Raw genomic sequence first — 82,863 nt, 5'->3', positions numbered from 1 at the left:
AGGCTCGGTCTCATCTTACGCAGAAATAGCAAATCAGTAATTTGCAAACCAATTTCTGCGTCCCCATCGTCTAGAGGCCTAGGACACCGCCCTTTCACGGCGGTAACAGGGGTTCGAATCCCCTTGGGGACGCCACTTACTTTAAGTAAGTTGATGTGTTGGAAAGACTATCTATATATCATTTCAAATAAAACTAAGATTTTTCAAGTTAAGATTCATTATTCTCCATATATCTTTACGATATAGACTCCATATATTTCTAAAACTTTAATTCCTATAGATCACTTTTACAGATCATTTTAATACTTTATAGTATCTAGCAACTCATCAGCTAACCATAAGGAAATTAAAATGTTAGCTAAACGTGTTGTACTCATACTAATTTCTTTAGTCATTACTGCTTGTTCAGACTCAAATGAGGGAGTAGCGCTAGGAACGCTTGAGCGTGAACGTGTGATCCATCCTGCAACGACTAACGAAATACTGATCGATTTACCCGTTTCAGCAGGCCAGTTGGTCGAAAAAGGGCAGGTGATTGCAAAGTTCGATGCCGAACTACAACAAGCGATTGTTGCTAAAGCACAAGCTCAACTAGCTCAAGCCACTGCATTTCTTGAAAAAACCTTGAATGGTGCTCGCCCCGAAGAAGTTGCTGCCGCATCAGCCAAAGTAGCAGCAGCTAATGCTGCATATACGCAAAGCGAAGCTAATTTTCGCCGTGCAAAAACCTTAGTTAAGGATAAACTCGCAAGCCAAGAAACCTTAGACAGTGCTACCGCTGCACGAGATGAGACTTTTGCTAATTTAGAATCAGCAAAGCAGAACTTAAATGAGTTAACAAATGGTTCTCGCGTTGAAGATATTAATAGTGCGAAAGCGCAAGTTCAGGCGGCAGAAGCAGAACTAAAAGTACAGCAAAAATACCTCTCAGATCTGACAATTAAAGCGATGCGTGCTGGCAGGGTCGATAATTTACCTTGGCACGTAGGTGAGCGAGTTACTAAAGGCAGCCCTGTCGTTATAATTCAAGCAAACAGCGCACCTTACGCACGCGTATATATCCCTGAACCATATCGTGCCAAGCTCAATCAGGGGATGACACTTACGGTTCGCGTCGATGGCATAGATAAAAATATACAGGGTAAACTGACTTGGATTGCCTCAGAGCCTGCGTTTACGCCTTTTTATGCCCTTAATCAGGAAGAACGTGCGCGATTAATGTATCTTGCTGAGGTAACACTACCGGTAAGTGAAAATAATTTACCGACAGGCGTACCTGCTCAAGTGATTATGCCATGACTGAATCGGTGATCCATGCCAAAGGTTTGGTAAAACAATTTGGCGATTTAAAAGCGATTGATAACCTTGATCTAGACGTTGAGCAAGGGAAAATTTATGGCTTTTTGGGCCCTAATGGCTGTGGTAAAACGACAGCAATCCGTATGCTTACGGGGTTATTGAAGCCAACCTCTGGTGATATCAATGTGCTTGGCTTGAGTCTGCCAAAAGATGCTGAAAAGCTCAGAACGCAACTTGGTTATATGACGCAAAAGTTTTCACTTTATAGTGACCTGACCGTACTTGAAAACCTAAAGTTCATGGCGGCGCTTTACCCGTTTAAAAAGCAGCAAAAACAACAAAGAATTGACGAATTGCTCCATACCTATGGTCTTGATCAAAGAGTTGATCAAATGGCCGGAAGTATGAGTGGGGGGCAACGGCAGCGCTTAGCATTGGCTGCTGCAGTGATTAATAAACCGAAAATTTTATTTCTTGATGAGCCAACATCGGCAGTCGATCCACAAAATCGCCGTGATTTTTGGGAAACACTGTTTGATTTAAGTAATGCCGGTACCACGATATTAGTCACCACTCATTACATGGATGAAGCAGAGCGTTGTCATCGTTTAGCCATTTTAGAATCAGGTATTAAACGCGCGGATGGCTCTCCAAAGCAATTAATGACAGACATGCACGCTCATGTTGTAGAAATCGCAGGGGCGCAAACCAGAGAATTAAAAAAACAGCTCGCAACAATTGACCATGTTATTTCAGCCACTCAATTAGGTGCACAGCTGCGAGTCTTAGTGAAAAAAGATGTTCAAGACCCCGTTGAGTTCATAAAGCAGCAATCATTTTGTCAGGATACGTGGCAAGTAAATAGTGTGCGCCCAAGCCTTGAAGACGTGTTTGTCACCTGCACAGGGCAGGGCAGACAATGAGTATTATGACTTCATTAAGCCGCATAAAAGCAATTGTAAGCAAAGAATTACTACAATTACGCCGCGATAGAATGACATTTGCGATGGTGGTGATGATCCCCCTTATCCAACTGATTCTATTTGGTTATGCTATTAACACCAACGTTAAAGATATCCCTGTTGCAGTGGTCGATCATAGTCAAACTGCGCTCAGTCGCATTTTAGTACAAACAGTATCGGCGACAAATGTGGTTAAAGTGACAGATTATTACGACAGTATAGAACAGGCACAAACAGCAATCGCCAGTGCGAAAGTGCGGGCTGTGCTGTTTATACCCCACGATGTGGCAAACCGACTTGCTCAGCACCCAACAGTGGGTTTTGGTTTGCCTGATGGCAGTAATGAGTCGTTAGTCAGGCCAATTGCACATTGGTTAGTTGACGGCTCAGATACAATGGTAGCGTCGAGTGTAAAATCGCTGCGCAATATGCCGCTTGCAGAGCTTCTCGATAAGCCTGCGAATAGAACATACCCAACCTTTGAGACGACCTTATTTTATAACCCAGAGCAACGCTCTGCAGTGAATATTGTGCCAGGTTTAGCTGCTGTTATTTTAACCATGACGATGATTATGTTTACCTCTGCTGCCATTGTTAAAGAGCAAGAGCGAGGTAATATGGAGCTCTTAATCACCTTACCGTTAAGCTCACTGGAATTAATGATTGGTAAAGTGGTGCCTTATATCTTTATTGGTTTTATTCAGTTATTTATTATATTAGGCATGGGTAAGCTCTTGTTTCATATTCCTTTTGGTGGCGGTTTAGTCGCGTTGGTTGTCGCAACCTTTGCTTTTATATGTGCCAGTTTAGTGCTTGGCTTAGTACTTTCAACAATCGCTAAAAACCAGCTTCAAGCAATGCAAATGACAATTTTCATTCTGTTACCCTCTATTTTATTGTCAGGTTTTGTATTTCCCTATGAAGGTATGCCAAAAGCAGCGCAATGGCTTGCTGAGTGTTTACCCGCAACGCATTACCTAAGATTAATACGCGGAATTGTGCTAAAAGATGTCAATTTAATAAGTATGAGCAGTGACTTACTTTGGCTTTTAGCCTTTACTATTTTGGGCTTGGCTGTGGCTGCATTTAGATTTAAGAAAACCCTTGATTAGGCTGGGCAATTTAAGGCATATGTGCTTAACTAAAAAGTAATTTTAATTCATTTTGAGTAGACATTAGCGTGTGGCGAGTATTTTGGCTGGCGGTGCTATTAGTTACGTTTGATGGCTATGCAGCAACGATAAACCTAGCCCATACCATGAAGCATGAACATTTTAACCAATTGCTTAGTGAGTTTGCAGAGCAAAGCGGTTTAACGGTTAACTCTGTATTGGTTGACCAAAAGGCGCTAAAGGTAAGGTTGGTACAAAATACTAGTACCAGCACCTCAACAGACGTAATTATTGTACCCGCTGATCACTTAGGCCTTGATAAATATGCCAACTACAGCACCATTCCAGACTCACTCATAGCTGATACCACAGACAAGCGAACCTTAGAAACTGCAAAGTTAAACAATGAGCTCTTAGGTATACCCATCATTCAAGGGAATCACTTGTTACTTTTTTATAATAAGCAGTTTGTTAAAGAGCCAATAGAAAACTGGCAGGATATATACCAAATTCAACCTTCATTGCCTGAAAAAGTGAAACTCGTTACATGGAGTTTTATGGAAATGTATTGGTTTATCCCGTTCCTATCGGCTTTTAGTGGTGATCTACTTGTAGATAATCAAGTTCAGCTAAATACACCAGCAATGCAATCGGCTCTCAAATTTGTTTGGGGTTTAAATAAACAAAACCTGGTTGATAGGCAGTGCGATTACACTTGCTCAAATAATGCATTTAAAGCGCAGCAAGCTGCTTTCACCATTGATGGTGCTTGGGCGTTAAAAGCATATGAGCAGGCGCTTGGTGATAGTTTAGCTGTGCAGCAATTGCCGAAACTCAATGGTGAGTATATGCAGCCTTATTACTCAACCTTTGTGCTGGCGTTTCCAAATGATGGCTTAAATGGTGTTAATAAAGAGAGCTTGATCAAATTTGCTAAATTGGTTCAAGCAGAAAAATTCCAAACACTGGTTTGGCAAAAGCTTCAAGATATCCCAGTTAACACTGAGGTTTTAAATAACCTTAAAGCACAACAAGGCACTGAGTTATCAACCTTAATTGATGCCATACAATTTACAAAACCTATGCCTTCAACCGCATCTATGATCATCGTATGGGAAGTATTAAATAAAGGGTTTATTCGCTATGGCAGTGGTGCCTTAACTGCTGAGCAAGCGGGGCTTTTTATGCAAGGGTTGGCAGAGCGTTCGATTGCCAATGAAGGGGATGAATGAGTAGTCCACGCTTTAGTCGCGCCTTATTTATCAGTGTATTACTATTGGTCATTATTCCCCTACTGATCCTTGCAGGTTTGATGATAGGGCGTTTCTATTTAAGCTCAATTGACCAAGCAAATACGAGTTTGCAATGGCAAGCTAGAAATAATGCAGCCAGTCTTGAACAACTCTTATTTAAGCTTGAGAAAAATAGCCAATTACTAAGTAGCACTAAGGCGATAACTGAGCTGCCAAATAAAGTGGTGTACTCACAGTTCGCGCTTGTGCAGCTACAAGAGTTTGTTGCCCAAAATCCACAGATAAAAGCCTCGATAGTAATTGATAATCAAGGGTTTATAGTTGAAGGTTACCCTATTACCTCTTTAAATTTGAACTATAAACTCACAAAAAGCATTCTCGACAGCGCCAAGACATCAACAGAGCAAAACACAATTCAAATTATCGATAACCCCCAAGTCATTGAGTTACTTGCACCTCTACAGGCAAAACAAAATTCCTTACTGGCAATTACATCTACATTGCTACATGAGCAAGACTCTCTTAGTGAGCCAATAATTAAAACGGGCGTTTTAGTGTCTTTTGTGCCTTTATCAGAGGCGTTAAAGTGGCTTGCAATACACAATGAGCAACCGGTTTATCAAGCGGGTAAGCAGGTACAAATTACTGCACAAGGTAACATTCTATATAGCGTGGGTGATGCTGGCGATAGCGGCAAATTAATGGGGCAGGCCTCAATCAGTAATGTTTTTTTTGCAGGTAAACCAACCAGTTTACAGTTCCAAATTAATGAAGCAAAAACCACCTACACCAGCGCTGTAAAGCAAACGGCTATATTGGCAGGGTTGTTAATTGTAGGACTCTCTATTATTTCATTTATCTTAGTGCGTTGGTTGACGGCACGGCTCCATAACCCGCTAAATCGCATTACTGCTCTTAGCCGAGAATATGCATTAGGTAATTACAAACAAGATACCGACGATTTTCATTATCAAGAGTTTAAAGATATTGCAGATTCCCTCAGCAGCATGGCTGATACCATTGATATACAAATTACTTCATTGCAATTAGAAAAACTTCGCGCTGAGCGCTCTGAGCAAGTTAAAAGCCAATTCTTAGCCAATATGAGCCATGAAATTCGCACACCGATGAATGGTATTGTGGGCTTTTTGCAGCTACTCAATAAAAGCACGTTAACACAAGAGCAAGCAGAGTTTGTAAGGCAAATAAACAACTGTAGTGATGTGTTATTAACCGTGATTAACGATATTCTCGACTTTTCAAAAATAGAAGCAAATAAAATAGAGCTTGAGTCACGACAATGTGATTTAGTCGCGCTTTGCCATGACCTTATCTTACTATTTAAACCGAGTTGTGATGCTAAAGGGGTTGGCTGCCGGCTTGAGGTCTCCTCATTACAATCGCTGAATGTAGAATGTGATGAAATACGCGTTAAACAAGTGCTGATTAACTTGCTCTCTAACGCCGTTAAGTTTACCAATCAAGGAGAGATTATTCTTTCGCTTACTCTGCAAAGCCGAGATGAACACCAGACAGCTGTCGTGTTATCAGTAAAAGATACAGGCATAGGTATCGCTGAAGATAAAATAACAGCTCTGTTTAACCCCTTTGTACAAGCGCAAAGTAACACCACTCGTGAATATGGAGGGACCGGTCTTGGGCTTGCCATCAGTAAGGGGATGATTGATTTGATGGGAGGTACTATTGCTATCGACAGTGAGCTTGGCAAAGGTACCGAGTTTACCATTAATGTTAATTTTAAATCACTAAACACACAGGACGCTAGCGAAAAAGTACACCAATCAAATGAAGACATTCAGTTCGATTTTAAATCAGTCGACAAGCCAATATTAATTGCCGAAGATAACCCAATTAATCAAATTGTTATCTCTAAGTATTTAACTCAATTAGGTCTAAATTATGAATTGGCAGAAAATGGAAAAATTGCCTGTGAGAAAACCCTAACACAAGATTACGCACTGATTTTAATGGATATTCAAATGCCGGTGATGGATGGATTAACTGCCAGCGAAAACTTACTTGCAAGGCCAGATTTTGATACGCCGATTATTGCGGTTAGTGCTAATGCTATGAAAGACGACATCGAAACAAGCGCAAAAATTGGTATCAGTGACCATATCGCAAAGCCAATTAACTTTGCTGAACTTGAAAAAGCACTCGCAAAGTGGCTATCTCAGCAATCGCTGAAATAGCCAGTATGAATCAAAAAGTGGTGTTATCTTTTTTCTGGATTAACTCAATCGCATAACCGTCAGGGTCTTTAACAAATGCAATTTCAGTTGTGCCGCCTTTTACAGGACCCGGCTCACGACTCACATTACCGCCAGCAGCTTTAATGTCTTCGCAGGCTTTATAAATATCATCAAACTCGATAGCAATATGACCGTATGCATTACCTAAATCATAGCTGTCTGTATCCCAGTTATAAGTAAGCTCAAGCACGGTCGAATCTTTTTCGTCACCATAACCGACAAAAGCAAGGGTGTAGCGGTACTCTTCGTTGTCTGCACGGCGCAGCTCTTTCATACCTAATACCTGCGTATAAAATTCAATTGATTTATCTAAATCAGCAACGCGAAGCATTGTGTGTAATAAGCGCATTTTAAGCATCCTCTTTCTTGTCTTTAAATTCGCACAATTTCAATAACGCAGCATGGTACAACGCTGCGCATTAAAATTATTAAAAATGGATTATAAGTTATTTCGATTGCATGCACAGTAGCATTGAGACAAAGCGTTTAATATGAAAAGGGTGGCGTTATGCAGCAATGAATCGGGATTGCTGCATAACAATGAGGTTTTTGCGGTATAAGCGAAAGCTTAGCTTTTCACTTTACCTTTAAGTACATAAATTTCGCCATCAAAGCTCCCTTGAATTGTCAGGCCCTGACCCGCCAACTCCTTAAGATATTCGATATGCTCATTAGTGATATGTTGCCCCGGCACTAACAGTGGGATACCAGGAGGATAAGGCGTGACTAATCCGGCACAAATTCGGTTGTTACTTTTGCTAATTGGTACAGATTCACGTTCGCCATAGAATGCATCACTAGGAATACAGGCTAAGTCTATAGCGGGTAGATTCTCTGGTAGGCGTGTGCGCCTCATTGAAGTGGCAAGTTTTACTTTACCGCTATCGAGTTTCTTCAGCGCATTGTAAAGGCGAATGATCTTTGAGCGTGTGCCACCAAGAGTTAGCAAAACTAAAATGGTGCTGTGCGTGTACTTTTCGATTTCAAGGCCAATTTCATCTAATAGAAATTTATGAATATCCTTTAATGAATAAGGTAACTCACTAATATCGATGAGGATCTTCAGTGGGTCGTGACCCATGTTATCGCCACTAAAGTGAGGGAATATATCCATGAAATCTTGCTTATCGAGCACTTTTATTTGTTTCAGTGAAGCCATTTGCTGCTTAAACTCTGCAACGTGATTCAGCAGGGCATTTAGTAATTTATAACCTTCCATTTCTAATTGCTTTTGGCATACATCCAGCGAAGCAATGAGTTGATATTTTGGAGAAGTACTGGCGTAAATACTGTAGATCTCACGGAAGAAATCGGCATCGAAATCAGGGTCGTTAACATGAATATAAGACGCCTGAGAGAACGCTGAAACCACTTTATGCGCCGAATGGGTAACATAATCTGCGCCAGCATTAATAGCCGAATAGTGTCGTAAGCTCGGATGGAAAAGCGAGTAAGCAAACCACGCTTCGTCGATAAACACTTTAATGCCGTGCTGATGTGCAAATTCCACTACTTGTTTTAAATCGCTAAGTAGACCATCGTAAGTACAGCCAGTTAAAACCAGTAATTTAGCATCGCTATTTTGTTCAATCGCTTGCTTGATGTCAGCCAGTGAAGGGGGCGCGAAGATACCATATTTAGGATTTAAAATACTCGATAAGTAAATAGGTAAACTAGCCGATTGCAAAATGCCGTAATGTACTGATTTATGGCAGTTTCGGTCAATGATCACCTTATCGCCTTTACGCAGCAAAGTTTGCAAAATAATCTTATTTGAAGTGGAAGACCCATTGGTAACAAAGTAGGTATGTTTTACTTCAAATGTCGCCGCAGCTGATTCTTGAGAGCGACCTATGGTGTTGGTGCTGTCAGACAGTGAACCAAGCGAGTCGACAGAAACCGACAGGTCGCCAACAAATACGTTACGGCCATAAAACTGATAAAAGTCTTTAATATAGGGAGAATTTCTAAAGCTAGCTCCGCCGCTGTGACCAGGTGTGTGCCATGAATCGTTCGATTCACCCACATAACGACGGTAGGCGGTCCAAAATGGGGTTTCTGAACGGTCATCAAAGTCATTGATCATATAGCCCAAGATTGCTTCAGGGTCTGAAATGACCTCATCTTTAAAAAAGAAAGATTCAATTTCTTCTGACTCGTTAACTATTTCCAAGCCTTTCGTATCGTCACCAATAACATAAACAGGCAGCTCAAGGCGTATGCCTTTTAATTGCTCGATAAAACGGCTATAGGTGCGCTCGCCATTGTTCAGTACATCCCAACTAAGTACCACAGCTTGAATATCGCCATCTTCCTCTACATATTTCAACGCCTGCTTGAGCTCAATGCACTCAATAATGTCGATATCAACATCACTGCGCTCAAAATTGGGGATTGTTTTTGCTAGGTTTGTTGAAAGCTCTTTTAAGGTGGCAGGATCTTGCTCAATTAATAAGATACGAAGTAAAGGTAACATAGCTATTCTCATAAAAATATCACATTACTCAACAGCATAACGAAAGGATGGAAGCTTGTGAAATTAATACTTTGATATTTTTTATACCGAGAAAGATAAGCTTTTTACGTGTTAATCGCAGATAGTTGAAATTACATGTTCTTACTGTAAAAGTAATCACTTAAGTAAAAGGTTAATTGCACACTGAGTGATAAAGCCACTCAAGCCAGATACAGATAAGCCTGCTAGGGAGAATAAAACATGGCGTATGTTGCCAATTTCAAAACTGTAGTCATCTCTACATTGTTTGCGTTTTGTACAAGCGCGGTTAATGCAGATGAAGTCTCAAATTCAAACAACAGTAAGAAGCCGATACCAGAAGCCACTAAATTTGTGACCCAGCATAAAGGTACTTTTAATGACAAAAGGCTGAAATACAAAGCTGTAGCCGGTGAAACCTATTTATTAAACAAAAACGAAGAGCCAACTGCTGCTATCTTTTCGTTTGATTATATAGCTGCAAGCGATAACAAAAACAGACCAGTCACATTTATCTGGAATGGTGGCCCAGGCTCATCGTCTAATTGGTTACATATGGGTGCATATGGTCCTAAACGAGTTGTTGTACCAAGCGATGCTTCACATCCAGGAATGGCTCCTTACGAATTAAAAGATGCGCCTGAGACGATACTTGATGTGACTGATATGGTGTTCGTGGACCCTGTTGGCACAGGTTACTCGCGTGCCTTAGGTGACACTGACAGCAAAGCTTTTTGGGGCTTAAATCAAGATGCATCTTCTATCGCTGATTTTATTGCCCAGTGGCTAACAAAAGAAAATCGCTGGAATGCACCAATATTTTTATTGGGAGAGAGCTACGGGACAACTCGAGCGGCAGCGGTTTCTAAAGTGCTTATGGATAAACACCTGATCAATGTAAATGGCATTATTTTTGTGTCACAAGCTTTAGACTATCAAGGTTCAAGCCCTTATGTTGATGACAACATCATTTCTTACATCACTTACATACCCACACTTGCTGCAACTGCTTGGTATCATAAAAAAGTAGACACATCTGGAGATTTTGAAGCGTTTATTGATGCGAGCCGACAATTTGCAGTTGATGAATTACTACCAGCCTTATTTAAGGGGAATGCCCTTAGTAAAGCTGACAGAGCGCAAATTGTTGATGGCCTTCACCGTTATACAGGGCTAAGCAAACAATATATTGAGCAGGTTGATTTACGCATTAATGCCTTTAGATTCGCTAAAGAGTTATTGCGTGATGAGGGCGTCGCAGTAGGCTTTCTTGATGGACGTTATAAGCTTGATGAACGAGACGATTTAACAGCGGCTCCTAAGCAAGATGCGTCAAAAGTGATAGGGCCAGCATATAAAGCGGCACTGATGAAATACATGCGCGCAGATTTAAACGTACAGTGGAAAAGAAAATACCTAAACCCTGGCGATCCTGAGTTATCAGATAACTGGCGCTGGCGCACTGCTCCTGATGGACAAGGCTGGGAGCCAAGATACGTCAATACAGCGCCAGATTTATCTTATGTGCTTCGCAGCAATCCGCAAATGAAAGTGATGGTCGCCTCTGGTTATTACGATATTGTCACGCCATTTTTTGATGCTGAATACACCTTAAACAGACACGGTATATACGCTGATAAAATTGACTATCACTATTATCACGGCGGTCACATGATGTATGTTCACGAACCAGCAAGAGTGGCGCTGTTAAGAGATACGCGAGAATTTATTAAAAAGCAGGTGAGCCAAAACCAGCGATAATGGCTAGACTAAATGTGCCACACTATATGTTTGGCACATTTAGCAAAATGAGCTTATGGAGTGATAGGGGAAGGTGAAGAGCATCACCTTTAGATTGTTTGCTTAGAGTAGACTTTAACTATTCCGTTTTTTCTTTAAACTCACACAAGTCTTCGATAATACAACTGCCGCACTTAGGTTTGCGAGCCGTGCACACATATCGGCCATGCAGAATTAACCAGTGGTGCACATCGACCTTAAATTCTTTAGGTACCACTTTTTCTAATTTTTGTTCTACAGCAACTACATCTTTACCCATAGCAAACTTAGTGCGGTTAGAAACGCGGAAAATATGCGTATCGACAGCAATTGTCGGCCAGCCAAAGGCACAGTTTAAAACAACATTTGCAGTCTTTCTGCCAACCCCCGGTAATGCTTCGAGCGCTTCACGATTCTCTGGTACTTCTGAGTTATGTTTATTGACCAGAATCTCACACATTTTATAGACATTATTGGCTTTAGAATTAAACAAACCAATGGTCTTGATGTAATCACGAAGGCCTTCAAGGCCTAAATCAAGAATCGCTTGAGGCGTGTTAGCAACAGGGAATAGCTTACGGGTTGCTTTATTAACACCCACATCTGTAGCTTGTGCTGATAAGGTAACCGCAACTAATAATTCAAACGGGCTTGAGTATTCAAGCTCTGTTTCTGGGTGCGGGTTTTGCTCACGTAAACGAGATAAGATCTCATAGCGCTTTTCTTTATTCATGGTGGCGTAAAGCACGCAGTGACGGTGCGTGCTCTCCTTTAAGTTAAACTTGTCACTCGGGCTCTAGGGCCTTTTTCTGCTTCTGGAGTAACAACTTGCTTAGATTTTATTTGTGTATCAATGACATTTTTTGCAGCAATCAATAAACCAAGCCCTAAAAAGGCACCCGGTGGTAAAATTGCCAATAAAAATTGGTTATCAAAACTAAATACTTCAATTCGAAGTGCAGCAGCCCATGGCCCTAATAATAAATCGGCGCCATCAAATAGCGTACCTTGACCAATAAGCTCTCGCATTGCCCCTAGCACCACTAAAACTAACATAAAGCCAAGTCCCATCATCAGGCCGTCAAAGGCTGAAAGTGGCACGGTATTTTTAGAAGCGAATGCTTCTGCGCGACCGATAATGGCACAGTTGGTAACAATCAGTGGAATAAAAATCCCCAGTGATTGATAAAGGCCAAATGTATAGGCATTCATCATTAGCTGCACGATGGTTACAAAGCCTGCGATGATCATCACAAAAACAGGAATACGAATATCTTTAGGTACCCAGTTACGCACAATCGATACGGTGACGTTAGAACCAACCAGAACCAATAAAGTTGCTAAACCTAGGCCTAATGCATTGGTAATCGTAGAGGTAACGGCAAGTAGCGGGCACAAGCCTAATAACTGCACAAGGGCTGGGTTATTGGCCCACATGCCATCTTTAAATAAAGTTTTAACTTGGCTCATTACTTGGCTCCTTGACAGATGTTTGGCGCAGCAAACAAGTTATCAAATTCAGCTTGGGCAAACAGCACAGCTTGTTTTACTGAGCCGACAACGGCACGCGGTGTAATGGTTGCGCCAGTAAACTGATCAAATTGGCCACCATCTTTTTTAACAGCCCAGCGGCTATCATCTTCACCTAGTACATTTTGGCCTTTGAAAAGGGTGATCCAGTCTGATTTTTTGACCTCAACTTTATCGCCAAGGCCCGGTGTTTCTTCGTGCTTAGTGACACGAACACCCGCTATTTCACCATTGGCAAAAACCGCCGTTAATAAGTTGATATCGCCACTATAACCACTTGGTGTTACATGGCGCATCACTAAAGCGTAAGGCTTATTGTCTTTGTAAGCACGATAAATAACTTGCTCTGGGCGTGGACCTAAACGTTCATCGGTGATCACGACACAATCTTTGTATAGTTGATTGTCATAATGATGGGCATCAAGTACTTGTTGAAGTTGCTCTGCAAGTTGTTGCTTTTCTTGCTCTTCAATACGCTCAGCAGTCAGGCTATGAGTCAGGGCCACAGTGCCTGTGGTAATGAGCGCAAATGCTGTAAGAATAGCGCCGTTTTTAGTCATTGAGGAAAGGATCATTATTTCACCCCATGGCCGTAAGTACGTGGTTTCGTGTAGTAATCAATTAAAGGTACCGCCATATTTAACAGCAATACACTAAATGCCACAGCATCAGGATAACCACCGAAAGTACGAATTAAGTAAACAAGTAGACCAATTAACGCACCGTAAATTAAACGGCCTCTATTCGTTGTTGATGCAGAAACAGGATCGGTAGCAATAAAGAATGCCCCTAACATGGTTGCACCACTGAATAAATGAAATACCACGCCTGGCTCTGTGCCAGGAGCTGCAATATAACCAATACCACTGCATACGGCCAATGAGGCTAAAAAGCTAACAGGGATATGCCAATTAATGATTTTAGCTTTTAATAAATAAAGCCCCCCGATTAAAAAGCCGAGGTTAACCCAGCCCCAACCAAGGCCAAACCAGTCATTAAAAAGAGGCTTGCTCATGCTCTCAGCCACCGTTAGGTGATGGGCGACATCTGTTTTAACGGTATCAAGCGGCGTTGCCATGGTTGTGCCATCAATCGCTACACGTAATTGATCAACACTAAAACCAGCGCTGGTAAAGCCATTGAAAATAACAGACAGCTGCTGTGAGAAGCTTATCGGAGATGCAAGTAAATCACTAACAGGTAACCAGCTTGTCATTTGCACCGGAAACGATACAAGTAGTAATACATAAGCTGCCATAGCAGGGTTAAATAAATTAAAGCCAAGGCCGCCATAAAGCTGCTTTACAATAACAATTGCAAACATACAGCCAATTATGATAATCCACCAAGGCGCTAAAGGGGGAATACTCAACGCCAGTAATACGCCTGTTAACCACGCACTACCATCACTGAGTGTTGGCCAAACTTTGCGTTTACGAAGCATCAATACAGCGGCTTCACAGGCGCTAACTGTAATTAGCGCGAGAACAAGCTGAATTAAAACAGCGCTACCAAAAAAGAAAACTTGCGCGATTAAGCCTGGAATACACGCAGCAATCACTGTCATCATTAATCGGCTTAATGATTTATGGCTATGATTATGCGGCGAACTCGCCATGGTTAGTTTCATGACTTATCGTTTCCTTCTTGTTGTAACTTTTTCGCTTTAGCTCTTGCAATGGCACGAGCGACCGCTGCTTTTTTCTTATCTTCGCTAGACTCTGGTTCATCAACCTGCGGCTTTGAATCATCCGTATCGCTTGAGTCATCAAGTTGTTCTGATGATTCGTCACTCTGCGCTTGCTCTTTAGCGGCCTTTTTCGCTTTGGCTCGAGCTATGGCAGCTGCAACAGCGGCTTTTTTCTTATCTTCGCTAGATTCAGGAGCATCAGACTGCGGCTTGGCATCAGCCTCATCATTTGAATCATTTATTTGCTCTGAAGAATCGTCACTCTGTGCTTGCTCTTTAGCGGCTTTTTTCGCTTTGGCGCGAGCGATAGCGGCAGCAACGGCAGTTTTTTTCTTATCTTCGTTAGATTCAGGAGCGTCAGCTTGTGGCTGGGCATCTGCCTCAGCACTTGAATCATTAGTTTGCTGTGAAGAGTCGTCACTCTGCGCTTGCTCTTTAGCTGCTTTTTTGGCTTTAGCACGAGCGATTGCAGCAGCAACAGCAGCTTTCTTGTCATCAACAGGCGCGCTATCTTCTTCAGCTTCAGTTTGATTCTCAGCAGCTTGTGCTGCTTTTTTCGCTTTAGCACGAGCTATTGCAGCAGCAACAGCAGCTTTTTTGTCATCAACAGGCGCGCTATCTTCTTCAGCTTCAGTTTGATTCTCAGCAGCTTGCGCTGCTTTTTTTGCTTTAGCACGAGCGATTGCAGCAGCAACAGCAGCTTTTTTGTCATCAACTGGTGCGCTATCTTCTTCAGCTTCAGTTTGATTTTCAGCAGCTTGCACTGCTTTTTTCGCTTTAGCACGAGCGATAGCAGCTGCAACAGCAGCTTTTTTGTCATCTTTTGGCGCAGCGTCAGTTTCAGCAGAAGCGTTTTCTTCTGTAGCTTGTGCGGCTTTTTTCGCTTTAGCGCGGGCAATAGCGGCAGCAACAGCAGACTTTTTATCGTCTTTATCGACGCCTTCTTCACCTTGCTCTAGTGCTTTTTGCTCTTTGTATTTACGTGCTTGTTCTTTACGCGCTGCACGCTCTTTAGCTACTTCAGAGTTATCAGGCTCAAGCTCAGCACCTTGCTTTTTCGCTTTCGCACGGGCAATAGCTGCAGCGACAGCTGACTTACTGTCTTTATCATCAGATTTAGATTTAACACGCGCGAGTGCATCGGCCACTTTTTGTTTTTCGCCATCTGACTTAGCAGCCGGCTTACGTTTATGGCGGTTTTGACGCTCTTCTTGTTCGCGCTCTAAGCGCTCTTTACGTGCTTCAAAACGCTCTTTTGCTCGCTCTGCTTTGATTTGCTCTGCTTGCTGTTCTTTGATTTCAGCTTTAGCAACACGATAGTACTGCACCAAGGGTATTTCGCTTGGGCAAACATAAGCACAGGCGCCACATTCAATACAATCAAATAAATTGTGCTCGTTGAGTTTGTCGTATTCTTTAGACTTGGCAAACCATTGTAATTGCTGAGGTAACAATGATGCAGGGCAGGCGTCAGCACAGGCACTACAACGAATACAGGCTTTTTCATCACCCGGCTCAGCAAGTTCTTGGTGATCTGGCGCTAAAATACAGTTTGTCGTTTTAACGACACCAATACGCACGGTTGGCAGGGTAAAGCCCATCATTGGACCGCCCATAACCACACGTTGCTGTGGAACCGGAGAAAAGCCTTGGCAGTCTAATAAATGTTTAATTTCAGTGCCTAGTAAAGCCCACACATTACCTTGTTTATGAATGGTGTTACCGGTTACCGTTACTACACGCTCTATAAGAGGCTTACCTTCATGTACGGCTTGATTTACCGCAAATAAAGTACCGACATTTTGCACCAACATACCAATATCGGCAGGAATACTGCCACTAGGGACCTCTTTGCCCGTTAGCAATTTAATTAGCTGTTTTTCACCGCCAGAAGGGTAAACCGTTGGTACTGTTTGCACTATGATACTGTCGTTATGTTGTGCTGCGAGTTTCATGGCAGCAATGGCATCGGGCTTATTATCTTCAATACCAATAATTGTCAGCTGTGGACTTAACAGCTGCTGCATTAATTCAATACCGGCAATTATGCCATCGGCATGTTCGCGCATTAGCATGTCATCAGCAGTGATATAAGGCTCACACTCAACAGCATTAACAATTAAAAACTCAATGGCTTTACGGGTATCTGCTTTTACATAAGTTGGGAAGCCAGCACCGCCCATACCTGCAATACCACTTTGATGAATAATACCGACAAGCTCATCATGGGAAAGTGCTTTAGCATCAGGCACAGGGTTAAGCTCGCACCAGTTATCTTCACCATCAGGTTCAATAATTACGCTAAGCTCAGGCAGTGCTGAAGGATGAGCAGAAGGCATTGGGCAAATATCGCTGATCAACCCTGATGTTGGCGCGTGCACAGGCACTGACCAATTGCCGCTGGGTTTAGTTAATGCTTGACCTTTTAGAACCTGCTGGCCTTTTTCAACAATAAGTTTACCGTTAGCACCAATATGTTGTTTTAGAGATACAACGAGCTTGTCTGGTAGTGGCAGTCTTGCAATGGCTTGTGTTGTTGATTGCAGCTTTTGACCTGGTGGGTGAACGCCTCCAGGTATAGACCACACTTTGCCTTGTTTAATTTGATCTATTAATTTTTCCATCTGTGCTCCTAATCTACCTGAGTCACAGGGATTGCGTTTAATTGCCATTTCCAGGTTTGTTTGGTTTCTTTGACAGGCAGCATATCAATACAGTCTACAGGGCATGGTTCAACACATAAGTCACAACCGGTACATTCATCAATTAATACAGTGTGCATTTGGCGAGTTGCGCCAACGATGGCATCAACAGGGCAGGCTTGAATACATTTGGTACAGCCAATACATTCATCTTCACGAATATAGGCAACGGTTTTAACTGGATCTGCTTGCTCACCGCCAGCCAGCGGTTTTGCTTCAACACCCATTAAATCAGCGAGTTTTTTTACCGTGGCTTCGCCGCCTGGTGGGCACTTATTGATTTCGTCACCATTGGCAATTGCTTCTGCATAGGGACGACAGCCAGGGTAGCCACATTGGCCACACTGTGTTTGCGGTAAAATGGTATCAATTTGGTCAACAATAGGGTTGCTCTCAACGCGAAAACGAACGGCGGCAAAACCTAAAATTAAACCAAATATTAGCGCTAATGAACCTAACGCTATCAAAGCATAAAACAAGGTCATATTAAAACTTCACTAATCCTGTAAAACCCATAAAGGCCATCGACATAAGGCCTGCGGTGATCATCGCAATTGAAGCACCTTTAAAAGGAGCAGGGACATCAGCCGCAGCTAAACGTTCACGTAATGCGGCAAACAGTATTAACACCATAGAGAAGCCCACTGCGGCACCAAAGCCGTACACAGCCGATTGTAAGAATGAATGGTCTTCTTTGATATTAAGTAGGGCAACACCTAATACAGCACAGTTAGTGGTGATAAGTGGTAAGAAAATCCCTAATAAGCGATAGAGTGTCGGGCTGGTTTTTCTCACCACCATTTCGGTAAATTGCACGACAACAGCGATAACCAAAATAAAACTCATTGTACGCAAAAATTCGATATCCAGCGGGATCAAAATATAATGATTCACCAGATAACTGGTCACGGAGGCAAGTGTAAGTACAAAGGTTGTGGCTAAAGACATACCAATCGCGGTATCTAACTTACCCGATACACCCATAAACGGGCATAAACCTAAGAATTGAACTAAAACGAAGTTGTTGACTAGCACAGTGCCAATCAATAACAAGACATACTCTGTCATGCGTGCCTCACGAGAATAAAAACGGCTCTATTATCCTTTTTTATGGGGGCCGACACAACACATGAGGGACGAATAGCTAAAATTAACAAAGCTGTTTACGATTAAAGTGTTAAAGCAAAGTTAATAGCTGGAATAGGCCCAAAAATAGTAAGGTTTTTTGGGCCTAAAAGAGGGGGCTTATATATCTTTTGGCTTTTCGATGTAATAGCCTTGCACACCATCTAAACAAAGTGTTTCGATGATATGTTTTTCTTCTTGGCTTTCTACGCCTTCAGCAAATACACTTACACCAATACGGTGAGCTAGATCCACCATTAAACGCATAAAATATTGATTGTTTTTATCTTCTTCGAGGCCGCGAGTATAGCTTGCATCCATTTTGATAAAGTCAGGTTTTAAGTCTCTAAAGAATTTAAATGAGGTTAATCCCACACCAAAACGTTCTACAGTAATGCGTGCGCCCACGCGATGTACCATATCGATAAAGCGTTTACTTGCTTTAATGTTTTGTTGTAATCCAAACTCACTGACTTCAAAAATAAGTTTTGATGCAATGTTACTGTCTTTCAGTAAGCGGCGTTCTAACCAGATCACAAACTGATCATTGTGAGCGCTTGATGCCGTAACATTAATACCAAAGAATTTTTCAGAGAAATTACGCGTTTTAACTTTTTCTAAAGTGGTATCGATAATTAAGCGGTCAATTTCCATTGCCATTTCTAGCTTCTCTGCCATAGCAAGGAAAGAGGCTGTTGGCAGCATTTGATTTTCTGCGGTTTTAAAACGAACTTGGATCTCAGCATAGGCTTTAACACTTTTACCTATTGGCATAATGTTTTGCATAACCAAGTGAACACGTTTCGACTCAATAACTTCGCTAATAACTTTACGCCAGTTTTGGTTACCAAAACCTGCGCTGGCGTTATTAACTAAGTCTGTTTCGCGCTGCACATGCCATGCATTTGCTTGTTTTGATTGCGCCATGCTCATTGCATTATCAACAATCGATAATAACTCACCAAGCGGCTTACCTTTTTCGTAGCCAACAATACCTGTGTTAGCAACTGAACTTAATTCTTGGTTTTGCTGATACTGAGTAAAACGCGATTGTAAGTTATCGCCAAAGCGTTCAGCTTCTTTAAGAGGGGTATTAGGCAATACCACTGCAAAGTCAGAGCTGTTTAAACGAAAAACCTGACTGCCTGTATAGGTGCCGCTAATATGTTTGATAATATCGGCCACACCTTTTACGTATTCATCACCTTTTTGGTAACCACGGGTTTGGTTGATGGTTTGCAATTCGCTACAACGAACCATAGCAAGCGAACCAAAGGTGCTCTTTTCTGCGTTCTCAATATTCTTTTCGTAGTACTCAACAAACATATTTCGATTGCCAAGGTTTGTAACTACATCTTTATACGCTTCTTTTTTAATATTTAGCGCATTATTTTGAATGTCATCATGCTTGGTCTGTAAGAAATGCGATAGGCGATTGAACGATGGAATTAAATCTTTGCTTAGCTTCTTTAAGCGGGTGGTATCCATCGCTTGCTCGAGGTCACCATTAACCTGATTTTGGTTGATATAAATATCAACGATATCTGAAATAGTCGTACTAATTTTACGATTTAGGCGGCGGAACATGCTCTTCATATAAATAATAGGAAGTAGGGCAATAAGGCCTGAAATTAAAACGACAATAAATAAAGACTGTTGTAATAGGCTAGCCAGGTTGTGTGCATTAATCGTAAACTCTACTTTAATGTCAGATGTTTGATTAACGGCGAACTGAGGGCGAATAGAATTAAAACTGTTATTAACTATTTCAGCAAACAAGGGTAGGGATTGGCTAGATTCTACCATGCTAACCACTTGACCTGATTGATCACGGATCACAAGTTTAGAAAAAGTACTGCCATCGGCAAATGCTTTTTGTATTTTCTCTGGTGCAAGTTGCTCAATGGTTTGTGTATTTATATATGCGTTTACTACACGCTGTGCTTTTTGCTGTGCATCACTGACTGCGCTATCAAAGCTAAGCGCAATAAAGTAACCACCTAATAATGCAAACAGCAACCAAGATATAAGTTGTATAAAAATAAGTTTTTTAAAGCCAGCCATGTTCTTATCTTTTAAAAGCCTAAAGGAAGGAATCAATTCCTTGATTGATTGCTTTAAGTATAGTCGTTGTATTCTAAAGCATAATATAGAATAAACTTAAATTAGGTTAGATTATAAGTGCTTTAAAGTCTAATACAATCGACGAATAGTAGTAGATAAAATTTTAATAGATTCGTGGAGTTGGCTCCCCCTCCCCGACTCGAACGGGGGACCTGCGGATTAACAGTCCGTCGCTCTAACCAACTGAGCTAAGGGGGAACTAAATAGAGTAGTGTGGTGCTATGATTTGGCTCCCCCTCCCCGACTCGAACGGGGGACCTGCGGATTAACAGTCCGTCGCTCTAACCAACTGAGCTAAGGGGGAACAATCATATTCATAAACTTGGCTCCCCCTCCCCGACTCGAACGGGGGACCTGCGGATTAACAGTCCGTCGCTCTAACCAACTGAGCTAAGGGGGAATCGTTTATGATTGAAAAACTTGGCTCCCCCTCCCCGACTCGAACGGGGGACCTGCGGATTAACAGTCCGTCGCTCTAACCAACTGAGCTAAGGGGGAAGCGTCATGCCTTTCAACGGGGCGAAATATTAATGACAGCATTGCAAAGTGTCAACATAAAAACTTCATAAATTCAAAAAAGAAGCTTATTCGATGTTTTTATGTTCGATCTGAGCAAAATGTAGCTGAAAAGCTCAACATTTTTTGCTTAGCAGCGGGGGATCTATGTCGAATGCATCACTTTTTTGCATGCTTTTTGAGCTGAGTCATTTTTCAAAAATATAAAAAAGGTTTATTTGCTAAGTCATTCTTTACCAAATCGAGGAAATCACTATTTATGTAATGTTTTTTTCGGATGGCAAAAAATAGATCTAATTCTTTTCGTGGCAGTTCCCACTTCTGATATTTTTTCGTGTATTTCCTTAATGAGGTAAAGGTAGGCTTCCCCGATTTTTGATAGAAAATTCTAAAATTAGTTGGCTTCAATTATACACAAGGTAATTTTAGCTCTTTTTATCAGATGTTTAGCTTGTAATCTTTCCTTGTATTTTAATTGTCATACTTAAGTTCACGTTGCTGTAGAACATTTTTTGCGCCTTCTTTTCACTAAACTTATAAAACGGTTAAAACAAGATGCTTTGCTATTTATAGTATTGTGCGTTTCAGGCTAGCCTTAAAAGCCTTTATATTTGCGGCTTCTAGAGAGTTATCCACGGTTTCTGTGGATAACTCTGTTTATTAAACTTTAAGAACAGCTATAGTGCTAGGATTTTCGAGGGCTACAGCAATTTCAAGTATTTAATTCACTTTTTTTAATTCATTTTAAATCAATGTGTTAGTGTTTTTATCTGAAGCCTTGCTGAATTGATGAGTAAATTTATTCGTGACGATGAAATGGTGCTATTTATTGTGTAAAAAAACAGCGAATACTGCCTTTTAATTGTAACAAAGCTATTAAACTTGTTTTTATATTGTTTTTTATGAGGGTTAGTGGTTATTTTTATGTCAAAGCGCCAAAAGTAATAGTTTTGTGTATGAATTTTGATTCTGTTAATAAAGCATAGCTTGCAAGAGAAGGATGCTTTAAACTTACAGGTTCAGAAAAAGAGGCAAAGTATTCCCATGAGCGTGAAACCGCAGAGCAAAACTAAACCTGATCTTTTAAACTCACCCATTCTGCCAACCTTGAAAAAAATGACCATCCCAATGATCTTTGGCATGATCACCCTAATGATGTTTAATTTGGTTGATACCTTCTTCATTAGTTTGTTAGGTACAGAGCCTCTCGCCGCTGTTAGTTTTACCTTTCCTGTTACTTTTACTGTTATTAGCCTTGCAATTGGTTTAGGGATAGGTACCTCTGCGGTGATAGCTAAAGCACTTGGTAGTGATAAGTTAGATGAAGCACGTTTTGATGCCAGCATGTCGTTGTTGGTATCGGTGGTGATGGTGTTTAGCTTATCTGTAGTAGGTTATTTATTAATAGATCCGATCTTTAAGTTATTGGGTGCTGGCGAATTAGTCTTACCGCTTATTCATGAGTATATGAGTGTGTGGTTCTTAGGCAGCGTATTTCTAATTACCCCTATGGTTGGCAACTCTGTACTTAGAGCCAGTGGCGATACTAAAACGCCAAGTATTGTTATGGGGGGAGCAGGGCTGATTAATGCTATTTTAGACCCTATACTTATTTTTGGCTTTGGACCTGTTCCGGCATTAGGTATTCAAGGCGCAGCTATTGCCAGTGTTATTGCATGGTCAGTTGCTGTCGTTATCATTTTATACATCCTTGCGGTAAAAAATGGTCTATTGAGTTTGCATGCTGGTGTACAAACGCCGCTTAGTTCGATTCGTAAAATTCTTAAAATTGGTTTACCTGCGGCTGGCGCAAATATGCTGACACCTATTGCCATGGCGGTCATGACAGCATTAGTGGCTAAACATGGTCCTGAAGCGGTAGCGGCGTTTGGTGTAGGCAGTCGCATTGAATCTATTGCAAGCCTTGTGGTGCTTGCTTTGTCGATGACCTTGCCGCCATTTGTGAGTCAAAACTTTGGGGCAGGTAAGTTTGAGCGTGTTAAAGAAGCCTACACAAAAACCTTGAAATTCGTGATGATTTGGCAGTTCGCTATTTATATTTTACTGCTGTTAACCTCTGGCTTTATCGCTGATGTATTTGGTAAAGAGCAAGCGGTAATGGATGTGATTAAGTTATTCATTTATATCTTGCCATTGAGTTATGGCCTGCAAGGGGTGATTATTTTATCTAACTCTTCATTTAATGCTCTGCATAAACCAATGAATGCACTGATTTTAAGTGTAGTACGCCTGTTTGTTTTTTATGTACCTTTTGCTTATATAGGCAGCGAAATTGCAGGCTTAACCGGTTTATTTATTGGTGCGGCGATTGGTAACTTATTCACTGCAATGGTTGCCTATAAATGGTTTATTAAAGAAGTTGATGGGTTAAGTGAGTCATATATGAAGGAGTGTCATTCATGAGCGACCATTTCCAACTAGTTTCGAAATTTCAGCCAAGTGGTGACCAACCAACGGCAATCGCACAATTAAAAGATGGCCTAGAGGCTGGGCTTGCGCATCAAACATTATTAGGGGCTACGGGAACGGGTAAAACCTTCACCATGGCCAATATTATTAATGATTTGAATCGTCCAACTATCATCATGGCACACAACAAAACACTCGCTGCACAGCTTTATGGCGAAATGAAAGAGTTCTTCCCTCATAATGCGGTTGAGTATTTTGTATCTTATTACGATTATTACCAGCCAGAAGCCTACGTTGTTGCCAGCGATACCTTTATTGAAAAAGACGCCTCCATCAATGAGCATATTGAACAAATGCGTTTAAGTGCCACCAAAGCGCTGCTTGAGCGACGCGATACCATTATTGTGGCTTCGGTGTCTGCTATTTATGGTTTGGGCGACCCTGACTCATACATGAAGATGATGCTCTTGCTTAAAGTGGGTGAAACCGTCGATCAGCGCGATATGCTGCGTCGTCTTGCTGAACTGCAATATACTCGAAACGATATTGAATTTAGCCGCGGTACATACCGTGTACGTGGCGAAGTGGTCGATATATTTCCTGCTGAATCGGATACTTACGCAGTTCGTGTGGAAATGTTTGACGATGAAATTGAACGTTTAAGTATTTTTGACCCGCTTACAGGGGCTGTTGAAAAGCACATTGTGCGCGCGACTATTTATCCGAAAACCCACTATGTAACTCCCCGTGAAAAAATTCTTGATGCCATTGATAAAATTAAAGGTGAGCTTAAAGACCGCCGAGCTCAGCTACTTAGTGCCAACAAACTTGTGGAAGAGCAGCGTATTGCTCAGCGCACCCAGTACGATATTGAAATGATGACCGAGCTTGGTTATTGCTCAGGCATTGAAAACTACTCGCGTTACTTATCAGGTAGAACACCAGGCGATCCACCTCCGACATTATTAGATTACCTACCTGATGATGCATTGATGATTATTGATGAATCACACGTTACTGTGTCGCAAATTGGTGCTATGTATAAAGGCGATAGAAGCCGTAAGGAAAATCTTGTTGAGTATGGCTTTCGCTTGCCATCGGCATTAGATAACCGCCCATTACGCTTTGAAGAATTTGAAGCCATTGCGCCGCAAACTATTTATGTGTCGGCAACACCTGGTGACTTTGAGCTTGAGCGCTCATCAGGGGAGGTTGCTGAGCAGGTCATTCGTCCAACCGGGCTTATTGATCCAGAAATTGAAGTGCGCCCTGTGGGCACCCAGGTTGATGACTTACTTTCTGAGATCTATAAACGAGTTGAAGTGAACGAGCGGGTACTTGTTACTACTTTAACTAAGCGCATGGCAGAAGATTTAACCGACTATCTCAACGACCATGATGTAAAAGTTCGCTACTTGCACTCAGACATCGACACCGTTGAACGAGTCGAAATTATCCGTGATTTACGTGCCGGTGTGTTTGATGTGTTAGTGGGCATTAACTTATTGCGAGAAGGTCTCGATATGCCAGAGGTTTCACTTGTTGCGATACTTGATGCAGATAAAGAAGGCTTCTTACGTTCGACTCGCTCACTTATTCAAACCATTGGTCGTGCTGCACGTCACTTAAATGGTAAAGCGATTCTGTATGGCGACCGCATAACTAACTCGATGCGACAAGCCATTGATGAAACAGACCGTCGCCGTGAAAAACAACAAGCTTATAACCTTGAGCATGGTATAGAGCCGCAAGCACTGGTTAAAAGTATCACCGATATTATGGATGTGGGTGAAGAGGCAAGTCCGAAAGATAACCTTAAGTTGGTGCGTAAAGAGTCTAAACAAGTGCTCAGCGCGAAAGATATTGCTAGCCAAATCAAAACCCTTGAAGCGAAAATGCATGCTTATGCTAGCGATCTTGAGTTTGAAAAAGCGGCGTCTGTGCGTGATGAAATTCACGAATTACAACAACAGTTAATTAACTAAAGATGATGACAAACGATTTTTCTGCCATTTTAAATGCCTTAGCAGAGGCTCCACTTGCTGCTAATGAATTATGTCGTGTATTCCATGGCCGTGGTCACTCAGTCGCTGAGCTGAGCCACATAAACTTAGACTTTTATCCGCCAGCACTTTTTTTAGTTTCATATGAAGAAATAGATGAACAAGTGCTAGCGCAATTAACTGATACCCTGTGGCAATGGGCGCAACAGAATGCGCCAGAGCTTGTAAGTGCATTGGTTTACCAACAACGTAGCGGCATTAACACTCGTAATGCCCTGATGTTTGGTGAATTACCCCAAGAGCACCATGTCAGTGAAAATGGTATTAAGTTTAAAGTCGATTTATTGAGTCGCCAAAATACTGGGATTTTCCCTGATATGCGCCGTGGCCGAGAGTTTGTTCAAGCCAATAGTAAAAATGCAAAAGTGCTCAACCTATTTTCATACACGTGTGGCTTCTCTGTTGCAGCAATGCAAGGCGGTGCTGACCAAGTTATTAATATGGATATGAATAAAGGGGTGCTGCGAACTGGTAAACAAAACCATCAGTTAAATGGTTTTGCTCAAGGGGTTAGTTATTTTCCGCACGATATTTTAAAATCATTCGGTAAACTAAAAAAATCAGCGCCGTATGAATTAATCATTGTTGATCCACCGAGCTTTCAAAAGGGCAGCTTTATATTGACCAAGGATTATCAAAAAATCTTGCGTCGTTTACCTGAGCTGTTAAATGAAAACACCCAATTATTACTGTGTGCCAATAGCCCTGAGCTTTCAGAGCAGGCGTTTAAAGACCTCATTAGCGATCATACACAAGGAGCAATTAGTTTTGTTGAGCGATTAGCTCCTACCGATGGTTTTATTGAAGTAGACAGTGATCGCAGCTTAAAAGCGTTAGTTTATAAAACAGCAAACTAATGGCACTGAGTAAACGACTATCAGCCATCATTGATGTGGTAGATTCTGGTTATGACGAAATCTGGGATTGTTGCTGTGATCACGGTTTGTTAGGCATTGAGCTGCTACAGCAAGATAAAGCACCGCTTATACATTTTGTTGATATTGTGCCTGAGTTAATGCAGGCACTAGGTGATAAACTCGAACGTTTTGCTAAAAGAGAGCAACGCGGCCGTTGGCAGGTACATTGCCAAGATGTGGCAATGATTTCACCAGATCCTAAAAAACGCCATCTTGTTATTATTGCTGGAGTGGGGGGTGAGTTGTTAGTGCAGTTCTTAGCGAAGATTGTAAGCCAACAGCCAAATACGCACATCGACTTTATTGTTTGCCCAGTGCATCACAGTTATCAAGTTCGTAGCTATATACAAACACTGCCATTGGGGCTCGTCTCTGAGCAGTTAGTGTGTGAAAACAAACGATTTTATGAAGTTATTGCCATGAGTGCGTCATCCTCGCAACAGATCACTCGAGTCGGGCACTCAATGTGGCAGCTAACAAATAAAGAGCACCAAACATATTTAAAGCAGTTATGTGCTCATTACCAACGCATGTTAAATCAAGACGCCGATTATTATCAGCCAGTGCTTGAACAATACAGTGCATTATTGTCTTAATTAGAGTTAACTTAATTAAAGTTTATTAATCTCTTGTTTTACGTTGTAGCTAGAGTCAGTGACAATGGCTTCGAGGGTTTGTACACGCTCTCTTAGCTCTTGCAACTCCTTTGTTACTTCGGCTACATGTTCGTTTGCTTCTTTTGAATTTTTTAAAGTTCGTGATTTAAACTCAAGGTGTTTTTTATACATATCATAAATTACACCAGAGCCGACTGATATCAGCACGATTAACACCACCATGGTAGTACCTGACATACACTTCTCCTTCCTTTTTTAGTATCTAACAGAATATAGATTGTATTTAAAAATGCAATTTGCATTCTGTTACAAGGTGTTTCGTTTTAGAAATGGCTTGATGCGAATAAAGCCTGTAACGAGCATGGTACCTGCGATAACACACAGTGCGCCAACTAAGGTATTGGGACCAATTTGCTCATCTAAAATTAAATTTCCCCACACTATGCCAAAAAGTGGAATCAAAAAAGTAACAGTCAATGCAGAGGTTGGGCCAATGTCATCAATCAAACGAAAGAACAAGATATATGCTACTGCAGTACACAGTACTCCGAGTGCCACCACACCAAGCATCACTACGTTAGTTGGCATTTCTCTGGCAGGAATAACAAAAATAAGCGGCAGTACCATGATACTCGCCGCCCACATACTGCCATGGGCATTATCAAAAGCAGATAACTTAGGTGCATGTTTAGTGTAATGGGATGCGATGGCGTAGCTGAGTGAAGCACACAATGCTGCAACAATGGCCGTGATAGCTTGGCTGTCGATAGTGAGGCTATTTTGACCTACTAAAATGGCTACGCCCGTTAAGCCTAATAGCAAACCAAGCAGCATACTTTTAGTGGGTTTTGTTTTACTCCAAATAATACCGACTATGGCACCCCAAATTGGCGTTGTTGAGTTTAATATGGATAAAGTGGAGGCATTGATGGTTTGTGCTGCATAGGCAAACAATAAAAAAGGAATAGCAGAATTAAGCGCGCCAATAATGAAAAAATGCTTTTTGTGGGTCGCGAACGCAAGTTTCTTGCGTAAGTACAACGCAAAAATAAACAGTGTTATTGCTGCAAAACCAACTCTTAACTCAATTAATACCGCAGGGCCTAAGCTATTCGCTGCCATGCGCATAAATAAGAAGGAAGCGCCCCAAATAGCAGCAAGGATGAATAAGCGTAATAAACTTGGCAATGACATGGTTTTACATTCTTAAATTATAAAACCTGAGCATATCAAATTTATGCCCCAATACTCGCCATTTTCGGACTATTAATCAGTTGATTGTGGCAGTTTCTTTTCGAAATCAGACTTTACGATTTCTAAAGCTGCTAATACATCTTCGGCGGGAACGTCGTTTTGCTCTAAGAGCATAATGAGATCAACAGCAATTTTTATATAGTTAGGTGCGCTTTCTAACTCATTGCTCATTTTTGCAGTTCCTTTTTCTTAGCAACTTGGCTGATGGCCACATCGATAGCAGTTTGCACTTGTTGCTCCATTTTAATACGCTCTGTTTGTGGTAAGTAAAATTCCATATCGACATCGTAGCGGATGTAGCGGGCTGGCAGTTGATTTAATACGGTGCAGCATAAATCTGCCATAACATCATCACTATAGGTTGATTCTAAGTTGCGCTTAGTGATGTCTTCGACAACTAATTTTTCATAGTAGTTGTGAATGTCGTCATGCAATTTCATACAGAGTGAGCCTAATTAAAAAGTCTTTTTAAGTGTATACCAAGCTTTAAAATAAATCGACAGCAGCCCTAAAAAGCTGACCGTGAACATCAACCAAACGGCTTACATTTCGTTGATAGCCACCGCCCATAGCTGCAAACACTGGGATATCAGCTTCCTTTGCTTGGTTTAATACAAAATAGTCACGTTGATACACTCCCTCTAAACTCACTTGAAAGTGCCCTAACTCGTCATCTGTTGCGATGTCTGCGCCGGCGTTATACAAAATGATATCTGGCTGGTGGAGTCTAGTTGTTAGGGCTAAAGCTTGTTTGACTGTCTCCAGGTATTCTGCATCTGAAGTGCCATGCTCTAAAGCAAAATCGTAGTTTGATTGCTGCTTAATACGCGGGAAGTTTTGCTGACAATGAATTGAGCAGCTAATTATTTGAGGATGTAGTTGCGTAACTTCAGCTGTGCCGTCTCCTTGGTGAACGTCACAGTCAAAGATTAATACGGTGTCGGCTTGCTCAGTATCAATCAAGTGTGCAGCAGCTATCGCTAAGTCATTAAAAATACAAAAGCCACTACCATATCCCGTAAAAGCATGATGATAACCACCACTTAGGTTAAAAGCAGCACCCTGTTGTATGGCAAACTCAGCGCCTTGAATACTCGCCCCAACAGAGTAAAGTGTTCGTTCAACCAATTCAGTGGACCAAGGAAAGCCCATTTTTTTAATTGCTTTGCTATCAAGACTACCAGCTAAAAATGCGTCGACATAGTCGGGGTTATGGCACAGAGTAAGCTGCGCTTTAGTGGCTTGTTGTGGGGTAATGAAGTGCTGCTCATCAATAAAGTTGCTGACAAGCTTTTTTAACAAACGATATTTATCAATGGGAAAGCGGTGACGCTCAGGTAAAGCTAACGCTGAATAACTTGGATGGTAGTAAAACATTATCTCAGCTGCTGTTTCTCGACCTGTTGAATTTTGTCTTCAGTGGCAGAAATTGCCTTACGACAACGGCCAAGTCTTGCGTGTAATGCGAGTATTTCTTTGTTAATTTCGGCTGCTTGCTGTGTATTTGCAGCTTCAAGTTTTAGTTTTCGCTCTTCGATCATCAATACTAACCGGCGTTCAAACTCATGGTTTTGTTTTAGTTCGTCATACAGTTCATGGGATGACTGCATGATTTTTTTAACTGCTTGCTTATAAACCTGTGGCTTAGCTTTTGGCTTAAAACTATACTTATTTTCTTTAGCCCAAACTGGGGTTGATTTGATTACATTAAATACCGCTTCTACCTGAAGGGTAATGCGCTCAAGCGCATATTGGTAAGCATGGCGATGCTCAGCAGGCGGCAGGCTGTTTAGTTCATCTTCGATTTCGCTTACGTAGTCAGCCAGCTTCATACTTTTTGTGCTAAACACGGCTTTATCAAACAAACTTGGTTGGGCTTGCATATAGCGGTTTTTAGCAAATAAATTACCCTTATCAAATTGTGTGGCTAATTGTTTGAGCCTTTCAATTTGTGAACGTAGTTTATCAAAAGCAGTCGATTGCATTTATAAATAAGCCTCATAGATCAACTTTAACGCTAACACTATAACCACAGTGTTAAACACTGGGCGGATCATTTTACCACCAAACTTAATTGCTGAATGTGCTCCTAACCATGCTCCAAGCATCAAGAAAAAGCCCATTGTAATACCAAGTAAAAAGTTCACATGGCCAAGCGCCACGAATGTGATTAAAGAAATAAAGTTTGAAACAAAGTTCATTGAGCGGGCAAGGCCACAGTTAAGCAATAAGCTCATTTTATATAATAGGCTATTTGATGCGGTCCAAAAGGTACCAGTTCCTGGGCCTGCTAAACCATCAAAAAAACCAAGTCCAAGACCTTGCAGCCATTGTTTAACTTTAGTTTTACCATCTAGCTCTGGTAGCTCGTTATGCTCAGTTGTACTTAAGCTGCCAAATAAGCTGTAACAAGCAACTAAAATAATCACCACTGGTAGTAATTTATTTAAAAATTCAATACTTAAGTAATCAACCACTAAAGTACCTATGAGTGCACCAATGGCTGTTGCTAAAATGGACGCAGCCCAAAACCGTGGGTTGAACAACTTTTTACGAAAATAAGTCACGCTGGCCGTCAATGAGCCAAAACTCGCTGCAAGTTTATTGGTGCCTAAGGTGAGGTGGGGCGGCAAGCCTGCAGTTAATAGCGCTGGCACAGTTAACATCCCGCCACCGCCTGCAATTGCATCAATAAAGCCCGCTGCCAGTGCGACTGCGCATAATAGTGCCCAGGTTGCTGGGTCTAAAGCTAATTCAAACATTAATAATCAATTTGTCTTTTAAAAGGTGGCAAGGTATCGAGCATGGCTTTGCCATATCGCTTGGTCACTAAACGGCGATCAAGGATAGTAATGCGACCCTGATCATTTTCTTTGCGCAGCAGTCTACCACAGCTTTGTACTAATTTCTTTGCCGCATCAGGTACGGTTATCGAAAGAAACGGATTGCCACCTTTGCTTTGCACAAACTCAGCCTGCGCTTCTTCTATTGGTGAGGTGGGTACCGCAAATGGAATTTTTGTAATTACCAGGTTTTCTAGGTACTTACCCGGTAAATCAAGACCCTCAGATAAACTTTGAGTGCCAAATAAATAGCTAGCACGGCCTAAATCTACATTGGCTTTATGCTTTTTAAGCAGAGCTTCACGAGACATTTCACCTTGCACTAAGACCTCAATTCCTTTGCTACGCAGCGCTTTAACAACATGATCCATTTGCCAATAAGAGGCAAACAACACCAAATTTGCTTTTTTATCATCAAGGAACTTAGGTAATTGCTCAGCCAAGTGGTCGCTAAACGCTTTATCGGTCGGCTCAATATGACTGGCAGGAATATGCAACGTCGCTTGTTTTGGGTAATCAAACGGAGAAGGGACTTTTATGTATTTTACGCCTTCTTCTTTGGCAAGACCGCATTCATAGGCAAAGTGATCAAATGAACCCAATGCAGTTAAGGTGGCTGAACAAAGTACGGCACCCGCGCATTGATTCCATAATTTATCTTTTAGGTAATAGCCAACTTCAATAGGGCAATCACTGAGTAAATGGTCGTGATGGTTCTTATATTCTAAGCGTTTTATCCATCGCGCATGGGGAATACCTTCGCCTTTTGTGGCGTAACTAAACCACAGCTTGTTTAATAACTCTAGACGATTAATGTACTGACCACTTTCAGCCAAGATTGGATCGGCCACATAAGGTTTTATATCGCCATCACTTACGTCTTGCACTAGGGTATCGTGCATCTTGTTGAGTGCTCTTAGGGCATCAAGGGTGGCATCGCTAATATCTTTTGCTTTGGTATGTAAAGATGCTGGGATTTCACCGTGCTCAAAACGATAGGTGTCATCACTGTTATAGTTAAAGTCTGCGTTATCAAGAATATCACGCACCACTTTTAAGTTTTTACCAGCATCATTGATACTGTCACTGAGCTTAAAATTTTGCCCAATCGCTTTTTGACCTACGAGCACATTGGCCATTTTACCAGCAAATTTTACCAGTTTGTCGAGCCAGTCTATGGTGCCTTTAATGGTTGCTGCAGCAGAAGAAAAGTCGCGGGTGATGTGCGCTAAATGGTGTGCTTCATCAATTACATAAATCGTGTCGTCAGGTTCAGGTAAAATTTTACCGCCACCCAAATCAAGATCAGCCAGTAATAAAGAATGGTTGATCACTAGCACATCCATTTGCATAAGACGCTGACGTGCCATATGAAAAGGGCAGAGCTGATGAGCGCGCATTTGTCGTTGGCATGAATGCTTATCACAGGCAATTAAATTCCACACTTTATCAGGAATAGTATCAGCCCAGCTATCGCGGTCGCCTTGCCATTGCTTTTTTGAATAAGCATCATAAAGTTGCTTTAAGCATTTGGTTTCCATATCTGAAAGCGGCGATGACAGGGTCGGCATAAACTCCATTTGCGTTTGACTGTCGCCATTTACAGCAGCACTGAGTTTTTGTGCACAGATATAACGCTGTCGACCTTTCACTAAATCAAACTTGATGTCTAGGCCAGAGTGCTCTTTAAAAAAAGGCAGCTCCTTACTAATTAACTGCTCTTGTAGGGCAACGGTTGCCGTCGAAATCACTAATTTCTTTTTCTTGGCCATCGCTAAAGGCAATGCCCCTAAACAATACGCTAGTGACTTGCCGGTCCCTGTTCCTGCCTCGATAACACAAATTCGTTGGCTCTTGTGATACTCGCCAGCCAGAGTTTTTGCTATCTCGGCAACTAAATAGTTTTGACTGCTTCGAGGGCGATAATCGGTGAGGTTATCAGCAACATGCTTATGAATTTGCCGAATTGTTTTTTTTAAAGAGTCAGAAAGCATGCCCAGAAAACCTAAAGTATGTATATAATTACAGTAATGAATTTTAGAGATTTAACCGGGCAACTACAAGCGACTTGTTTGATTATTATTTTATTAGCTTCAATAGCGGCTCTAAGTGAACTTTATAATTTGTCCATTGCGTTAAAGCATCTTTGTAAATCGGTTGTCTTACTTGCTCTGAGCTTGGTGTCATTATCGGACGCTGATGATTATAAAAGCTCATGCAGCTTTCATGCATTTCTAAACTACAATAATCAAGCAACTCAGAAACTGTATTGGAAAAATCATTAACAAGGTTTTGATAGTCAACGTTGAAGATTTCATCTGGATAAAGAGCGTGCCAGTGCGACATTAAATCTGCGTAATCATTTATATATTGTGCAAGCGATTTGAAATCGTAGCTATAGGCGTGGCCCTCAGAAAAAGAATGCTTGTATAAACTCCATGCTGTTGCGGCTTTATCTCTTGTTACTTCGAGAATTTTAGCGTTTGGAAATAGAGTTTTTATTAATGCGATATGATGAAAATTTGCGGGTTGTTTGTCGATAAAGACCTTATTTTTTCCGCGTAGTGGAGCAATAAAATTTAAATACCTTGCGGCATAATGAGCCTTATCTTGTTCTGAAAGTTTATCAAGGCCATAAGGTACATCTGAGAGTTTTTTACTCTCAAGCTCTCGCGCAATTGCGTTAATTTCTGTTAATTCATAACTTGCATCAACATCAGGGTGGCTTGCTAAAATTTGCTCAACTAAGGTAGAGCCACTGCGGGGTAAGCTGACGATAAAAATCAGCTGTAACGACTCATCAAATGCATTATGAGCCATTGGCTTTTGAGTTAAATGTTGCGTGCAACGAGAAGTGAAATTACTCGGCTTATAGGGAGTTAGTGACTTTTGAATACTGTTCGCTTTTTCTAACATCGCAAATGATAAGCTGAAGTTACCTTGTTGTTCATATGCCTTTGCGAGCGCAAAATAGAATTGAGCACTATTAAGGTTTGGCTTAGCAGCTTGCGTGAGCTGTTCTAGATAGTCTACATCCTTACTGTCAAAAATGTATGTCTTTAAGTTTGCTAAATTCCAGTAAGCCTCACCAAGTCTTTTATCTATTTGCAGTGCTTGTTTGTAGTGATCAATTGCAAGCCCTGTATTTCCTTTTATTTTTTCAATGTTGCCAAGGCGAAGGTGGCATTGGGCTGCGTAATAGTTTGCATCAAGTAACTTGTTATAGATGGTTGTAGCTTCATCAAATTGCATTAATTTTACATGAGCGATCGCTAATAGGCTCTCAATGTATAATGTCGGTGAAGATATCGAAGAGTGGTAAAAAGAGATTAACTCATCAAATTGCTTGGTATTGAGTAGGGCTTTACAGTAGCTTTCTTTAACAGTTTGTTTTTGCGAGTTGTTCTCAAGGTTATGTTTTGATATTGCAAAGTAAGCTTTGCTATCACCCACTTTAAATGCGATCTCAGCCAGCGTTTCGAGTGCTCTATATTCATTTGGTACTAATTTTAATAATTGCTGAATGGTTTGCTGCGCTTGCAGAGGGTTTTGATTGGTTAATTGTTGTTTAGCCGTGTCTAATTGTTTATTAAACCAATGAATCATTTCATATTGTTTGAGTGCACTTTGCTGTTGTTCATGCTCTTGCAGTAGTTTGTGAATATTAGCAAGTAAAGCCCAGCCATCGTGATATTCTGGATTTTCATTGAGTACCTCTAACAACATAACTTTAGCTTTATGTGGTTCTGTAGCAACGAGTGTCTTTGCGTTATTAATCGCATCAATTGGGCTCATAATTGGCTCTTATAATTTTATGTAGTTAGGGTGTACTATACCCCTTCCGTAATAGATATTTGAAGTAAATGGTTACAGATACAGGTTTTATCCTTTCTAAAGAAGCGTTTGATAGCTCATCAGGGGTTAGTTTTGTGTTTTGGCTCTGGTGTGAAAACGGCCCTTTAAAAGTACAGGTTGAGCACCAAGAGGTGGTATTTTTCATTCCTGAAAACCAAGTAACTGCTGCAAAGCGACTATTACAAAATCAAAACATTCATGCTCGTTTTGCTGATGCCAAACTAAAAAACTTCCAAAATCAGTCGGTGATATGCTGTTATTTTAAATCGTTAAAAGATTACTACAGCGCCATTAAGGTTTTAAAAAGTTCACAACTAGTTACTTTTGAAGATGATGTTAGGCCAATTGACAGATTTTTGATGGAGCGTTTCATTAAAGGCTCAGTATGGGTAAAAGGTGAAATACAAATACGAAGCGGTTTTCGACTGTTAAAGAACGCTAAATTAAAACCAAACAATGAATTTAGACCTTTTTTCAAACATGTTTCTATTGATATTGAGTGTAATGGCGAAGGCGTACTATTTTCTATTGGCTTAGTCGGAAAAGGCATTGATAAAGTCTTAATGATAGGGCGCCCAGAGCCAACGGCTCATCTAGATTATCAAATCAATTGGTGTGAAGATGAAATAGATCTTCTTACTCAGTTTGAAAATGAAATTCAGCGAATTGATCCTGATGTACTGATTGGTTGGAATGTTATTGAATTTGACTTCAGTGTGCTTCACGCAAGAGCTGAGGCGTTAGGTATATCTCTAAAGCTTGGTCGCAACAAAGAAATAATGCGCGTGCGCTCGGGAAACATTACTCGCATAACAATGCCTGGTCGCGTAGTTATTGATGGTATTGATACCTTAAAAAATGCCACTTATCACTACGATAGTTTCAGTCTTGCCAATGTGGCGAGTATCGAACTTGGTGAAGAAAAGCTGATCAGCACAGATAATCGTCTTGAAGAAATTATTCGCCAGTTTAATGAAGACAAACTGTCTCTTGCTAATTACAACAGGCAAGACTGTATTTTAGTTCTGCGGATTTTTGAGAAATTAAAGTTACTCGATTTTGCAGTTGTAAGAAGCCAACTCACCGGACTTGAATTAGAACGAATGGGCGGCTCAGTAGCGGCCTTTACTAATCTTTATCTACCGCTATTGCATAGAAGTGGCTATATAGCCCCTAATTTAGGCGATCATGGGTTAAGTTTTGACAGCCCAGGTGGTTATGTCATGTCATCGCAGCCAGGTCTTTACAAGAATATCCTGGTGCTTGATTACAAAAGCCTCTATCCATCAATAATGCGTACATTTTGTATAGACCCTCTTGGTCTAGTTGAAGGGTTAAAAAAGCCAGATGACGCAATCGAAGGCTTTAACCAAGCACAGTTTTCACGTACTGAGCACCATCTGCCTGAGCTTATTCGTGAACTTGCAGCAACAAGGCAAATGGCCAAAGATAAAAACCAACCTATGCTCTCGCAGGCAATTAAAATCATCATGAATAGCTTATATGGTGTACTTGGCTCTAAAGGTTGTCGCTTTTATGACCCGAGATTGTCGAGTTCAATTACTTTGCGTGGCCATGAAATAATGCAAACAACCAAGCAATGGATAGAAGAGTGGGGCTATAACGTCATTTATGGTGATACAGATTCGACCTTTGTTAAGCTTGATGATGATCTAAATTCACTAAACTGTAATGAAATCGGTACGAAACTGGCGGGGAAAATTAACAAACGCTGGCAGCAGGTTTTGCAGAAAGACTATAAAATAGACAGCTTTTTAGAAATTGAGTACGAAACTCACTATAGCCCATTTTTTATGCCCACTATTAGAGGCAAAACAATGGGTTCTAAAAAGCGTTATGTAGGAAAAGTCGAAAAAAATGGTGCTTCAAAATTAGTTTTTAAAGGCATGGAAACCGTAAGGAGTGATTGGACAGAACTTGCTCATGAGTTTCAAACAGAATTATTTGAGATATTATTTGCTGAAAATTATAGCCCAGAATTAATTTTTCAAGCCTTTGATAGGTATGTTAAAAAACTATATGCAGGTGAGTTTGACGCTAAGTTAATCTATCGCAAACGCCTGGGTCAGCATTTAACTGATTACCAAAAAAACATCCCTCCCCACGTTAAAGCAGCGAAACAGTACTTAGCTGACAATCCTCATCTTGCATTCCAGCGTGGACAAATAATTAAATATGTTTACACCGCTAACGGCGCTGAGTACTACACAGGTCACCATAATTACGATTATGGCATTTATGTTAACAAACAATTGTTGCCAATAGCTGAAATGATTGTTGTTGATTTGGGTACTAAAGTTTCGTCACTAAGTGACCGTCAGATACAGCTTTTTTAGAAAAATTAACATTTTTTTGACTCTTTGTTGCGATGAATGATCGGTAAGCTCAGTTTAAACGCTTATTTGTGTGTTTTTTGTCCACAAAACAAGAAAAAGTAAACTTTTTGCTGCTTCATTAAAAAATTGTAAATAAAGGGCTGGATATTTTGTTTTATTTGTTTATTATTTGTTTGTCGCAGTCCTGATGCGATACAAATAATAAACAAGCTTATGCTAAATATAGCCACAATATAGTGGTCCAGGGAGAATCAAATGTTAAATAATAAAGTTTCAAAAGCAGTTCGCTTAGCGCTTGCTTTTGGTACAGCTTCAACAGCTGCGTTTTCTGTAAACTCTTATGCTGCTGAAGAAGAAGCAGTAGAAAAAGTTGAACGTATTGAAGTTACAGGTTCACGTATCAAACGTACTGATATCGAGACTGCAAGCCCAGTACAAGTTACAACAGCTGAAGAAATCGAAGTAGCTGGTTTCACTCGTGTTGAAGACATGATGAATAGCTTGCCTCAACTAGAAGCTTCAAGCACTGCATTCCAATCAAATGGTGCTTCTGGTACTGCTACTCTTGATTTACGTGGTATGGGTTCACAGCGTACTCTAGTACTTATCAACGGTCGTCGTATGCAAGCTGGTGGTATCTACAGCCAGTCTGCTGATATTAACCAAATTCCAGCTGCACTTATCAAACGCGTTGACGTTATGACAGGTGGTGGTTCATCAACTTACGGTGCTGACGCGGTAGCGGGTGTTGTAAACTTCGTGATGGACGATCAGTTCGAAGGTTTCGAAGTAAACCTTGGTTCAACAGCTTATCAACACGATAACGACAACGAGTACATCCAAGGTTTAATGGATGACCGTGATTTTGATTACCCTGATGGAAGCTCAGGCTTTGACGGTTCATCGTTTGATTTCTCTGCTACTTTAGGTGGTTCATTCGATAGCGGTAAAGGTCATGCTGTAGGTTATTTCACTTACAACAAACAAAACGAATTACGCCAAGGCGCACGTGATTACTCTTCATGTGCTCTTAATGCTGCAGGTACAGCGTGTGGTGGTTCTGGTAACGCGGTAGTTCCTAACTTCTATATTTCAGGTGTAACTGACACAGGCGCATTTGATTGGGATGATTACGATTACTGGACACTTGGTTCTGATAGCAGCTTCATTCCTTCAAGCGGTAACGTTTATAACTACGCACCAGTAAACCACTTTATGCGTCCGGATGAGCGCCACACAATGGGCTTATTCGCTAACTATGAAGTAAACGATAACTTCCACCCATTCATTGAAGCTATGTTCATGCGTGACCGTACTTCTGCACAAATCGCAGAATCGGGTACGTTCTTTAATGAAAACTACGTAATCGATTACGATAGCCCTCTTCTTACAGATGCACAGCGTCAAAACCTAACTGACCGTTTCGGTTTAACTTCTGGTGACCAATTTGCTACTTACATTGGTAAGCGTAACGTTGAAGGTGGCCCACGTGTTAACCAACTTGAGCACAGCTCATTCCGCTTAGTACTAGGTAGTAAAGGTGAAATCAGTGACCTTTGGTCATATGAAGCGTTCATGCAATATGGTTCAACTTCTTCATCTTCTGCATACGAAAATGACTTCTTCGGTCCACGTATCAGTACTGCGCTTTCTGCAAATGGTGAAGACTGTGCCGCAACTGATGGCTGTATCCCTTACGAAGTATTCACATACCAAGGTGTTTCTGCTGAATCAGCTGGCGCATTAACTGGTACTGCGATTCTTAACGGTGTTACTGAACAGTTCATCGTAAGTGGCTTCGTAACAGGTGAATTTGAATTTGGTCTTCCTTCTTCAGATTACCCACTTGCTGCAGTATTCGGTGCTGAGTACCGTGAAGAAACATTTGGCCGTACAGCGGATGAAGTTTACGCACAAGGTCTATTACTTGGTCAAGGTGGTCCTACTAAGAGCCTTAACGGTGAGTACGATGTAACTGAATTCTTCGGTGAGTTAAGTATTCCTATCGTTGAAGGTATCACTGGTGTTGAAAGTCTATTAATTGACTTAGGTTATCGTTGGTCTGATTACAGTACTTCAGGTTCAGAGCCTACTTATAAAGTAGCAATGAACTGGGACGTAACTGAGAACTGGAAAATCCGTTCAAGCTACAACCGTGCTGTACGTTCTGCAAACAACGGTGAGCTATTCGCTCAACAAAGCCAAGGTTTATGGGCAGGTGTAGATCCATGTGCGACTGCAACTCCAGAACTTAGCCAAGCAGCTTGTGCTAACACAGGTATTACTGCGTCTCAATACGGTAACGTAGGTAAGAGCCCTGCAGATCAGTATAACGGTTTCTTCGGTGGTAACCCTGATCTAAGCCCTGAAATCGCAGATACAATCACTCTAGGTGTTGTTGGTAACCCATTTGAGAGCTTTAATTTCTCAATCGATTACTGGGATATCGACCTTGAAGATGCAATCGGTGCAATTGACCCAGAGTTAATCGTTCGTCAGTGTGGTCTAACAGGCGATGCTCAATTCTGTGATAAGATTGAACGTACTCCTGGTAGCGGCAGCTTATGGATTGGTTCTGGTCAAGTTGTAGCAACAAACACTAACTTAGGTAACATTCATTTTGAAGGTGTTGATTTAAGTGCTAACTATGACATGGAAATCGGCGGTGGTACACTTTCTACAAGCCTAATCGGTACTTACATGATGACTAAAGAATATGAAGATATTCCAGGTGTAAGTGAACCGTATGACTGTGTTGATACACTAGACAATGGCTGTTTCCCACAACCAGAATGGCGTCATGTTCTAACTGCAAGCTACGACACAGGTAGCTGGTGGAAAGCTACTGCTAAATGGCGTTACTTCAGTGCAGTTAATGACTACACAGGTTCTGACACTTTAGTTCAAGACGGCATTGGTTCACAAAGCTACCTTGACCTTAAAGGTTCATTCACTATCAATGATTACACTCGCGTACTTGTTGGTGTGAACAACGTATTAGATAAAGAGCCACCACTAGTAGGCGGTACATTATCTACAAATGGTAACGCAGTTGCTGGTTACTACGACACTCTAGGTCGTTACTTCCACGCAAGCGTTTCATTAAAATTCTAATTTGAATTAATTAATGTATGATAAAGCGAGCTTCGGCTCGCTTTTTTTATGGGGAAACAATGACATCAGAACAACACGCGTTTACCCAAGCTGTTGCTTTACTTCAGCAAGGTAAAGTTAGCCAGGGGATAGAATTATTAAAACCGTTAACACATAACAATGAGTTTGCTGAAAAAGCGTTACAGATCCTTTTCAAAGTAGCTATGCGGCAACAAGATACTGAAACAGCCATTGCCTATTGCCAAAAACTGGTATCGATAGCTCCAAAAAAGTTTGATTATGTACTGACCTTAGTACAATTAAGTATAAGTTGTGGTGAGTTCAAAATTGCAAAAAGCGCGCTATTACCTTTATATGAGACAAATCCGCAGCAAGCTGATATTTGCTTTCAGCTAGGAAAAATAGAAAGAAAGCTTGATAACTACGATTCAGCGATGCGCTTCTTTGAACAAGCTCTAACATTATCTGAGCAGTTTAAAGCACCCGCTTTAATAGAAATTGCTTTTATGCATAATGAGCAATTACATCAACCCGATGATGCCGTACGTTACTTACAACAAGCGATTAGTCATGATGCAAATAATCTTCAAGCTCACTTTTCATTGGCAAATATTTACGAACAGCTTGGTGATAAAGAGAAAGCGAAAAAAGGCTTTCAACAGGTTTTAAAAATAGATGCATTTAATGCGATGGCTCAAGCAAGGTTGGCCGATATTGAAACCTTCACTGAGCGCGATGCAATTGACTATGAACAAGCAAGCTTAGCCATTTTAAAGCGAGAGTCAGATGACATAGCATGTGCTGATATTTATTATGCACTTGGTAAAGTATTTAATGATTGTAAAAACTATCAGAAAGCTTGGCATTATTATGTAAAAGCTAATCATTACAATAAAAAGTATTTACCAGCCTATGATCGGCAATCTGCTGAGAAGATTACTGACTACACCTTAGCTCGTAATATTGCTCTGCAAGAAGCGAATAGTTCAATAACACCCATTATAATTTGTGGTATGTTTCGTTCTGGCTCAACACTAATTGAACAAATCATCAGCTCTAACGAGCAAATATCGGCAGGTGGTGAAATTGCCTATTTACATTCATCGTTATTCAATTTGATTGGCGATGAAAAGACACTTGTTAATAAGGCTAAAGAGCCTGAATTTATTGATGGTTATAAAGAACAATTAACTTTAAGAGCTGAAGGTGCGCTTTATGTAACAGATAAACGCCCTGAAAATTACCTTTACTTAGACATTATCAAGCAGCTCTATCCAAAAGCTAAGATTATATGGACAGAGCGAGATATTAAAGACAATAGCTTGTCAGCTTTTTTCCAGCATTTGGGTCCGAGCTTAAACTATGCTGTATCCCTAGGTGATACTCTACATCACTATGAGCAGCAGCAACGTATTAAGTCACATTGGCAGTCGTGTTTCAGTAATGATATTTTTACTCTGAATTACGATCAGCTCGTTTGCTCACCCGAGCAGATTTTAGAACAACTGTTTCGCTTTCTAGGGCTTGAATATACTGATGAAGCCCAGCGATTTCACAATAAATCTGGCACTGTAAGTACAGCGAGTGTATGGCAGGTTAGAAAGCCACTTTATAAGTCATCCTCAGGACGATTTGCAAATTACCTTGAACACATACAGGCCGATGAAAAATCCTACCAAGATGCCAAAGCGCTGTTAAATAAGTAATTGGTAATAAAAAAGACCATCATTTAGATGGTCTTTTTTATTATTTTAAGGGCATGATATCACACGGAATAGTTAGCCGAGGGCTAGTACTTTTTAGTTGGTATGTACCATGCCAAATATAGCTTGGAAATATAATAATTTGACCTTCCTCAGGGCATATTTCACGAGCTATAGACTCACGCTCACCTAAGTTAAGACTGGTTTCTCCTAGCTTAAGCCAGCCATTTTTAGTTTCATCATCTTTACTCATCTCATTAGGAATAGAAATATAGCTCGGCGCTGATAACCAACCTTGAGGGTGGATATGATTAGCATGAAAACCGCCTTCTTCTAGTTTCACCGACCAACTACCTCTGGCAACAAAGCGTTTATGATTACGCGCTAATAGAGGGTGGTTAGCATCCTCTGGTAGCTGCATCAGGTATTGATTAATGCATTCATTCATAGATGACTTAAATAAATCAATAAGTTGGTTTGAACGGTGTAACAAGTGACCTTGTGTTTGGCTGCCACTGCGCACACTTTGATCTAATGGTTGTAGTTTATTTGTGTGAAGGCTGATCATTAGCTCCTGCAACTGCTTATTAAAATCAGCAAAGGTCTTAAAGCCAGGCGGAGCAGGTAGCTCCATCACTTTAACGAATTTATCTAGGTCAGTTAACCAGTGATATTTATCATTATTTGATAGTCGCCAAGCAATACTTAAATATGCCCAAAGCTCTTGGTTGTGAGGATTAAATTTTACTGCGGTTTCTAAATGAGAGATCGCTGAGCTGTAATCGCCTTGTTGTATGTAAAAGTTTGCTAAATCAATACAGTAACGAGCATTTTGTGGAGCTGCTTTAACGAGTTGCTGAAGGAGTGAAAATGCTTTTTCTTCGTCACCTGTTCTATCTAGAATTATACTGTGTGCATGATGTAAATCTAAATTTTGTGGATGGTTTCGTGTTGCATCACTGCTTACTAATAATGCTTCTTCCAGCTTATCTAGTTGCAGTAGTTGGCCAATTTGAGAGTGGATCAGAACAGGGTTTGCATCATAATTTTTGAAAGTTTGAGCATATGAACTCATTAATTGGCTCTGAGAGTGCTCCCAGTAGAGCTTGTTAAGGCTTTCATGCGCTGGTACATAGTTAGGAGCAAGTTCTAAGCATGCCTTAAGGTGAGCTTGTGCTTGTTCATATTGCTGTAAATCATAGTATGTACAACCAACTATGTAGTGCAACTCGGCACTTGGTTGCTGTTTTAAAAGCATTTGCAAAAGCGCTAAGGCCTCGGCAAATTGACCTAAATTTCGATAATTACAAGCATGTTTATAAACGAAATGAAATTGCCCCTTTAATTGAGCTGGCAATTTTGTTTGAAAATACTCTTCGATACGTTGTAAGTCACCAAAGCGCTCGAAAAGTTCTAAAGTGAGCCAATGGTAACGAACGAATGAGTTCTGCGAGGGCGATGTTTTGCTCAATAAATGTTCGGCTTTTAATAATTCATCTTGATTAATTAGGCTTTCAATGTAATTAAGTCGTGGCTTTTCGAGTGATAAAGAAGCTGTGTTGTATTCACAAAACTGAATACACTCTGCATACTTTTTTTGTTTACAAAGTAGATTTGTGTAGTTGTCTAAAAGGCCAACATGATTGCTAAATTGGCTAAGGCCTTGTAAATAACACTGCTCTGCTTCAATAGTTTTGTTTACAGCTGATAAACATAAGCTATTTAATGTATACCAATCAGCGGTTTTATTTGTATGTAAAGAAAGGAGTTGTAATGCCTGCACATATTGTTGTTGATTGAATGCGTGCAAAGCTCTTTGCAATGAATTATTCACTCGTACACCCTGTTTTTGCTTTATGTTAACAGGGCGTACAGTAAAGTAAAATATTACTCTTGATTTACATCAAGGTCTTTGATTTCTACAGTACCTTTAATGCGTTCTCTTTGTTTATAAAGCTTGCGAATTTTCTTCCAAACTTGTGGGGGGTATCGACCAAATTGAGCTAGCCGCTTCGTTAAGGGATCGGTGATATAGCTTCCGTCTGCTGCACGATATCCATATGTCATTCCTCCTATACCCTCTAGCGCGGCCCTGTTAATAGCAGAAGAGGCGCCATAGGCTCTATGCGTGCGATATAAATCCACGATATGCCAATCATCTATTGTAAGCTTAAACCCTTTAGAAGACTCTACAGCATCTTTTAAAGAGCCATTAGTATAGTGTTCAATATGAGACTTTAAATCTTGCTCAAAGTCGTCAAACAAGGCTTCTGTTTGCTGGTAATAGACGGATAGGTAAAGTCTATCTTTCCCTTTAATTTGCATACCTCGGTTAGAATTAACAAATTCCTCACCATTGTCTGCTAGTTGGTAATACACTTTGTTTCCTACATAGGCCTCTGGGCGAAGATTTGGGCTGCCTATATTTCCTTGGTGAAATCCATACATAACAATCGGTTTATTTTTACCAAACTTTTTAAAGACAATGTTGTGTTGTATGTCATTTAAAGACAGGCTATGTCCCATAACAGTGATAAACTCCTCATCAAGTAATGAATTATCACCAAATAATAAATCTTCAGTACTAAAGATAGGGTAGTGCTCAATGAGTTTCTCTAATAATGCTGTGGTATATAAATTTAGCCAATAAGCCAGTTGCTCAGATAAAACGAGCTCATTAAGTGGGATTTGTTCAGGAACTTGTTCAAGGCTCAGACGTATTTTTTTAAAACCAGTTTTCAGGTTTGCCTTTACAACTTCTTCATAATAAAAACGATTTGCTTCTAAAGCTGTATCGTTATTTTTATGTGCTCGGGTGCGTGTACCAATGCCTGATTGGCCTTTTCGAAAACCTCGGTCTGAGCGGCCTAAGTCAATAACTGTGATTTTAAGTAACTGATCTAAATCACCATAAGATATTGTTAAATCACTATCTAAGCCGAAATCGGCAAATTCTTCAGGTAAAGTGTCTAGTTTTGCTGACGAGTGTGCAGTAAAGAAAATTGCGGTTATTAATAAGAGTGGTTTAAGCATAGCGAACTCCCTGTTCATAAAAAAGCCACCCGTCACATTCTTTTGACGAGTGGCCCTCTTATTTTAATTGTTTGAATCAAGATCTTTAATCTCAACAGAGCCACTGTTGTCTTGGCGCTTTAAGTTAAGTTTTTTGATTTTCTCTAACATTTCAGGAGAAAAACGACCAAAATCCATGGTGCGCATCATAATTGAATCTGTAATATGACTCACATTAACCGCCCCAATACCCGCGCCACTACCTTCAGGGCCCATTGGTACAGCTGAGTTGCTTACTACAGCATTAAGCATTGCTGCAGGGTTAGTTGATGCCGATCCGCCATAGTCACGGTCGGTACCATACAAATCAGTAATACTCCAATCTTCGATATCAACTTTGAAGCGTTTGGCGTATTTAACATCGCTTTTCATTTGACCTTCAGCGTAGTCTTCTAAGTGCTCACGTAAGTCACTTTCGAAATCTGAAAATAAAGACTCGGCTTGCTCATAATACTTAGATACATAAAGGCGGTTTTTACGTTTAATTTGCATGCCTCTATTTGAGTTTACAAATTCCTCTCCATTTTCAACAAGTTGATGGTAAACCTTGCTACCTTTATATGCTTCATCTCGAAGGTTTGGGCTGCCAATGTTACCTTGATAAAAGCCATACATAACTATCGGCTTTTTTTTACCAAATTTTTCAAAAACAATTTTATGTTGAATATCATTGAGTGAAAGTTTGTAACCGGCAACGGTTAAAAACTCATCTTCTAAAATCGAATCATCACCAAATAGAAGGTCTTCTGTGTCGCGAATAGGGTAGTGTTCAATTAATTTTTCGACCATGGCTGTATTATATAGGTTAAGCCAGTAAGCTAACTGCTCGTCTAGGCTTAAATCATTCAGCGACACTTCGCTAGGTACCTTCTCCAAGCTAACTCTAATCTTGTGAAAGCCATCCTTTATCTCAGACTTAGTAACACCTTCGAAGAAAAAACGATTGGCTTCAAGCGCAGTATCGTTGTTTCTGTGCGATTTCATGCGGGTGCCAATGGAGGATTGAGATTTGCGAGAGCTTCGGTCTGACATCCCCATGTCGATAACAGTCATTTCAAGTAAGTTATCAAGGTCCTCATACGAAATTTTAATATCTCGATTAAGGCTAAAGTCTGAAAATTCTTCTGGTAGTTCATTTATTTTTGCATACGAAGAAAGTGAGCAAAACGTAAATGCAATTAGTAATAATTGTTTAAACATGATTTTTCCTTGTTGTTTTAACAATCTTACTATCAGTGATTGTTACAGTTTTTTCAAGTTTATATGTACCGAATTCGTTCTAGTTTTACTTGTTTATCTTCAGAAAATATAAGGGGTTAAATGTTTTTCTACACTTTTCGTTAGTTATTGCTAGTTAATAGAATGTTCATTCTATTAACTTTTGCATCATTTTGTCCTTTTTCTACATGTATCAATCATTTTGACCATGTTTATTGTGGTTTCATCTTAATTGTAAGGTCTTAAAATTTTATTTTTTTATTTTTAAAGATAAAAAATGCCATTTATCAGTACTGGATTTTGTTGTGTAAATTGCAATTGTTGGTGGGTTTTGCTTTAGTACCCATATTAATACTAAAAAATTAAATTCTTTTTGATCTTTGTAACCTGTTGTAAATGTTGCTGTGTCTATTGTATTTAAAGGGGTTTGAAGGTGTTAATTATGTTTTATTATTTTGGTTAGTGTTTTATTTATTGTTAAAAATTGAACTTTTGAGTTAGCGAAGTGTTGACCTTTAAGAGTGGCGAGTATTATTATCAAAGCTCAAAATTACTGCCTAATATGCATTTTTTTTGAATAACTATAAATATTCCATGAATAACATGGTCCAGGGAGAATCAAATGTTAAATAATAAAGTTTCAAAAGCTGTTCGCTTAGCGATCGCTTTTGGCGCAGCTTCTACAGCTGCATTTTCTGCAAGCACATTTGCTGCAGATGAAGAAAACGCAGAAAAAGTTGAGCGTATCCAAGTTACTGGTTCACGTATCAAGCAGGTAGATCTTGAGAACAGCTCTCCAGTTACCGTTTTATCAGCGGCAGAAATCAGCCTTTCAGGTGAGCCTACAGTTGCTGACGTTTTAAATAACCTTGCTTCTAACTCTTTCGGTTCTTGGAAAGGTGTATCTGGTTACGGTGCTGGTGGTGCAGCTTCTTCTAACATTAACTTACGTGGCCTTGGCTCTGACGCGACACTTGTATTATTAGATGGTCGTCGTATGCCTGGTACAAGTTCATCTTCTGGTTCATCGGCTGATACATCAATCATCCCAATGGCTGTTGTTGAGCGTGTTGAAATTCTTCGCGATGGCGCATCAGCTGTTTATGGTTCATCTGCAGTTGCTGGTGTAATCAATATCATCACTAAAAAAGACTTTGATGGCGTTAGCGTAAAATACGATTACGAAGTACCTAAAGTTGAAGGTGGCGAAAGCAAAACTTTCTCAATTACTTCAGGTTACACATCTGAAAAAGGTAACATCATCTTCACGTATGAAAACTCACGTGACAATGCAATCTTCGACAAAGAAATTTGGGCGATGGACGATCCAACTTACGGTGCGTACAGCGGTTATAGCCATGTTCCAAACTACCGAATCGGTGGTGCGGGTAGCTATATCTCTAACCCTGAGCTTTGTGACCAAACAGCTGACGTCGTAAATTCTATGGATGAGAACGGCGTTGGTGGTTGTTTATACAATTACGGTAACGTTACAAAATTCTACCCAGACGTAGAAAACAACTCATTCTTAACTAACTTTAACTATGAATTGACTGACAACATTCGCTTTGTTGGTCGTGCAATGGCAAGTTTCAACGAAACAAACTCTCGTTACGCAGGTACGCCAGTATCTACCGGTGCAGTTTGGATGGATGCTGACAACCAATATAACCCAGAAGATGAAGATATCCGTCTTTACATGCGTTCTGTGCCAATTGGTAACCGTGATACAAAAACAGAAGTTGTAACTACAGACATCGTATTAGGTCTTGAAGGCTTCACTGATATTGGTAATGGTTTTGATTGGGAAATCAACTATCAAAACAGCATCTCTAAAACAAATGTTTTTGGTAGCAACCTAGTTAATGACGTAATGTTACAAAGCGCAATTGACTCTGGTGAATATGATATTCTTAACACTACTGGCATGAGCTACGAAGAGTGGAATACTCAACTTACAGACTTATACCAATATGCAGCGCATACAGGTACTTATGAAGGTCGTTACGAAAGCCAACAAATTGATGGTTTAGTATCTACTACATTCGTTGATAACGGTGATTTCGTTATTGCTGGTGTTGTTGGTGCAGAATTTGAAGAAATTGATTTCACTCAAGTATCTGACCCTGAGTCTGCAAATGGTTTCATCTCAGGCGGTTCAGGCGGCGATGACGTATATGCAACTCGTGACCGTACTGCTGCATACATGGAAATTCAAGCAAGCTTACCTTACGAAATTGATGTAACTGTTGCTGGTCGTTATGAGAAATACGAACAGTCAGGTATGACTAACCTTGGTGAAAAGAGCACTACATTTGATAAGGTTGTTCCAAAAGTAGGTGTTACTTGGCGCCCAACTGACACATTATTAATCCGTGGTTCTTGGGGTGAGTCTTTCCGTGCTCCTAACATGGGCGAAATGTTCCAGTCTTATGCATTAAGCTTCCCAACTGTTCGTGATACAGCATGGTGTGATGCTAACCCTGGTCAATCATTAGAAGGTTATTGTTCTGACGCTGGTGAGCAAGTAGCGACATGGTTCGGTGGTAATGCAAACCTTACTGAAGAAACGGGTGACTCTACGACGCTTGGTTTCGTATGGGATATCGTTGATGGCTTAGCAGTAGAATTAACTTACTACGATATCAGCTACGAAAACCGTATCGATGACGTAAGCACAACTGAACTTCTACGTATTGAACAAGAAGAAGGTGGTTTAGGTTCTACACCAGATGCTATCGACCGTGCTAATGGTACTGGCCAAATTGATTACATCTACACAGGTTATATCAATAAAGCATCACTACAAACGTCTGGTTTCGATTTCTCAACTCGCTACAAGCATGAAACTAGCTTCGGTGACTTTGGCGTAATGCTAAACGTTTCAAAAGTTATGGAATTTGAAGAGAAAGCTGACAAAGATGCAGAACCGTTTGATTATGCTGGTCTTCAAGATTACCCAGATTGGAAAGCTGATTTAGGTGTTAGCTATTCTTATGAAGATTACAGTGCTTCTTGGACTATGTTCTACGTAGGCGCTCAAGAGTCAGGTAACGAAGAGTGGGGTGTTGATTACCTTGCTGACGTTCCTTCATACTTCAAGCATAATGCTCAGTTCACATACACTGCACCAACAAATACTAAAATTTCTGTAGGTGTTAACAACGTATTTGATAAGAAAGCACCTTCTTGGTATGACGGCTTCCGTGATTACCGTGATTCAAGCTGGTCATTATACGATCAAACAGGTCGTTCAATGTACCTTCGTTTAGAACAAAAATTCTAAGCTAAAATAATTAGTATAAGCTCTTAAAACCCTGCTGTAGCAGGGTTTTTTTATGCAAAGTACTAAGTTACAAATAACCCAAACATTTATCGTCATAATTAAAGGGAATATTAAAATGAAAATAATATGGTTTTTACTTTTGAGTAGTTTGCTCAGTTTATCTATGAGTGTCGGCTCCAAAACGCAAGACATCCTAATTGAGGACTTCTTTAAAACACCTAAATTTTCTAATTTGCAACTTTCTCCAAATGGTAAGTACCTTGCGGTTTTATCGCCAATTAACGAGCGTAGAAATATTGTTGTAATGGAAGTTGATGGCTTTAAAAATGCGAGGCCAATAACAAAGTTTGATGAGCAAGATATCAATAGTTTCTCTTGGGCGAATAATGATGACATTATTTTTACACTAGACAGTAATGGTAATGAAGCATTCAGTATTTATACAATTGATGCCCATAAGAAACGTGCGAAGGTCGTGCAGTTAGTCGGATCAAAAGTTGGCGCATCAGGTATCCGCTCTGCATCAGTTGTGCATTTATTACCAGATGATCCGAAGCATATTCTGGTGCAATATAACGGCCGAAACATTGTTGCTCCAGATTTATATAAACTGCCAATCGACAGCCGTTGGGATCGTAAACACGAACGTAATTACAAGATGGACTTACTTGCAAAGAACCCTGGTAACGTTCAAGGGTGGATGCTTGATCATGATGGTGAGGTACGTGGAGCTTTAACGATTGAAGGTTTAAAAGGTACTCTACTATATAAAGGAAAAGGCGAAGAAAAGTTTAGAGTATTACGAGAGTACAATGCCGAAGAAGCAAATATTGAACCATTGGCATTTGATTTCGATAATAAAAGGTTGTTCGTCGCTTCTGATTTAGGTCGTGATACCAAAGCTGTTTTTTATTTCGATCCAGAAACGAATAAGTTAGGCGAACAAATTTTTGCCCATGATAACGTTGATGTTACATCGCTTAGCTTTTCGAGAAAGCGTAAAAAACTTACTTCAATTAGTTTTTATGACAAATACCCTGAAGAAGTATACTTCGATGAACAGACTGCAAAAATGATGACCTCATTAAAGCAGACATTTCCCGATAAAGTTGTGACAATCACCAGTCGCTCTGATGATGAAGTGCTCAATATTGTCTATGCAGCGAGTGACACTGATCCCGGCCAATATTATTTATTCAATAAAAATGACAATAGCTTAAAAGCATTATTAAGCCCAATGTCATGGATAGATCCTAAAGCGATGTCGCCGATGCAGCCTATCGAATTCAAAAGTAGAGATGGTTTAACATTAAATGGTTATATCACAATTCCTAAAAACTCGTCGGGTAAACAGCTACCTCTTATCGTAAATCCACATGGTGGTCCCTTTGGAATTCGAGATTATTGGGGATTCAATCCTGAAGCCCAGTTTTTTGCAAGTAGAGGCTATGCCACAGTCCAGGTTAACTTTAGGGGGTCTGGCGGTTATGGTCGCAAATTCCAGCAAGCGGGCTATGGTGGTAAATGGGGCGCTGAAATGCAAAATGATATTACAGATACCGTTAAATATTTGGTTTCAGAAGGTATCGCAGATGCGAATAAGGTCTGTATTTATGGCGCGAGTTACGGTGGCTATGCCACAGTAGCAGGCCTTGCGTTTACACCTGAACTTTATAAATGCGGAATAGATTACGTTGGCGTAACAGATGTGTCTTTATTATTTGATACATTACCAAAGCATTGGGAGTCACAACGTGAAGTGCTTGAAATGCAGATTGGTGATCCATCTGATGAAGCCCTAATGAAACGAATGTCACCGTTGCAACATGTTGATAAAATTAAAGCGCCACTAATGATAGTGCAAGGTGCGAAAGACCCGCGCGTAGTTAAGCAACACGCAACTGATTTACGCGATGCACTGGCAAAAAAAGGAGTAATTTTGTCAGATGATGAATGGATAATGAAAGAAAATGAAGGTCATGGCTTTCAAAAGCAAGAAAATAAAGTTGAGCTTTACACAAAAATGGAAAAGTTTTTGGCTAGATATTTGAAATAATAAATTATCAAAAAAAATATAAAAAACCCAGAAATTAAGGCTCGAACCTTGTTCTGGGTTTTTTATTGTTTCGAATATATAAACTAATGTGAAATATATGTAATCAAATTTTTCTTTAATCTTATATACACTTGAAACTTAAAATTTACATTGAAAAACAATGGTTAAAAAACTGTTGACCAAAAGTTGTCCCTAATATTAGTATTTAATTCCCTTATGGGGTACTAGTACCTTTTTAAGGGGTAAAATAAATTAATAAAGTCATAACATGGATATGACCAGGGAGAATCAAATGTTAAATAATCAAGTTTCAAAAGCAGTTCGCTTAGCGATTGCTTTTGGTGCAGCGTCAACTGCTGCATTTTCAGCTTCGTCTTTTGCTGCTGAAGAAGAAGGTGTAGAAAAAGTTGAGCGAATCGAAGTTACAGGTTCACGTATTAAACGAACTGACATTGAGGGTGCAAACCCTGTTGTTGTAATCGACCGTGCATCTTTAGATAATTCAGGTCAATTAAGTGTTGCAGACGTATTAAACCGTTCAACATTTAACTCATTTGGTTCGATTCAACCATCATCAGGTAGTACTGCGCAAAGTCAGGCAACAGTTAACTTACGTGGTTTAGGTTCTTCAAGAACACTTGTTTTAATTAACGGTAAGAAAATGCCAGGTTCACCTGTTATGGGTGGTGGTGCAGCTGACTTAAATACCATTCCTTTTGCTGCTGTAGAGCGCATTGAAGTTATGGGTGATGGCGCATCTGCGGTATATGGTTCTGATGCGATCGCCGGTGTAGTTAACATTATTTTAAGAAAAGATTTTGAAGGTGTTCAAGTTCAGGGTCGTATGGGCACTCCGAGCCGTGATGGCGGTGGTGATGAGTCATCATTCTCAATTATCACAGGCCTTAAATCAGAAAACTCTAACCTAGTATTCAGCTATGAGCATGATGAGCGTGATATTATTTTTGCTCGTGATCGTTGGTTCTCACGTGCAACAGACGATGGCTCAGGTACATTCGCTGGTACAACAGGTCAAAGCTGGTATGGCCGTAACATTCTAGATATGCAAACATTTGAGTTTAACCCAATGATCACTGGTCAAGACTGTTCGCAGTACGGTGATTCATTTGCTTATCATAATGATGCACCAGATTTCCCTGCTGACGACGGCTGTCACTATGATTATACTGCTGTTGCTGCTGACGCTGCTTCAACGAAGCGTGACTCAGTATTTGTTAACTTTGATTATGACATCAATGATGATTTAATCTTTAACTTCCGTTCATTACATTCGCGTAATGAAAGCTTTGGTCGTTTCGCACCTGCAGCAGGCTGGTTTACATTCCCTATTGCGCTTGCTGAAGACACAGAAAAAGGCTTAATGGCTGTTAATGAAGGCGACCGTGGTTATTACCGCTTTAATAACGTAGGTACTTCACGTGACACTTGGCAAGTTAGCAACATGGCTGATTGGAGTGCATCTCTAAATGGTATGGGTGAAGTGTTTGATTGGCATGTAGATGCACACTACAACCGTTATGAAATGAACGAGTGGGGTCAAGGCTATGTTCATCGCCCAAGCGTAGAAAATGCGATCATTGATGGTTGGGATCCACGTGACCCAGATCAATCAGCGTATGCTACTCAATTAGCTAATATCGCCGCAAATAGTAACCGTCGTTCTGGTAGTACATTACGTGAAGTAACTGCAGGCGTAAGCTTTAATGAGTTAGCTACTTTACCTGCAGGTGAACTAGGCCTATATGTTGGTGCTAGCTACCGTGAAACTGATTACTTTGACCAAGCGGAAGCTCAAAACGAAGCGAAAAACATCATTGGTACTGCTGGTGGTTCAGCGGCAGGTGACCGTACAGAATCAGCTGTTTTTGCTGAAATGTTAATCCCTGTAGTAGACACATTAGAGTTAAACTTAGCTGCTCGATATGATGATTACAGCGATGTAGGTTCATCATTTGTTCCTAAAGTTTCACTTAAATACCAGCCATTTGATGAGTTAGTTTTACGTGCTGCTTGGGGTGAAGGTTTCCGTGCTCCAACGTTGGAAGATCTATATAAAGCACCACAAGAGTCAGCTTCATCAGCTAAAGATGTTGTGGTATGTACATCAGCAGGTACATCACGCTCTGATTGTCGTACACAACAACATACAACTTACTTCATCGGTACTGATTCATTAAAACCTGAAGAATCAGAAAGTGTAAGTTTCGGTATGGTTTATAACATCACTGATAATATCGATATGTCAGTTGATTACTATGATATCGAAATCACTAACCAAGTTAGCTCGTTATCTACACAAGACGTATTTGACCTTGAGTTAGCTGGTCTTCTAGGTGACCCTGAAGATCCAAATGATAACGCTGCTGGTTATGACCAAGTATCTGTAGACCGTGGTGGTAATCCAACGGGTCGTTCGTTACTTGTTACTGCACCAATGGCTAACATTCCTGGTTTCTCTACAGATGGCTTAGATTTCAAACTTAACGCAGTATTTGACTTAGGTGGCGCAGGTCTACTTCGCTCTAAGTTTGCTTGGTCAGAAGTACTTAGCTATGAAGAGCCAGATATCATTGGTTACCCTAACGTTGATAAAATTGGCCGTGCTGGTTTACCAGAAAGAAGAATCAGCTGGGGCTTAACATGGGATATCGAAGCTCACATGTTAAACGTAAACTGGAACCACATTGCTTCTACAGCTGAAGAAACTGAAGATGCAAATGATGAAGGTACTAAGTTCAAAGCAGTTGGTGAGTTATCTTCGTATAACATTATCGATATTAACTATACTTACGCAACGCCTTGGAATCTTGATCTAACACTAGGTGTTAATAACTTAGCTGATAAAGATCCAGTATTGAACTCTGAATTAGACTACGACGACACTCTTTATAGTCAAGTTGGTCGTCTGTACTATGCAGGTTTCAAATTTAAGTTCTAAACGAACGATTTAAATACTTGTATATTAAAACCCTGCACTTGCAGGGTTTTTTATTTTATAAACAAATTCACTACAGGTTTTACAGTTATAAAATAATTAATTTTTAAGGCTTAATTATTTACTTAAGCTCTTGCTCAAGATTTATGTGCAGTTGTTTAAATCAATTTATGCTCTTATACTTAAAAAACCTTAATAAAAGCGATGTTTAAGTTGAGTTATTTCCATAAAATCATAGTGTTGTTTTTGACGCTGTGTCTTTCATTCGATGTGTTAGCCACACAACTCAAAGCGGGTATCGTTAACTATAATTTTTTTCCTTACCATACCCGGGATGCTGATGGGCAGTTTTCGTGTGTTATTGTTGGTTATAGTAATGAAATCGCTCGCTTGGCTGAAGCCGATCTTGAATATCGTGTTTACGACAGTTTAGATGAGTTGTTAGATGCGCTTAAAGTTGGTGAGATCGATTTTGCTGTAGGCCTAAATAAAACCGCACAACGCAAAAAGCATTATTTATTTTCAACACCCTTCATGGAAGCGCCAAGAGGTATTGTCGCAAATCAGTCTATCGCAAATGATGCTTTGAAAAACTTAGCAAGCTTACGTTGGGTGTGCATTACGGGTAGTTCACATTGTGAATATTTAGTTGAAAATGGCGCGCTATTTATCAATCGTTTTATAAAACCCGAAGACGCCTTTAAAAAAGTAGCAGATGGCTCGTTTGATGCTTTTATGGGGGATTACTCGGTTTTATCCCACCAACTAAAAAATCGCTCTCAAGAAAACCTAAAAGTTGTGAGCCCAGTTTGGTTATCGAGCGAAACCTTGCATGTAATGTTTAATAAAAATAAAACAGCATTACGCAATCAGGTTAACTCGGTATTAGCCGCTATTTCACCAACCACGAGACAATTATGGGAAAGTTCTGCTAGTGAAGAATATTTAGCCGCTAAAGCGTATAGTCAATTTAAGCGTGACTTTAACCGTATTGATAAAAAAGAAGAAAATAATTACTTACTGACATTCTCTTTTGTCGATGGTTTATATCCAATTCATGCGACAAGTAATTTAGGGGAAGCTAATGGCTATTTAAACGATACTCTTGAGCTTTTAGCGCAGCGCAGTGACTTTCAGTTTAAGTATATACCTGCGGCTAATTCGAAAGAGTTGGAACGACTATTTTTAGCCAATAAAATTGATTTAATTCCGACCATGAACCCTACTAAAATTGATGAGGGTGTGTTGATAGCACTGCCTGCTCACTACAGTTTAGAGATGGTGTTAATCTCTAAACGAGCAAGCCAAACTAAACGAATTGGTTATTTAGAAGCGTTTGCTGACCCTAAGCAAAAGCTTGTAACGAATGAACTCGTTGAAACGGTATCATTTGACTCAATTAAAACGCTATTTTATGCACTGAGAAATGACAACATTGATGCTGTGATATTGCCGCAAAGTATTGCGGCATACCAGTTAAACCAATTCTATATTGGTGAGTTTTATATTAATCCAAAATACCGTTATACCCAGCCTATTTATTTTTTAGTGAATAAGCACTTTTCAGAGTTTGCGACTTTGCTAGACAGTTTATTTAAAACACTGACCAGCAACGATTTTAGCCATGTTGTGAACCGTCATGGCATTTTTAGTATTGAACGTGGCTACGACCGTAAAACAGTGAATACCACGGCAATTCTTATTTTAATTTTAATCGCTGTGTCGGTGATTTATTTTATTAGCTGGCGGTTAACTATTAATCGCGAAATTGCAAAGCGTAAAGAAGCTGAAGAAGTGGCATTGATTAAGCTTAACTTTACCCAAAAACTCATTGATGACTTACCCACTATGGTGGTGATTCAAGATCAGCATCAAAAACGCGTTATGTGGAATCGTGCCTACAAAGAAAATTTTGCTCACTTATGGGATGAAAATAACCAATATCTGCGCGGCGACATTAAAGTTGTAAAAAAACTAATTTCACAAAATGAACAAAGTTTAAATTCAGGCAAAGTCATTAATCAACATATTAATTACACTAACAAATCTGGCAAAGAACTGGAGCTGCTTTACACTAAAAAGCCGTATGTGGGGTTAGATGGTGAACTAGCAGGCATCATGACAGTGCTTACTGATGTTACTGAGCACCGCCATTTACAACGTGAGAATCAGTCAGTTCAACAGCTTCTACAAACCATCACAGATACCATACCCGGCGGCGTATTCCAGTATGAGTATTATGACAATGGTGAGGGGTGTTATACCTATATAAGTAAGGGCGCGCAGAGCTTATTAGGTGTCACTTCACGAATGATTAACCAGCGCGGTATGACGGGATGTATCTCGCCATTTATTGTTGATGAAGACCGCGTGCAAATCGCCAAGAGTTTTAAAGCAGCGACAAAATTTAACAAACTGATTGATATTGAGTTTCGGATAAATAATCTCGGCCAGCAAATTTGGTGTCGTTATATTGCTAATGCTGAAATTAATAAACGAGACGATAAGCAAGGTGTGCGTTGGAATGGGATCTTGCTGGACATCAGCTTACTTAAACGTCAACAAGCAGACTTAAGTAAAGCTACTCAGCTTGCACATCAAGCTGATCTAGCAAAAAGCCGCTTTATTGCCACTATGAGTCATGAATTAAGAACGCCAATGTCTGGGGTAAATGGCTTTATAGAGTTGTTAAAATCATCACCGCTTGATGAAGAGCAGCATTACCTCGTTGAGCACATTGACAGCTCTGTAACCAAGCTTCGCACATTAGTGGATGATATTTTATATTTTGCTAACACCACTACAGGCAATATTGAAGTTGAATTACGTGAGGTCGACCTAGAAGCACATTTATGTCGTGTTTTGCGTGCCCATGAATATCTAGCTAAGCAAAAAGGGCTTGAGTTTAACGTGATATGGCGCACAGCTGCTTATACCTTAGCTTCTGTTGACATAAGCCACTTGATGCAGGTTCTCTCTAATGTTTTAAATAACGCTGTGAAGTTTACTGAAAATGGTTCAATAAGCTGCGATGTGTTATTTGAGAAGCAGTCTTTAAAAATTGAAATATCAGATACAGGTAAAGGTATGACGGCTGAGCAGTTGGCGCATACATTTACCCCTTTTGAGCAAGCTGACAACTCAATTCAACGTCGCCATGGAGGTACAGGCTTAGGCTTGAGCTTGGCAAAGCAACTTGTTGAAGCAATGCAAGGTGAAATATCCATTTCAAGTACTTTTGGTAAAGGTACCAATGTTTACATTGCTGTGCCACTTAAAAGCGTTAGCAAACAAAAACTGCAGGCTGTATCAGTGAATTGGGCTGTGTGTTCTCAAGACCATCAGTTATTAAATAATCTAGCTAATATTGGGGTAAAGCATCATCAATTAAGTTGGCCAATAGATATAGAGGCATTTACACAGGAAGATAATATTCTTATTGATGAAAGCTATATTAAAACGTTGTGGGGCGCTAACTGGCTGCAATCAATCAGTACTGCAACCAACAACTACATCTTAGTCGCAAGTGCAAAAAAAGAGCATAGGCCGGCTAATTGTAGCTGTCATATTTTACCTATAGAGCCATTATATCCAGATACTCTAAGAGAGCTTTTAGATAATGTACATACCAGCAATGATGAGGGGGTGGCTGCGCAAAATGCTCAGTTACATGGGCAAATATTAATTGCTGAAGATAATAAAACAAATCAATTATTACTCGAAAAACAATGCCAGAAGCTTGGTATCAAAGCAGTGATGGTTGATGATGGTATTGCTGCACTCAGAGCACTTGAAACAGGACAGTTTGATTTATTACTAACCGATTGTCATATGCCTGACTTAGATGGGTTTAAATTAACGGAGCAATTACGTAATCAAGAAAAATTTAAACATTTGCCAATTATTGGCTTTACCGCTGATGATTCAAAAGAATGTTTTAACAAAGCATTAAAGTCAGGAATGAATAGTGTTTTATTTAAGCCTTATAAACTTAATGAATTATATAATCGTCTAGCTGAGTTTATAGATTTAAGCTCTAATGATTTGCCTAATAGCAGTGAAGGCGTTGATATCAGTTTACAAGGTATAAAAGATAAGCAGCATTGGTTAACTGTTTTTGGTAATGAGAGTGATGCAAAAATGCTTGCCGACGTATTTATTAACAGTTTGCAAAATGATTTAAATACTCTACAAGAGCACTTGGAAGCTCAAAATTTAGAAAAGGTTTCTGCTGCAATACATAAGCTTAAAGGCGCAATTGTCATGCTACAATATCCTCCTTTATCAGAACTTATTGTGACAACGGAAAGTAGCTTTAATCAGCAGCAAGACACATTAATTGTTGAGAAATTAATTGCTGAGTTAAGTGATGTCATAGATAAAATTAAGCTATGGCTATAATGAAAAAATAGGATAAATAATAAACATAGAATAGATTATTTCATTAAATCCACATATACTAGTTGGTGTTGAACATTTAACTAACTTTTAATTATTAAGCGAGCTCTCAATGAAAGAAATCCGATCTTTTGTGAAATCTGCGTCATTATCTGAATTAGAAAAAGCAAAACAGCTAATTGACACAGCAATCGAGAAATATACTCAACAGCAAGAAGCTAAAAAAGAAGTACTCGATTTACTAAAAGAAAAAGGACTTACATTAGAAGATCTACAGGATGTAGCAACAACAGATAAACGTACTAAGGTTAAACCAAAGTACCGCATCGAATTTAATGGCGAAATTGTTGAGTGGACAGGCCGTGGCAAACGTCCTAAAGCATTCCAAGGTGTCGATTTAACAAAACACCTCGCTTAATTTTTGCTTTAAAGAATATCAAGGGAAGCGTATGCTTCCCTTTTTTATGTCGATTATAGTCCGATAACATGAAGTACGTACTCAGACCCTACCAACAAGAGGCCGTAGCACGCACGGTTGCTCACTTTCGACAAACAGATGACGCCGCATTGATTGTTTTACCAACAGGGGCTGGAAAAAGCCTTGTTATTGCTGAACTTGCGCGCATTGCTAAACAAAAGATTATGGTGCTCGCGCATGTTAAAGAGTTAGTAGAGCAAAACGCCGAGAAATATATTAGCTTTGGTTTTAAGGCGAGTATTTTTTCTGCGGGGTTAAAGCAAAAGTCTTTAACAGAGCAAGTCACCTTTGCGAGTGTGCAATCACTGGCACGCAATACAGAAAAGCTCACTGATGCTTACTCTTTGTTGATCATTGATGAATGCCACCGTGTAAGCGGTGATGAACAAAGCCAGTACGGGCTGGTGATAGCGAGTCTAAAAAAACAAAATCCCAATCTTAAAGTACTTGGCTTAACCGCAACACCATTTCGTATGGGGATGGGCTGGGTTTACCATCATCACTATCATGGTTTTGTTAGAGGTGATAAAGATGCACCGTTTAAAAAGTGTATTTTTGAGTTACCACTGCGCTATATGATCAAGAACGGCTATTTAACGCCGCCCCATGAAGTCGATGCAGCCATTAGCCATTATGACTTTTCATCATTACCGAGTGATTCATTTGGTCGGTATAGTATTGAGAATATGAATGCGTTATTGAAAGATAATACACGCGCAACAAAAGCGATTATCAAGCAAGTTATAGAATACAGTGAACAGCGTCATGGCGTGATGATCTTCGCAGCAACCGTAATGCATGCCAAAGAAATTACCAGTTACTTACCTGAGGATAGTACGGCACTTATCACGGGTGATACTGATAATAACGAGCGTGACCGAATTATTAATCAATTTAAAGCAAAACAAATAAAATATTTAGTAAATGTATCCGTACTCACGACGGGTTTTGATGCGCCTCATGTCGATTATATTGCGATTTTACGTCCCACCGAGTCGGTCAGTTTATATCAACAGATTGTTGGTCGAGGCCTTCGTTTAAGCGAAGGAAAAAAAGACTGCTTAGTGATTGATTATGCAGGTAACGGCTTTGATTTGTTTTACCCTGAGGTCGGCAGTAAAAAAGCGCAAAGTGATAATGAGCCTGTTCAAGTGCTGTGTCCAGGCTGTGGATTTGCGAATATTTTTTGGGGTAAAACAGACAGCGAAGGCAAAGTGGTTGAGCATTTTGGTAGGCGCTGCCAAGGCTTGCTGGACGATGGTGAAGAACAAGTACAGTGCGATTATCGTTTTCGGTTTAAAGAATGTGAGCAGTGTGGTGAACAAAATGATATTGCTGCAAGGCAGTGTCAGTCCTGTGGTGCCATGATGGCAGACCCTGATGATAAACTACGAGAAGCACTAAATTTAAAAGATGCCTTGGTATTAAGGTGTAGTGGTTTGTCAGCTCAGGTGCTCGCAAAAGGGTTACTTAAAATTAGCTATTATGATGAAGATGGAGCCAGTTGTGATGAGGTATTTAACTTAGCAAATGACACCGGACGATTTATTTTTAATAAGCAGTTTGGTAAGCGAGCAGCACCAGGTTTTACCCCAATGGATTGGCAAAACGCGGAGCAAGTTGTCAATTTACAACAGCAGCTACTGGCACCCGATTTTGTGATTGCGCGTAAAAATAAAAAATACGGTTGGAAAGTGGCTGAAAAGCTATTTGATTATCAGGGCAATTTTCGTAAGGCGAATCAATTAAATTGATCCCCTTACGAGATTGTGGGAATGGCTTATTCTTCTTCGGCCATCAACCCCCAACCATCGCCATAACCATTATGGCTATTAGCAATGCTTTCTAAGTATTGTTCTGTTTGGCTAAGTAAGGTGTGATCTGGCACCATCTTCACACGAGTAATTACTTCCCACACCCCTGTATCTGGGCATTTGGCTAACTCTGTTGAAGGGGCAAGTTCATCACTTGTAATGGCTTCAGCAAATTTTTCTGCTTCAGGCTTTTGTTCAAAAAGAATATAGAAATCGATAGTTTGCATACTGGTTAAATCGACACCAGCGTCAGCAATTTCAGCTAATAATTGACCGTTTTCGTCATCAGGGAAGTGCATTTAGTCGCTCATTCATTATAAATCTAGGTATTATCCGCTATTGTAGCGAAAATAATTGTTTAACGCGTACTAATTTTAACATTTCAATTATGTCAGTGGCTATTGCACTGTGCTAGTATCTTTTTGTACTCATTTTAGATTATGACTCTTCCAAAAAAGTAAGGATATTTTTTGTATACTCGGCATTTCTTTTTTGTCTTTGTGTTTATCTGCTTTTCATACAGCCAGCACGCAATTAGTGCCTCAACTGTTATTAAAGATTATAAAATTCAAGGGATCAGTGATGATCTCGAAAAAAACGTTGAGCTTTACATTAAGCAACTTGTCGATGAAAAAACTTCTAAGGCATTAAGGCGTCACGCTAAAAGCCAAGTTGAAATGAGTTTAAAGGCGCTTGGTTATTATAAGCCGATAATCAAAATTAGTTTCGATGATGCTCAGCAGCTTTTAATTGTTGATGTTCAACGTGGTCCTGCTACCCGTATTGCAGATATTAACGTGACTATCACGGGTGCCGGTAAAGATGACGCTGAATTTATGTCTGCCGTCAACAGTATCAAAATCAAACAAGGTGACTTTTTAAATCACGGTAAATATGAGGCCGCAAGAAAACGTATTGAAAGCGAACTATTAGACTTAGGCTATTTTGATGCAAAATGGCATGAGCATAAATTGGCAGTTTCGCTAAAAAATAATAGCGCAAAAGTCATTTTCAATGTCGATACTGGGCCCCGTTATCAGTTTGGTGACATCACAATTGGTAGTGAGACTCCAGCCGAAAAATACATTCGTTCGCTGGCTGAATTTAAACAAGGTCAGCCTTATAAAGCGACCGAGGTTTCTGATTACAACTTAGCACTGTCGAGTACCCCTTACTTTGCGAGTGTTCGTGTGTATGCAGATATTGCAAAACGTAAAAATAACCAAGTGCCTGTCAACGTTGATGTATTACACAAACCTGCCAATAGTTATGAAGTGGGTGGCGGTTATAGCACTGACCTTGGACCAAAAGTCCGTTTCAAATGGACCAAGCCTTGGATCACTGAAGATGGTCACTATTTAGAAAGTAACCTTAATGTATCTGAGCGCCAGCAAGATATTTCACTTGGCTATACGGTGCCAGTTGACGACCCTAATGATGATCTTTGGCGCTTTTCTGTGGGTTACAAGCTCGAAGATGAATTAACCAATGATTTATACAGCCGTATATTCACGGGGCAGCTTCAGCGGCAGTGGCTCACTGATGACGATTGGGTACGTACTGCTTTTTTAAGACGCGATTACGAGACCTATCGAATAGGGGATGAAGAACAAAGCGCAAAAATGCTGATGCCTGGTATTAGTTATGCCAAAAAAGACACCGAGGGGGGCACAACGCCTTATGAAGGCTATCAATGGATGATGTCAGTAGAGTTTGGTTTAAAAGATATGATGTCTTCAACCAATATTTTGCGCTTACAACTGCAAAATGCCTGGTTAACTACTTTTGCAGAACGCCATATGCTGTTTTTAAGAGCCAATCTAGGTGCCATGTTGGTCGATAATATAAATGATGTGCCGTTATCACTGCGTTTTTATGCCGGTGGTGATCAGAGTGTACGTGGTTTTGCCTATGAATCTATCTCCCCTGAAGATGGGGAAGGGCGCCTAATTGGTGGTAAATATTTAATGAGTGGCACTGTTGAATATAACTATCAATTTGCTGAACATTGGCGCGCAGCCTTATTTGTCGATAGTGGTACTGCGACTAATGATTTTAGTGATCGCGTCGAAGTTGGTGCCGGTTTTGGTTTTCGCTATTTAACACCGGTTGGCCCTGTACGTATCGACCATGCTTGGGGTTTAACAAAAGAAAGCAAAAGTACCCGATTAAGTATTACCATAGGGCCTGAAATCTAATGAAGATGTTAAAAAAGATAACCAAGGTTCTATCAATCACGTTGGCAAGTCTGCTAGTTATTGTGTTTTGTTTGCTATTCACCGCGCCCGGTAATCACTTTATTGCATACACAGCGAATAAGTTAGTTGATGGTTTAAAAATCAACCTGCCATCTGGGCGTTTTTTATATAACGATGCGTTTGATGTTCACTTTGAAAATCAAGGTATCAAGCTTGATGCAAAGCAGCTAAAAATTGATTTATTCTGGTGGCGTTGTGATGGTATCTGCCTAGATAATTTAAGCGCCCAGTCGATTGATCTAAGCATTAAAAGCCAAGCTGTAGCAACTGAGCAGAGCACTGAAGCAGAGCCTGAAGCTGAGCAAGCTGGTCAAATCAACTTACCAATGAAAGTTGCTGTTAAGCGAGTTGCAATTAATCGCTTTAATCTTGCGCATCCGAGTGCCGATGTAACAGTCAACAAATTAAACTTAAGTGGTCGCGGCGAAGAATCGGATATTACAGTGGATACACTGACCATTGCTGATGTTGCTGTGATGCTACACGAAGCAAAAGAGCAGCCTAAATCAACCCCATTAACTGAGCTGCCAGCATTACCAGCAATTGATATTAAGCTACCGATTAATATTGAGTTAAAGCAATTTCAAATCAGTAAAGTTGCTGTTACCCCTTATGGTGCTAAAGAGGCTCAGCTAGTCGAAAATATCGAATTAGTTGCGTCTGCTAAGGGGAGCGATATTAATCTTGAAAAGCTTGCTGCAAGTTATCAGCAATGGCAATTGCACTCTAATTTAATGGCAGAGCTTTCTGGTGAAAATACAATTGAGGGAGCAGTGTCTGTAAAAAGCACTGAGCATCAAGCGAAGTTATCGCTTTCAGGCCCGCTTGAGGATTTAACGTTAGATTTAGTAACGCAAGGAGCGTACCCAGCAGAGTTAAAAGGGGCTGTTAACCTAAAACAAACAAATTACCCATTTGATTTAACAGGCCAGATAGCAAAGTGGCAAATTACGACAGATACACAACAGCTGCAATTATCGGACTTTGATTTAAAAGCCAAAGGCCATGCCGATGCTTATGCTGTCGATTTGAGCCTAGTAACGCAGTTAGACGCATTACCTGCAATGACTGTGAAATCGCAATTACAAGGTAGTTTAACAAACGCAAAACTTGAGCAGTTAAGCCTTAATGCTAATGACAGTAAAGCAGACATTAACGCATCAGTTGATTGGTCGAACGGGGTAAAAAGCGAGTTTAAAGGGGTTTTAAGCCACTTAAAAGCCCAATACTTAACGGATGCACTAAGCAGTGATTTATCTGGTGAATTTAATGGTTCATTTAATTTACAGGCAGGTGAGTGGCAGCTTGCCTTAGATAACACGCAATTAAATGGTTCAGTTAATGAAGTGCCAGTGACCTTGTTGTCGGATTTTGAACTTGATAGCAGCTTGCATGCGAGTTTTAAAAAACTTGAAGTGAAAAGCGGCAAAAATGAAATTGCGCTATCGGGACAGGTTGATGACGTATGGCGTGTAGACGGTAAATTGCGTTTAGATGCCAGTGGTCAAGATATCTTGCCTATGCAAGGCAAGGGCTTTGCTGATTTGAGCTTACGTGGTGAGCGTCTTGCGCCAACGGTTGATTTAAATCTAGTCCTTAATACATTGAGCTATCAAGATATTCAGGTTGATGGTTTAACATTAAAAGGGCAATTTGATTACGCTGCAGACTGGCAAACGGATGTGTCACTGGTGCTTGATTCTGCATCGATTAGCGAACACAAAATTAATCAAATTGAGTTAGACGCCAGTGGCGATAAAACAGATCATCATTTAACTTTTTTACTCGATGCAGATCAAGGCAAGGCATCATTTGATGTAGACGGTAAATTTAATAAAGAGGCCTGGCAAGGTGCGCTAAGCCAAATTCTTGTTACCGATAATCAGGTGCGCTTTGGCACTGATAAACCGGTTAATATTCAAGTAAATACCAAAACCTTTGACTTTAATGTAGGCGCGCATTGCTGGCAAAGTGATAACTCCAAACTATGCTTTGAGATCTTGCAGCAAACTGAGCAATTAGGCCAGTTAAATGCACAGCTTGCAGCGCTATCTATTGCTGAATTTAAACACTTCTTACCCGATAACTTGAAAGTAACAGGCGATGCAAATGGGGAGTTTGTTGCTAATTGGAATAATGGTGCATTGAAAACGATTCGTGCCAATATCAAAACCAACCAGCTGCAAGCATCTTTAATTGATGACGCAAATGTTTATAAGTTACCGATAGAGGTTTTAGATATCTCGGCAATGAGCGATGCGCAAACGGGTAAACTTAATGCCACTATTGATTCATCTGTATTAGGTAAAGTGACGTCAGAGCTCAACATTGATGATATTCAAAATCAACAGACCTTAGCGGGCGACTTGGTTATTGAGAAAATTGAGTTAACAAACCTACGCCCTTTTATAGCTTCACTTGAGCAATTAACAGGCGACATAAAAGGCCGGTTAGCAATCGCAGGTACTTTAAAAGAGCCATTACTCAATGGTGATTTTGATGTCGAAAAAATCAATCTAGAAGGGGCAACCTTGCCGGTGTCGCTGCAAAACTCTTATGTGAACATTGCCTTTAATAACCAAAGTGCAAAGCTCACTGGCGAGCTCAAAGACACCGAAGGGGGCGCGCTTAATTTATCTGGCGGTGTTGATTGGCAGCAAGATTTACCGGACGTTGACGTGAGATTAAACGGTAAAGAGTTTTTTGTGCGTGCTCAGCAAGATGTCACCTTTAAAGTGTCTCCAGACTTAACTATGTCGTTAAAAAATAATGCGTTTAATCTTGATGGCCAAGTCGTCGTGCCATGGGGACGTATTGCGATTGAAGAGCTACCAGAAGGTGCTGTGCAAGTCAGCGATGATGAAGTCATTGTTGATATTGAGCAGCAACAGTCAGAAAAAGTGCCCTTTGATTATGCTATTAACCTAAAGGTGTTGGTTGAAAATGATGTGCGCGTTGACTCGTTTGGCTTACAGTCAAAAGTTGAAGGTGACATAAACATCAGCATGGACCAAGTTACGCCGATGATAGCAACGGGTGAGTTGAACCTAGTTCAAGGTACCTATCGTGCTTTTGGTCAAGACTTGCAAATTCGTACCGGTCAGGTGGGCTTTAGCGGCTCAATTGATAAACCGTACTTGAACATTAAGGCAATTCGTAATCCAGACAACACCTCGAATGGCGTGATTGCGGGTATTACCTTAACTGGTAATGTTGAACAGCCTTCCTTAAAAGTTTTCTCAGAGCCTGCGATGGACCAAGCCCAAGCATTGGCTTATTTATTAAATGGGCAACCTCTTGATGAAGGAGATAGTTCAACAGATGCGATGCTCACCCAATTATTGCTTGCCCAAGGTGTAAACCGTAGTGAAGGTGTAGTATCTAAAATCGGTGAAAGCTTTGGTTTGTCTGATGTCAGCTTAAGTTCAAGCGGCAGCGGGGATGACACCAAAGTTGAAATATCTGGCTACGTTACACCGGGTATTCAAGTGAAATACAGTGTTGGCATTTTTGATTCACTAAGTGAAGTGGCCGTTCGTTATCAATTGTTGTCGCAATTGTATATTGAGGTCACCAGCGGCCTTTATCAAAATGTTGATATTCTTTATAAATTTGATTGGGACTAATAGCTCTACTTGTGATCAAACATCGCTTTTACTTGCTTATTAGGGCATAAGTTAATAGGCTGAATTGTCAATTACTTAAAAGATAATAACAATGAAATTAAGTCTATTAACTCTGTGTCTTGGCGTAGTTTTAGCTGCACCAATTACTGCAAAAGAAACAAGCCAAAAACGTTCCGCTGGCGAAATCATTAAAACCGCAAGTAGCATTGAGTGGCGAAAAGTCAGTGCCGAAAACGTCATTAAATTAACCTTACCTACGGGTGCTGCTTATATCGAACTAAACGATAAACTAGCGCCCATTCATGCAAATAACATGCGACAGCTTGCCAAAGAAGGGTTTTATCAAGGCCTGAGTATGTATCGCTTTGTTGAAGGATTTGTTGCGCAGGGCGGAGATGCCAGCGAAAGTAAACCTGTTAAAAATGCCAAAAAAGGGTTACCTGCTGAGTTTTATCTACGCACCGAGGCTCCTTTAGCGATTACAGAGCTTAAAGGGCCTGATGGCTATGCCGCTAAAACTGGCTTTTTAAATGGCTTTGCTGTGGCACAAAACCAAAGCCAAACCGAAACATGGCAAGTACATTGCCCAGGAATTTTTGCTATGGCCCGCGGTAATGATATTAATTCCGGTGGTACCGAATTTTATGTCACCATCGGTAATAGCCAGCGCTATTTAGACCGTAATATCACCGTGTTTGGTCGTGTTTTAGAAGGCATGGAGCACTTTAATCTATTGCAACGTAAAGCCACTGAAGGTCAGCCATTTAACCCCATCACAGATATGCAAGTATTAGCAGATATTAAAGATACTGATAACAGTGAATTTCGGGTGATGAAAACAGACTCAAATGCCTTTAAAGACCTCATCGAAGCGCGTAAAAATCGAGTAGAAGCGTGGTTTGTTGAAAGCCCTGATTACATCGATGTTTGTGCAATGCCAATCCCAACCGAGAGGACTATGCCAACTCGCAATAATACTTAATCATTTTGAGGGATTAAATCTGTCGCTAACTGCGTTAAAAATCTCTCATTTAGAACAACTAAATAACGAAATTTTTGCCTTGTTATCAACGAGATTTTATTGCCTCAAAACTGTTCACTTAATTAAGCGAATTGGCATAAATAAAGCCATGACCACCTGATAGATTATTTGATACAATATCAGTCTATTGGTTAAGAAATATAAGGGTATCGGGTGGTTAACCTAGGTCCGCTGTTCGGCGAATTAAAAACGTGTTTACGCAAAGATCAATTCATCTTCAAAAAACGCCTTCATGGCATTAAAAAAATCAACGATGAAACTAAGCAAGCAAACATAGCGCAAAAAATAGCAGAAGATATTAGTCGTTCGCAGCAATTGCGCGAGCAACGTTTGGCTGCCTTGCCTAAAGTGACCTACCCAGAACAACTTCCTGTTAGTCAAAAGAAAGATGACATTAAACAGGCGATCGCCAATAACCAAGTAGTGATCATCGCCGGTGAAACTGGCTCAGGTAAAACGACGCAGATCCCAAAAATGTGTTTAGAGCTTGGCCGCGGTGTTGATGGATACATTGGTCACACCCAGCCTCGCCGACTCGCGGCTCGAAGTGTCGCGAATCGTATTGCAGAAGAAATGCAATGCGAGCTAGGCCAACAAGTGGGTTTTAAAATTCGCTTTAGTGACCAAGTTTCTGACAATAGTTACATTAAATTGATGACAGACGGTATTCTGCTGGCTGAAATTCAACAAGACAGATACCTAAATCAGTACGATACCATCATCATCGATGAAGCCCACGAACGCAGCCTAAATATCGATTTCATCTTAGGCTATTTAAAAAATTTACTGCCAAAACGTCCTGACTTAAAAGTTATTATTACCTCAGCGACGATTGACCCAGAGCGTTTTTCTAAACATTTTGATGATGCACCCATCATCGAAGTATCCGGTCGAACTTTCCCAGTAGAGGTTCGTTATAGACCAACCACTGAAATCAACAAAGATGAGATGGAAGCGGATGGTGACCAATTACAGAGTATTTTTGATGCCGTTGATGAGCTGTGCGATGAAGGCCCTGGCGATATTCTGATTTTTATGAATGGTGAACGAGAAATCCGTGATACCGCCGATGCGTTATCAAAGCGAAACCTCAAAGGCACGGATGTTTTACCGCTATATTCGCGTTTATCAAACGCTGAACAGAACCGAATTTTTGCGCCGCACAGCCGTCGTCATATTATTTTAGCCACCAACGTGGCTGAAACATCACTAACGGTACCGGGTATTCGTTATGTTATTGACCCAGGTACTGCGCGCATCAGCCGTTATAGCTACCGTACTAAGGTACAACGATTACCGATTGAGCCAATTTCACAAGCCAGTGCCAATCAGCGTAAAGGTCGCTGTGGTCGTATCGAAGCGGGTATCTGTATTCGTTTGTATAGCGAAGAAGACTTTAATTCGCGCCCAGAGTTTACTGATCCTGAAATTTTACGCACCAACTTAGCCTCTGTTATTTTGCAAATGCTTGGTTTAGGGCTTGGCGACATGCAGCAGTTCCCGTTCGTGCAAGCGCCAGATAGCCGAAATATCAACGATGGTTTAACGCTACTTGAAGAACTCGAAGCCATTAAGCCAGCTAAACGTCATAAAAAGACTGAGCTTACTAAATCAGGAAGAAGTTTAAGCCGTTTACCGGTTGATCCACGGTTAGCTAAAATGGTGCTGACTGCCGATGGCTTAGGTGCACTGCGTGAAGTGATTATTATTGTTGCGGCATTGTCGATTCAAGACCCAAGAGAGCGACCACAAGAAAAACGCGGTGCAGCGGATGAAAAGCATGGCCGTTTTGATGACCCTGATTCAGATTTTATCGCCTTTTTAAATCTGTGGAATTACCTTGAAGAGCAGCAATCTGAATTGAGCAATAGCCAGTTTAGAAAGTTATGCCAAAAGGACTTTTTAGCCTATATGCGTATTCGCGAATGGCAAGATATTGTTTATCAGCTATCAACGGTATGTAATGAAATGGGCATGAAGGCCACTACAAATGTTGCAGATAGCGAGCGAATTCATCAATCTTTATTAAGCGGTATGTTAAGTCATATTGGTTTTAAAGATGAAAAACAAATTTATAAAGGCGCCCGCAACAGCCAATTCCATATTTTCCCAGGTTCAGGATTATTTAAAAAGAGCCCAAAATGGATTATGTCGGCAGAGCTTGTTGAGACCAGTAAGCTTTATGCGAGGATTAACGCGCGCATAGACTTGAAATGGGTTGAAGGCTTTGCACAGCATTTAGTAAAGCGCAGCTACAGCGAACCGCATTGGGAGAAAAAGCCGGGTGCAGTTATCGCGTTTGAGCAGCAAACCCTGTATGGCCTATTAATTGTTAATAAGCGCCGCTGTGTATACAGCAATATTGATCCAAAAGTAAGTCGCGAGTTGTTTATTCGCACCGCTTTAGTAGAGCAAGAACTGGGTCAAAATGAAGGCTTTTTACAATATAACCAAGAGTTAATTGAAGATATTCAGGTTCTTGAAAATAAATCTCGCCGCCGTGATATTTTAGTTGATGAACAAACCCTATTTGAATTCTACGACAAGAAAATTCCACAAAATGTAAATAATCGTGCCGCGTTTAATAAGTGGTGGAAAGGGCAAAAGCAAAAAGATAAGCGCTTTTTGCACATGTCTCGAGAAGAATTAATGCAGCATGGTGCTGATCATGTCACTGAGTTTGATTACCCAGATACTTGGCAGCAAGAGAACTTATTATTACCACTGGCATATCACTTTGATCCAGGGCAAGCCGTTGATGGTGTTGCGGTACAAATTCCAGTTGCATTGTTAAACCAAGTACAAGAAACCGGTTTTGATTGGCATATTCCTGCATTTAGGCATGAGTTAATTTGTGCGCTTATCAAGTCGCTACCAAAAACAATTCGTCGTAACTTTGTGCCTGCGCCAAATTACGCCGATGCGGTACTTGCTGCAATCGAGCCAATGCAAGGCAACTTAATTGATGCAATTAGCACGCGCTTATTACGTATGACAGGTGTGCGTGTTGAGCCAGATGCATGGGATTTATCAACCCTTGCTCCGCATTTACGCTTACAGTTTGAGGTACGCGATGAACACGATAAGTTACTCGCTCGTGGTTTAAATCTATCTAAGCTAAAAGCCCAGTTACAAGGTAAGGTAACGGATACCTTATCGAAAGTAGCAGACAAGGGCATAGAAAAAGCTGATTTGACCGAGTGGAGTTTTGGTGAGTTACCTAGTTCGTACGTGAAAAAACAAGGTCAATACGAGATTAAGGCGTTTCCAGCGCTTGTGGATAAAAAAGACTCAGCCGCGGTTGAGTTATTTGATAATGAACACAAAGCACAGCAGGCGCACCAACAAGGTTTACGCCGCTTAGTGTTATTAAACGTGCCATCACCGATTAAGTATTTACAACAAAACTTACCAAACAAATCTAAATTAGGTTTGTACTTTAATCCGTTTGGTAAGGTCAATGACTTAATTGATGACTGTATCGCTGCAGCCGTTGATAGCCTGTTAACTAAATACGGCAACATTCGCACTGCAGATGCATTTGAAAAAGCGAAAGAGCAAATTCGCGGTGAGCTTGGTGATACGGTTGTTGAGATCGCTACCCAAGTAGAGCAAGTGTTGAGTATTGCTCATGGCTTAAATAAACGTATGAAAGGACGCGTTGATTTAACCATGATCACGGCGCACGGTGATATTAAATCACAGTTACAAAACTTAGTGTTCAAAGGCTTTGTAAGCCAACACGGCGCAGTAAAAATGACAGATTTAATACGTTACTTAAAAGCCATTGAACGCCGCTTAGAAAAGCTACCTGTTGATCCTAATCGTGATAGGTTGTGTGTGCTTGAGCTTGATAAAGTAGCTGAGCAATATCAAAAATTAGCGAGCAAAATCCCTAAGGGAATGCCAATTCCTGAAGAGATCAGTGCGATATTTTGGATGCAACAAGAGTTACGTGTTTCTTTATTTGCACAAACACTAGGGACGCCTTATCCTGTATCTGCTAAACGTGTTTTAAACGCAATTAAAGAATGTGAGTTATAATACTAAGGAATGAGGTTAGCGCCTCCTTGCTTTAAGTTATAAACACAGATGCTAAAAGGAGATTATGTGGGCATTGAAAAGGAAAGACCTATCTCAGTTTCTGAGCGTACGGTAAATCGGCCGCGACCAACTATTTTGGTCGTCGATGATGAATATTTTAATTTTGAAATGCTCAAAGCAAGCCTTGGGAATGAGTTTTCGTTAAGCTATGCAAACTCAGGCACATCGTGTTTAACATCGGCTATTGCTGAGCCGCCGGATGCTATACTACTCGATGTGTGTATGCCGGGCTTAGATGGTTATGATACCTGCCGATTACTAAAAAACACCCCAGAAACAGAGCAAATTCCTGTTGTCATGGTGTCTGGCCTTGAAACCGAGCTTGAACAAAAAGCAGGGTTTGATGCCGGGTGTGACGCCTATGTAGTGAAGCCTTTTTCTGTTAAAACATTAATAGAGAAAATAAAAACACTGGTATAGGAGGCCATATGTTTCATGAGGAGAAACGCGACTTTCGCCGCATGCAAATTCATACACCTGCAAAACTAATCCCATTAGATGTTGTTAATGGCGAAGAAATTCAGGCTATGTGTACTGATTTAAGTGCAACAGGGCTGGCAATTCACCTTGATGAAGTTTTAGAAATAGGCAGTCTGTATCGGGTGTTAATTGCTTCGACTAGCACGGCGATTACTTCATTTGATGCAACAGCCCGTGTGATACGAGCAACCAAGGAGCAAGATGGCTCCTTGAGTGCCGGTTTAGAAATTGTAAATTTTAACTAGTAAACTTTACAGATCAGGCCTTTAAGATAAAAGCCTTCTGGGTAGCTGCCAGCAATCGGGTGGTCGGCAGCTTGGTTTAATCGTTCCATGATCAACAAGTCTTTACCTGCATCAAGGGCTGCATCCGCAACCACTTTTTGAAATAAATTTTGTTCCATTAATCCAGAGCACGAGAAGGTAAGTAAAGTGCCACCTGGTTTTAAGATTTGCATCGCAATCATATTAATATCTTTATAACCACGGCAAGCACCGGTTAATTGCGCTTTGTTGTCAGCAAATTTTGGTGGATCCATAACGATAGTATCAAATTGCACACCTTCATCACGGTATTGGCGCAATAACTTAAAAACATCTTGTTTCACAAAATCAACTTTAGACAAATCAAGGTTGTTATGCTCAACGTTACGCTTAGCCGTATCAAGTGCTGGCTGCGATACATCGACGTTAGTAACGTGTTTACAACCGCCACGCAAAGCATAAAGCGAGAAAGTACCTGTGTAGCTAAAGCAGTTTAATACTGTTTTGTCTTTAACAAAGCGCTCAAGGGCTGCACGGCTATCACGTTGGTCTAAGTAAAAGCCAGTTTTGTGGCCTTCAAGAATGTCTACCTCGAGTTTTAAGCCATTTTCTTCAATGATGACTGGCTCAGTTGGTTCCTTGCCCCAAAGTAGGCCCTTGATTGGCTCAAGGCCTTCTTTGGTGCGAACATCAACATCTGAACGTTCATAAATATCGCAGCCTGGGAAAATAGTCATTAGTGCAGCAACAATTTCACCTTTATGACGCTCTGCACCGGCACTAAGCAGTTGGCACACCAATACATTATCAAATTTATCGATAGTGATGCCTGGCAAGTAGTCAGATTCTGCAGCGCTTAAACGAAAACCTGTTAAGCCGCCTTCGCTGATCACCTGTTCGCGCGCATCATAGGCTCGACGCAAACGCTTTTCAAAAAATGCTTGGTCAATTACTTCGTTTTGATCGAAGCTCCATACGCGAGCACGAATTTGCGATTGCGGGCTGTAAGCTGCAATCGCTAAAAACTTACCGTCATTGTCATAGATAGTGACAGTGTCACCTAGTCCTGGCTTACCTTTTACTTTTTTAATGGCTTTAGAGAACACCCATGGGTGTTTTCTTTTTAATGATTTTTCTCGTCCAGCTTGCAGGTAAATAGCAGATGACATAGGGATTCTCGCGTCAAACAAAAGGGGGCATAGTTTAATGAAGCACTGGCAAACATACAATGAATGTTTTGAACAAATCCAGTAAGCACGCTAAAGTAAGCATAATTTCAATCAGTTAATGGTGATAGCCAGTATATGCAGCCAGAAATAGACTTTGCAGCGTTAGAAACTCAGTGTCGAGACTTTATTTTGTCTTTACTCCATGCCGATGTCGCACACGATATTAGTCATATTGAGCGAGTAGTGAGGGTTGCAAAACAATTATGTATCGCCGAGCAGGCAGAAATGGCTGTGGTGTTACCCGCAGCTTGGTTACATGATTGTGTTGCGGTTGCTAAAAACCACCCAGACAGGGCAAAAGCATCAACCATGGCCGCAGACAAGGCGTTAAGTTTTTTAGCCTCAATTAATTATCCTGAGCAGTATTTTAGTGCTATTCATCATGCTATTGCGGCACATAGCTTTAGTGCCAATATCAAAGTCCAAAGTGTTGAAGCGCAAATTGTGCAAGACGCTGATCGAATGGATGCATTAGGTGCAATTGGTGTGAGTCGTTGCATGAAAGTAGGGGGCTCAATTGGTCGCTATCTGTATCATAAAGACGACCCATTTTGCTTAAACCGCGAACCTGACGATACAAAATACACCCTAGATCATTTCTTCATTAAGCTGTTACACATTAGCGAGAGTATGAACACGCCATCAGCAAAAGATGAAGCCAAAAGACGTACAGCTTACATGCTCGAATTTTTAGAGCAGTTAAAAACCGAAATTGGTGAGTAACATGGCTATTCCATCTTTATGTGGTGTTGATCATTGCCACTTAAATGTTGATGATTTATCGGCTGCGCTAAAGTGGTATCAGCAAATACTTGGTTTTAATGTGGTACCAGAACTCGCATTTTGGGATGAAGGGAAAGGGCCTTTAACCTTAGAAGACCAAGCAAAGACAATTCGTTTAGCACTCTTTGAAGCAGACGGTAGAAGCAAAGGAATTGCCTTTGGTGCAAATGCAGCACAGTTTTTAGCATGGCTTGAGCATCTAGCTCAATTTGATGTTAAAACATTTGTTGCCGACCATGGTGTTACTTTTTCAATGTATTTTAAGGATTGTGCTGGAAACAGCCATGAAATTACTTCGCATGATTACGATGCAATTAAACAAGGCCTCAAATGAGGCCTTAATATCTCAGCTCGTATAAGTATTTTTGATTTCTATGATGCTATCTATTTGGCCGATAAATAAATCAACTAGTTGCGGGTCAAAATGCTTACCAGCTTCGTCTTTCAATAAGTCGAGCGCTTCTTCAACCGACCAGGCTTTTTTATAAGGGCGTTTTGAGGTTAAAGCATCAAACACATCTGCAATTGTCACGATACGCCCTTCAATACTGATCTCTTCGCCTTTTAGACCATACGGATAGCCCGTACCATCCCATTTTTCATGGTGTTCAAGGGCAAGCTTATGAGCAAGCTGTAATAGCGGCGAAGTTGATTTCTCTAAAATCTTCGCGCCGATTAAGGCATGTTGTTTCATGTGCTCGTATTCGTTTTCGTTTAAGCGCCCAGGTTTTAAAAGTACTGAATCAGGAATACCTATCTTACCGACATCATGCATAGGCGCTGCCTGTTTAAGCTGTTCGGCTTCGTACTCACTCATGCCATAGGCAAGGGCGAGTACCTTACTGTAACGGCTCATTCTTGCAATGTGCTCACCAGTGTCGGTGTCTTTATATTCTGCAGCGCGGCCTAAACGTTGGATCAAATCAATGTGGGCTAATTGCAGTTGCTCAGCTTGCACTAAAGATAAATGATTTTTAACCCGTGCTCTGACAATCGCAGGGCTAATTGGTTTGGTAATATAATCGACTGCACCTAGAGCAAATCCTTCAGACTCATCCTGCTCATGGGAAAGTGCGGTAACAAAGATAACAGGAATATGAGCAGTTTTAGGGTTTTCTTTTAACACTTTACAGACTTCGAAACCGCTCATATCTGGCATCATAATATCGAGCAAAATCAACTTAGGAGGTTCATTCTCAATAAGCTGAAGAGCAAGCTCGCCAGATTTTGCAAACGATAAGCGATAATCGTTAGCGAGTACTTCACGGATCACTTTTAAATTGGCTGGTTCATCATCGACGACCAAAATTCTTGCACGTTCTGAGATTTGCGTCATAGGTGTTCCTTAGCAGCTTGGAGAGTGTGCTTTAAAGCTGATAAAGCAGTGCTTGCTGCATCAAAGTCAAAGTTTTCAAAATGCGCACAAATTTCAACAACCTGATCTTGGTAGGTTGCAGGTGCTTGGGATTGCACTTGGCTTAATAAATCATCGTCTATCTCTGCATGCTCAGCTTGCGCTTGCAGTGCCTCAATTTGGCTAATAAATGCGCCCAACGACGTTTCGTGTATGGGTTGCTGTTGTGAACTAGACTGCGGCTGTTCTGCAAGTAATGCAATCAGCGTTTGCCATTCCTGTTCGCACTCGGCAATGAGTGTAGGGAAGCTTTCCTTTTCACGTTCTTTCTCAGCGTTTGATAACAAGTATAATAATTTTGCGAGGGCTAAATTACCCGCGACTCCTTTAAGAGTATGCAAAATTGCTTTTTGTTCGTCTTCACTGAGTTTCTGATCCTTCAGTCGTAGAATACTCTGTTGATGATTACTAAGGAATAAGCCAATTTCCGTATTTAATTTCTCTTTGCTTCCCCACATCAAAACACCTTTGTCGTAGTTGATGTGCTTTTTCTCATCACCGACTTTATTGTTAGTGATTTTATTTACTTCTAAACCAAGCACTTTCGCAATTTCATGGTTCAGCTGGTTAATATCAACGGGTTTATTTGCAAAGCCATTCATACCGGCTTGCTTTGTAGTAATTTTATCTTGTTGTAAAACACTCGCCGTCAACGCGATGATAGGTGTAATTTTTAAGCATCTGATTTTCTCTATTTCGCGGATTTCTTTACAGGCCGTAATGCCATCACATTCCGGCATATGTATATCCATCAAAATCACATCAAAGCTTTGCTGTTCAAATGCTGCAATGGCTTCAAAGCCATTTTGAGCCGTACTAATGGTGTGCCCAGCTTGAGATAATAAAATGTTCAGTAGCTCAACATTCTGCTCAATGTCATCAACCACTAATATGCGAAGTTTCGGTAAGTTTAATTGATTGCCAGGTAAGGTATCGACTTGGCTGATATCACCTTCTTGTAATGGTAGGGTAAAGTAAAAGCAGCTGCCTTTGCCTTCTTCACTGATAGCACCAATTGAACCACCCATTAATTCAACAAGCTGCTTACTAATAGTTGTGCCAAGACCTGTGCCACCAAATCGGCGTGTCATGGTGCCGTCGGCTTGTTCAAATGGCTGGAAAATAGCTTCTAAGCGGTGCTTGGCTATGCCAATACCGCTGTCTTGTACTTCGAAAAACAATTGTTTATTTTGAGTTTGACTCACAGTAATTGTTACAGACCCTTGCTCTGTAAATTTAATGGCATTACCGATGAGATTATTCATCACTTGGCGAATACGAGACTCATCGCCAATATAAATAGGCGCAACATTTTCAGCTATAATCAAATCAAGCAGGATATCTTTTCGCTTCGCCTCGAGCCAAAAGGTCGATACTATGTTGTCGAGTAGCGCTTGTAAGTTAAAGTGCTCAGCCTGAATATCGAGTTTGCCTTTTTCTAACTTTGCAGAATCTAGTACTTCATTGAGCAAATGCAGCAGTGAGCGAGCTGATTTATTCACGGTAATAATATGTTTTTGTTGCTCCTTACTGAGTGGGCTGTCCATTAATATGTCGCTAAAGCCGATTATGGCATTCATTGGCGTGCGTATTTCATGGCTCATGTTTGCCATAAATGATTGTTTTGCTTGCGCTGCGGCTTCAGCTTCTTGTTTAGCCTTTTTGAGTGATTCTTCATATTCGTGACGAGCGGTAATATCGATAAGTACACCATCGATCCACTTTTGTTCAGAATCACTATTTTCGTTAATTGTTCCTTGGTCTAAAACCCACACAACTTTGCCATTTCGGTGGCGAATGCGGTACTCAACCGCATATTGGTTTTTTTCAGCTATGGCTTTTTCCATAACTTCATCAATATGCGCTACATCATCGTTATTAATGATTTGAGCAAATGTAACTGTGCCATCGGTAAACTCTTCAGGGCTGTAACCTGTTAAGTCAGCAACACTGGGGCTTATAAATTTCATTGTCCAGTGCTCATCTAGCAAACAACGAAATACAGCGCCGGGAGTATTGTTCATTAAAGTACGATATTGCTTTTCTTTTTCTTCGAGACTTTGCTGCAGTGCACGTTGCTCAGTTAAATCGGTTATAAAGCCTACAAACAATGTTTCTGCGTTAGGTTGTTTTACTTCCCCAAGCCCAAGTCGAATCGGGAATAAATGACCATTTTTATGTTTTGCAAATACATTGCGGTTAACGCCAATCACTTTTTTAACTTCATGTCTGCTACTGTCAGCTAAGTAACCATCATGTTGCGCGGCTATATCGTCGTTCATTAATAGTTTTACGTTTTTACCTAACACTTCGTCTTGGCGCCAACCAAAAATAGTTTCTGCTGATTTATTAAAGCTTAAAATAATGCCATGAATATTAATTGTTACGATGCCATCTATTGCAGTGCCTAAAATGGCATCCAAGCGCGACTCTTCTGCTGATTTTTCTGCCAGTAATAAGCGAAAACGTACCATGCCGTTAATGATACCAACCAGAGCGGTTAATAATACGGTGGCAAATGAAACGCTAATGGCGATAAAAGTAAGTTGCGACGTTTGAACGTTTTCAGATAACAAAGGCGAGGTTGCAACAAAGCGGGTGGCGGCCATTCCCATGTAATGCATGCCTGCCACGGCAAAGCCAAAGATAATGGCGCAAATGACACGGGTTTGAAACACAGTGAGTTTTTTAAAATACTTACCTAGGTGAAATCGCGCATATAAGCCGACAAAAGATAATGCAACAGCCATCACAATAGATGCTGCAAACCAAGCTGGGTCGTAGCGAAGCAGCGGACTCATTTGCATGGCTGCCATCCCCGAGTAGTGCATCGCACCAATGCCAGAGCCAAGTAATACAGAGCCAATGAGTAGCTTTATTGTTGTTGGTATTTGCTTTAAATCTTTGCGTTTCAAAAATGAGAATGCTGTATAGCAGGCTAGAAATGCAGGAATAAATGAAAAAAATGTCAGTGTAGGGTCGTACTCCACGGTGGTGCATAATGAAAAAGCTAGCATGCCGATAAAGTGCATACTCCAAATACCACCTGACATCACCAAGGCACTTGTCGCACTGCCTAATTTACGGTACGAATCAAATTGTGTTCTATTTGCTAGATCAATGATATGGAGTGAAAAATAAGCAGCAAAAATAGCCGTAGCAATAGAAAGAGCAACTAAGCTTGGATCATAGACACCACTTACTATTAAGCTGGGGTCTTGATCTGTGATAAAAAATTTCGCGAGCATAATATTTTTTTGAAACGGCTTGTTATAGCAGTCTAATACAAATTGTTCTGAATTTAGAGAAAAACCTATCACTTAAGTACGTAGGATTCAAAACCTTGGCTATATTTAATTAAAAAGGAGTAGTTCGAGGTGGGTAGATGAGAAGAACCGAGCAAACATTAGTTGAGCAAATGCAGATTAATGATGTAGAAATCCAACACAGAATGAGCTTATTAGGGCTGACTTCAAATAGTCTGTCATCTCTTTTGAACTATAAACCTATAATCGAATCAGCCATCGAAAATGTAGTGAATGAGTTTTATAAAAAACAAACCGAAGTGGATGAAATTTCGTTACTAATTGGCGATGCAGATACCTTAACACGACTCAGAGATGCACAAAGGCAGTATATAATCGATTTATTTTGTGGTCGTTACGAGCATGAATATGTTAACAACCGTCTACGGATTGGTATGGTGCATAAGCGTATTGGGGTTGAGCCAAAGCTTTACTTATCGGCAGTGTGCACTTTAAAAGAACTGATTTTTAATGTGCTTCGCACCGCAATAAGCGATCAAGATGAGTTAAGTCATACCCTTACCATCATTGATAAATTAATTTACTTTGATACGACCTTGGTCTTTGATACTTATATCGACAGCTTAGTGGGCGAAATTGAAAATGCGAAACGCCGCACCGAAGTCTATGCGAAAGGCCTTGAAGAAAAAGTCGCTCAGCGTACTCAAGAACTTGAGAAACTCGCTAAACTCGACCCTCTCACTAACCTCTACAATCGCCGTGTAATGCAAGAGCTATTACAACGCGACCTTGCCAGAGCCAGACGTCACAAATCACCATTAACGGTTGTTTATTTTGATCTTGATGACTTTAAGTCAGTGAATGACACACAAGGCCACTTAAAAGGTGACGAAGTCCTTAAATATATAGGCCAATACTTACTTGAAAATATTCGCGAGATAGATATACCGTGCCGTTATGGCGGCGATGAATTTTGCATCATCTTACCCGATTGCGAGTTAGATAGCGCCTTTACTATTTGTGAAAAACTTATAGCCGCATTTGAACAACAATACCCTGAGCTTCATCTAAGTTTTGGTCTTATTGCAGCGCCACTTGATAGCACGGTAGATGCTGAAGAGTTAATTAATCGAGCCGACAAAAAAATGTATCAGGCAAAAGAGCATAAGGGTTCATACATTATGCGTTAGCGAGTCATACGCTTTACAAAAACAACGACGAATCAAGCAAGCGAAAAGCTACCACAAAATGCTTCTATGGCTGCGATTAACCTCGAAAAACCTATTGGCGTAATGTCACCATAGCCAAGGGTTGTAAAAGTCACCACGCTGAAGTAAAAACTATTCAGTAATGCCGACAAATTGCTTTGAAATGAGTTTTCAAAGCTCAGTTGCATCACAGAATCTTGATAACTTACCCCGAATAAGAAATAACAAAATGCACAGCAAATAATGAGTGACAGACTAAAGCGAATGACATTTTCGGGCTTTTCGCCATAACCACATAACATATCTATAAAGCTGGAAGTAATTTGCTTGGTTGAGCCTTTTCTGTATTGCGCATGACGCATTCTTAATTCTTTGTAGGTGAAGTTACCGGCGAGCTCAAAAAGCCCTTGATGTTCAGAGGCTTTTCTTAAATTGCGATATATTTCTTCAGATTGCTCAAATAAGTCTCGTGCTTCATCATGCTGTTTATTTTTACGTGCTTTAAATGCAGCCGCTTCTTGTAATAATTGGTTACCCAATTCGATGTTATCAATTCTGCTGTCGTTGAGCTTAATACCTAGTAAGTTGGTATTTTTTAAATCACAGTAATGCAAACTCGCGCTATGTAAATTAGCTTTCATTAATGAAGCATTGGCGATTTTATTATTAAATAGGTGAGCGCCCGTTAAATTCGCACGATAAAAATTACAATAGGAGAGATCATAACCTTCTTCGTCATCCTGCTTGATTAAGTTAAGTCCTGAAAGGTTCGCTCTTTGCAATTGCAGGCCTTCTAATAAGCCACCTTTTTTTGCATAGCGCTCTAATTTTTGGGTTAGATCTAGCCCTGATTTATCAAATTTACTATCATGCCAAAAGCAAAATCCAGAGCCCATATCTGTTTCTTGGCACTTGTTACCTGTTGGTGAGGTATAACTACAACATGGTTTGTCAGGCATAAAGGTGAAAACTTATTTGTGAGTCATCTTTATAGATTAGCAGCTATTTAGCAGGGTAAAATGGAATCTCTTATTTTTATTAATCGAATTGGCTGACCTTTGTTGGATTACACCCTAAAGCGTAGTAAGCGCAGAACAACCGTCGCAATTAAAGTTGCCGAGCAGAAATTGACCGTTTATGCGCCTTTTTATGTTCCACAAACTGAGATTGATGCCTGGTTAAAGACCAAGCAAGATTGGGTCGCTGAACAAATAGCCAAACAATCCATTCATGCTGAGCGCCGTCAACTACCATTAGTAAACGCCACTATTAAGTTGTTTGGGCAAAACGTGCCGATAGTATTCGCTAAAGGCCCGAAAAGCATGTGGCAACAAGATGCACAGTCTCAGCTTACCTTATCAATATCATCACGTGTCAAACATCAAGAAGCTAACTACCTAGCTTTGCTGGAGCAGTTTTTACATGAAAAGCTTGAGAGCTATATCGAAATGCGTGTTCATGATTATTGTGTACAGATGTCTGAATCGCTCCCTACAAAGCTTAAAATTCAACATTATAAACGTCGTTGGGGCAGTTGTAATAAACGCCGCGAGCTGACTTTTAACTTACATTTAGCAAGTGCGCCAACCTGGGTGATTGATTATGTGGTTGTACATGAGCTTGCGCATCTTTTACATATGAACCATAGCGCTAAGTTTTGGCAACGTGTGAACCAGTTTTATCCAAATTATAAAAAAGCAGAGCAATGGTTAAAAGCAAATGGAAGTAGTTTGAGTTGGTAGCTTAAGTTAGAAAGAGTAAAGTTAGAAAGAGTAAAGCTAGAAAGAGTAAAGCTAGAAAGAGTAAAGCTAGAAAGAGTAAAGCTAGAAAGAGTAAAGCTAGAAAGAGTAAAGCTAGAAAGAGTAAAGCTAGAAAGAGTAAAGCTAGAAAGAGTAAAGCT

At 40.4% G+C, this 82,863-nt stretch carries 56 protein-coding genes, 5 tRNA genes and 1 pseudogene; 31 read left to right on the top strand and 31 right to left on the bottom strand.

Annotated features, from left to right (window positions below):
* The first annotated feature begins 59 nt into the window (after positions 1-59).
* The 6 genes from WA256_RS17235 to WA256_RS17210 all read left to right on the top strand — a co-directional run bounded on the left by WA256_RS17235 (position 60) and on the right by WA256_RS17210 (position 6,839).
* Positions 60-135 (top strand) — tRNA-Glu (locus WA256_RS17235).
* 216 nt (positions 136-351) lie between these two features.
* The gene (locus WA256_RS17230; RefSeq protein ID WP_335992714.1) at positions 352-1,299 is read left to right on the top strand and encodes an HlyD family secretion protein; all 948 of its coding nucleotides are present in this window, start codon (positions 352-354) and stop codon (positions 1,297-1,299) included.
* Positions 1,296-2,222 (top strand): ABC transporter ATP-binding protein, encoded by a 927-nt coding sequence (locus WA256_RS17225; RefSeq protein ID WP_335992713.1) that lies wholly within the window; start codon positions 1,296-1,298, stop codon positions 2,220-2,222. Before WA256_RS17230 ends, WA256_RS17225 begins: the two co-directional genes overlap by 4 nt.
* A gap of 5 nt (positions 2,223-2,227) precedes the next feature.
* Positions 2,228-3,373, top strand: coding sequence for an ABC transporter permease (locus WA256_RS17220; protein ID WP_058583779.1), 1,146 nt, complete (start codon positions 2,228-2,230; stop codon positions 3,371-3,373).
* A gap of 68 nt (positions 3,374-3,441) precedes the next feature.
* Positions 3,442-4,605 (top strand): sugar ABC transporter substrate-binding protein, encoded by a 1,164-nt coding sequence (locus WA256_RS17215; RefSeq protein WP_335992712.1) that lies wholly within the window; start codon positions 3,442-3,444, stop codon positions 4,603-4,605.
* The gene (locus WA256_RS17210) at positions 4,602-6,839 is read left to right on the top strand and encodes an ATP-binding protein (RefSeq protein WP_335992711.1); all 2,238 of its coding nucleotides are present in this window, start codon (positions 4,602-4,604) and stop codon (positions 6,837-6,839) included. Before WA256_RS17215 ends, WA256_RS17210 begins: the two co-directional genes overlap by 4 nt.
* A 10-nt stretch (positions 6,840-6,849) precedes the next feature.
* Here the strand turns inward: WA256_RS17210 and gloA are convergent, their stop codons facing one another.
* Positions 6,850-7,248, bottom strand: coding sequence for a lactoylglutathione lyase (gene gloA / locus WA256_RS17205; protein WP_055021479.1), 399 nt, complete (start codon positions 7,246-7,248; stop codon positions 6,850-6,852).
* 219 nt (positions 7,249-7,467) lie between these two features.
* On the bottom strand, positions 7,468-9,375 hold the full coding sequence (locus WA256_RS17200; RefSeq protein ID WP_335992710.1) for an aminotransferase class V-fold PLP-dependent enzyme: 1,908 nt from the start codon (positions 9,373-9,375) through the stop codon (positions 7,468-7,470).
* A 240-nt stretch (positions 9,376-9,615) separates the two neighbouring features.
* Here WA256_RS17200 and WA256_RS17195 point away from each other — a divergent pair, with 240 nt between their 5' ends.
* Positions 9,616-11,154 (top strand): S10 family peptidase, encoded by a 1,539-nt coding sequence (locus WA256_RS17195; protein ID WP_269408311.1) that lies wholly within the window; start codon positions 9,616-9,618, stop codon positions 11,152-11,154.
* A 118-nt stretch (positions 11,155-11,272) separates the two neighbouring features.
* On the opposite strand, the gene nth is transcribed toward WA256_RS17195, so the two are convergent.
* The 12 genes from nth to WA256_RS17135 all read right to left on the bottom strand — a co-directional run bounded on the left by nth (position 11,273) and on the right by WA256_RS17135 (position 20,841).
* On the bottom strand, positions 11,273-11,905 hold the full coding sequence (gene nth / locus WA256_RS17190) for an endonuclease III (protein WP_054553695.1): 633 nt from the start codon (positions 11,903-11,905) through the stop codon (positions 11,273-11,275).
* 38 nt (positions 11,906-11,943) lie between these two features.
* Complete coding sequence (locus WA256_RS17185) at positions 11,944-12,642, bottom strand: electron transport complex subunit E (RefSeq protein WP_054553694.1); 699 nt, start codon at positions 12,640-12,642, stop codon at positions 11,944-11,946.
* Positions 12,642-13,277 carry an electron transport complex subunit RsxG gene (gene rsxG, locus WA256_RS17180; RefSeq protein ID WP_054563640.1) on the bottom strand — a complete coding sequence of 212 codons (636 nt, stop codon included), beginning with the start codon at positions 13,275-13,277 and terminating at the stop codon, positions 12,642-12,644. Before rsxG ends, WA256_RS17185 begins: the two co-directional genes overlap by 1 nt.
* Complete coding sequence (gene rsxD, locus WA256_RS17175) at positions 13,277-14,332, bottom strand: electron transport complex subunit RsxD (protein WP_335992709.1); 1,056 nt, start codon at positions 14,330-14,332, stop codon at positions 13,277-13,279. The genes rsxG and rsxD overlap by 1 nt, the downstream gene beginning before the upstream one ends.
* Positions 14,329-17,016 (bottom strand): electron transport complex subunit RsxC, encoded by a 2,688-nt coding sequence (gene rsxC / locus WA256_RS17170; protein ID WP_335992708.1) that lies wholly within the window; start codon positions 17,014-17,016, stop codon positions 14,329-14,331. Before rsxC ends, rsxD begins: the two co-directional genes overlap by 4 nt.
* Positions 17,017-17,024: 8 nt before the next feature.
* On the bottom strand, positions 17,025-17,579 hold the full coding sequence (gene rsxB, locus WA256_RS17165; RefSeq protein WP_054563643.1) for an electron transport complex subunit RsxB: 555 nt from the start codon (positions 17,577-17,579) through the stop codon (positions 17,025-17,027).
* Between the two features lies 1 nt (position 17,580).
* The gene (gene rsxA, locus WA256_RS17160; RefSeq protein WP_054553689.1) at positions 17,581-18,162 is read right to left on the bottom strand and encodes an electron transport complex subunit RsxA; all 582 of its coding nucleotides are present in this window, start codon (positions 18,160-18,162) and stop codon (positions 17,581-17,583) included.
* A gap of 177 nt (positions 18,163-18,339) precedes the next feature.
* Entirely contained in the window at positions 18,340-20,283 is a 1,944-nt protein-coding gene (locus WA256_RS17155; RefSeq protein WP_063530132.1) for an EAL domain-containing protein, read from the bottom strand.
* Positions 20,284-20,464: 181 nt separating this feature from the next.
* Positions 20,465-20,541, bottom strand: a tRNA-Asn gene (locus WA256_RS17150).
* 29 nt (positions 20,542-20,570) lie between these two features.
* Positions 20,571-20,647 (bottom strand) — tRNA-Asn (locus tag WA256_RS17145).
* A gap of 19 nt (positions 20,648-20,666) precedes the next feature.
* Positions 20,667-20,743 (bottom strand) — tRNA-Asn (locus tag WA256_RS17140).
* Between the two features lie 21 nt (positions 20,744-20,764).
* A tRNA-Asn gene (locus tag WA256_RS17135) sits at positions 20,765-20,841 on the bottom strand.
* A 1,062-nt stretch (positions 20,842-21,903) separates the two neighbouring features.
* On the opposite strand from WA256_RS17135, the gene WA256_RS17130 reads away from it, so the two are divergent.
* Genes WA256_RS17130 through WA256_RS17115 form a run of 4 tightly spaced genes read left to right on the top strand, consistent with a single transcriptional unit; the run spans position 21,904 to position 26,865 of the window.
* The gene (locus tag WA256_RS17130; RefSeq protein ID WP_058583763.1) at positions 21,904-23,283 is read left to right on the top strand and encodes an MATE family efflux transporter; all 1,380 of its coding nucleotides are present in this window, start codon (positions 21,904-21,906) and stop codon (positions 23,281-23,283) included.
* A complete protein-coding gene (uvrB, locus tag WA256_RS17125; RefSeq protein ID WP_054563646.1) occupies positions 23,280-25,274 on the top strand; it encodes an excinuclease ABC subunit UvrB in 1,995 nt (664 codons plus the stop codon). Before WA256_RS17130 ends, uvrB begins: the two co-directional genes overlap by 4 nt.
* Positions 25,275-25,279: 5 nt before the next feature.
* Positions 25,280-26,209, top strand: a complete 930-nt coding sequence (locus WA256_RS17120; protein WP_248530015.1) for a class I SAM-dependent methyltransferase — start codon at positions 25,280-25,282, stop codon at positions 26,207-26,209.
* Positions 26,209-26,865 carry a tRNA (adenine(22)-N(1))-methyltransferase gene (locus tag WA256_RS17115; RefSeq protein WP_130166764.1) on the top strand — a complete coding sequence of 219 codons (657 nt, stop codon included), beginning with the start codon at positions 26,209-26,211 and terminating at the stop codon, positions 26,863-26,865. Before WA256_RS17120 ends, WA256_RS17115 begins: the two co-directional genes overlap by 1 nt.
* 15 nt (positions 26,866-26,880) lie before the next feature.
* Here the strand turns inward: WA256_RS17115 and WA256_RS17110 are convergent, their stop codons facing one another.
* The 9 genes from WA256_RS17110 to WA256_RS17070 form a co-directional block, all read right to left on the bottom strand.
* Entirely contained in the window at positions 26,881-27,123 is a 243-nt protein-coding gene (locus WA256_RS17110) for a hypothetical protein (protein WP_058583760.1), read from the bottom strand.
* Positions 27,124-27,192: 69 nt separating this feature from the next.
* Positions 27,193-28,080 carry a DMT family transporter gene (locus WA256_RS17105; RefSeq protein ID WP_130166765.1) on the bottom strand — a complete coding sequence of 296 codons (888 nt, stop codon included), beginning with the start codon at positions 28,078-28,080 and terminating at the stop codon, positions 27,193-27,195.
* Positions 28,081-28,152: 72 nt separating this feature from the next.
* Positions 28,153-28,311, bottom strand: a complete 159-nt coding sequence (locus WA256_RS17100; RefSeq protein ID WP_082710998.1) for a YbaM family protein — start codon at positions 28,309-28,311, stop codon at positions 28,153-28,155.
* Complete coding sequence (locus tag WA256_RS17095; protein ID WP_062567015.1) at positions 28,308-28,580, bottom strand: late competence development ComFB family protein; 273 nt, start codon at positions 28,578-28,580, stop codon at positions 28,308-28,310. The genes WA256_RS17100 and WA256_RS17095 overlap by 4 nt, the downstream gene beginning before the upstream one ends.
* Before the next feature lie 46 nt (positions 28,581-28,626).
* The gene (locus WA256_RS17090; RefSeq protein ID WP_171037167.1) at positions 28,627-29,520 is read right to left on the bottom strand and encodes a histone deacetylase family protein; all 894 of its coding nucleotides are present in this window, start codon (positions 29,518-29,520) and stop codon (positions 28,627-28,629) included.
* The gene (locus WA256_RS17085) at positions 29,517-30,125 is read right to left on the bottom strand and encodes a primosomal replication protein (protein WP_054563653.1); all 609 of its coding nucleotides are present in this window, start codon (positions 30,123-30,125) and stop codon (positions 29,517-29,519) included. The genes WA256_RS17090 and WA256_RS17085 overlap by 4 nt, the downstream gene beginning before the upstream one ends.
* A complete protein-coding gene (locus WA256_RS17080; protein ID WP_062567012.1) occupies positions 30,126-30,902 on the bottom strand; it encodes a TSUP family transporter in 777 nt (258 codons plus the stop codon).
* Positions 30,902-32,977 (bottom strand): ATP-dependent DNA helicase DinG, encoded by a 2,076-nt coding sequence (gene dinG, locus WA256_RS17075; protein ID WP_055021494.1) that lies wholly within the window; start codon positions 32,975-32,977, stop codon positions 30,902-30,904. The genes WA256_RS17080 and dinG overlap by 1 nt, the downstream gene beginning before the upstream one ends.
* An 85-nt stretch (positions 32,978-33,062) precedes the next feature.
* Positions 33,063-34,778 carry a sulfotransferase gene (locus WA256_RS17070; protein ID WP_335992707.1) on the bottom strand — a complete coding sequence of 572 codons (1,716 nt, stop codon included), beginning with the start codon at positions 34,776-34,778 and terminating at the stop codon, positions 33,063-33,065.
* A 68-nt stretch (positions 34,779-34,846) separates the two neighbouring features.
* Between WA256_RS17070 and WA256_RS17065 the strand changes: the two genes are divergently transcribed.
* The 3 genes from WA256_RS17065 to WA256_RS17055 all read left to right on the top strand — a co-directional run bounded on the left by WA256_RS17065 (position 34,847) and on the right by WA256_RS17055 (position 42,015).
* Entirely contained in the window at positions 34,847-37,195 is a 2,349-nt protein-coding gene (locus WA256_RS17065) for a DNA polymerase II (RefSeq protein ID WP_335992706.1), read from the top strand.
* A 255-nt stretch (positions 37,196-37,450) separates the two neighbouring features.
* Positions 37,451-40,309 (top strand): TonB-dependent receptor domain-containing protein, encoded by a 2,859-nt coding sequence (locus WA256_RS17060; RefSeq protein WP_058583752.1) that lies wholly within the window; start codon positions 37,451-37,453, stop codon positions 40,307-40,309.
* 59 nt (positions 40,310-40,368) lie between these two features.
* On the top strand, positions 40,369-42,015 hold the full coding sequence (locus tag WA256_RS17055) for a tetratricopeptide repeat-containing sulfotransferase family protein (RefSeq protein ID WP_335992705.1): 1,647 nt from the start codon (positions 40,369-40,371) through the stop codon (positions 42,013-42,015).
* Positions 42,016-42,055: 40 nt separating this feature from the next.
* Here the strand turns inward: WA256_RS17055 and WA256_RS17050 are convergent, their stop codons facing one another.
* From WA256_RS17050 to WA256_RS17040, 3 genes are all read right to left on the bottom strand, one after another.
* Entirely contained in the window at positions 42,056-43,846 is a 1,791-nt protein-coding gene (locus tag WA256_RS17050; RefSeq protein ID WP_335992704.1) for a 2OG-Fe(II) oxygenase family protein, read from the bottom strand.
* A gap of 53 nt (positions 43,847-43,899) precedes the next feature.
* Positions 43,900-45,045 (bottom strand): DUF547 domain-containing protein, encoded by a 1,146-nt coding sequence (locus WA256_RS17045; RefSeq protein ID WP_063529721.1) that lies wholly within the window; start codon positions 45,043-45,045, stop codon positions 43,900-43,902.
* A 63-nt stretch (positions 45,046-45,108) separates the two neighbouring features.
* Positions 45,109-46,284, bottom strand: coding sequence for a DUF547 domain-containing protein (locus WA256_RS17040; RefSeq protein WP_062567006.1), 1,176 nt, complete (start codon positions 46,282-46,284; stop codon positions 45,109-45,111).
* A 640-nt stretch (positions 46,285-46,924) separates the two neighbouring features.
* Here WA256_RS17040 and WA256_RS17035 point away from each other — a divergent pair.
* The 6 genes from WA256_RS17035 to WA256_RS17010 all read left to right on the top strand — a co-directional run bounded on the left by WA256_RS17035 (position 46,925) and on the right by WA256_RS17010 (position 61,230).
* Positions 46,925-49,588: a TonB-dependent receptor gene (locus WA256_RS17035; RefSeq protein WP_062567005.1), complete on the top strand. Its 2,664-nt coding sequence runs from the start codon at positions 46,925-46,927 to the stop codon at positions 49,586-49,588.
* Positions 49,589-49,703: 115 nt separating this feature from the next.
* Entirely contained in the window at positions 49,704-51,644 is a 1,941-nt protein-coding gene (locus WA256_RS17030) for a S9 family peptidase (RefSeq protein ID WP_335992703.1), read from the top strand.
* Positions 51,645-51,936: 292 nt separating this feature from the next.
* On the top strand, positions 51,937-54,603 hold the full coding sequence (locus tag WA256_RS17025; protein ID WP_054564038.1) for a TonB-dependent receptor plug domain-containing protein: 2,667 nt from the start codon (positions 51,937-51,939) through the stop codon (positions 54,601-54,603).
* Between the two features lie 243 nt (positions 54,604-54,846).
* Positions 54,847-59,001 carry an ATP-binding protein gene (locus WA256_RS17020; protein WP_335992702.1) on the top strand — a complete coding sequence of 1,385 codons (4,155 nt, stop codon included), beginning with the start codon at positions 54,847-54,849 and terminating at the stop codon, positions 58,999-59,001.
* Between the two features lie 109 nt (positions 59,002-59,110).
* Positions 59,111-59,416, top strand: coding sequence for an H-NS histone family protein (locus tag WA256_RS17015; RefSeq protein WP_063707100.1), 306 nt, complete (start codon positions 59,111-59,113; stop codon positions 59,414-59,416).
* A gap of 68 nt (positions 59,417-59,484) precedes the next feature.
* A complete protein-coding gene (locus WA256_RS17010; RefSeq protein WP_335992701.1) occupies positions 59,485-61,230 on the top strand; it encodes a DEAD/DEAH box helicase in 1,746 nt (581 codons plus the stop codon).
* Positions 61,231-61,256: 26 nt separating this feature from the next.
* Here the strand turns inward: WA256_RS17010 and WA256_RS17005 are convergent, their stop codons facing one another.
* On the bottom strand, positions 61,257-61,589 hold the full coding sequence (locus WA256_RS17005; RefSeq protein ID WP_054564034.1) for a ribonuclease E inhibitor RraB: 333 nt from the start codon (positions 61,587-61,589) through the stop codon (positions 61,257-61,259).
* Positions 61,590-61,760: 171 nt separating this feature from the next.
* On the opposite strand from WA256_RS17005, the gene WA256_RS17000 reads away from it, so the two are divergent.
* The 6 genes from WA256_RS17000 to WA256_RS16975 all read left to right on the top strand — a co-directional run bounded on the left by WA256_RS17000 (position 61,761) and on the right by WA256_RS16975 (position 73,045).
* Entirely contained in the window at positions 61,761-63,488 is a 1,728-nt protein-coding gene (locus WA256_RS17000; RefSeq protein ID WP_335992700.1) for an autotransporter assembly complex protein TamA, read from the top strand.
* A complete protein-coding gene (gene tamB / locus WA256_RS16995) occupies positions 63,488-67,174 on the top strand; it encodes an autotransporter assembly complex protein TamB (protein WP_335992699.1) in 3,687 nt (1,228 codons plus the stop codon). The genes WA256_RS17000 and tamB overlap by 1 nt, the downstream gene beginning before the upstream one ends.
* Before the next feature lie 91 nt (positions 67,175-67,265).
* On the top strand, positions 67,266-68,156 hold the full coding sequence (locus WA256_RS16990) for a peptidylprolyl isomerase (protein WP_335992698.1): 891 nt from the start codon (positions 67,266-67,268) through the stop codon (positions 68,154-68,156).
* Between the two features lie 213 nt (positions 68,157-68,369).
* Positions 68,370-72,260, top strand: coding sequence for an ATP-dependent RNA helicase HrpA (hrpA, locus tag WA256_RS16985; RefSeq protein ID WP_335992697.1), 3,891 nt, complete (start codon positions 68,370-68,372; stop codon positions 72,258-72,260).
* 72 nt (positions 72,261-72,332) lie between these two features.
* Positions 72,333-72,740, top strand: coding sequence for a response regulator (locus WA256_RS16980; RefSeq protein WP_279625991.1), 408 nt, complete (start codon positions 72,333-72,335; stop codon positions 72,738-72,740).
* An 8-nt stretch (positions 72,741-72,748) separates the two neighbouring features.
* A complete protein-coding gene (locus tag WA256_RS16975) occupies positions 72,749-73,045 on the top strand; it encodes a PilZ domain-containing protein (RefSeq protein WP_062566996.1) in 297 nt (98 codons plus the stop codon).
* Here WA256_RS16975 and WA256_RS16970 read toward each other — a convergent pair.
* Entirely contained in the window at positions 73,042-74,232 is a 1,191-nt protein-coding gene (locus WA256_RS16970) for a class I SAM-dependent methyltransferase (RefSeq protein WP_062566995.1), read from the bottom strand. The two genes, WA256_RS16975 and WA256_RS16970, sit on opposite strands and share 4 nt — an antisense overlap.
* A 135-nt stretch (positions 74,233-74,367) precedes the next feature.
* On the opposite strand from WA256_RS16970, the gene WA256_RS16965 reads away from it, so the two are divergent.
* Entirely contained in the window at positions 74,368-75,015 is a 648-nt protein-coding gene (locus WA256_RS16965; protein ID WP_054564028.1) for an HD domain-containing protein, read from the top strand.
* Positions 75,008-75,409 (top strand): VOC family protein, encoded by a 402-nt coding sequence (locus tag WA256_RS16960; protein WP_335992696.1) that lies wholly within the window; start codon positions 75,008-75,010, stop codon positions 75,407-75,409. The genes WA256_RS16965 and WA256_RS16960 overlap by 8 nt, the downstream gene beginning before the upstream one ends.
* Positions 75,410-75,421: 12 nt before the next feature.
* Here the strand turns inward: WA256_RS16960 and WA256_RS16955 are convergent, their stop codons facing one another.
* On the bottom strand, positions 75,422-76,411 hold the full coding sequence (locus WA256_RS16955; protein WP_335992695.1) for a response regulator: 990 nt from the start codon (positions 76,409-76,411) through the stop codon (positions 75,422-75,424).
* The gene (locus WA256_RS16950) at positions 76,408-79,737 is read right to left on the bottom strand and encodes a PAS domain S-box protein (RefSeq protein WP_335992694.1); all 3,330 of its coding nucleotides are present in this window, start codon (positions 79,735-79,737) and stop codon (positions 76,408-76,410) included. The genes WA256_RS16955 and WA256_RS16950 overlap by 4 nt, the downstream gene beginning before the upstream one ends.
* Positions 79,738-79,874: 137 nt before the next feature.
* Between WA256_RS16950 and WA256_RS16945 the strand changes: the two genes are divergently transcribed.
* Positions 79,875-80,945, top strand: coding sequence for a GGDEF domain-containing protein (locus WA256_RS16945; RefSeq protein WP_269408291.1), 1,071 nt, complete (start codon positions 79,875-79,877; stop codon positions 80,943-80,945).
* Positions 80,946-80,977: 32 nt separating this feature from the next.
* Here the strand turns inward: WA256_RS16945 and WA256_RS16940 are convergent, their stop codons facing one another.
* Entirely contained in the window at positions 80,978-81,922 is a 945-nt protein-coding gene (locus WA256_RS16940) for an ion channel (protein WP_335992693.1), read from the bottom strand.
* 102 nt (positions 81,923-82,024) lie between these two features.
* On the opposite strand from WA256_RS16940, the gene WA256_RS16935 reads away from it, so the two are divergent.
* Entirely contained in the window at positions 82,025-82,705 is a 681-nt protein-coding gene (locus WA256_RS16935; RefSeq protein WP_062566989.1) for a M48 family metallopeptidase, read from the top strand.
* A gap of 18 nt (positions 82,706-82,723) precedes the next feature.
* Positions 82,724-82,863 (top strand): annotated as a pseudogene (locus tag WA256_RS21070) (pentapeptide repeat-containing protein); the annotation flags it as partial.

Source organism: Pseudoalteromonas sp. CH_XMU1449-3, from assembly GCF_037027245.1.
GTDB lineage: Bacteria > Pseudomonadota > Gammaproteobacteria > Enterobacterales > Alteromonadaceae > Pseudoalteromonas > Pseudoalteromonas shioyasakiensis.
Note: the sequence above shows the minus strand (reverse complement) of the source record. Positions and strands in the feature narration are given on the sequence as shown.

Coding starts and splice junctions, on each gene's coding strand:
- WA256_RS17230 (WP_335992714.1), top strand. CDS start 352: ATGTTAGCTAAACGTGTTGTACTCATACTAATTTCTTTAGTCATTACT.
- WA256_RS17225 (WP_335992713.1), top strand. CDS start 1,296: ATGACTGAATCGGTGATCCATGCCAAAGGTTTGGTAAAACAATTTGGC.
- WA256_RS17220 (WP_058583779.1), top strand. CDS start 2,228: ATGACTTCATTAAGCCGCATAAAAGCAATTGTAAGCAAAGAATTACTA.
- WA256_RS17210 (WP_335992711.1), top strand. CDS start 4,602: ATGAGTAGTCCACGCTTTAGTCGCGCCTTATTTATCAGTGTATTACTA.
- gloA (WP_055021479.1), bottom strand. CDS start 7,248: ATGCGCTTATTACACACAATGCTTCGCGTTGCTGATTTAGATAAATCA.
- WA256_RS17200 (WP_335992710.1), bottom strand. CDS start 9,375: ATGTTACCTTTACTTCGTATCTTATTAATTGAGCAAGATCCTGCCACC.
- WA256_RS17195 (WP_269408311.1), top strand. CDS start 9,616: ATGGCGTATGTTGCCAATTTCAAAACTGTAGTCATCTCTACATTGTTT.
- nth (WP_054553695.1), bottom strand. CDS start 11,905: ATGAATAAAGAAAAGCGCTATGAGATCTTATCTCGTTTACGTGAGCAA.
- WA256_RS17185 (WP_054553694.1), bottom strand. CDS start 12,642: ATGAGCCAAGTTAAAACTTTATTTAAAGATGGCATGTGGGCCAATAAC.
- rsxG (WP_054563640.1), bottom strand. CDS start 13,277: ATGATCCTTTCCTCAATGACTAAAAACGGCGCTATTCTTACAGCATTT.
- rsxD (WP_335992709.1), bottom strand. CDS start 14,332: ATGAAACTAACCATGGCGAGTTCGCCGCATAATCATAGCCATAAATCA.
- rsxC (WP_335992708.1), bottom strand. CDS start 17,016: ATGGAAAAATTAATAGATCAAATTAAACAAGGCAAAGTGTGGTCTATA.
- rsxB (WP_054563643.1), bottom strand. CDS start 17,579: ATGACCTTGTTTTATGCTTTGATAGCGTTAGGTTCATTAGCGCTAATA.
- rsxA (WP_054553689.1), bottom strand. CDS start 18,162: ATGACAGAGTATGTCTTGTTATTGATTGGCACTGTGCTAGTCAACAAC.
- WA256_RS17155 (WP_063530132.1), bottom strand. CDS start 20,283: ATGGCTGGCTTTAAAAAACTTATTTTTATACAACTTATATCTTGGTTG.
- WA256_RS17130 (WP_058583763.1), top strand. CDS start 21,904: ATGAGCGTGAAACCGCAGAGCAAAACTAAACCTGATCTTTTAAACTCA.
- uvrB (WP_054563646.1), top strand. CDS start 23,280: ATGAGCGACCATTTCCAACTAGTTTCGAAATTTCAGCCAAGTGGTGAC.
- WA256_RS17120 (WP_248530015.1), top strand. CDS start 25,280: ATGACAAACGATTTTTCTGCCATTTTAAATGCCTTAGCAGAGGCTCCA.
- WA256_RS17115 (WP_130166764.1), top strand. CDS start 26,209: ATGGCACTGAGTAAACGACTATCAGCCATCATTGATGTGGTAGATTCT.
- WA256_RS17110 (WP_058583760.1), bottom strand. CDS start 27,123: ATGTCAGGTACTACCATGGTGGTGTTAATCGTGCTGATATCAGTCGGC.
- WA256_RS17105 (WP_130166765.1), bottom strand. CDS start 28,080: ATGTCATTGCCAAGTTTATTACGCTTATTCATCCTTGCTGCTATTTGG.
- WA256_RS17100 (WP_082710998.1), bottom strand. CDS start 28,311: ATGAGCAATGAGTTAGAAAGCGCACCTAACTATATAAAAATTGCTGTT.
- WA256_RS17095 (WP_062567015.1), bottom strand. CDS start 28,580: ATGAAATTGCATGACGACATTCACAACTACTATGAAAAATTAGTTGTC.
- WA256_RS17085 (WP_054563653.1), bottom strand. CDS start 30,125: ATGCAATCGACTGCTTTTGATAAACTACGTTCACAAATTGAAAGGCTC.
- WA256_RS17080 (WP_062567012.1), bottom strand. CDS start 30,902: ATGTTTGAATTAGCTTTAGACCCAGCAACCTGGGCACTATTATGCGCA.
- dinG (WP_055021494.1), bottom strand. CDS start 32,977: ATGCTTTCTGACTCTTTAAAAAAAACAATTCGGCAAATTCATAAGCAT.
- WA256_RS17070 (WP_335992707.1), bottom strand. CDS start 34,778: ATGAGCCCAATTGATGCGATTAATAACGCAAAGACACTCGTTGCTACA.
- WA256_RS17065 (WP_335992706.1), top strand. CDS start 34,847: ATGGTTACAGATACAGGTTTTATCCTTTCTAAAGAAGCGTTTGATAGC.
- WA256_RS17060 (WP_058583752.1), top strand. CDS start 37,451: ATGTTAAATAATAAAGTTTCAAAAGCAGTTCGCTTAGCGCTTGCTTTT.
- WA256_RS17055 (WP_335992705.1), top strand. CDS start 40,369: ATGACATCAGAACAACACGCGTTTACCCAAGCTGTTGCTTTACTTCAG.
- WA256_RS17045 (WP_063529721.1), bottom strand. CDS start 45,045: ATGCTTAAACCACTCTTATTAATAACCGCAATTTTCTTTACTGCACAC.
- WA256_RS17040 (WP_062567006.1), bottom strand. CDS start 46,284: ATGTTTAAACAATTATTACTAATTGCATTTACGTTTTGCTCACTTTCT.
- WA256_RS17035 (WP_062567005.1), top strand. CDS start 46,925: ATGTTAAATAATAAAGTTTCAAAAGCTGTTCGCTTAGCGATCGCTTTT.
- WA256_RS17030 (WP_335992703.1), top strand. CDS start 49,704: ATGAAAATAATATGGTTTTTACTTTTGAGTAGTTTGCTCAGTTTATCT.
- WA256_RS17025 (WP_054564038.1), top strand. CDS start 51,937: ATGTTAAATAATCAAGTTTCAAAAGCAGTTCGCTTAGCGATTGCTTTT.
- WA256_RS17015 (WP_063707100.1), top strand. CDS start 59,111: ATGAAAGAAATCCGATCTTTTGTGAAATCTGCGTCATTATCTGAATTA.
- WA256_RS17010 (WP_335992701.1), top strand. CDS start 59,485: ATGAAGTACGTACTCAGACCCTACCAACAAGAGGCCGTAGCACGCACG.
- WA256_RS17005 (WP_054564034.1), bottom strand. CDS start 61,589: ATGCACTTCCCTGATGACGAAAACGGTCAATTATTAGCTGAAATTGCT.
- tamB (WP_335992699.1), top strand. CDS start 63,488: ATGAAGATGTTAAAAAAGATAACCAAGGTTCTATCAATCACGTTGGCA.
- WA256_RS16990 (WP_335992698.1), top strand. CDS start 67,266: ATGAAATTAAGTCTATTAACTCTGTGTCTTGGCGTAGTTTTAGCTGCA.
- WA256_RS16975 (WP_062566996.1), top strand. CDS start 72,749: ATGTTTCATGAGGAGAAACGCGACTTTCGCCGCATGCAAATTCATACA.
- WA256_RS16970 (WP_062566995.1), bottom strand. CDS start 74,232: ATGTCATCTGCTATTTACCTGCAAGCTGGACGAGAAAAATCATTAAAA.
- WA256_RS16965 (WP_054564028.1), top strand. CDS start 74,368: ATGCAGCCAGAAATAGACTTTGCAGCGTTAGAAACTCAGTGTCGAGAC.
- WA256_RS16955 (WP_335992695.1), bottom strand. CDS start 76,411: ATGACGCAAATCTCAGAACGTGCAAGAATTTTGGTCGTCGATGATGAA.
- WA256_RS16950 (WP_335992694.1), bottom strand. CDS start 79,737: ATGCTCGCGAAATTTTTTATCACAGATCAAGACCCCAGCTTAATAGTA.
- WA256_RS16945 (WP_269408291.1), top strand. CDS start 79,875: ATGAGAAGAACCGAGCAAACATTAGTTGAGCAAATGCAGATTAATGAT.
- WA256_RS16940 (WP_335992693.1), bottom strand. CDS start 81,922: ATGCCTGACAAACCATGTTGTAGTTATACCTCACCAACAGGTAACAAG.